This window comes from Variovorax sp. LjRoot84 (assembly GCF_964254305.1).
Taxonomy (GTDB): domain Bacteria; phylum Pseudomonadota; class Gammaproteobacteria; order Burkholderiales; family Burkholderiaceae_C; genus Variovorax.
Map to the genome: position 1 here is coordinate 4,952,262 of NZ_CAXUTE020000001.1, position 112,475 is coordinate 5,064,736.

At 65.2% G+C, this 112,475-nt stretch carries 103 protein-coding genes and 4 pseudogenes (1 of these 107 only partly in view); 55 read left to right on the top strand and 52 right to left on the bottom strand.

Going from position 1 to position 112,475, the window contains the following annotated elements:
- The 7 genes in view from glgB to ACSQ9I_RS24605 are tightly spaced (at most 23 nt apart) and all read left to right on the top strand, a layout consistent with a single transcriptional unit that may run on beyond the window.
- Window positions 1-39, top strand: partial view of a 1,4-alpha-glucan branching protein GlgB gene (gene glgB / locus ACSQ9I_RS24575; RefSeq protein WP_436314780.1) — the 3' portion only. The gene continues 1,860 nt to the left of window position 1, outside the view; 39 of the gene's 1,899 nt are visible here — the last part of the coding sequence; its start codon lies off the left edge, out of view; the stop codon is at window positions 37-39.
- Complete coding sequence (locus ACSQ9I_RS24580) at window positions 32-2,074, top strand: alpha-1,4-glucan--maltose-1-phosphate maltosyltransferase (RefSeq protein WP_436314781.1); 2,043 nt, start codon at window positions 32-34, stop codon at window positions 2,072-2,074. Before glgB ends, ACSQ9I_RS24580 begins: the two co-directional genes overlap by 8 nt.
- Before the next feature lie 12 nt (window positions 2,075-2,086).
- Window positions 2,087-5,428, top strand: coding sequence for a maltose alpha-D-glucosyltransferase (treS, locus tag ACSQ9I_RS24585; RefSeq protein ID WP_436314782.1), 3,342 nt, complete (start codon window positions 2,087-2,089; stop codon window positions 5,426-5,428).
- A 23-nt stretch (window positions 5,429-5,451) separates the two neighbouring features.
- A complete protein-coding gene (locus tag ACSQ9I_RS24590) occupies window positions 5,452-6,159 on the top strand; it encodes a mechanosensitive ion channel family protein (RefSeq protein WP_093109698.1) in 708 nt (235 codons plus the stop codon).
- On the top strand, window positions 6,156-8,327 hold the full coding sequence (gene glgX / locus ACSQ9I_RS24595; RefSeq protein WP_436314783.1) for a glycogen debranching protein GlgX: 2,172 nt from the start codon (window positions 6,156-6,158) through the stop codon (window positions 8,325-8,327). The genes ACSQ9I_RS24590 and glgX overlap by 4 nt, the downstream gene beginning before the upstream one ends.
- Before the next feature lie 14 nt (window positions 8,328-8,341).
- On the top strand, window positions 8,342-10,165 hold the full coding sequence (gene treZ, locus ACSQ9I_RS24600; RefSeq protein ID WP_436315819.1) for a malto-oligosyltrehalose trehalohydrolase: 1,824 nt from the start codon (window positions 8,342-8,344) through the stop codon (window positions 10,163-10,165).
- The gene (locus tag ACSQ9I_RS24605; protein WP_436314784.1) at window positions 10,158-15,302 is read left to right on the top strand and encodes a malto-oligosyltrehalose synthase; all 5,145 of its coding nucleotides are present in this window, start codon (window positions 10,158-10,160) and stop codon (window positions 15,300-15,302) included. Before treZ ends, ACSQ9I_RS24605 begins: the two co-directional genes overlap by 8 nt.
- A 2-nt stretch (window positions 15,303-15,304) precedes the next feature.
- On the opposite strand, the gene ACSQ9I_RS24610 is transcribed toward ACSQ9I_RS24605, so the two are convergent.
- From ACSQ9I_RS24610 to ACSQ9I_RS24635, 6 genes are read right to left on the bottom strand one after another with little or no spacing between them, the layout of a single operon-like run.
- Window positions 15,305-16,495, bottom strand: a complete 1,191-nt coding sequence (locus ACSQ9I_RS24610) for an MFS transporter (protein ID WP_436314785.1) — start codon at window positions 16,493-16,495, stop codon at window positions 15,305-15,307.
- Window positions 16,492-17,205, bottom strand: coding sequence for an MIP/aquaporin family protein (locus tag ACSQ9I_RS24615; RefSeq protein ID WP_436314786.1), 714 nt, complete (start codon window positions 17,203-17,205; stop codon window positions 16,492-16,494). Before ACSQ9I_RS24615 ends, ACSQ9I_RS24610 begins: the two co-directional genes overlap by 4 nt.
- 4 nt (window positions 17,206-17,209) lie before the next feature.
- Complete coding sequence (locus tag ACSQ9I_RS24620) at window positions 17,210-17,704, bottom strand: arsenate reductase ArsC (RefSeq protein ID WP_436314787.1); 495 nt, start codon at window positions 17,702-17,704, stop codon at window positions 17,210-17,212.
- Window positions 17,701-18,213: an arsenate reductase ArsC gene (locus ACSQ9I_RS24625; RefSeq protein WP_436314788.1), complete on the bottom strand. Its 513-nt coding sequence runs from the start codon at window positions 18,211-18,213 to the stop codon at window positions 17,701-17,703. The genes ACSQ9I_RS24620 and ACSQ9I_RS24625 overlap by 4 nt, the downstream gene beginning before the upstream one ends.
- Window positions 18,214-18,221: 8 nt before the next feature.
- Window positions 18,222-18,659, bottom strand: a complete 438-nt coding sequence (locus ACSQ9I_RS24630) for an ArsI/CadI family heavy metal resistance metalloenzyme (protein WP_436314789.1) — start codon at window positions 18,657-18,659, stop codon at window positions 18,222-18,224.
- Window positions 18,660-18,669: 10 nt separating this feature from the next.
- Complete coding sequence (locus ACSQ9I_RS24635; RefSeq protein WP_436314790.1) at window positions 18,670-18,993, bottom strand: ArsR/SmtB family transcription factor; 324 nt, start codon at window positions 18,991-18,993, stop codon at window positions 18,670-18,672.
- Window positions 18,994-19,022: 29 nt separating this feature from the next.
- On the opposite strand from ACSQ9I_RS24635, the gene arsC reads away from it, so the two are divergent.
- The 8 genes from arsC to ACSQ9I_RS24675 all read left to right on the top strand — a co-directional run bounded on the left by arsC (window position 19,023) and on the right by ACSQ9I_RS24675 (window position 27,157).
- The gene (gene arsC / locus ACSQ9I_RS24640; RefSeq protein WP_436314791.1) at window positions 19,023-19,469 is read left to right on the top strand and encodes an arsenate reductase (glutaredoxin); all 447 of its coding nucleotides are present in this window, start codon (window positions 19,023-19,025) and stop codon (window positions 19,467-19,469) included.
- Window positions 19,435-20,175 (top strand): arsenical resistance protein ArsH, encoded by a 741-nt coding sequence (gene arsH / locus ACSQ9I_RS24645; RefSeq protein WP_436314792.1) that lies wholly within the window; start codon window positions 19,435-19,437, stop codon window positions 20,173-20,175. The genes arsC and arsH overlap by 35 nt, the downstream gene beginning before the upstream one ends.
- A 49-nt stretch (window positions 20,176-20,224) precedes the next feature.
- Window positions 20,225-20,584 carry a DUF2946 family protein gene (locus tag ACSQ9I_RS24650; protein ID WP_436305339.1) on the top strand — a complete coding sequence of 120 codons (360 nt, stop codon included), beginning with the start codon at window positions 20,225-20,227 and terminating at the stop codon, window positions 20,582-20,584.
- 106 nt (window positions 20,585-20,690) lie between these two features.
- Entirely contained in the window at window positions 20,691-21,932 is a 1,242-nt protein-coding gene (locus ACSQ9I_RS24655) for a TolC family protein (RefSeq protein ID WP_436314793.1), read from the top strand.
- Between the two features lie 18 nt (window positions 21,933-21,950).
- The gene (locus ACSQ9I_RS24660; protein WP_436314794.1) at window positions 21,951-22,505 is read left to right on the top strand and encodes a hypothetical protein; all 555 of its coding nucleotides are present in this window, start codon (window positions 21,951-21,953) and stop codon (window positions 22,503-22,505) included.
- 11 nt (window positions 22,506-22,516) lie between these two features.
- Window positions 22,517-23,605, top strand: coding sequence for an efflux RND transporter periplasmic adaptor subunit (locus ACSQ9I_RS24665; RefSeq protein ID WP_436315820.1), 1,089 nt, complete (start codon window positions 22,517-22,519; stop codon window positions 23,603-23,605).
- 12 nt (window positions 23,606-23,617) lie between these two features.
- Window positions 23,618-26,737, top strand: coding sequence for an efflux RND transporter permease subunit (locus ACSQ9I_RS24670; RefSeq protein WP_436314795.1), 3,120 nt, complete (start codon window positions 23,618-23,620; stop codon window positions 26,735-26,737).
- A gap of 36 nt (window positions 26,738-26,773) precedes the next feature.
- Window positions 26,774-27,157 carry a hypothetical protein gene (locus ACSQ9I_RS24675; RefSeq protein ID WP_436314796.1) on the top strand — a complete coding sequence of 128 codons (384 nt, stop codon included), beginning with the start codon at window positions 26,774-26,776 and terminating at the stop codon, window positions 27,155-27,157.
- On the opposite strand, the gene ACSQ9I_RS24680 is transcribed toward ACSQ9I_RS24675, so the two are convergent.
- From ACSQ9I_RS24680 to ACSQ9I_RS24695, 4 genes are all read right to left on the bottom strand, one after another.
- Window positions 27,144-30,320, bottom strand: coding sequence for an efflux RND transporter permease subunit (locus ACSQ9I_RS24680; protein ID WP_436314797.1), 3,177 nt, complete (start codon window positions 30,318-30,320; stop codon window positions 27,144-27,146). The two genes, ACSQ9I_RS24675 and ACSQ9I_RS24680, sit on opposite strands and share 14 nt — an antisense overlap.
- Window positions 30,317-31,828, bottom strand: coding sequence for an efflux RND transporter periplasmic adaptor subunit (locus ACSQ9I_RS24685; protein ID WP_436314798.1), 1,512 nt, complete (start codon window positions 31,826-31,828; stop codon window positions 30,317-30,319). Before ACSQ9I_RS24685 ends, ACSQ9I_RS24680 begins: the two co-directional genes overlap by 4 nt.
- Window positions 31,825-33,027: a TolC family protein gene (locus ACSQ9I_RS24690; RefSeq protein WP_436314799.1), complete on the bottom strand. Its 1,203-nt coding sequence runs from the start codon at window positions 33,025-33,027 to the stop codon at window positions 31,825-31,827. The genes ACSQ9I_RS24685 and ACSQ9I_RS24690 overlap by 4 nt, the downstream gene beginning before the upstream one ends.
- A gap of 106 nt (window positions 33,028-33,133) precedes the next feature.
- A complete protein-coding gene (locus ACSQ9I_RS24695; protein WP_436314800.1) occupies window positions 33,134-33,562 on the bottom strand; it encodes a hypothetical protein in 429 nt (142 codons plus the stop codon).
- Window positions 33,563-33,649: 87 nt separating this feature from the next.
- Here ACSQ9I_RS24695 and ACSQ9I_RS24700 point away from each other — a divergent pair, with 87 nt between their 5' ends.
- Window positions 33,650-35,347, top strand: a complete 1,698-nt coding sequence (locus ACSQ9I_RS24700) for a methyl-accepting chemotaxis protein (protein ID WP_436314802.1) — start codon at window positions 33,650-33,652, stop codon at window positions 35,345-35,347.
- A gap of 16 nt (window positions 35,348-35,363) precedes the next feature.
- On the opposite strand, the gene ACSQ9I_RS24705 is transcribed toward ACSQ9I_RS24700, so the two are convergent.
- Window positions 35,364-36,305: a GlxA family transcriptional regulator gene (locus ACSQ9I_RS24705; protein WP_436314803.1), complete on the bottom strand. Its 942-nt coding sequence runs from the start codon at window positions 36,303-36,305 to the stop codon at window positions 35,364-35,366.
- A 105-nt stretch (window positions 36,306-36,410) separates the two neighbouring features.
- Between ACSQ9I_RS24705 and ACSQ9I_RS24710 the strand changes: the two genes are divergently transcribed.
- Window positions 36,411-37,223: an SDR family NAD(P)-dependent oxidoreductase gene (locus ACSQ9I_RS24710; RefSeq protein ID WP_436305351.1), complete on the top strand. Its 813-nt coding sequence runs from the start codon at window positions 36,411-36,413 to the stop codon at window positions 37,221-37,223.
- A gap of 10 nt (window positions 37,224-37,233) precedes the next feature.
- Here ACSQ9I_RS24710 and ACSQ9I_RS24715 read toward each other — a convergent pair whose 3' ends face one another.
- Window positions 37,234-38,025 (bottom strand): fumarylacetoacetate hydrolase family protein, encoded by a 792-nt coding sequence (locus ACSQ9I_RS24715; RefSeq protein ID WP_436314804.1) that lies wholly within the window; start codon window positions 38,023-38,025, stop codon window positions 37,234-37,236.
- Window positions 38,026-38,174: 149 nt separating this feature from the next.
- On the opposite strand from ACSQ9I_RS24715, the gene ACSQ9I_RS24720 reads away from it, so the two are divergent.
- Complete coding sequence (locus tag ACSQ9I_RS24720) at window positions 38,175-39,059, top strand: helix-turn-helix transcriptional regulator (RefSeq protein WP_436315821.1); 885 nt, start codon at window positions 38,175-38,177, stop codon at window positions 39,057-39,059.
- A 3-nt stretch (window positions 39,060-39,062) separates the two neighbouring features.
- Here the strand turns inward: ACSQ9I_RS24720 and ACSQ9I_RS24725 are convergent, their stop codons facing one another.
- The 9 genes from ACSQ9I_RS24725 to ACSQ9I_RS24765 all read right to left on the bottom strand — a co-directional run bounded on the left by ACSQ9I_RS24725 (window position 39,063) and on the right by ACSQ9I_RS24765 (window position 48,811).
- Window positions 39,063-39,419 (bottom strand): hydroxyisourate hydrolase, encoded by a 357-nt coding sequence (locus ACSQ9I_RS24725; RefSeq protein WP_436314805.1) that lies wholly within the window; start codon window positions 39,417-39,419, stop codon window positions 39,063-39,065.
- A 43-nt stretch (window positions 39,420-39,462) separates the two neighbouring features.
- Window positions 39,463-40,812, bottom strand: coding sequence for a cytochrome P450 (locus tag ACSQ9I_RS24730; protein WP_436314806.1), 1,350 nt, complete (start codon window positions 40,810-40,812; stop codon window positions 39,463-39,465).
- Window positions 40,809-41,819, bottom strand: a complete 1,011-nt coding sequence (gene bioB, locus ACSQ9I_RS24735) for a biotin synthase BioB (protein WP_436314807.1) — start codon at window positions 41,817-41,819, stop codon at window positions 40,809-40,811. The genes ACSQ9I_RS24730 and bioB overlap by 4 nt, the downstream gene beginning before the upstream one ends.
- 113 nt (window positions 41,820-41,932) lie before the next feature.
- On the bottom strand, window positions 41,933-42,652 hold the full coding sequence (gene bioD, locus ACSQ9I_RS24740) for a dethiobiotin synthase (protein ID WP_436314808.1): 720 nt from the start codon (window positions 42,650-42,652) through the stop codon (window positions 41,933-41,935).
- Complete coding sequence (gene bioF, locus ACSQ9I_RS24745) at window positions 42,649-43,851, bottom strand: 8-amino-7-oxononanoate synthase (RefSeq protein WP_436314810.1); 1,203 nt, start codon at window positions 43,849-43,851, stop codon at window positions 42,649-42,651. Before bioF ends, bioD begins: the two co-directional genes overlap by 4 nt.
- Window positions 43,817-45,199, bottom strand: a complete 1,383-nt coding sequence (gene bioA / locus ACSQ9I_RS24750) for an adenosylmethionine--8-amino-7-oxononanoate transaminase (RefSeq protein WP_436314812.1) — start codon at window positions 45,197-45,199, stop codon at window positions 43,817-43,819. The genes bioF and bioA overlap by 35 nt, the downstream gene beginning before the upstream one ends.
- Before the next feature lie 117 nt (window positions 45,200-45,316).
- A complete protein-coding gene (gene panD, locus ACSQ9I_RS24755) occupies window positions 45,317-45,718 on the bottom strand; it encodes an aspartate 1-decarboxylase (protein ID WP_436297022.1) in 402 nt (133 codons plus the stop codon).
- 159 nt (window positions 45,719-45,877) lie between these two features.
- Window positions 45,878-47,977: a hypothetical protein gene (locus tag ACSQ9I_RS24760; protein ID WP_436314814.1), complete on the bottom strand. Its 2,100-nt coding sequence runs from the start codon at window positions 47,975-47,977 to the stop codon at window positions 45,878-45,880.
- Between the two features lie 51 nt (window positions 47,978-48,028).
- Window positions 48,029-48,811: an IclR family transcriptional regulator gene (locus ACSQ9I_RS24765; RefSeq protein WP_436305361.1), complete on the bottom strand. Its 783-nt coding sequence runs from the start codon at window positions 48,809-48,811 to the stop codon at window positions 48,029-48,031.
- Window positions 48,812-48,950: 139 nt separating this feature from the next.
- Between ACSQ9I_RS24765 and ACSQ9I_RS24770 the strand changes: the two genes are divergently transcribed.
- Genes ACSQ9I_RS24770 through ACSQ9I_RS24790 form a run of 5 tightly spaced genes read left to right on the top strand, consistent with a single transcriptional unit; the run spans window position 48,951 to window position 53,316 of the window.
- Window positions 48,951-49,967, top strand: coding sequence for a TRAP transporter substrate-binding protein (locus ACSQ9I_RS24770; protein WP_436305362.1), 1,017 nt, complete (start codon window positions 48,951-48,953; stop codon window positions 49,965-49,967).
- Window positions 49,968-49,981: 14 nt separating this feature from the next.
- Window positions 49,982-50,425 (top strand): type II 3-dehydroquinate dehydratase, encoded by a 444-nt coding sequence (locus ACSQ9I_RS24775; protein ID WP_093109730.1) that lies wholly within the window; start codon window positions 49,982-49,984, stop codon window positions 50,423-50,425.
- A 5-nt stretch (window positions 50,426-50,430) separates the two neighbouring features.
- Window positions 50,431-51,015, top strand: a complete 585-nt coding sequence (locus ACSQ9I_RS24780) for a TRAP transporter small permease (protein WP_436314815.1) — start codon at window positions 50,431-50,433, stop codon at window positions 51,013-51,015.
- Window positions 51,012-52,292, top strand: a complete 1,281-nt coding sequence (locus ACSQ9I_RS24785) for a TRAP transporter large permease (protein WP_436309697.1) — start codon at window positions 51,012-51,014, stop codon at window positions 52,290-52,292. The genes ACSQ9I_RS24780 and ACSQ9I_RS24785 overlap by 4 nt, the downstream gene beginning before the upstream one ends.
- Window positions 52,293-52,311: 19 nt before the next feature.
- Entirely contained in the window at window positions 52,312-53,316 is a 1,005-nt protein-coding gene (locus tag ACSQ9I_RS24790) for a TRAP transporter substrate-binding protein (RefSeq protein ID WP_093109733.1), read from the top strand.
- Between the two features lie 42 nt (window positions 53,317-53,358).
- On the opposite strand, the gene ACSQ9I_RS24795 is transcribed toward ACSQ9I_RS24790, so the two are convergent.
- Window positions 53,359-54,342 carry a JmjC domain-containing protein gene (locus ACSQ9I_RS24795; RefSeq protein WP_436314816.1) on the bottom strand — a complete coding sequence of 328 codons (984 nt, stop codon included), beginning with the start codon at window positions 54,340-54,342 and terminating at the stop codon, window positions 53,359-53,361.
- A 351-nt stretch (window positions 54,343-54,693) separates the two neighbouring features.
- On the bottom strand, window positions 54,694-55,857 hold the full coding sequence (locus ACSQ9I_RS24800; protein WP_436314817.1) for a branched-chain amino acid ABC transporter substrate-binding protein: 1,164 nt from the start codon (window positions 55,855-55,857) through the stop codon (window positions 54,694-54,696).
- Window positions 55,858-56,212: 355 nt separating this feature from the next.
- Between ACSQ9I_RS24800 and ACSQ9I_RS24805 the strand changes: the two genes are divergently transcribed.
- Complete coding sequence (locus ACSQ9I_RS24805) at window positions 56,213-56,434, top strand: hypothetical protein (RefSeq protein WP_093109738.1); 222 nt, start codon at window positions 56,213-56,215, stop codon at window positions 56,432-56,434.
- Window positions 56,435-56,544: 110 nt separating this feature from the next.
- Complete coding sequence (locus ACSQ9I_RS24810) at window positions 56,545-57,297, top strand: alpha/beta fold hydrolase (protein WP_436314818.1); 753 nt, start codon at window positions 56,545-56,547, stop codon at window positions 57,295-57,297.
- Window positions 57,298-57,343: 46 nt separating this feature from the next.
- Here the strand turns inward: ACSQ9I_RS24810 and ACSQ9I_RS24815 are convergent, their stop codons facing one another.
- The 11 genes from ACSQ9I_RS24815 to ccmA all read right to left on the bottom strand — a co-directional run bounded on the left by ACSQ9I_RS24815 (window position 57,344) and on the right by ccmA (window position 65,750).
- Window positions 57,344-57,763, bottom strand: coding sequence for a hypothetical protein (locus tag ACSQ9I_RS24815; protein ID WP_436314819.1), 420 nt, complete (start codon window positions 57,761-57,763; stop codon window positions 57,344-57,346).
- Between the two features lie 66 nt (window positions 57,764-57,829).
- Window positions 57,830-58,603, bottom strand: a complete 774-nt coding sequence (locus ACSQ9I_RS24820; protein WP_436314820.1) for a hypothetical protein — start codon at window positions 58,601-58,603, stop codon at window positions 57,830-57,832.
- Window positions 58,604-58,978: 375 nt separating this feature from the next.
- The gene (gene ccmI / locus ACSQ9I_RS24825) at window positions 58,979-60,184 is read right to left on the bottom strand and encodes a c-type cytochrome biogenesis protein CcmI (RefSeq protein ID WP_436314821.1); all 1,206 of its coding nucleotides are present in this window, start codon (window positions 60,182-60,184) and stop codon (window positions 58,979-58,981) included.
- Window positions 60,181-60,642: a cytochrome c-type biogenesis protein gene (locus ACSQ9I_RS24830; RefSeq protein WP_436314822.1), complete on the bottom strand. Its 462-nt coding sequence runs from the start codon at window positions 60,640-60,642 to the stop codon at window positions 60,181-60,183. Before ACSQ9I_RS24830 ends, ccmI begins: the two co-directional genes overlap by 4 nt.
- Window positions 60,639-61,169 (bottom strand): DsbE family thiol:disulfide interchange protein, encoded by a 531-nt coding sequence (locus ACSQ9I_RS24835; protein ID WP_436314823.1) that lies wholly within the window; start codon window positions 61,167-61,169, stop codon window positions 60,639-60,641. The genes ACSQ9I_RS24830 and ACSQ9I_RS24835 overlap by 4 nt, the downstream gene beginning before the upstream one ends.
- Window positions 61,166-63,118, bottom strand: coding sequence for a heme lyase CcmF/NrfE family subunit (locus ACSQ9I_RS24840; protein ID WP_436314824.1), 1,953 nt, complete (start codon window positions 63,116-63,118; stop codon window positions 61,166-61,168). Before ACSQ9I_RS24840 ends, ACSQ9I_RS24835 begins: the two co-directional genes overlap by 4 nt.
- Window positions 63,115-63,555 (bottom strand): cytochrome c maturation protein CcmE, encoded by a 441-nt coding sequence (gene ccmE, locus ACSQ9I_RS24845; protein ID WP_436315822.1) that lies wholly within the window; start codon window positions 63,553-63,555, stop codon window positions 63,115-63,117. The genes ACSQ9I_RS24840 and ccmE overlap by 4 nt, the downstream gene beginning before the upstream one ends.
- Window positions 63,555-63,740 carry a heme exporter protein CcmD gene (gene ccmD, locus ACSQ9I_RS24850; protein WP_436314825.1) on the bottom strand — a complete coding sequence of 62 codons (186 nt, stop codon included), beginning with the start codon at window positions 63,738-63,740 and terminating at the stop codon, window positions 63,555-63,557. The genes ccmE and ccmD overlap by 1 nt, the downstream gene beginning before the upstream one ends.
- Window positions 63,737-64,486: a heme ABC transporter permease CcmC gene (ccmC, locus tag ACSQ9I_RS24855; protein ID WP_436314826.1), complete on the bottom strand. Its 750-nt coding sequence runs from the start codon at window positions 64,484-64,486 to the stop codon at window positions 63,737-63,739. Before ccmC ends, ccmD begins: the two co-directional genes overlap by 4 nt.
- Complete coding sequence (ccmB, locus tag ACSQ9I_RS24860) at window positions 64,483-65,148, bottom strand: heme exporter protein CcmB (RefSeq protein ID WP_436314827.1); 666 nt, start codon at window positions 65,146-65,148, stop codon at window positions 64,483-64,485. The genes ccmC and ccmB overlap by 4 nt, the downstream gene beginning before the upstream one ends.
- Window positions 65,145-65,750, bottom strand: a complete 606-nt coding sequence (gene ccmA / locus ACSQ9I_RS24865) for a cytochrome c biogenesis heme-transporting ATPase CcmA (protein ID WP_436314828.1) — start codon at window positions 65,748-65,750, stop codon at window positions 65,145-65,147. Before ccmA ends, ccmB begins: the two co-directional genes overlap by 4 nt.
- A gap of 209 nt (window positions 65,751-65,959) precedes the next feature.
- Between ccmA and ACSQ9I_RS24870 the strand changes: the two genes are divergently transcribed.
- The 15 genes from ACSQ9I_RS24870 to ACSQ9I_RS24940 all read left to right on the top strand — a co-directional run bounded on the left by ACSQ9I_RS24870 (window position 65,960) and on the right by ACSQ9I_RS24940 (window position 78,675).
- Complete coding sequence (locus ACSQ9I_RS24870) at window positions 65,960-67,030, top strand: sensor histidine kinase (protein ID WP_436314829.1); 1,071 nt, start codon at window positions 65,960-65,962, stop codon at window positions 67,028-67,030.
- 114 nt (window positions 67,031-67,144) lie between these two features.
- Window positions 67,145-67,579, top strand: a complete 435-nt coding sequence (gspG, locus tag ACSQ9I_RS24875) for a type II secretion system major pseudopilin GspG (RefSeq protein ID WP_436314830.1) — start codon at window positions 67,145-67,147, stop codon at window positions 67,577-67,579.
- Between the two features lie 14 nt (window positions 67,580-67,593).
- Complete coding sequence (locus ACSQ9I_RS24880; RefSeq protein ID WP_436314831.1) at window positions 67,594-68,784, top strand: type II secretion system F family protein; 1,191 nt, start codon at window positions 67,594-67,596, stop codon at window positions 68,782-68,784.
- Window positions 68,785-68,786: 2 nt separating this feature from the next.
- Window positions 68,787-70,481 (top strand): GspE/PulE family protein, encoded by a 1,695-nt coding sequence (locus ACSQ9I_RS24885; protein WP_436314832.1) that lies wholly within the window; start codon window positions 68,787-68,789, stop codon window positions 70,479-70,481.
- On the top strand, window positions 70,462-71,298 hold the full coding sequence (locus ACSQ9I_RS24890; RefSeq protein ID WP_436314833.1) for a hypothetical protein: 837 nt from the start codon (window positions 70,462-70,464) through the stop codon (window positions 71,296-71,298). Before ACSQ9I_RS24885 ends, ACSQ9I_RS24890 begins: the two co-directional genes overlap by 20 nt.
- Window positions 71,295-71,846: a hypothetical protein gene (locus ACSQ9I_RS24895; protein WP_436314834.1), complete on the top strand. Its 552-nt coding sequence runs from the start codon at window positions 71,295-71,297 to the stop codon at window positions 71,844-71,846. The genes ACSQ9I_RS24890 and ACSQ9I_RS24895 overlap by 4 nt, the downstream gene beginning before the upstream one ends.
- Window positions 71,843-72,394 carry a type 4a pilus biogenesis protein PilO gene (gene pilO / locus ACSQ9I_RS24900; RefSeq protein ID WP_436314835.1) on the top strand — a complete coding sequence of 184 codons (552 nt, stop codon included), beginning with the start codon at window positions 71,843-71,845 and terminating at the stop codon, window positions 72,392-72,394. The genes ACSQ9I_RS24895 and pilO overlap by 4 nt, the downstream gene beginning before the upstream one ends.
- Window positions 72,391-72,921, top strand: coding sequence for a hypothetical protein (locus tag ACSQ9I_RS24905; protein WP_436314836.1), 531 nt, complete (start codon window positions 72,391-72,393; stop codon window positions 72,919-72,921). The genes pilO and ACSQ9I_RS24905 overlap by 4 nt, the downstream gene beginning before the upstream one ends.
- A complete protein-coding gene (locus tag ACSQ9I_RS24910) occupies window positions 72,921-75,317 on the top strand; it encodes a secretin N-terminal domain-containing protein (RefSeq protein ID WP_436314837.1) in 2,397 nt (798 codons plus the stop codon). The genes ACSQ9I_RS24905 and ACSQ9I_RS24910 overlap by 1 nt, the downstream gene beginning before the upstream one ends.
- Window positions 75,314-75,805, top strand: coding sequence for a type IV pilin protein (locus ACSQ9I_RS24915; protein ID WP_436314838.1), 492 nt, complete (start codon window positions 75,314-75,316; stop codon window positions 75,803-75,805). Before ACSQ9I_RS24910 ends, ACSQ9I_RS24915 begins: the two co-directional genes overlap by 4 nt.
- A 14-nt stretch (window positions 75,806-75,819) precedes the next feature.
- Window positions 75,820-76,203 (top strand): type II secretion system protein, encoded by a 384-nt coding sequence (locus tag ACSQ9I_RS24920; RefSeq protein WP_436314839.1) that lies wholly within the window; start codon window positions 75,820-75,822, stop codon window positions 76,201-76,203.
- Window positions 76,197-76,667, top strand: coding sequence for a type II secretion system protein (locus tag ACSQ9I_RS24925; RefSeq protein WP_436314840.1), 471 nt, complete (start codon window positions 76,197-76,199; stop codon window positions 76,665-76,667). Before ACSQ9I_RS24920 ends, ACSQ9I_RS24925 begins: the two co-directional genes overlap by 7 nt.
- A gap of 68 nt (window positions 76,668-76,735) precedes the next feature.
- Entirely contained in the window at window positions 76,736-77,392 is a 657-nt protein-coding gene (locus ACSQ9I_RS24930; protein ID WP_436314841.1) for a response regulator, read from the top strand.
- A gap of 358 nt (window positions 77,393-77,750) precedes the next feature.
- On the top strand, window positions 77,751-78,278 hold the full coding sequence (locus ACSQ9I_RS24935; RefSeq protein ID WP_436314842.1) for a lytic transglycosylase domain-containing protein: 528 nt from the start codon (window positions 77,751-77,753) through the stop codon (window positions 78,276-78,278).
- A 25-nt stretch (window positions 78,279-78,303) separates the two neighbouring features.
- Entirely contained in the window at window positions 78,304-78,675 is a 372-nt protein-coding gene (locus ACSQ9I_RS24940) for a response regulator transcription factor (protein WP_436293426.1), read from the top strand.
- On the opposite strand, the gene ACSQ9I_RS24945 is transcribed toward ACSQ9I_RS24940, so the two are convergent.
- A complete protein-coding gene (locus ACSQ9I_RS24945; RefSeq protein WP_436314843.1) occupies window positions 78,655-78,885 on the bottom strand; it encodes a hypothetical protein in 231 nt (76 codons plus the stop codon). The two genes, ACSQ9I_RS24940 and ACSQ9I_RS24945, sit on opposite strands and share 21 nt — an antisense overlap.
- Before the next feature lie 645 nt (window positions 78,886-79,530).
- Between ACSQ9I_RS24945 and ACSQ9I_RS24950 the strand changes: the two genes are divergently transcribed.
- From ACSQ9I_RS24950 to ACSQ9I_RS24960, 3 genes are all read left to right on the top strand, one after another.
- On the top strand, window positions 79,531-79,716 hold the full coding sequence (locus ACSQ9I_RS24950) for a hypothetical protein (protein WP_436314845.1): 186 nt from the start codon (window positions 79,531-79,533) through the stop codon (window positions 79,714-79,716).
- Window positions 79,717-80,251: 535 nt separating this feature from the next.
- Complete coding sequence (locus ACSQ9I_RS24955; RefSeq protein ID WP_436314846.1) at window positions 80,252-81,883, top strand: ethylbenzene dehydrogenase-related protein; 1,632 nt, start codon at window positions 80,252-80,254, stop codon at window positions 81,881-81,883.
- 73 nt (window positions 81,884-81,956) lie between these two features.
- Window positions 81,957-83,120 carry a 2Fe-2S iron-sulfur cluster-binding protein gene (locus ACSQ9I_RS24960; RefSeq protein WP_436314847.1) on the top strand — a complete coding sequence of 388 codons (1,164 nt, stop codon included), beginning with the start codon at window positions 81,957-81,959 and terminating at the stop codon, window positions 83,118-83,120.
- Window positions 83,121-83,142: 22 nt separating this feature from the next.
- Here ACSQ9I_RS24960 and ACSQ9I_RS24965 read toward each other — a convergent pair.
- The 6 genes and pseudogenes from ACSQ9I_RS24965 to ACSQ9I_RS24990 form a co-directional block, all read right to left on the bottom strand.
- A pseudogene (locus ACSQ9I_RS24965) lies at window positions 83,143-83,292 on the bottom strand (hypothetical protein); the annotation flags it as partial.
- 100 nt (window positions 83,293-83,392) lie between these two features.
- Window positions 83,393-83,652: pseudogene (locus ACSQ9I_RS24970) on the bottom strand (IS21 family transposase); the annotation flags it as partial.
- Between the two features lie 104 nt (window positions 83,653-83,756).
- A complete protein-coding gene (locus ACSQ9I_RS24975) occupies window positions 83,757-84,359 on the bottom strand; it encodes a hypothetical protein (protein WP_436314848.1) in 603 nt (200 codons plus the stop codon).
- Between the two features lie 70 nt (window positions 84,360-84,429).
- On the bottom strand, window positions 84,430-85,479 hold the full coding sequence (locus ACSQ9I_RS24980; protein ID WP_436314849.1) for a peptidyl-prolyl cis-trans isomerase: 1,050 nt from the start codon (window positions 85,477-85,479) through the stop codon (window positions 84,430-84,432).
- A 21-nt stretch (window positions 85,480-85,500) separates the two neighbouring features.
- Complete coding sequence (locus ACSQ9I_RS24985) at window positions 85,501-86,448, bottom strand: FKBP-type peptidyl-prolyl cis-trans isomerase (protein ID WP_436314850.1); 948 nt, start codon at window positions 86,446-86,448, stop codon at window positions 85,501-85,503.
- 79 nt (window positions 86,449-86,527) lie between these two features.
- On the bottom strand, window positions 86,528-90,592 hold the full coding sequence (locus tag ACSQ9I_RS24990) for a hypothetical protein (protein ID WP_436314851.1): 4,065 nt from the start codon (window positions 90,590-90,592) through the stop codon (window positions 86,528-86,530).
- A gap of 1,101 nt (window positions 90,593-91,693) precedes the next feature.
- On the opposite strand from ACSQ9I_RS24990, the gene ACSQ9I_RS24995 reads away from it, so the two are divergent.
- Window positions 91,694-91,951, top strand: coding sequence for a hypothetical protein (locus tag ACSQ9I_RS24995; protein ID WP_436293417.1), 258 nt, complete (start codon window positions 91,694-91,696; stop codon window positions 91,949-91,951).
- Between the two features lie 69 nt (window positions 91,952-92,020).
- Here ACSQ9I_RS24995 and ACSQ9I_RS25000 read toward each other — a convergent pair whose 3' ends face one another.
- The 3 genes from ACSQ9I_RS25000 to ACSQ9I_RS25010 form a co-directional block, all read right to left on the bottom strand.
- Window positions 92,021-92,542, bottom strand: coding sequence for a hypothetical protein (locus ACSQ9I_RS25000; RefSeq protein ID WP_436314852.1), 522 nt, complete (start codon window positions 92,540-92,542; stop codon window positions 92,021-92,023).
- A 247-nt stretch (window positions 92,543-92,789) separates the two neighbouring features.
- Window positions 92,790-93,527: an acetoacetyl-CoA reductase gene (gene phbB, locus ACSQ9I_RS25005; RefSeq protein ID WP_436314853.1), complete on the bottom strand. Its 738-nt coding sequence runs from the start codon at window positions 93,525-93,527 to the stop codon at window positions 92,790-92,792.
- Between the two features lie 154 nt (window positions 93,528-93,681).
- Window positions 93,682-94,353 carry a hypothetical protein gene (locus ACSQ9I_RS25010; protein ID WP_436314854.1) on the bottom strand — a complete coding sequence of 224 codons (672 nt, stop codon included), beginning with the start codon at window positions 94,351-94,353 and terminating at the stop codon, window positions 93,682-93,684.
- A 115-nt stretch (window positions 94,354-94,468) separates the two neighbouring features.
- Between ACSQ9I_RS25010 and ACSQ9I_RS25015 the strand changes: the two genes are divergently transcribed.
- The gene (locus ACSQ9I_RS25015) at window positions 94,469-94,849 is read left to right on the top strand and encodes a winged helix-turn-helix transcriptional regulator (RefSeq protein WP_436305371.1); all 381 of its coding nucleotides are present in this window, start codon (window positions 94,469-94,471) and stop codon (window positions 94,847-94,849) included.
- Between the two features lie 109 nt (window positions 94,850-94,958).
- On the opposite strand, the gene ACSQ9I_RS25020 is transcribed toward ACSQ9I_RS25015, so the two are convergent.
- From ACSQ9I_RS25020 to ACSQ9I_RS25045, 6 genes and pseudogenes are all read right to left on the bottom strand, one after another.
- On the bottom strand, window positions 94,959-98,366 hold the full coding sequence (locus ACSQ9I_RS25020) for an AAA family ATPase (RefSeq protein ID WP_436314855.1): 3,408 nt from the start codon (window positions 98,364-98,366) through the stop codon (window positions 94,959-94,961).
- Window positions 98,367-98,472: 106 nt separating this feature from the next.
- Window positions 98,473-98,532 (bottom strand): annotated as a pseudogene (locus tag ACSQ9I_RS25025) (NADPH-dependent FMN reductase); the annotation flags it as partial.
- A gap of 118 nt (window positions 98,533-98,650) precedes the next feature.
- Window positions 98,651-99,607: a Bug family tripartite tricarboxylate transporter substrate binding protein gene (locus ACSQ9I_RS25030; RefSeq protein ID WP_436314856.1), complete on the bottom strand. Its 957-nt coding sequence runs from the start codon at window positions 99,605-99,607 to the stop codon at window positions 98,651-98,653.
- A gap of 65 nt (window positions 99,608-99,672) precedes the next feature.
- Window positions 99,673-100,221 (bottom strand): VOC family protein, encoded by a 549-nt coding sequence (locus tag ACSQ9I_RS25035; protein WP_436305374.1) that lies wholly within the window; start codon window positions 100,219-100,221, stop codon window positions 99,673-99,675.
- A gap of 42 nt (window positions 100,222-100,263) precedes the next feature.
- Entirely contained in the window at window positions 100,264-100,587 is a 324-nt protein-coding gene (locus tag ACSQ9I_RS25040) for an NIPSNAP family protein (protein WP_436314857.1), read from the bottom strand.
- 6 nt (window positions 100,588-100,593) lie between these two features.
- On the bottom strand, window positions 100,594-101,574 hold the full coding sequence (locus tag ACSQ9I_RS25045) for a fumarylacetoacetate hydrolase family protein (RefSeq protein WP_436314858.1): 981 nt from the start codon (window positions 101,572-101,574) through the stop codon (window positions 100,594-100,596).
- Window positions 101,575-101,677: 103 nt separating this feature from the next.
- Between ACSQ9I_RS25045 and ACSQ9I_RS25050 the strand changes: the two genes are divergently transcribed.
- The 9 genes and pseudogenes from ACSQ9I_RS25050 (at window position 101,678) to ACSQ9I_RS25090 (ending at window position 109,127) form a co-directional block, all read left to right on the top strand.
- On the top strand, window positions 101,678-102,508 hold the full coding sequence (locus ACSQ9I_RS25050; RefSeq protein WP_436314859.1) for an IclR family transcriptional regulator: 831 nt from the start codon (window positions 101,678-101,680) through the stop codon (window positions 102,506-102,508).
- Between the two features lie 177 nt (window positions 102,509-102,685).
- On the top strand, window positions 102,686-103,591 hold the full coding sequence (locus ACSQ9I_RS25055) for a LysR substrate-binding domain-containing protein (RefSeq protein WP_436314860.1): 906 nt from the start codon (window positions 102,686-102,688) through the stop codon (window positions 103,589-103,591).
- Window positions 103,592-103,731: 140 nt separating this feature from the next.
- A complete protein-coding gene (locus ACSQ9I_RS25060) occupies window positions 103,732-104,220 on the top strand; it encodes a YybH family protein (protein WP_436314861.1) in 489 nt (162 codons plus the stop codon).
- A 15-nt stretch (window positions 104,221-104,235) separates the two neighbouring features.
- The gene (locus ACSQ9I_RS25065; RefSeq protein WP_436314862.1) at window positions 104,236-104,499 is read left to right on the top strand and encodes a hypothetical protein; all 264 of its coding nucleotides are present in this window, start codon (window positions 104,236-104,238) and stop codon (window positions 104,497-104,499) included.
- A gap of 147 nt (window positions 104,500-104,646) precedes the next feature.
- Entirely contained in the window at window positions 104,647-105,555 is a 909-nt protein-coding gene (locus ACSQ9I_RS25070; protein ID WP_436314863.1) for a helix-turn-helix domain-containing protein, read from the top strand.
- 170 nt (window positions 105,556-105,725) lie between these two features.
- Window positions 105,726-106,472: an SDR family oxidoreductase gene (locus ACSQ9I_RS25075; protein ID WP_436314864.1), complete on the top strand. Its 747-nt coding sequence runs from the start codon at window positions 105,726-105,728 to the stop codon at window positions 106,470-106,472.
- Window positions 106,473-106,584: 112 nt separating this feature from the next.
- The gene (locus ACSQ9I_RS25080) at window positions 106,585-106,962 is read left to right on the top strand and encodes a hypothetical protein (protein ID WP_436314865.1); all 378 of its coding nucleotides are present in this window, start codon (window positions 106,585-106,587) and stop codon (window positions 106,960-106,962) included.
- 57 nt (window positions 106,963-107,019) lie between these two features.
- Window positions 107,020-107,756, top strand: a pseudogene (locus ACSQ9I_RS25085) (SDR family oxidoreductase).
- A gap of 261 nt (window positions 107,757-108,017) precedes the next feature.
- Complete coding sequence (locus ACSQ9I_RS25090; RefSeq protein ID WP_436315823.1) at window positions 108,018-109,127, top strand: carboxymuconolactone decarboxylase family protein; 1,110 nt, start codon at window positions 108,018-108,020, stop codon at window positions 109,125-109,127.
- 203 nt (window positions 109,128-109,330) lie between these two features.
- On the opposite strand, the gene ACSQ9I_RS25095 is transcribed toward ACSQ9I_RS25090, so the two are convergent.
- Window positions 109,331-109,705 carry a VOC family protein gene (locus tag ACSQ9I_RS25095; RefSeq protein ID WP_436314866.1) on the bottom strand — a complete coding sequence of 125 codons (375 nt, stop codon included), beginning with the start codon at window positions 109,703-109,705 and terminating at the stop codon, window positions 109,331-109,333.
- A 529-nt stretch (window positions 109,706-110,234) separates the two neighbouring features.
- On the opposite strand from ACSQ9I_RS25095, the gene ACSQ9I_RS25100 reads away from it, so the two are divergent.
- Window positions 110,235-111,371 (top strand): IS110 family transposase, encoded by a 1,137-nt coding sequence (locus ACSQ9I_RS25100; RefSeq protein WP_436314478.1) that lies wholly within the window; start codon window positions 110,235-110,237, stop codon window positions 111,369-111,371.
- A gap of 466 nt (window positions 111,372-111,837) precedes the next feature.
- On the opposite strand, the gene ACSQ9I_RS25105 is transcribed toward ACSQ9I_RS25100, so the two are convergent.
- A complete protein-coding gene (locus tag ACSQ9I_RS25105) occupies window positions 111,838-112,266 on the bottom strand; it encodes a glutathione S-transferase C-terminal domain-containing protein (RefSeq protein ID WP_436314867.1) in 429 nt (142 codons plus the stop codon).
- Window positions 112,267-112,475: the final 209 nt, after the last annotated feature.

Genomic DNA, 112,475 nt, shown 5'->3' on the forward strand with positions numbered 1-112,475 from the left:
CTTTCGACCCTGTTCCTCGAGCACACTCCCCATGGCTGAGAAAAATACCCCGGTCCGCCCCCCCACCCATCCGGACGGCGCGGACGGCCGCGTACGCGCCGTCATCGACGCCGTCCTGCCCATCGTGGACGGCGGGCGCTTTCCCGTGAAGCGCGTGGCCGGAGAAACGCTGCGCGTGCAGGCCCACTGCTTCGCCGACGGGCACGACATGCTGCGCGTCATGTTGTGCTGGCGCAGCGAGGACGATGCCCACGGGGCCGAGCTGCCGATGAAGCCGCTGGGCAACGACGTCTGGGAGGCCGAATTCACGCCGCCCGCGATCGGCCGCTACCGCTACACCGTCGCGGCCTGGGTCGAAGCCTTCGAGTCCTGGCGCCACGACATGGCGCGCCGCGTCGAGCTCGACGACATCCGCATCGCATCGCAGATCGGCGCGCTCGAGATCGCGGCGACCGCCGAACGCGCCAATGGCGTGGAGCGCAAGACGCTGGCCCGCTGGGGCATGGAACTGCACAGCGCCGCCGTCGCCGACGCGGCCGATGCGACGGTGCTCAAGGCGCTGGCGCTGGACGAAGCCCTGGCCGCGCTCGCAGCCCGCTACCCGGACCGCCGCCTCGCGGCGCAGTATCCGTTGGAGCTGCCGCTGGTGGCCGATCGCGATCGCGCCCGCTTCAGTAGCTGGTACGAGCTGTTCCCGCGCTCGACGGCGACCGAGGCCGGACGCCACGGCAGCTTCAAGGACGTGGCAGCGCGCCTGCCCGCGATCGCGGCCATGGGCTTCGACGTGCTGTACTTCCCGCCGATCCATCCGATCGGCCGCGTGCAGCGCAAGGGCAAGAACAATGCGCTGGTCGCCAAGGCGGACGACGTCGGCAGCCCGTGGGCCATCGGCGCGGCCGAAGGCGGCCACAAGTCCATCCTGCCCGAACTCGGCACGGCCGAGGACTTCCGGCATCTGATCGCGCAGGCGGCCGGCCACGGGCTCGAGATCGCACTCGACATCGCCTTCCAGTGCGCGCCGGACCATCCGTACGTGAAGGCGCATCCCAGCTGGTTCCGCTGGCGGCCGGACGGCAGCGTGCAGTACGCCGAGAACCCGCCGAAGAAATACCAGGACATCTATCCCTTCAACTTCGAGAGCGAGGACTGGCCCGCGCTGTGGGCCGAGCTCAAGAGCGTCTTCGACCACTGGATCGCCGAGGGCGTGAAGATCTTCCGGGTCGACAACCCGCACACCAAGGCGTTCCCGTTCTGGGAGTGGGCGATCGGCGAGATCAAGCGCCAGCATCCCGAGGTCATCTTCCTGGCCGAAGCCTTCACGCGGCCCAAGGTGATGCACCGGCTGGCCAAGCTGGGCTTCACGCAGTCCTACACCTACTTCACCTGGCGCAACGACAAGCAGGAACTGACCGAGTACTTCACCGAACTCTCGGCGGGACCGGGCAGCGAATATTTCCGCCCCAACGTCTGGCCCAACACGCCCGACATCCTGCACGAGCGCTTGCAGGGCGGCGAGCCCGCGGTCTTCATGGCGCGCCTGGTTCTCGCCGCGACGCTGGCCGCCAACTACGGCATCTACGGCCCCGCCTTCGAACTGCGCGAGCACCTGCCGCGCGAGCCGGGCAGCGAGGAGTACCTGCATTCCGAGAAGTACCAGCTGCGCGCCTGGAACCACGACGATCCGGGAAGCCTCGCGCCCTTCATCGCCCGCGTCAACGGCATCCGGCGCGACAACCCCGCGCTCCATGCCGACCGCGGCCTGCGCTTCCTCGCGATCGACAACGACCAGCTGCTGGCCTACGCCAAGCGCTCGGACGACGGCGTCAACGTGGTGGTGACGGTGGTGAACCTCGACCCGCACAACGTGCAGTCCGGCTGGCTCGCGCTCGATCCCGCATCCATCGATTGCGAGGCCGGGCATCCGTTCCAGATGCACGACCTGCTGAGCAACCAGCGCTTCGTGTGGCAGGGAGATCGCCACTTCGTCCGGCTCGATCCGCACAGCGTGCCGGCCCACATCTTCCGGGTGCGGCGCCGGGTTCGCGACGAGCGCGAGTTCGACTATTTCCAGTGAGGTCTTGCGCCCATGAACGCTCCGGTACCGCACATTGCTCTCGAAACCGTCGAGATCGACAGCAGCGACGATCCGCTGTGGTACCGCGATGCGGTCATCTACCAGCTCAACGTCAAGGCCTTCTTCGATTCCAACGATGACGGCGTCGGCGACTTCAAGGGCGTCACGGCCAAGCTCGACTACGTGAAGGACCTCGGCGTCAACACCATCTGGCTGATGCCCTTCTACCCCTCGCCCTTGCGCGACGACGGCTACGACATCGCCGAGTACGAGAACGTGCACCCCCAGTACGGCACGCTGGACGATTTCCGCGAGATGCTGGATGCGGCGCACCGCCGCGGCCTGCGCGTGATCACCGAGCTCGTCATCAACCACACCTCGAGCGACCACCCGTGGTTCCAGGCCGCACGCCGCGCGCCGCCCGGCTCGCCGGAGCGCGACTTCTACGTCTGGAGCGACAGCGACCAGCTCTACCAGGGCACGCGCATCATCTTCACCGACACCGAGACCTCCAACTGGAGCTGGGACCCGATTGCCAAGGCCTACTACTGGCACCGCTTCTTCAGCCACCAGCCGGACCTGAACTTCGACAATCCCCAGGTGCTGGAGGCCGTGTTCAAGACCATGCGCTTCTGGCTCGACATGGGCGTCGACGGCTTCCGGCTGGACGCGATTCCCTACCTGGTCGAGCGCGACGGCACCAGCAACGAGAACCTGCCGGAGACGCACGCGGTGATCAAGAAGCTGCGCGCCGCCATCGACGCGCGCTACAAGAACCGCTTCCTGCTGGCCGAGGCCAACATGTGGCCCGAGGACGTGCGCGAGTACTTCGGCGAGGGCAACGAGTGCCACATGGCCTACCACTTCCCCTTGATGCCGCGCATGTACATGGCGATCGCGCAGGAGGACCGCCATCCGATCGTCGAAATCATCCAGCAGACGCCCGAGATTCCCGAAGGCTGCCAATGGGCCATCTTCCTGCGCAACCATGACGAGCTGACCCTGGAGATGGTGACCAGCAAGGAGCGCGACTACATGTACCTCATGTATGCCGCCGACCTGCGCGCGCGCATCAACGTCGGCATCCGGCGCCGGCTCGCGCCGCTGATGGAGAACGACCTCGACCGCGTCAAGCTCATGAACGGCATGCTGCTGTCGATGCCGGGCTCGCCGATCATCTACTACGGCGACGAGATCGGCATGGGCGATAACGTGTTCGTCGGCGACCGCAACGGCGTGCGCACGCCGATGCAGTGGAGCCCCGATCGCAACGCCGGCTTCTCGCGCGCCGACCCGCAGCGCCTCTATCTGCAGCCGATCATGGACCCGATGTACGGCTTCGAGGCGCTCAACGTGGAGGCGCAGGCGCGCGACGCCAGCTCGCTGCTCAACTGGACGCGGCGCATGCTGGCCGTGCGCAAGACCAGCCATGCCTTCGGGCGCGGCAAGCGCATCTTCCTGAAGCCCGGCAACCGCAAGATCCTGGCCTACCTGAGCGAGTACGACGAGGACACCATCCTCACGGTCTTCAACCTCTCGCGCGCGGCGCAGCCGGTGGAGCTCAACCTGTCGGCCTACAAGGGCAAGGTGCCGGTCGAGATGCTGGGCCGCACCTCCTTCCCGCCCATCGGCGAGCTGCCCTACCTGCTGACCTTGCCCTCGTACGGCTTCTACTGGTTCCGCCTCGCGGCCGATGCCGAGATGCCGAGCTGGCACCAGGAAGGCGTCGGGCTGCAGGACCGGCCGACACTGGTGCTGTTCGACGGCTGGACCAGCTTCTTCCGCGACCGCGTGATGCCGTGGCGCATCGGCATGGCCGAACGGATGCTGACGCAGTTCGAGACCGACACGCTGCCGCGCTTTCTGGAGATCCAGCGCTGGTACGCCTCCAAGGGCACGCCGATCGAGCGCGCGCGGCTGGTCGACCATGCGGTGTGGGACGCCGGAGAATTCAGCTGGATGCTGCCGCTGCTGCAGCTCGACGGCCCGCCCGAAGCGTCGACCTACTTCGTTCCGCTCGCGCTGGCATGGGAAGAGCAGGACGAGGAGCGCTTCAACCGCCTCACGCCGGCCGCGCTGGCCAAGGTGCGGCAGCAGTCCAACGTGGGCGTGATGGCCGACGCCTTCTATGACGAGGCCTTCTGCCGTGCGGTGGTCGAGGCCATCCGCGCCGGCAAGGAGATCGCCACCAACGCCGGCCGGTTGCGCTTCACGGCCACCGACGCGTTCAGCGACCTTCCCGTAGCCCTCGCTGCGCTGCCCGTGGCCCGCCCCAGCGCGGTGAGCAGCAACACCGTCGTCACCTTCGACGAGACCCTGTTCCTCAAGGGCTATCGCAACCTGCGCGACGGCGTGAATCCCGAGCTCGAGATGGGTTGGTTCCTGACCAGCGTCGCACGCTTTCCGCATTGCGTTCCGGTCCTGGGCGCACTCGAATACCTCGGCGACGACGGCCGCGTGGTGACGCTGGCGATGGTCCAGGCCTACGTGACCAACCAGGGCGACGGCTGGGTCTACACGCTCGGCTATCTGGAGCGCTTCCTCGAAGAGCTGCGTACGGCGGGCGCCGATGCCTTCGCCGCGGCCGCACCGGCCCAGGCCCACGGCGGCTTCCTCGCGCTGATGGTGGTGCTCGGCCGGCGCACCGCCGAGCTCCATCTGGCGCTGGCCGCGCGCACGGGCGACGCGGCCTTCGATCCCGAGCCGTTCGAGCCGGGCGACGTCGAGGCGATGCGCGAGCGCGCACTCGATGACGCCACCGCCACGCTGGCCTTGCTGCGCGATCGCCTGCTGCTGCTTCCCCCGGCCGCGCAAGAGGACGCGCAAGCCCTTCTGTCGCGCCACGAGGCGCTGCAAAGGCGCATCAGCGCGGCAGCCGGGAACGTCGAAGGCGGAATCAAGACCCGCTACCACGGCGACTACCACCTGGGCCAGGTGCTGGTGGCCGACAACGATTTCGTCATCATCGATTTCGAAGGCGAACCCACGCGCAGCTTCGAGGAGCGCCGCGCCAAGGGCTCGCCGCTGCGCGACGTCGCGGGCATGCTGCGCTCGTTCAACTACGCGCGCTGGTCGGCCTTGCGGCGCGTGGCGCAGAACGCCGACGAGCTCCAGCGGCTCGACGCACCGGCGCGCGACTGGGAGCTTGCCGCGCGGGATGCCTTCCTCTCGGCCTATCGGGCGACGATGGCTTCGGCTGGAACGGCGGCGCCGATCGACGCGAATCTTCTCGAATTGTTCGAACTTGAAAAGGCGCTGTACGAGCTGCGCTACGAACTCAACAATCGCACCGACTGGGTCCAGGTCCCGCTGCAGGGCCTGCTGGCATTGAACGGTGCCGGCTCATCGCGCTGATCGAGCGACTGGAGAAACGCATCATGGAAAGCTTCGGAATCCACCTGGAGCCCTTGCGGGCCATCCTGTTCCAGATCGGCGCATTCCTGCCGCGTCTTCTGATCGCGCTGATCGTGGTGCTCGGCGGCTGGCTGCTCGCCAAGCTGGCGCGCTTCACGGTCGTCAAAGCCCTGCGCGCGATCAACTTCAACGTGCTCACCGAACGCGCCGGCCTCGACAACTTCCTGCGGCAGGGCGGAATGCCCGGCGACACCACCAGCCTGTTCGGCGTGCTGGTGTACTGGCTGGTGATCCTCGCCGCGCTCCTGATCGCCTTCAACGGCCTCGGCCTGACCTACATCACCGACCTGCTGGGCCGCGTGGTCTGGTTCGTTCCCAACATCTTCGTGGCCCTGCTGGTGCTGGCCTTCGGCTCCTACTTTGCGCGCTTCGTCGGCGACAGCGTCGCCACCTATGGCCGCAACATCAAGCTGCAGGACGCCGTGTTCCTCGGCAAGCTCGCGCAGTACGCGATCATGGTGTTCGTGGTGCTGATCGCGCTCGACCAGATCAAGGTCGGCGGCGACATCGTTCGCGAAAGCTTTCTCGTGATCCTGGCCGGCGTGGTCTTCGCGCTGGCGCTCGCCTTCGGTCTGGGCGGCAAGGACTGGGCCGCGGAGCGCATCGAGCAATGGTGGCCGCGCGAGCGCAAGAACCCCGGCGACGGCCCGGACGACAAGCTTCCTAGATGAAGACCAACGATCAGATCACCGCAGTCTGGCCCGGCCGCCCCTATCCGCCCGGCGCCCACTGGGACGGCCAGGGCGTCAACTTCGCGCTCTTCTCGCAGCACGCGCACAAGGTCGAACTCTGCCTCTTCGACGAGAAGGGCCGCCACGAGCGGCTGCGCATCGCGATGCGCGAACGCACCGACGACATCTGGCACTGCTACCTGCCCGAGGCGCGCCCGGGGCTGGCCTACGGCTATCGCGTGCACGGGCCCTACAAGCCCGAGGAGGGGCATCGCTTCAATCCGCACAAGCTGGTGCTCGACCCCTATGCCAAGGACACGATCGGGCAACTGCGCTGGGGCGACGCGCTGTACGGCTACACCGTGGGGAGCAAGCGCGAGGACCTGTCCTTCGACCGCCGCGACAGCGCGCCGCTGATGCCCAAGGGGCGCGTGCTCGAGCCCGCATTCACCTGGGGCGACGACCGCCGCCCGCACATCTCGTGGCAGGACATGGTGATCTACGAGCTGCACGTGCGCGGCTTCACGATGACCCACCCCGAGGTGCCGCCGGAGCTGCGCGGTACCTATGCGGCACTCGGTTCGGCGCCGGTGGTCGACTACCTGAAGCGCCTCGGCGTGACCACCGTCGAGCTGCTGCCGGTGCACAGCTTCCTGAACGACCACCACCTGGCGGAGAAAGGGCTGCAGAACTACTGGGGCTACAACACCCTGGCCTACTTCGCGCCCGAGATGCGCTACTGCGCCTCGCTCAAGGTCAAGGAGTTCAAGACCATGGTGAAGACGCTGCACTCGGCAGGCATCGAGGTCATCCTCGACGTGGTCTACAACCACAGCTGCGAAGGCAACCATCTGGGGCCGACGCTGTCCATGCGCGGCGTCGACAACGCCTCCTACTACATCACCACCGCCGACAACCGCCGCTTCTACGACGACTTCACCGGCTGCGGCAACACGGTGAATCTCGAGCATCCGCGCGCGCTGCAGCTGGTGATGGACTCTCTTCGCTACTGGGTCGAGGAGATGCACGTGGACGGCTTCCGCTTCGACCTCGCCGCGGCGCTGGCGCGCGAATCCGGCAAGGTCGAAAACCTCGGCGGCTTCTTCGATGCGATCCGCCAGGACCCCACGCTCAATCGCGTGAAGCTGATCGCCGAACCCTGGGACCTCGGCCACGGGGGCTACCGGGTCGGCAACTTCCCCTACGGCTGGGCCGAGTGGAACGACCGCTTCCGCGACGGCGTGCGCGGCTACTGGAAGGGCGACGACGGCGTGATGGGCGATCTTGCGCAACGCCTCACGGGCTCGCAGGACCTGTACGGCTGGTCGGGCCGGCGGCCGCATGCCAGCATCAACTTCGTCACCGCGCACGACGGCTTCACCCTGCAGGACCTGGTCTCCTACAACGAGAAGCACAACGAGGCCAACGGCGAGGACAACCGCGACGGCAACAACCACAACCTGTCTTGGAACTGCGGCGTCGAAGGGCCGAGCGACGATCCGGAGATCCAGGCGCTGCGCGAGCGGCAGAAGCGCAACCTCATCGCCACGCTGCTGCTGTCCCAGGGCGTGCCGATGATCCTGGCCGGCGACGAGCGCGGCCACACCCAGAACGGCAACAACAACGTCTACTGCCAGGACAACGAAACGGCCTGGCTGGACTGGAATCCGACGCCGGAGGGCGACGCGCTGTTCGCCTTCATGCAGCGCGTGATCGCGCTGCGGCGCGCGCATCCCTCGTTTCGCCGCCGCAATTTTTTTCATGGCAAGCCGCTGGAAGGCAGCGCGGTCAAGGACGTGTGCTGGCTCAAGCCGGACGGCCTCGAAATGACGCCGGAAGACTGGAACGATGCCCATGCGAGATGCTTCGCGATGCTGATCTCCGGCAACGGCATCACCGAGCGGGGACCGCGCGGCGAGGCGCTGCGCGACGACGACTTCCTGCTGCTCTTCAACGCCCACCACGACGAGATCGCGTTCACGCTGCCGTCCGGGGGCCAGGGCGCATGGCGCCTCATGCTCGACACCGCGACGCAGGCCCTGCCGCCCGACGAGAACGAGGCCGCCTGCGGCGAAGCACCGGCCTGGACCTCGCCGAGCTACCCGCTGCAAGGACGGTCCTTCGTGCTGCTGAGCCGCGCCGCGCGCCCTGCGGAGAACACCGAGTGAAGCGCGTGCATCCCATGCCCTTCGGCGCCGGCGTCCTGCCCGAGGGCGGCGTACGCTTCGCACTGTGGGCACCGGCCGTCGAACTGGTGATGCTGGAGCACGGGCCCGACGCCGGCGCGCGCACGCATCGCATGCTGCACGACGCGGAAGGCTGGCACCGACTCGACCTGGACGAGGCGCGGCCCGGCGACAGCTATCGCTTCCGCTTGCCGGACGGCCTGCGCGTGCCGGACCCGGCCTCGCGCTTCAACCCGGAGGACGTGCACGGCGCGAGCCGCATCGTCGACCCGGCGGCCTATGCATGGCAGCACCGGGCCTGGCGCGGCCGGCCGTGGGAGGAGGCGGTGGTCTACGAACTGCACGTCGGCACCTTCACGGCCGAAGGCACTTTCGCGGCCGCGCGGCAACGCCTTCACGCGTTGGCCGAGCTGGGCATCACCGCGGTCGAGCTCATGCCGCTGGCCGACTTTCCGGGCCAGCGCAACTGGGGCTACGACGGCGTGCTGCCCTTCGCGCCGGACGCCGCCTACGGCACGCCCGACGAGCTCAAGGCGCTGGTCGACGACGCCCACGGGCTCGGCCTGATGATGCTGATCGACGTGGTCTACAACCACTTCGGCCCCGAAGGCAACTACCTGCATGCCTACTGCCCGCAGTTCTTCAACCCCGCGCACCAGACGCCGTGGGGTTCGGCCATCAACTACGACGGCGAGGCGTCCCGCACGGTGCGCGATTTCTTCATCCACAACGCGCTCTACTGGGTCGAGGAGTTCGGCTTCGACGGCCTGCGGATGGACGCGATTCACGCCATACGTGACGATTCCGGCAAGCACATCGTGCGCGAGATCTGCGAGGCGCTGCACGACGGGCCGGGCCGCGAGCGGCATGTGCACGTGGTGCTGGAGAACGATGCGAACCAGGCGTCGCTGCTCGAGCGCGACGACCGCGGCGTTCCGCTCGCGGGCACGGCCCAATGGAACGACGACCTCCACCATGCGGCCCACGTGCTGGTCACCGGCGAGGCCGACGGCTACTACGCCGACTACGCCGATGCGCCGGTGGTGCGCTTCGGGCGCGCGCTGGCCGAAGGCTTCATCTACCAGGGCCAGCCTTCGCACTTTCGCAACGACGAGCCGCGCGGCGAGCCGTCCGCGCACCTGCCGCTCGCCGCTTTCGTTTCCTTCTTGCAAACGCACGACCAGGTCGGCAACCGCGCCTTCGGCGAACGCATCCACAGGCTGGGCGACGCGGCGATGCTGCGCGCGGCCATGGCCTGCGTGCTGCTGTCGCCGCATGTGCCGATGCTGTTCATGGGCGAGGAATTCGCGGCGTCGACGCCGTTCCAGTACTTCTGCGACTTCGGACCCGAGCTCGCCGCCGCCGTCTCGCGCGGCCGGCGCGAGGAGTTCGGCCGCTTCGCCGCCTTCAAGGACGAGGCGGCGCGCTCGCGCATTCCCGATCCCAATGCCGAGTCCACCTTCATGGCCTCCAAGCTGCGCTGGGAGGAGCGGGATGTCCCCCATCACAGCGCCCGCCTCGCCGAGCTGCGCGAACTGCTGGCCCTGCGCCAGCAGCGCCTGGTGCCCCTGCTGGCGGGCCAGCGCGGCGCCGGCCGTTTCCACTGCGAGGGCGCGCTGCTGCAGGTCGACTGGACGCTCGGGTCGGGGGCAGCGCTGCATCTGCTCGCGAACTTCGGCCTCGAGGAAATGGCATGCGCGGCGCCGCCCGGCGACCTGCTCTGGTCCATCGGTGCGGCGCAGACCACGAATGCCACGCCGCTGAACCTGGCGCCCGGCGCGGTGCATACGACGCTGCAGGAGGAGGTCCGCCTTGACTGAGCCCGCGCGCATCGTCGACGACGACGAAGCGCTGGGCCCGCTGTGTGCGCACTTCGGCATCGCCACCGACTACGAGGACGTCTGGCAAACGCGCCGTCCGGTGCCGCGCGACAGCCTGGTCGCCTTGCTGGCTGAGCTCGACGTCCGCATCGATGCCACCACGACGGCCGAGGACGCGCTCGCCGCGGCCCGCCGCGCCGCATGGACGCAAGGCCTGCCGCCGGTGCATGCGATCCAAGCTGCGGCGCCGACGTGGCAACTGCACTTGCGCCTTCCCGCAACGACCGGCCGGCTGCGCTGGCAGCTGGACGAGGAATCCGGCCCGCGGCACCAGGGCGAACTCGACGTGCTGGCCCTGCCCGAGCTTGCGCACGCCGAGCTCGATGGCGTGCGCTGGTGCCAGCGCGAGCTCTCGTTTTCGCTTGCGCTGCCGGCCGGCTACCACCGCCTCAGCATCGAGGGCCTGGCCGGCCCGGTCGGCGAGATGCTGATCGTGAGCGCCCCCGCACGCTGCTGGCGCCCGGCGGCATTGCAGGACGGCGGCCGCATCTGGGGGCCTGCGGTGCAGCTGTATGCGCTGCGTTCCGCGCGCAACTGGGGCATCGGCGACTTCGGCGATCTTGAGCAGCTGGTCACGCAGATGGCCGCGCGCGGCGCCGACATCGTCGGACTCAATCCGCTGCACGCCCTCTTCCCGCACAACCCGGCCCATGCGAGTCCCTACAGCCCGTCCTCGCGCCGGCATCTCAATGTGCTCTACATCGACGTCGAGGCGGTCGATGGCTTCGCCGCCTGCGACGCGGCCCGGCAGCTCGTGCACTCGCTCGAATTCCAGACCCGGCTCGCGCGCCTGCGCGAAGCGCCGCTGGTCGACTACGCGGCCGTGGCCGCAGCGAAGTTCGAGGTGCTGAAGCTTCTTTACGCGCAGTTTCGCGAACAGCATCTGTCGGCCGACGGCCGCAACGCGCGCGACGATGCGGGCCGCGCCTTCCTGGCCTTCGTGGCCGAAGGCGGCGAAGCGCTGCACGGCCACGCCCTGTTCGAGGCGCTGCAGGCCCACTTCCACGCGGCCGACGACGCGGTCTGGGGCTGGCCGGCATGGCCCGAGGCTTACCGCAATCCGGCCGGCGCCGAGGTCGCCGCCTTCGCACAGCAGCATGCCGAGCGCGTGCAGTACCACCAGTACCTGCAATGGCTGGCCGAATGCCAGCTCGCGCGCGCCAACGCGCGCTGCAAGGCGCTGGGGCTGGGCGTCGGCCTGTACCTCGATCTGGCGGTGTCGGTGGACCGCGCGGGCTCCGAGGTCTGGAGCGAACGCACTTGCTTTGCTGCCGAAGCCAGCGTGGGCGCGCCGCCGGACGAGTTCAATCCCGGTGGCCAGGGCTGGGGCCTGCCGCCGCTCCGGCCGGATCGCCTGCGCGCCGACCGCTACCGGCTCTTCATCGACACGCTGCGCGCCAATATGAAGAGCGCCGGCGCGCTGCGCATCGACCACGTGATGGGGCTGATGCGCCTGTTCTGGATACCGCCCGGACGAAGCGCCACCGATGGCGCCTACGTGCACTACGCGCTAGCCGAGCTGCTCGCGATCGTCGCGCTCGAGAGCCGGCGCAACCGCTGCATGGTGATCGGCGAAGACCTGGGCACGGTGGCGCCGGAGATGCGCGAGGCGCTGGCGCGCGTGGACGTGCTGTCCTACCGCGTGCTGTTCTTCGAACGCACCGACGACGGCGAGTTCAAGTCCGCGGCCGACTACCCGCCCGACGCGCTGGCCGCGATCGGCACGCACGATCTGCCGACCCTCGCCGGATGGTGGAGCGGAGAGGACCTGCGGTTGCGGCTGCAGCTCGGCCTGTTTCCCGAGCTGGTGCTGTTCGAAAAGCAGCTCCGCGATCGCGCGCGGGAACGCGTGGGGCTGCTTCTACAGCTCGAACACGCGGGTCTGCTGTCGGCCGAGGAAGTCGCCGAGGCCACGGGCCGCCCAACGCCGGCGCCGCGCACGGTGGAGGCGATCCACGCCTTTCTTGCCGCCGCACCCTCGGCGATCATGATGGTCCAGTTCGAGGACGCGCTCGGCGTCACGGACCAGGTCAACATGCCCGGCACCACCGCGGAGCAGCCGAACTGGCAGCGCAAGCTGCCGCTGGATCTGCAGGCGCTGGCGGCGAGCGAAGAAGTCTCGGGCCTGTGCACCACCATGGCCGCATCGCGGCCGCGCCGCGCGCCCGGCAGCGAGCGCCGCGGCAGCAGCACCCTGGTGCCGCGCGCCACCTACCGGCTCCAGTTCCACAAGGACTTCGGCTTCGACGATGCCATTCGCATCCTCCCCTACCTCGCCCGCCTGGGCGTGAGCCACATCTACTGCTCGCCGATCCAGCGCGCCCGCGCCGGCAGCATGCATGGCTACGACGTCGTCGCACACGACGAGATCAACCCCGAACTCGGCGGGCGCGAAGGCTTCGATCGCTTCGTCGCGGCCTTGCGCGAACACGGCATGGGCCAGCTGCTGGACCTGGTGCCCAACCACATGGGCGTGATGGGCGCCGACAACGCATGGTGGATGGACGTGCTGGAGAACGGACCCGCTTCGCTGTTCGCGCAGCACTTCGACATCGACTGGCAGCCGCTCAATCCCGAGCTCGCGGGCAAGGTGCTGGTGCCGGTGCTGGGCGACCACTATGGCGACGTGCTCACCAGCGGCGATCTGGTGCTGCGCTTCGACGAGGAAGCCGGAAGCCTGGCGCTGCACTACTTCGAACACCGCTTTCCGCTGGCGCCGGAGAGCTATCCGCGCGTGCTCGCGGGCGCCGAGACGCAGCAGGGCGATGCGGAGCTCGCGGCGCGCCTGGCCAGCACGGCCTCCGCCTTCGGCCGGCTGCCGGGCCGCGATGCCGAGGATCCCGTCGCCCGCGCCGAGCGAGCGCGCGACAAGGAACTGCTCAAGGCCGATCTGTCCCGTCTTGCCGCCCGCAATCCGGACGTGGCACGCGCGATCACGGCGCGGGTGGCCGAGCTCAACCTGCCGGGCATGCGCGACGAGCTGCATGCGCTGATCGAAACGCAGGCCTGGCGGCTCGCCTATTGGCGCGTGGCCGCGGACGAGATCAACTACCGCCGCTTCTTCGACATCAATTCACTCGCCGGGCTGCGCATGGAACGCGACGAGGTGTTCGAGGCCACGCAGTCCTTCGCGCTCGACCTGGCCGCGTCCGGCCACGTGGAGGGCTTGCGCATCGATCATCCGGACGGCCTCTACGATCCGGCGCGCTACTTCCGCCAGCTCCAGGAAGGCTATGCGCGGCGCGCTGGCCTGCTGCTGACAGCGCACGATGCGACAGGCCGGCCCGCGCGCCCGCTCTACGTGGTGGCGGAAAAGATCGTCGCCGAAGACGAGGAGGTGCCCGAAGACTGGCATGTGCACGGCACCACCGGCTACCGCTTCGCCAACGTGGCCAACGGCCTGTTCGTCGACACTGCCGCGGCCACGAAGTTCGAGAAGATCTGGCGCAATTTCACCGGTGTCGAGAAAGACTTCGAGGCCCTGGCGCGCGACGGCAAGCGCGACATCATGCAGAGCGCGCTGGCCTCGGAGCTCACCGTGCTGGCCACCGAACTGCTGCGCATCGCGCGGGCCGATCGGCGCACGCGCGACTACACCTTCAATGCGCTGCGCCGTGCGCTCGGCGAGATCGCGGCCTGCCTCCCGGTCTACCGGACCTACATCATCGATGCGCCCTCCGCGCAGGACGAGCGCTTCATCGCCTGGGCCCGGCGCGCGGCGGAGCGCGGCAGCCAGGATGCCGATCTCACGATCTATGACTTCGTGCAGCAGATGCTGCTCGGACGCGCGGTATCCGGCGCCGATGACGAACTCCAGCATCGCGTGCTGCGCCTGGCGATCCGTTTCCAGCAGTTCACTTCACCGGTCACGGCCAAGGGCGTGGAGGACACTGCCTTCTATCGCTACTTTCCCTTGAGCTCGCTCAACGAAGTCGGCGGCGAGCCGGCGCGCTTCGGCAGGACGGTTGCCGAGTTCCACGAGGCCAGCGCCGATCGCGGCCGGCGCTGGCCGCACACCATGCTGGCCACCTCCACGCACGACAACAAGCGCTCCGAGGACGTGCGCTGCCGCATCGACGTGCTGTCGGAGATGCCGGCCGCCTGGCGCCTGGCGCTGCGACGCTGGCACGGCTTCACCCGGCCGGTACGCAGGCGGCTGGAAGCCCGGGGCGCACCGGCCGGCGCGCCTTCGGCCGCCGACGAGTACCTGCTCTACCAGACGCTGCTGGGCACGCTGCCACCGGGCGGACTGGACGACGCGGCGCGCGAGCCTTATGTCGAACGCATCGTGCGCTACATGCAGAAGGCGGCACGCGAGTCCAAGCTCAACACCCGATGGACCTATCCCAACGAAGGCTACGAGCGCGCCCTCGAGGGCTTCGTGCGCGCGCTGTTCAGGCCTGGAGCCGACAACCGTTTTCTCGACGAGCTGAAGATCATGGGCGCCAGGCTCGCCTGGTTCGGCGCGTTGAACAGCCTCTCGCTCGCCCTGCTGAAGTACGGGTCGCCCGGCGTGCCCGACCTGTACCAGGGCAATGAACTGATGGACCTGAGCCTGGTCGATCCCGACAACCGCCGTCCGGTGGATTTCCGCCTTCGCGAGCAGCGCCTGAACGAGCTCGAGGCGCTGGCGAAGGCGCCCGACATGCCGGCGCGCGTGAATGCGCTCGCGCGCGAGCCCCACGACGGCCGGGCCAAGCTCTGGCTCGTCTGGCGCATGCTGTCGCTTCGGCGCGCGCAGCCTGTGCTGTTCCGGGAGGGACGCTACGAGCCCCTGGGCGCCAGCGGCGTGCAGGCCGCGCATGTGGTCGCTTTCGCGCGCCGTCACGAAGAGCAGACGCTGGTTGTGATCGCAGGGCGGCTTTTCACCGGCCTCGACAGCGCCGAGGGCGAACCGCCGCTCGGCGAGGTGTGGCAGGACACGAGCGTGCGACTGCCGGACGCGGCCGACGGTGCTGCTTTCGCGAACGTGCTGACCGGCGAGACGATCGTCGTGCAGGGCGGAGCCATCCGCCTCTCTGCCGCCCTGGGCCGCTTTCCGGGTGCAGCGCTGTGGAAGCTTTCCACAGCGGGTTGAACTCAGCGCGCACCGCCGGCCGGGCTGCTGCGCGCTCCCGCCGGCATCCACCACAGCGCAGCACAGGCCGAGAGCCCCAGCAAGGCCGACAGCCACAGCGCACCGGCGCCCCAGCGGTCCAGGCTCAGGCCGAAGAGAAAGGGTGCGCCTGCCTGCACCAGGCGCGCGGGCACCATGAGCAGCCCCTGCCGCCGGCCGTAGCCCTGCGAACCGAACAACAGCAGCGGCAAGGTGCCGATCGCGATCGTGAGGATGCCGTTGCCCGCACCATGCAGCACCGTGAACACCGCCGCGGCCGGCGCGCCCGCGAGCCCGATCGCCACTGCGCCGAGCGGATGCGCCATGGCAGCCAGGCGCGCCGACAGCAGCGGATGAAGGCGCTGCAGCACCGTGAACTCCAGCACGCGTCCCGCCACCTGCGCCGGCCCGACCAGCGCGGCGAAGGACACGGCCAGCGCGAAGCCCACACCGGCCGCTTGCAGCACGCTCGGCAGGTGCGCGGCCATCGCGGTGCTGATGAACCAGGTGACGGCAAACACGTAGGCCATCAGGAAAGCGGCGCGCCGCGCCTCGGCTTCTGAAAGCAGCGCAGCGGGCTCCGGCTTCGCCGGTGCAGCCGCATCCGCCGCGTTCGCGCGCGGGAGCCTGGGCAGGCAGGCATTGAGCGGCAAGCCGATCAGCAGGTGCAGCCCGGCCCAGGCCATGCAGGCGCCGCGCCAGCCGAAGTGCGATTCGAGCGCCGCCGACGCGGGCCAGCCGACGGTGCTCGCGAAGCCGGCGAACAAGGTGATGCCGGTGATGGCGCTGCGCGCCTCCTGGCCGTGCAGGCGCACCACGGTGGCGAAGGCGGCTTCGTAGAGCCCGCTGCCCATCGCGATGCCCATGACCGCCCAGGCCAGGAACAGCTGCGGCGTGCTGTCGGCCCATCCCAGCGCAGCCAGGCCGGCAGCGAACACGAGATTGCTCGCGATCAACACCGGTCGCCCGCCGAAGCGGTCGATCGCGCGGCCCGCATAGGGCCCGAGCGCGGCAGAGACGATCAGCGCCACCGAGAACGCGGCGAAGACCGTCGCGGGGGCCATGCCCAGATCGAGCGCCATCGGCTCCGCCAGCATGGCGGGCAGGTAGTACGACGAAGCCCAGGCCAGCGTCTGCGCGGTGCCCAAGGCTGCCACTGTCGTGAGCCGGCTCATTCAGCGATCTGATTCTTCTGCTGGCCCGAGGATTCGATCACGTTGGGGTGGCCGGCAGGATGCAGGCGCGGCTCGAAGGCATTGTGGACGGCCAGGCCGATGAGCGCCCCGATCAACTCTGCGAGCACGAAGCCCGGCGCGCTGGCGGGCGCGATGCCGGCAAAGCTGTCGCTGAACATCCGGCCGAACACCGCCGCCGGATTGGCGAACGAAGTTGACGCGGTGAACCAGTAGGCAGCGCCGATGTAGGCCGCGACCATGGCCGGCGCACGGCCTGCCGGGGCGCGCAGGATGACCAGCAGCAGCCCCGCCGTGGCCACGGCTTCGGCGATCCATTGCCCCGTTCCGCTTCGCAGCTTGGTCGAGAACTGCAGGATGCTCATGTCGAACATCGCGTGGGCCAGCCAGGCGCCTAGCATCGCGCCCACGAGCTGCGCTGCCACGTAGGGCACCAGGCTCGATGCGGGAAGCTCGCGGCGCACGGCCATCACTGCGCTGACGGCCGGATTGAAGTGCGCGCCGCTGATCGGGCCGAAGACCTCGATCAGGATGTACAGGCCGCCGACGGTGGCCAGGGTATTGGCCAGCAAGGCCACGGCGGTGTTTCCGCCGGACAGGCGCTCGGCCATGATGCCGGAGCCGATCACCACGGCGAGCAGGAGCGCCGTCCCCAGCATCTCGGCCAGCAGCTTGCGAGGAAGATCAGCCATGCCGTCAGCTCTGCGAGATCGCGGTGAGCGCCTGCTGCAGGTCTGCGTTGCTCATGGATTCCAGCGGCAGGGCCAGCAGTTGGGTCATGCGGTAGGCGATGGCCTGCCGTGTCAGCTCGAAGGCCACGCGTTTGCCTTCGTCGTCGCCGAGCGCGTTGGAAGGATCGGGATACCCCCAGTGCACCTTGACGGGGCTACCGGGCCAGTACGGGCAGCTCTCCTGCGCCGCGCTGTCGCACACCGTGATGACGATGCGCATCGCCGGCTTGTCGTCGCCGACGAATTCGTCCCAGCTCTTGCTGCGATAGGACGACACATCCACATCGACATGGGTCAACGCTTCCAGCGCGAACGGATTGAGCCGACCACTCGGAGCGCTGCCGGCGCTGAACGCCCGCACGTCCTTGCCGGCCTTCTTGGCCAAGTGGTTGAGCATGCCCTCGGCAAGCACGCTGCGCGCCGAGTTGTGCGTGCAGAGGATCAGCACGTTGGTGGTCATTGGGCGACGGTCTTTCCGGCCTTGCCGATTTCGTGCAGTTCGTTCTGGAGCGACATCGCATCGAGGCGCGCCAAGGGCAGCGCGAGCATCAGCTCGATGCGCCGCTTGAGCGTGAGCGCCGCATCGTGGAAATGGCGCAGCTTCTCCTCGTCCGAACCTTCGGCCGCTGCCGGATCGGACACACCCCAATGGGCGCTCATCGGCTGGCCCGGCCATACCGGGCACAGCTCGCCGGCCGCGTTGTCGCAGACGGTGAGCACGAAGTCGAGCCGCGGCGAATCGGGCTGGGCGAACTCGTCCCAGCTCTTGCTGCGATAGCCCTCGGTCGGCAGGTGCAGCCATTCAAGTGCCTTGAGCGCCAGCGGATTCACCTTGCCCGTGGGATGGCTGCCGGCAGAGAAAGCCTTGAAGCGGCCGCCGCCGGCATGGTTCATCAGGGCTTCGGCCATGATGGAACGCGCCGAATTGCCCGTGCAGATGAAGAGCACGTTGTAGGTTTTTTCAGTCATGGATGGCCTCAGCAGCAGGAGGCAGAGGTCGAAGCGCAGCAAGCGGCGGCGGTAGTCTCCGTCGCCTTTGCTTCCCGGAACACGGGAATGTTGCCGAGCGTATGGAACTGCTCCCAGGCCACGCCTTGCGGATCGGTGACCCAGTGCTTCTCGCTGCGCGCGTAGCAGCAGGTGGTCGCCCCTTCGTCGAGGAGCTGCGTGTCCGCGGCCTCCGCGCGCGCCTTCAGCTCGGCCAGCTCTTCCGGACTCTCCGCCTGGAAGCCCAGATGATCGACGCCCAACGCGCCGCCGCGGGTCGAGACCGCGAAATTCAGCGGTGGGTCCGTGAGCATCCATTTCGCATAGCCGCTTTCGACGCGCGCTGGTTCGGACGCGAACAGCCTGGAATAGAAGGCGATGCTCGCCTCGAGGTCTTGCACGTTGAGGTGCACGTGGAATCGCTTCATGGGATCTCCTTCAACACGAACAGTCCTGTTCCACCGCGGCGAGGCATTGCTCGCCCTGGCAGCAGTTCTCGGTGAGATAGCCGAGCAGCGCATTCATCTGCTGGAAGGAAGCGCGATAGATCAGGTTGCGACCGTTGCGCTCCTGCGAGACCAGCCCCGAATGCATCAGCTCCTTGAGATGGAAGGACAGGCTGGTCGCCGCCACGTTCAGGCTTTCGACCAACGCACCGGGGGTCAGGCCACCGGGGCCCGCCACGACCAGCGCGCGGAAAACCTGCAAACGCACCGGCTGCGCCAGCGCGGCAAGGGATCTGACGACATCGTTCTCTTCCATAGTTCAATAATATTTGCATAATTGCAAGCATGCAATCCCCAAACCCTGAAATCACGATCTTTCACAACCCCGCCTGCGGCACCTCGCGCAACACGCTGGCCCTGATCCGCAACATCGGTGACGAGCCGAACGTCGTCGAATATCTCAAGACGCCGCCGAGCCGCGATACCTTGATCGGCCTGATCAAGGCCATGGGGATCACGCCACGCGAATTGCTGCGCCAGAAGGGGACGCCCTACGGCGAGCTCGGTCTCGACGACCCGAAATGGACCGATGAGCAACTGATCGATCTGATGCTGAAGCACCCGATCCTCATCAACCGCCCGGTCGTCGTGACGCCGCTGGGCACCCGGCTGTGCCGACCGTCCGAGCTGGTCCTGGACATTCTTCCGTCGCCGCAGCGTGGTTCGTTTTCGAAGGAAGACGGAGAAGCGGTGATCGATGCGGAGGGCCGCCGTGTCCGACGCGATGCCTGACTTGCCCCACATCGATCCGGCCCTTTTCGATCGACCCACGCTGGAGCGCCTGGTCAGTCGAACGCCGTCGCTGCACGCACCGCGTTTTCTTCTGCTGTACGGATCGCTGCGCGAACGCTCGTACAGCCGGCTTCTGACGCAGGAAGCCGGCCGGTTGCTGAAGAGCATGGGCGGCGAAGTGCGCATCTTCGATCCGGCAGGCTTGCCCTTGCCGGACAGCACCCCCGACGACCACCCGAAAGTGCGTGAACTGCGGGAGCTCGCGCAATGGGCGGAGGGCATGGTCTGGTGCTCGCCCGAGCGGCACGGGTCGATGACGGGAATCATGAAGGCGCAGATCGACTGGATTCCATTGACCCTCGGCGCGGTGCGGCCGACCCAGGGGAAGACCTTGGCGGTGATGCAGGTGTCGGGCGGCTCCCAGTCCTTCAACGCGGTCAACCAGCTGCGCGTTTTGGGCCGGTGGATGCGGATGCTCACCATCCCGAACCAGTCTTCGGTGGCCAAGGCCTTTCTCGAATTCGACGACGCAGGGCGCATGAAACCCTCGTCGTACTACGAGCGCGTGGTCGACGTGATGGAAGAGCTCTTCAAGTTCACGCTGCTCACGCGGGATGCCGCGCCCTACCTGGTGGACCGCTACAGCGAACGCAGGGAAAGCGCGGAGCAGCTGTCGAAGCGGGTGAATCAACGCTCATCACAGTAACCCTCCGGAACAGGCGCTTTTCGCCTGCTTTGCTAGACTGCCGCGCTTCATGCGCCGCATCCTTTACATCGTGTTGATGCTCTTGCTGCCGCTCCAGTGGTCCTGGGCCTCGGCGGCGAGCGTCTGCGCGCATGAAGAGCAGGGTCAAGCTACCCACTTCGGCCATCACGAGCACGCCCACCAGGGGGCGGCACATGCCGATGAGCCAACAGGTGACAGTCAGGCCGGCTCGCTCGCGGACCACCCCGATTGCGGCGTCTGCCACGGGTTGACCTCCGCCGTTGTCCCCGCCTCGGACAGTGGCCCGGGACCTTCTGCCCATCGCACCTTCTATGTGCCTTATGCGTCAGCAGTGCCTGACCGCTTCGTCGAAACGCTCCTCAGACCGCCATTGACGCTCGTCAGCTGACAGGCTGACGAGGCGGTGTTTCCTTCGGCGCCCGCTGGGTGCGCCGCCCCTCGTCGGGTTCATGAACCAGCGGGCCCATGCGCCCGTCATCGCGACGAGATTTCACATGAAAAGAAGACGCTGGGATATTCCCGGTGCGCTGGCAGCTGCCTTTCTGGCCTACGGCTTGCCCGCGCAAGCGCAACTGCCCCCGACGGGTGGTGAAACCATCAAGCAAGGCTTTGAAGCCGCATGGGCGCGTCAGCCCGAACAGCGCGCCGCAGCGTTGCGCCGCGACGCTGCAGTCGCCGGCGAGCGTGCGGCGCAGCGCTGGAGCCCAGAGCCGCCTGCCTTGGACTTGACCGCCAAGAGCGACCGGACAACGAACAACAGCGGTGCCCGCGAGTACGAAGCCACTGTCGCTATGCCACTATGGTTGCCGCGCGAACGCTCGCGTTCACTGGCAGCTGCCTCGGCCGAATCCGTGGCAGTGGAGGCGCGGCTGCTCGCAACGCAGTGGCGACTGGCCGCAGAGGTTCGCGAAGCCCACTGGGCCCATCAACGCGCTCGCCTTGAGCGTTCGCTGGCACAGCAGCGACTGGAGAATGCGCAGCAGCTTGCTGCGGACGTCGCTCGGCGCGTCAAGGCGGGCGACCTGGCGCGCTCCGATGGCCACCAGGCGGAGGGCGCGGTGGCTGCGGTCGACAGCGCGGTCGCCGAAGCGACCGTCGCGTTGTCGCAGGCGGCCCAACGCTGGATCTCCCTGACCGGCAAGGCAGCGCCTGCCAGGGATGAGGTCATATCTGAAGCAGCCCCGCCGGCGGCAATGCCCGATGCCACGCATCCAACCCTGCGGGAACTGGCGGCACGGGCCGACGTCGCACGGCGACAGGCTGAACTCGCCGGCGCACAGACACGCGCCAATCCCGAGTTGAGGCTCGGCGTCTCCAGGGAACGCGCAGAGCTCGGAGAGCGATACGCCCAAGCGCTCGTCGTCGGTGTGCGCATTCCGCTCGGTTCTCACAGCCGCAGCGAATCGAAGATCGCGACCGCCGGTGCCGAACAGCTCGAAGCCGAGACCCAGCTTTCATTGGAGCAGGCGCGTATCGAGGCGCAGGTCCAAGCCGCAAGAGAGCGCGTCGCTGCGCTCACGACAGCAGTCGCGGCGGCGGAGCGTCGCAGTCGGCTTGCCGGCGAATCACGCGCCTTCTTCGCGAAGTCCTTCCGCCTCGGCGAAACGGACCTGCCAACCCGCCTGCGTGTCGAACAGGAGGCCACCGACGCCGAACGCCAGGCGACTCGCAGCCGCATCGAACTCGCAGCAGCCATCTCGCAATGGCGCCAATCGCTCGGCCTGTTGCCCGAGTAAGTCATGAAAGAACAAGCAATGAATCCAAGAAACATGCTGGCGGGCCTGGGCCTTGTGACCGCCGTGTGCGCCATGCCGGCCCCGGCAGCCGACGAACATGGGCACGACCATGGCGCGCCAGCCGCACCCAGCGGCCCGGCCTTGCCGCGCTTTTCGGCCGTCTCCGAAGTCTTCGAACTGGTGGGCGTGGTCAACGGCAAGCAGCTGACCGTCTACCTCGACAGCTTCGAGGACAACGTCCCAGTGAAAGATGCGAAGGTCGAGCTCGAAATCGGTGGCGCCAAGGTCGCGCTCCAACAGCACGCCGAAGGCCAGTACGAGGGCGCTCTTGCGCAAGAACTCAAGCCTGGCGCCATCGCTGTCACCGCCTCCATCGTGGCAGGCAAGGACGCCGACCTTCTGGTGGGAGAGCTGGACTTGCACGAGGAGGCTGCCGCTCACGACGCGCGCAAGCGCGGCTGGCCACAGAACGCGGCGTGGGCCACCGGCGCCGTTCTGGTACTCGCAGCGCTTGCCTGGCTCAGGCGACGCGCCGCCGGCGCTCAACGTGCGCGCGTGGGAGGTGAAGCGTGATTGCAAAGTTCATATTCGCTGCCCTTGTCGGCTGCGCCGCGTCCGCCTGGGCTGCAGACGAACATGGCCACAACCACGCTGAGTCCTCTCCGGCGGCAAGCTCGAACGGCCCCAGCCGGCAACCCGACGGCAGCGTCTTCCTTCCGAAGCCGGCGCAGCGGCAGCTCTCCGTGCGAACCGCAGTGGCCAAAACCGAGGAACTGGCGCGCACCGTCGAACTGGCTGGCAAGGTCACGATGGACCCGAACGCCGGGGGCAAGGTGCAAGCAACGACGGCCGGCCGCGTCGAGCCGGGTCCACAAGGCTTGCCCACGGTCGGTCAGCCGGTTCGCAAAGGCGAGGTTCTGTCATACGTGGTTCCGTCCACGGCCCCGCTGGAGCGCTCGGTCCAATCCGCTCAACTGGCGGAACTGCGGTCCTCTCGGGCACTTGCTGAAAAGCGCCTGGCCAGGCTCAAGGAGCTGTCGGACACAGTCCCGCGAAAGGAAATCGAAGCAGCCGAGGCAGAACTCGCCAGCCTGGGTGCGCGAGCCAGCGCCGTGAGTGCCGGCCTGACCGGACGGGAAGCACTGGTTGCACCGGTGGCCGGCGTCATTGCCTCGTCCCACGTGGTCGCAGGCCAGGTGGTCGATGCGAGAGAGCTCATCTATGACATCGTCGACCCCGGTCGGCTGAGCATCGAGGCGCTCTCCTTCGACGCCGAGCTCGGGGCGAATGTCGGAGGTGCAACGCTCGCCATCGGCAACGAGCGCGTACCGCTTCAGTTCCTCGGCGCCGCTCGCACGCTGCGCGAACAGGCGCTGCCGCTGAGTTTCACGGCCCGCGGCGCGGCGCTGGCCAAGCTGGCGGTCGGGCAACCCGTCAAGGCCTATGTGCAGACGCGGTCGAAGGTGGAAGGCATTGCCGTTCCGGCGGCCTCGCTGATGAAGAACCCGTCGAACCAGACCATCGTGTGGGTCAAGACCGCGCCGGAGAAGTTCGAGCCGCGCGTCGTGAGCGCCCTGCCGCTCGACGGCGTGTCGGTAGCGGTCACTTCAGGCCTGAAGGCAGGCGACCGTGTGGCGACGCAAGGCGCAAGCCTCATCAACCAAGTCCGCTGACGGGAGCCACGCATGTTCAAGTGGCTACTAAGAAGCAGCCTGTCCAATCGGCTGCTGGTGCTGATCACGAGCGTCGTGTTGATGGCCTATGGTGCGTGGACCCTGTCGCGCACACCGGTGGATGTGTTTCCCGACCTCAACAAGCCGACGGTCACCATCATGACCGAGGCGGGCGGCATGGCCGCCGAGGAGGTGGAACAGCTCATCACCTTCCCGCTCGAGACAACGATGAACGGGCTGCCCGGTGTCGAGACCGTTCGCTCGGTGTCCTCGGCCGGGCTGACGTTCCTCTATGTGACCTTTGGCTGGGACACCGAGATATTCCGCGCCAGGCAGATGGTGTCGGAGCGCCTGGCGTCGATGGAAGAAGGCTTGGCGGAGGGTGTGGTGCCCCGGATGGGACCCATCAGTTCCATCATGGGCGAGATCATGCAGATCGCGATCCCGGTGGACACCGCGAAGATCTCGCCGATGGCGGTGCGCGAGTACGCGGACTGGATACTCCGGCCTCGGTTGATGGCGATTCCCGGCGTTGCTCAGGTGATTCCCATCGGCGGCGAGGTACGGCAGTTCCAGGTACAGCCCAACACCACGCGCATGGCAGAGCTGGGCATCACGCACGATCAGCTGGAGGCCGCGCTCAAGGGCTTTTCATCCAACACCTCGGGCGGCTTCCTGGAGCTCAACGGCCGCGAGTACCTCATCCGGCATCTGGGCCGCACCTCGCTGCTCGACGACCTCAAGAACCTGGCACTCACGTCGCGCAATGGCCAGGCCATCCTGCTGCGCCAGATTGCAGACGTCAGCTTCGCTGCCGCGCTCAAGCGCGGCGACGCGGGCTTCGAGGGCAAGCCCGCCGTGATCCTGGGCATCCAGAAGCAGCCCACGGCGGACACCATTTCGCTCACCCAATCCATCGAGGCCGCCCTGGACGGCATGAAGGCGTCCCTGCCCGCAGGCATGGACGCGCCGAGAGTGACCTTCAGACAGGCCAGTTTCATCGAGGCTTCGATCGACAACCTCCAGTGGAAGCTCGTCGGGGCGTCGGTGTTCGTCGCGGTGATTCTGTACTTCTTCCTGGGCACGCTGCGGCCGACCGTCATCGCTCTCACCGCCATCCCGGTCTCGATCCTGATGGCGGCGCTGGTGTTCAGGTACTTCGGCCTCTCCATCAACACCATGACGCTGGGAGGCCTGGCCGTCGCGGTCGGCGGCCTGGTCGACGACGCGGTGGTCGGGCTGGAGAACGCCATCCGTCGCTTGAGGGAAGACCGGGCCAGGCATCCGGATCATCGTCTCAATCCAGTCGAAGTCGTTGCGCGAGCCACCATGGAAGTTCGCTCATCCATCCTCTACGCCACCATCATCATCGTTCTCGTCTTTGTGCCGCTGTTCGCCTTGCCGGGCATGGAAGGCAGGCTGTTCGTTCCGCTGGGCGTCGCGTTCATCGTCTCGACGCTCGCCAGCCTCGTCGTGTCGGTGACCGTGACGCCGGTGCTGTCGTACTACCTGCTGCCACGGATGAAGTCGCTCGACCATGGCGACACGAAGCTGTTGGCCTGGTTGAAGACGCGGTATGCGCGCGGCCTGCAGAAGGTGCTCGGCCAACCCAAGGGCGCCATCGCTGCCGGCTGCATCGCGGTGCTGGTGTCGCTCGCGGCGGTGCCCTTCTTCCCGACGACATTCCTGCCTCCCTTCAACGAGGGGACCTTGCTTGTCGGAATGCGCTTGAACCCCGGCGTCACGCTGGCCGAGACCGCGGCGCTGGCACGCCGGGCCGAAGTGCTGATCAAGCAGGTGCCTGAGGTGACGCACGTCGGGCGCCGAAGCGGGCGCGCCGAACTCGACGAGCATGCCGAGGGTGTGCACGTCAGCGAACTGGACGTGGGACTGAAGCCGCCGGGCGAGCTGACACGGTCGATGGGGGACATATCCGCCGATATTCGCGCTCGGCTTGTGAACCTGCCGGCCGCGATCGGCATCGGGCAGCCCATCTCGCACCGCATCGACCACATGCTTTCGGGCGTGCGCTCGCAGATTGCCATCAAGATCTTTGGTGAAGACCTGGACACGCTTCGCGGCCAGGCCGATGTGTTGCGCGCCAAGCTGGCGGCCATCCCGGGAATCGCCGACCTGGAGATCGAGAAGCAGGTCCTGGCGCCCCAGATCAAGGTCCGGGTGGACTATGCGGCCGCGGCGCAGTATGGCGTTCCGGCGCCTCAGATACTGAAGGCGCTGCAGAGCCTGGTGGAGGGCGAGAAGGTCACGCAGATCGTCGAGGGCGGCCGCCGTTTCGCGCTGGTCGTGAAGCTGCCGGAATCCGCACGCTCCGCAGAAGGGCTTCAGCACATCCTCATCGAGACGCCGTCCGGCCGTGTCCCGCTGTCGAAGCTTGCCTCCATCGAAGAAGGCGACGGTCCGAATCAAATCAGCCGCGACGACGGCAAGCGGCGCATCGTCCTGTCGGCCAACGCGCAGGGGCGCGCGCTTTCCGACATCGTGACGGACATGCGGCGCGTCGTGGCGCAGACCAAGCTGCCCGAAGGCTACTTCGTGACGCTCGGCGGCCAGTTCCAGGCGCAGGAAGAAGCTTCCCGGCTGGTCGGCCTGCTGTCGCTGGTTTCCCTGACCTTGATGTTCGTGGTGCTCTACAGCCGCTACCAGTCGACCAAGCTCTCGCTGCTCATCATGGCGAACATTCCGTTGGCCCTTGTGGGTGCGGTCGTGGGCTTGTGGCTCTCGGGCCAGCCGCTTTCCGTGGCGGCACTTGTGGGCTTCATCACGCTGGCTGGCATTTCGGTCCGCAACGGCATCCTGAAAGTCAGCCACTACGTCAATCTGATGCGTTTCGAAGGTGAAAGCTTCGACCAGAAGATGATTGTTCGCGGCTCGCTCGAGCGGCTGGCGCCGGTGCTGATGACTGCGCTCGTGACTGCATTTGCGCTGGCTCCGCTGCTGTTCGAAGCCGAGCAGCCGGGCACCGAGGTTCTTCATCCGGTTGCTGTCGTCATCTTTTCCGGCCTGATCAGTTCGACGCTTCTGGACACCTTCCTGACGCCGGCGATGTTCTGGCTCTTCGGCCGCAATGCTGCAGAGCGGCTTGCGGAGACCAAGGGTCAGGATGCTCTGTAACCGTCTTTATTCAACCAACCAAGAAAAGGATTCTTCATGAAAAAGCAAGCATGGATGGCCGCCCTGGCCCTGGCTGTTGCCGGCGGCGCTTTTGCTGCGGGCGACCACAAACACGACGACCACACGCCGCGGCATGGAGGCCTGGTCGCTCCGGGGAAAGAAGCGGACTTCGAGCTGGTGGCCAAGCCCGACACGCTGCAGCTGTACCTCAGCGACCACGGCAAGCCGATGGACCTTTCCAAGGCCTCGACCAAAGTCACCTTGCTCGCAGACGCCGAGAAGACGGAGGTCGAGCTCAAGCCCGCCGGCGACAAGCTGGAAGCCAAAGGCAGCTTCAGGGTGGCTGCCGGCACGAAGGCGGTGGCCGTGGTGACGAACTCGGGCAAGACCTTGGGGACAGCGCGCTTCACTCTGAAGTGATCGCGTTCTGCGCGGGATGGCTCGCGAACGCGGTCTCACGGCCGCCGGCTCGGCGCCGGTGCGCCAGGTACCAGGCAGCCGGAATCACCAGCATGCTCAGCAGGGGAGCCGTCACCATGCCTCCCACCATGGGCGCAGCGATTCGAGTCATGACTTCCGAGCCGGTTCCACTTCCCCACATGATGGGTAGCAGACCTGCCATGACCACGGCCACTGTCATCGCCTTGGGACGAACGCGCAGCACCGCTCCCTCGCGGATGGCGGCAAGCAAGGTCTCGTCGTTCATCGGCGCTCCAGCCTCGATGCGTCGTGCAAGGGAATTCTTGAGGTAGATGAGCATGACGACGCCGAACTCGGCGGCCACGCCGGCGAGCGCGATGAATCCGACCGCCGTGGCTACCGAGATGGAGTGATCCAGCGCCCAGACCAGCCAGAACCCACCGATGAGCGAGAACGGCACCGCCGCCATGACCAGCGCAGCATCACCGAAGGACCTGAACAGCAAGTACAGCAACATGAAGATTACCGCCAAGGTGGCGGGCACCACGAGTTTGAGCCGCTGCGTGGCGCGCTCCAGATACTCGAACTGCCCGGACCAGGACACTGCGTAGCCGGCAGGCATCGTCACCGATCTGGCCACTGCAGCCTGCATGTCATTGACGACCGACCTGAGGTCTCGGCCCCGGACATCCACATAGACCCAACCGGACAGGCGCGCGTTCTCGCTCCGCAGCATCGGCGGGCCTTCCTCGATGCTGACCTTCGCCACGTCCTGCAGGAGCAACTGCGCACCCTTGTCTGTCACGAAGGGCAGCTCTCGCAGGCGCTGCAGCGAGTCGCGAATCTCTCGGGGGTAGCGGACATTGATGGGATAGCGTTCCCGGCCCTGGATCACTTCGCCGACGTTGTCGCCGCCGACAGCGGTCGAGACGATGGCCTGAACGTCCGCCACGGAAAGTCCATAGCGAGCTGCGGCGAGCCGGTCCACGTCGACATCGATGTACCGGCCGCCAGTCAGTCGCTCGGCCAATGCCGAGGACACGCCCGAGACGCCCCTGACTGCGCCTTCAATTTCCGTCGTCAGGCGGTCGATGGCGGCCAGGTCCGCACCGGCCACCTTGATGCCGACAGGGCTCTTGATGCCGGTTGCCAGCATGTCGATGCGGTTGCGGATGGGTGGCACCCAGACATTGGTCAGTCCGGGCACCTTCACGACGCGGTCCAGTTCTTCGACCAGCTTGTCGGGCGTCATGCCGGGTCGCCACTGTTCGCGCGGCTTGAACTGGATGGTCGTCTCGAACATCTCGAGCGGAGCCGGGTCGGTCGCGGTGTCGGCGCGACCGGCCTTCCCGAAGACACGTTCGACCTCAGGCACCGTCTTGATGAGGCGGTCCGTCTGCTGCAGGAGTTCCGACGCTTTGGAAACTGAAAGTCCCGGGAAGGCCGATGGCATGTAGAGCAGGTCCCCCTCGTCCAGCGGCGGCATGAACTCGCCGCCGAGGCGCATGGCGGGTATGGCCGTCAGGGCAAGCAACAGCGCCGCGACCATCAGCGTGGCTTTGGGAAAGCGAAGCACGGCTTCAAGCGCGGGTCGATATGCCGCCATGAGGAAGCGGTTCACAGGATTCGCCGACTCGTGAGGGATGCGCCCGCGGATGAGGTAGCCCATCAGCACAGGTACCAGCGTCACCGACAAGCCGGCCGCCGCCGCCATCGCATAGGTCTTCGTGAACGCCAATGGCGAGAAGAGGCGGCCCTCCTGCGCTTCGAGTGAGAACACGGGCACGAAGGAAAGCGCGATGACGACCAGCGAAAAGAAGAGAGCCGGACCGACCTCGATGGACGCCGAGCCGACCAGTTGCCATCGCTCAGGCGTTGTCGGATTCCTGCCATGCTTCGACTCGAATGCCTCAAGGTGCTTGTGGACGTTCTCGACCATCACGATGGCTCCGTCGACCATGGCCCCGATGCTGATGGCGATGCCCCCGAGCGACATGATGTTGGCGTTGACACCTTGCCAATGCATGACGATGAACGCGGCGAGCACGCCAATCGGAAGCGCGACCACCGCTACGAGCGCCGAGCGCAGGTGGAACAGGAAGATGGCACAGACCAGCGCGACCACTGCGAACTCTTCCAGCAGCTTGAAGCGCAGGTTCTCGACGGCGCTGTCGATGAGCAGGGACCGGTCGTACGTCGGCACCACCTCGACGCCGGCCGGGAGACTCGGCTTGAGCGTCTCGAGCTTCGCCTTGACGGCCTCGATGGTCGTGCGCGCGTTCTTGCCCGAGCGCATGACGACCACACCGCCTGTGACCTCCCCCTGGCCGTCCAGCTCGGCAATGCCGCGGCGCATCTCCGGGCCGATCTGCACCGTGGCCACGTCGCGCAAGAGCACCGGGGTCGTGCCCGAAACTGCGAGCGGAATCGTGCGGAAGTCGCTCAGCGACTTCAGGTAGCCGCGCGAGCGCACCATGTACTCGGCTTCTGCAAGCTCCACGACCGAGCCGCCCGACGCCTGGTTGGCTTTCTGCAAGGCAGCGACGACCGTCGCTTGCGTGATGCCAAGGGCACGCATGCGGTCGGGGTCGAGCACCACCTGGTACTGCCGCACCATGCCACCGATGCTCGCGACCTCGGCCACGTCCGGGATGGTCTTCAGCTCGAACTTCAGGAACCAGTCGTTGAACGCACGCAGCTGTCCGATGTCATGCTTGCCCGAGCGGTCCACGAGCGCGTATTCGTAAACCCATCCGACCCCCGTTGCATCGGGTCCCAGAGATGCATTCGCCCCTGCGGGCAACCTGCTCTGTACCTGGTTGAGGTACTCCACGACGCGCGAGCGGGCCCAGTACGGGTCCGTCTTGTCGTCGAAGAGCACGTAGACGAACGAGTCCCCGAAGAAGGAGTAGCCGCGAACGGTCCTGGCGCCCGGCACGCTGAGCATCGTCGTCGTCAGCGGATAGGTGACGAGGTCCTCCACCACCTGCGGCGCCTTGCCGGGAAATGGCGTCCGGATGATGACCTGTACGTCCGACAGGTCCGGCAATGCGTCCACCGGTATGCGGGCAGCCGACCAGACACCGGCGACCGTCAGGAACAGCGTGGCGATGAGCACCAGGAATCGATTGCCGATCGACCATCGAATGAGCGCGGCAATCATTTCTTCATGCCCGGTTGTACGCGCTGCACCGAGAGCAGCTCATAGCCCATGGGCCCGCCCTCCTTGAACTCGAATCGGACGCCATCGCCTCGCCTCACGTCCGCGAACGCCTGGGGATTCGGCTTGGAGAAGCCCATCGTCATGGCCGGCCAGTTGAGGGACGCCACGGGGCCATGGGAGATCGTGATGCCGTCCGGTTCAACGCTCTCGACCTTGCCGTCCGCCACGTGGGTCTGGGATGCTTTCCCACCCGGCGATGGGGCGGTGGATGCGGGCGGCGCGGCAGGTGCCGACATGCTCCCCAGCACCGAGCGCAGCCGGGCCTCGGAGTCGATGAGGAACTGACCGCTCGCGACCACCTGGTCCCCTTCGTTCAGCCCCTGGACGACCTCGACATCGTCACCCAGGTCCAAGCCGAGTGCTACGTCGCGCGGTTCGAATGCACCGCCGTCCTTGCGGACGATGACCACCGCGCGCTTGCCGGTGCGGATGACCGCCTCGGCCGGTACGACCAGCCGGATGCTCGTCGGTCCAGCCACCTGCAGACGCAGCAGCATGCCGGGCGTGAGCCTGCCGTCCTTGTTGTCGACCTCGAAGCGCGCCTTCAGCGTGCGCGTGTTCGCACTGAGCTCTGGAAGTATTTCCTTGAGCTCGCCCTCGAAGGTTTGAGTGGCATCCGCCTGAAGCGCCGCTTTGACCTTCTGACCGCGGCTCAAGCGCACCGCCTGAGCTTCCGGAACCTCGGCCACGGCCCAGACCTTCTCAAGGCCGGCGATGCGAAACAAGGTCATGCCGGGCGTGACGGCAACGCCTTCCCGGACACCCAGTTCGGCGACGACCCCGCCTGTTGGCGCGCTCAGGGTGAAGCGCGCCTGCGCGGCCCCGATCTCTTCGCTCTGGCGAATGAGTTCGGCCGGAATCGACATGGCGCGCATCCGTTCGCGCGCTGCAGCGATGAGGTCGGGCGCGACCCCAGCGCGCTTGAGCGCAAGCAGCTCGTTCTGCGGCCCGAGCCAGTCCGGCGCGAAGATGGTGGCCAAGGCCTGGCCTTTGCGTACGCGCTCCATCGGCGCACGTACAGCCAGGCGTTCGACGTATCCCGCGACCCGCGTCTGGACGGCCACGTTCAAGCGCTCGTCGAACTGCACCGCACCTATGGCGTCGAACGAGCTCGAGGTCTCTGCACGTCGCACGGTGGCGTAGCGGATGCCCAGGTTCTGTTGCACAGTGGGGCTCACTTTGACACCAGAGGTGCTTTGGTCACTGTCGGCGTAGACCGGAACGAGCTGCATGTTCATGAACGGCGACTTGCCCGGCTTGTCGAAGCGCGGGCCCGGAACCATCGGGTCGTGCCAGTAGAGGACCTTGCGGCCGTCCGGGGACGAAGCGGCGCCGCTTGCTTCGGCACTCAGGCCTTCGTTGCCGGTGTGCCGTCCCAGGAAGAAGCCGGCGCCGGCGAGGACCGCACCGGCGACGATGAGAAGCGCGGTGACGCGAGTGCCTTTCATTGGTCGGCTCCTTGTGCGAGTGGCTTGAATGCAAGCTGCGCTTGAGCCTTGGCGAGGTCGCGTTGAAGTGCCAGGAGCTTCCGCTGCGCTTCCACTTCGGCGTGCCTCGCCTCGAACAGCGTCATGAGCGTGCCCTGATTCGATCGATATGCGGCAGTGGCCACGGTGGTCCGTTGCCGGGCTGGGGTCACGACGCCGGTGCGATATCGCTCGATGCGTTCGAGCAGCCGTCGGGCATCGCTGGCAAGCGTTCGGTATTCGGCGGTGGCTGCGCGGGTGGCCTCGGAAAGCTCTGCCTCGGCCTTGTCGGCCAGCGCGAGCTTCGCTGCGGTCTCTCGGTCCTGGCGCTCCGAAGGGGCCACTCGAAGCGGAATGCTCACTCCGAACGACACCATGTCCGAGTAGCCGGTGCGCTGTCCATAGGAAAGCTCCCAAGTCCAGTTGGGCTTGCGCTCCGAGGCGGCGACGGCGGCAACCTGCTTGGCCACTTCGATGTCGAGCTGCTTCGTCACGACAGTCGGATGCCCTGCGACGTACGCTTGCTCCGTAGGCAATGACAGCGCGCTCACGGGTGCCAACTCGTCGGCCTGGGTGCCGACCCAGCGCTGCAACGACAGCTTGGCCACGCCTTGCTGCTGGCGCACTTCGGCCGATTCGTCCTCCGCCGTACCTCGCGCGCCGGTCAGAGCAAGCACTTCCTGGCTGCTGCCCACTGAGGACGCCAAGCGGGCACGCGCCGCCTCCAACTCCTCATGCGCGTGATGCTCCATGAGCATCGTCAGCTTCTGCGCTTCGCCGGCGTAGAAAGCGTCGAGGTAGGCGAGCGCGGTGTTCAGCCGGGTTTCGGCGACTGCTGTCTGAGACTGGATTCCTTCGCGGGCGACGGCGGCCTCGGCCGCCGCCTGGCGAGCGGCTCGCTTGTCGCTCGACAGCCATTCCTGGCTGATGCCGACGCGCTTCATCGTCATCGAATCGCGCGCAGTGCTGAACCGGTCGCCCCCGGTCACCGGCAGGTTGTCGACGCCGGCGCGCAGCATCGGGTCCGGAAGCTGGCCGGCCGCTCGGGCGGCCTCCGACGCGCTCGTCACCCCAGCTCGCGCGGCGCGAGCGGATTCGGAGCGTTTGACGGCCAGGTCGAGCGCCGTCTCGAGGGTCAGGGGTGCTGCCGCTACCAGGCAGGGAAGCAGTGCGGCGGCCAAGGCGGCTGCGCGCAGGAGGTGGGATGGCATGAAAACTCCGAAGACGAATGAGGCATCAGCTGGCGAGCGGACGAGCCGCACCAGCGCCGGTCAGTCGACGGAGATTTCAGACTCGGAGTCTGCGAGTGGAAAGAAAAACGGGGTCGGGCGGAGGTCGGACCTCCGGTGTCGCTGCGACGGGAATCGCCGCCGCGAGCTGTGCCTCCATCACAACAGGCACGACCAGCACCTGCACGATGGCCGGGAGCGACGGGGTGGCCAGCTTCACCGGCTCGAACGACAGCGACATGTCGGCTGCGTGCTGGTGGCAGAGCACCGGCTGCGCCGAATCCATGCCTTCACAGGGTTCGCCTGCGGCCATCATTTCCGCCATCGCGACTGCGTCCGCGGCGCCAGGGCAGACGTAGTTCGCGAGCGCCAGCTGTGAGAACAGCAGTGACAGGACCACGAAGAACGCGGTCATGCGGCGATGGAGCGAGCGGCGGCACATAACTGCAGAGAGTTTAGCGATGTGGCTTTGGTCGCGCTCGAACATGCGGGTCTTCCCTTAATTTTTCGGACCGACTGCCGATATAGGTCTGTCTTTTCTCTTTTTTGACCTTCTCGTCTTCCGGAGCCTCCCATGTTTCTGAGCACTATCTCGATAGCCAAGCGATTGGCCATCGTGCTGGGCGTGATCCTCGCCCTTTTCCTGGCAAGCAGCGTGATTGCGGCATTGAAGCTGCGGCAGCTGGGCGTCGAGATCACCGGCATGGTCCAGGACAACGTCAGAACCGAACGCGCCGGCGCCGACTGGCTGCGCCACACCACATCGGGCGTGCAGCGGGCTGCTGCCATCGCCAAGAGCAGCGACGCCAGCCTGATCGCCTACTTCGCACCCGCCACGGCGGCGTCGATCAAGGAAACCAACGAGCTGCAGAAGTTCATCGAAGGACAGATGGTCAAGTCCGAGGAACGCGAGCTGTTCCAGAAGGTGGGCGAACTGCGCAAGGACTACCTCGCGGCGCGCGAGGAAGTCAGCAAGCTCAAGCTGGCCGGCGACCTCGAAGGTGCCGGCCGCGTCTTCAGCGCGCGCTTCGAACCGACTTCGGTCAGCTACCTGGCGGGCGTGAAGCAGATGGTCGACCTGCAGCGTGCAGGGCTCGATGCCGCGGCGCAACGTGCCGAGGGCCTGCGCGCCCAGACCACGATGCTGCTGATCGTCTGCTCCACGCTGTCGCTGATCTTCGGCACCCTGCTGGCCTGGTTCCTGGCGCGCAGCATCACGCATCCGCTGCGCCGGGCGGAGACCATGGCGCAGTCGATCGCCGACATGGACCTGACCGGTGCGCCGCAGTCAAGCTATGCCAACGACGAGACCGGCCGTCTTCTGCGCGCCATCGACCTGATGCGCACGGCATTGCAGAAGTCGCTGCAGCAGGTGCAAGGCGTGGTGGTGAATGTCTCGACGGCCTCGAGCCAGATTGCTTCGGGCAACCAGGATCTTTCGTCGCGCACCGAGGAGCAGGCGAGCTCGCTGGAGCAGACCGCGGCGTCGATGGAGGAACTGACCTCCACCGTCAAGCAGAACGCCGACAACGCACGGCAAGCCAATCAGCTGGCGCTCTCGGCCTCCGAAGTGGCGGTCAAGGGCGGCGACGTGGTGTCTCAAGTGGTGAACACCATGGCCTCGATCAATGCCTCCTCCAAGAAGATCGTCGACATCATCGGCGTGATCGACGGCATTGCCTTCCAGACCAACATCCTGGCCTTGAACGCAGCGGTCGAAGCCGCGCGTGCCGGCGAGCAGGGCCGCGGCTTCGCGGTCGTCGCCTCCGAAGTGCGCAACCTCGCGCAACGCTCTGCCGCCGCGGCCAAGGAAATCAAGGGCCTGATCGACGATTCGGTCGGCAAGGTCGATGCCGGCAGCCAACTGGTCGGCGAAGCCGGCAAGACCATGGAAGAGATCGTGGGCAGCGTGAAGCGGGTGACCGACATCATCGGCGAGATCACGGCGGCGAGCCATGAGCAGACCCAGGGCATCGAGCAGATCAACCAGGCGATCACGCAGATGGACCAGGTGACGCAGCAGAACGCGGCGCTGGTCGAAGAGGCCGCGGCTGCGGCGCAGTCGCTGCAGGAGCAGGCCGGCAGCCTGTCGCAGGCCGTCAGCGTGTTCAAACTCGACGGGCAGCAGCAAGTCATCCGGCCCTTGGTTCCCCTCGCGCGCAAGGCAGCAGCGCAACCGGCCCGGGCCCGACAAGCCATCGCCGCGCCGCAACGCAAGCAGCTCACGGCAGCGGGCACGGCCACCGGTGACGGAGACTGGGAAACGTTCTGAGTTCTGCCCCAGGCCTTCAGGCCGCCACCTGCAGCCGCGCCGCCCGCTTGAGCGCCTGCGGCGGCTGCCCGAAGGCGCGATGGAATGCGCGGCGCATGCGTTCCGGATCGGCGAATCCCGCCTTTTCCGCGACCCGGTCGATCGAGTGCCCGTCCTCGATCAGCGCGCGGGCGGTTTCCACGCGCAGCTTCTCGATCGCGCGGGCCGGCGACTGGCCCGTCTCGGCGAGGAAGGCGCGGCTGAACTGCCGCGGGCTCAGATGGGCCACGTCCGCCAGCTGTTCGACCGACAGCGCGAGATGCAGGTTCTTCTTGGCGTAGTTCAACGCGTCGTGGATGCGCTCCGATCTCGGCTCGAGTTCGAGGAAGGCGGAGAACTGCGACTGCCCGCCGGTGCGGTGCGAGTGGACGACGAGCTTGCGCGCCACCGCGCGTGAGACCTCGGTGCCGAGATCGCCTTCGACCAGCGCCAGCGAGAGATCGATGCAGGCCGTCATGCCGGCCGATGTCCACACCGTGCCGTCGATGATGTAGATGCAGTCCTCCTCCACTTTCACGTGCGGGAAATTTCGCTGCAGCTCCCGCGCGAAGTGCCAGTGCGTGGTCGCGCGCCGGCCGTTGAGCAGCCCGGCCTCGGCCAGCACGAAGGCGCCGGTGCAGATGCTGCCGACGCGGCGCGACTTCTTCGCCGCGTCGCGCAGGAAGGCCAGCAGTGCCGGCGATGAGGGCGCGATGTCCATGGTGCCGGCGACCAGCAACGTGTCGAACTTCGCGCTGCCGAAGGCACGGGTCTCGACCTGCACGCCGGAGGAGCTCTTCACCGGCCCGCCCTCTTCCGACACCACCTCCAAGGCGTACGCAGGCCTGGTCGCAGCCGCGTTGGCGAGCTCGAAGACCGAGACCACCACCATGTCCAGGATCTGGAAGCCCGGAAAGACCAGCAATCCGACGCGTTTCATCACTTTGTCCTAAAACGAGGGAAACATGACTTTTAAGTCGCAAGTCTGCGACCTAATGTTCGCCTTGTCAATCCGCCGTTTTTTCGAACCCCAAGGACACACATCATGAGCAAGCAGGCATCCCAAAGCACCGCGCTGATCACCGGCGCGTCATCCGGCATCGGCGCGGTCTACGCCGACAGGCTCGCGCGGCGCGGCCACGACCTCATCCTCGTCGCGCGCAACCGCTCGCGGCTCGACGCGCTCGCCGAAAGGCTGGGGCGCGAGACCGGGCGCCGCGTCGAGGTCATGGTCGCCGACCTGGGCGCAGCGGCCGACCAGCGGCGTGTCGAGGAACGCCTGCGCACCGATCCCTCGATCACCATGCTGATCAACAACGCCGGCATCGGCGCCACCGCATCGCTGATCGAGTCCGACCCGGACGAGCTGGAGATGATGATCCGGTTGAACGTGATTGCGCTCACCCGCCTGGCGCGCGCCGCCGCGCCCGCGTTCGTTGCGCGCGGCAGCGGCACGGTGATCAACATCGCGTCGATCGTCGCGCTGTCGCCGGAGCTGCTGAACGGCAGCTACAGCGGGACCAAGGCCTACGTGCTCAACCTCAGCCAGTCCCTGCACCACGAGCTGGGCGACAAGGGCGTGCAGGTGCAGGCCGTCCTGCCCGGCGCGATCCGCACCGAGTTCTGGGACGTGGCGGGCATGCCGGTGTCGAACCTGCCGCAGGAGATGGTGATGTCGGCCGACGACCTGGTCGATGCGGCACTGGCCGGCCTCGATGCGCGCGAGCTGGTGACGATCCCCTCGCTGCCGGATGCCGGCGACTGGCAGCGCTTCGAGGCGGCGCGGCGCGAAATGGTGCCGAAGCTCTCGCGCGCGCGGCCGGCCGAACGCTACACCGCCGGCCAGACGGCAGCGTGAGCGAAGTCGCTCAGACCACGCGCACCGAGAGGTTGGGCAAGCCGTCGATGTGAATCTCGATCAGGTCGCCGCGCACCACGGGACCGACGTTTTCCGGCGTGCCCGAATAGATGATGTCGCCGGGCATCAGCTCGAAGGCCTGCGACAGGCGGCTGATCTGCTCCGCGACCGACCAGATCATGTGCTTGAGCGTCGCGCTCTGCTTGGTCTGGCCGTTGACCTTGAGCCAGATCGCCCCATCGGCGAAGTGGCCGACTTTCGCGACGGGATGGATCGGGCCGACCGGCGCGGAGTGATCGAAGCTCTTGCCGATCTCCCAGGGCTTCTTCTGGTCGCCCATCTCGCGCTGCAGGTCGCGCCGCGTCATGTCCAGGCCGAGGGAATAGCCGTACACGTGAGCCAGCGCCTTGTCGATCGCGATGTTGCTGCCGCCCCTGGACAAGGCGACGACCAGTTCCACTTCGTAGTGGTAGTTCTTCGTCAGGCTCGGATAAGGATGGTCGGCCACGGCGCCGGGCATGACGACCTGGATCGCGTCGGCCGGCTTCTGGAAGAAGAAGGGCGGCTCGCGGGTCGGATCGGATCCCATCTCGCGCGCATGGGCGGCGTAGTTGCGGCCGATGCAATAGATGCGCCGCACCGGGAACACCTGTTCGCTGCCGACGATCGGAATCGACGACGAGGCGATATCGAATGGCGTGCTCGGGGAGCGCGCGGCGCCGGCCGGCAGGGCACAGCCGGCGATGGCCCCGCTGGCCATGGCGGCGGAGCTTGCCAACAGGTTGCGACGTGAACTGGACATGGTTTGTTCTCCTTCATAGTTTGAGCGCGAGCCATTCTTGGCCGGGATGCCGCCATCATTCCGCACGCATCTACGCAGAACGAGGACGCGTCTACGATGGCGCGATGCCGACCACCTCGCCCCGCCCTTCCAGCCTCCGCCTCTACGGCATGCAGGAGCGCGCCGACCACCTCGACTTCGACATCCGCTTCGAGGGTGCGCGCGATGTCCTCGCGCAGCCCCATCGGCACGAGTACTTCCAGATCCAGGTGGGCATCGAAGGCGGCTCGCAGCAGCTCATCGGCGGCGCGGTGCGGCCGTTCGGCGCCGGGTACTTGAGCTTCGTGCTGCCCTACCGCGTGCACGTGGTTCCCCATCCCGTCGGCGCGCGCTATGCCATCGTCAATTTCGACCAGGGCTTTCTCTGGCCGGAGCTCGATGTGGAGCCACTCGACCTGGAAGAAGTCTCGATCGCCCGCCAGCCCGAGCTGGCTTCGTTTCTCTTTCAGGAGTACGTCGACTTCCACTTCGACGATGCGGATTTCACCCGCATCCTCGGCTGGCTGGACGAGCTGTCGGCGCTGAACCGGGCGCGGCGCCTCGCAACGCGAAGCGCGATCCGCGGCATCCTGCTGCAACTGCTGGGGCTGGCCTGCCAGCGGCACGAGGCGCAGCTGCAGGAGCAGGCGGGGCGGCGCAGCAGCGGCGGCAGCTCGCGGCACGATGCGCTGCAGCGCGTGATGCGCTACGTGCGCGAACACCTGCACGAGGAGATGTCGCTCAACGATGCGGCCGCCGCGGCCATGTTGTCGCCGAACTACCTCGCGCACCTGCTGAAGAAGCAGACCGACCGCACATTCACCGAGCTCGTGACCGAGCGGCGCCTCGAACACGCCAAGGAACTGCTCCTCAGCTCCGGCATTCGCATCGGCGACGTCGCGCACCAATGCGGCTTCGGCGATGCGGTCTACTTCAGCCGCCGGTTCCGGCAATGGACCGGCATGACGCCGCGGCAGTTTCGCGACGAAGCGCGGGCCTTGCGCGCGCCGGCGTGAATCCTAGGCGCCGCCGCGGAAGCAGGACAGGCCCCACGGCGTCAGCTTCACGGGCAGGTGGTAGTGCTGCGACATATCGGCCAGGCCGAAGCGGAAGACCTGCACGCCCATGAACGCGGGCTCGGGCAGCTTGGCGCCTCTTGCGCGGTAGTACTCGGCCACGTGCAGGCGCAGCTCGTAGAAGCCGATCTCGAACAAGGACTCGCGGCTTTCGATGCCGTCGACCACGCCATTGCTGCTGACCTTGCCCGAGGCCACATCCGTCCAGCCTTCGCCCTCGAACCGGGCGATGTCGACCCGCATGCCCTGAGCGACAACGCCATGGGCTACATCGACGACGTGGATGGAAACGGCCTGCATTTGAAAGCTCCTGAGAAGATCGATGGCCGGCAGTATGACGCCATCAACCGTCAAGGCCATCGACACTCGCCGGGCGCACCCTGCACCCTCTCTGCTCAAGGTCTCGATCATGCGAACCCCTTTGGCCACCGTCTCCCCCCACTCGGCTGCGGGCTTGCACCGGCAGCACGCTCAGGCCGCGGTACACCGCATTGCCGCTCCAGCGCGGTTGCGCATCGAGCCGCTGCAGGGCCGGGAATCGGCGCAGCAGCCGGCCGAAGACGATCTCGGCCTCCATCAGCGTCAGGCTTGCGCCGATGCACACATGCGGACCGGCGCCGAAGGACAGCAGGCCGCCCGCGCGGCGCGCGACGTCCAGGCGATCGGGTTCGGCGTGGCGCGCCGGATCCCGGTTGGCAGAGGCGATGAGCGCAACGACCAGCTCGCCGCGGCGCAGTGGCTGGCCATGCAGCACGAGATCGGCCGCCACGCGACGGCCGGTGTACTGCACAGGGCTGTCGAAGCGAAGCAGTTCGCGCACCGCGCCCGGCAACAGCGCGGGCTCGCGCTGCAGGCGCTGCCACGACGCCGGATCGGCAAGCAGCGCCTGCAGGCCGTTGCCCAGCAGGTTGCGCGTGGTCTCGTGGCCGGCGAACAGCAGCATCGCGCATTGGGCGAGCAGCTCGGCGCCGGGCTGGATGTCGCCCGCCGCCTCGGCTCGCAGCAGCCGGCTCACGAGGTCGTCGCCCAGCGCGTGCCGGCGCTGCGGCACGAGCTGCTCGAAGTAGCCGCTCATCGCCAGCAGGCTGGTGCGCGCGCGCCGTGCCTCATCGAGCGAGGGCATCGGCGCACCGATGAAAGCCGCCAGATCGTCCGACCAGGCGATGAAGTCGCCACGATCGGCCGCGGGGATGTCCATCAGCATCGCCATCACCTCGGCCGGCAGCGGCCGCGCCAGCGCCTGCATGAAGTCGAAGCCCGCGTCGGCGTCCACCGCATCGAGCAAGGCATCGACGCGCTGCGCGATGGCCGGCACGAACTGCTGCAGGACGTCATTGCGAAAGCCCGCGTTGAGCACGCTGCGAATGCGCGTGTGGTCCGGCGCATCGACGAACAGCATCGCGCGCGCGAAGAGCTGCTGGAAGTCTTTCAGCTCACCGCGCGCGGCACGGCTTTGCATGACCCAGCCGCCGGTGCGCTGCGCCGAAAAGCGTACGGAATCGCGAAGCACCGCCTCCACGTCGGCATGGCGGGTCAGGAGCCACGCACCACCGAAGAACTCTTCGCTCCAGTGGATCGGCCCGGCCTCGCGCAGCGCGGCATAGGCCGGATAGGGATCGGCGCGGAACGCCGCGTCGATGATCGGGCGGCCGAGCGGGCTCGGCGCAGCCACCGGCATCGGCAGCGCACTCATTGCCTGCGCTGCGCCTTCAGTCCCAGGCGCTCGAACAGCGCGCGGTCGCGCTCGGCCTGCGGGTTGCTCGTGGTCAGCAGCTTGTCGCCGTAGAAGATCGAATTGGCGCCGGCGGCGAAGCACAGCGCCTGCAGCGCCTCATCCATCTGCTCGCGCCCGGCCGACAGCCGCACCATGGTCGTCGGCATCGTGATGCGCGCGACCGCAATGGTGCGCACGAACTCGAAGGGGTCGATCGGCTCGGTGCCGGCCAGCGGCGTGCCCGCGACCTGCACCAGGTTGTTGATCGGCACCGACTCGGGATAGGGATCGAGGTTGGCCAGCTGCGCGATCAGCCCGGCGCGCTGCGTGCGGTTTTCGCCCATGCCGACAATGCCACCGCAGCAGACATTGATGCCCGCGTCCCGCACATGGGCCAGCGTGTCGAGCCGGTCCTGGTAGGTGCGGGTGCTGATGATCTTGCCGTAGAACTCGGGAGCGCTGTCGAGGTTGTGGTTGTAGTAGTCCAGCCCGGCGTTCTTCAGCGCCTGGGCCTGGTCGGCCTCGAGCATGCCCAGCGTCATGCAGGTCTCCAGGCCGAGCGCGCGGACCTCGCGCACCATGTCGGTCACCTTTTCCATGTCGCGCGCCTTGGGGCTGCGCCAGGCGGCGCCCATGCAGAAGCGCGTGGCGCCCTGGGCCTTCGCGGCTTGTGCCGCTTCGACCACCTCTTGCAGCGGCATGAGCTTGCTGGCCTCCACACCGGTGTCGAAATGCGAGGACTGCGGGCAGTAGCCGCAGTCCTCCGCGCAGCCGCCGGTCTTGATCGAGAGCAGCGTGGACAGCTGGACCTCGTTGGCATCGAAGTGCTGGCGGTGCACCTGCTGGGCGCGAAACAGCAGGTCCATGAACGGAAGCGCGAACAGGGCTTCGACGTCGGCGACGCCCCAGCGCTGATCCGGGCGAGGCTCGGGGCGCGACGTCTTGGTGCGCAAAGATGACAGGGAAACGGTGGCTGTGGTGGTCATGTCGTCCTTCGGGTGGGATGGCCATCCGAGTCAGGATAGCCAGGAGCCAGTCACAAGGGCAGCCAATCTGGTTGCAAATTGCGCCATGCGGGGGATCGGAGTGAAAGCTTGTCTTATGCCAGCCCGAACAGCGCGCGCAACGCCGCATCGTCGAAGCAGGCTGCGACAGCCGCCGGGTCAGGGCTGCTCATACGGGGAACCACGCCCAGGCAAGGCGCCTGGTGGCGCCGCCCCAGTTCATCGCGCAGGGTGGCGAGGTTGGCATCGCGGTGCGGCATTCCCGTGTCGACGGTGTTCGCGATCCAGCCCGCAAGCCGCAGGCCGCGCGCGCGGATCGCCTCGGCACTCAGCAGCGCATGGTTGATGCATCCCAGGCGCAGTCCGACCACCAGCACCACCGGCAACTGCAGGTCCACGGCGAAGTCGGCGCTGTCGAAGTCGGCGCCGAGCGGCACGCAGAACCCGCCGACGCCTTCGACGATCAGGTACTCGGCGCGCGCCGCGAGCGTCCTGGCTCCTTGCAGCAGGACGGCACGCTCGATGGTGCGGCCTTCGAGCGCTGCCGCGATGTGCGGGGCGCAGGCGGCTTCGAACTGACAGGGGCCGACCTCGGCATCGGTCATCACCACCGAGCTCGCGTCGCGCAATGCGCGCACATCCTCGTTGACGTTCTCGCCATCGATCGTCTCGATGCCGGCGGCCACCGGCTTGTAGCCGGCGCAACGCAGGCCCCGCTCGCCGAGCCAGTGCAGCAAGGCGGCGCTGACGCGCGTCTTGCCGACCTCGGTGTCGGTGCCGGTGACGAAGCAGCCGTGCATCGCTGCGGCCCTCATCGCAGGCTCCCGGCGGCCCGCGCCAGGCCATCGATCAGGGTCTGCACGTCCTGCGGCGTGTGCGCTGCGCTCAGCGTGATGCGCAGCCGCGCGGTGCCCGCAGGCACGGTCGGCGGTCGGATCGCCGGCACCCACAGGCCTTGTGCATCGAGCGCGGCGGACAAGGCCAGCGCTGCCGCGTTGTCGCCGACGATCAAGGGCTGGATCGCGGTGGCGGAATCGGCCAGGCGCCAGCCGAGCCGGGGGTTGTGCTGCATCAGTGCGCCCAGCCGATCGCGCAGCATGCCGATCAGTTGCCGCAGTCGCGCACGCCGCGCTTCGCCCTCGTCGCCGCCGATCAGGCGCAGGCTCGCGCACAGCGCATGCGCGATCGCCGGCGGCGCCGCGGTCGTGTAGATGTAGCTGCGCGCCGACTGCACCAGCCACTCGATGACGCTCGGATGCGCGGCCACGAAGGCGCCGCCCAGGCCTGCGGCCTTGCCGAGCGTGCCCATGTAGATCAGGCGCTCGCTGCGCAGGCCGAAGTGCGACAGGCTGCCGCGGCCGCCTTCGCCGAGCACGCCGAAGCCATGGGCATCGTCGACCACCAGCCAGGCGTCGTGCGCCTCGGCGAGCGCCAGCAGCGCCGGCAGGTCGGCCAGGTCGCCGTCCATGCTGAAGACGGCATCGCTCACGATCAGCTTGATCGGCGTGCTGCAACGCCCGAGCTGGCTCGCCAGCAGGTCGAGCCGGCCGTGCGGATAGCGCTGCAGCGGCGCCTTGGCCAGCAGCGCGCCGTCGACCAGCGAGGCATGGTTGAGCTTGTCGGCAAAGATCGTCGCGCTCGCATCGCCCAGCGCGGTGAGCAGCGCGAGGTTGGCCATGTAGCCGGTGCAGAAGCTCAGCACGCGCGCTTGCGGGATGGCGGGTGCCATCCATCGCACGAGCTCGTCCTCGAGCAGCGCATGGGCACGCGAATGACCGCTGATCAGATGCGATGCGCCGCTGCCGGCGCCATGCAGACGCGCCCCTTCGGCCAGCGCCTCGATCAGCGCCGGATGGTTCGCGAGCCCCAGGTAGTCGTTGCTGCAGAAGGCCAGCATCTCGCGCCCGGACACCCGCTGGTGCGGCGCACAGGGCGACTCGGCCGTGCGCCGTTGCCGGCGCAGCGCTTCGGCCTCGAGCTCACGCAGTCGGCGGTTCAGGTGTTCGATCAGCATGGGCGTTCTCTGCAGAGGCCACGGCATCCAGCGTTTGCATCACGCGCTGCGCGAGCCAGGCTGCGAGCCCGTCGTCCAGCACGTAGGGCGGCATCAGGTAGACGGTGCGGCCGATCGGCCGAATGAGCAATTCGCGCTCGCGGCCCGCGAGATGGAAGCGTTCGGCGAAGCGCTCGCCGACGAAGGCCTCGCGAACGTCGAGGGCCCAGATCATCCCGCACTGGCGGAAGTGCTCGATGCGCGGGTCGGCCTGCAATGGCGCGAGCGCCGCGCTCAGTGCGGCGGCGCGTTGCCGGTTGCGCTGCAGCACGTCGTCCTCTTCGAAGCGGTCCAGCACCGCCAGCGCGGCGCGGCAGGCCAGGGCGTTGCCGGTGTAGGAATGCGAATGCAGGAAGCCGCGCGCGACGTCGTCATCGAGAAAGGCCTCGTAGATCGCGTCGCGCGTCATCACCAGCGACAGCGGCAGCGTGCCGCCGCTGATGCCCTTGGAGAGACAGACGAAGTCCGGCCAGATCCCGGCCTGCTCGCAGGCGAAGAAGGTGCCGGTGCGCCCGCAGCCGACCGCGATCTCGTCGGCGATCAGGCTCACCTCGTAGCGCTCGCACAGCGCGCGCACGGTGCGCAGGTAGGCCGCATCGTGCATCGCCATGCCGGCGGCGCCCTGCACCAGCGGCTCGACGATCAGCGCCGCGATGTGTTCATGGCGCGACTCGAACAGCGCCTGCAAGTCGGCCGCGGCCCGCGCAGCGACGTCCACCGCGGTCTCGCCGGCTGCGGCCTGGCGCGCGTCGGGCGACATCACCTGGTGCGCGCGCATCAGCAGCGGGTCGTAGGCATCGCGGAACACCGCCACGTCGGTGACCGCCAGGGCACCCAGCGTTTCGCCGTGGTAGCCCTGGCGCAGGCAGACGAACTCCCGCTTGTTCGGGCGCCCGCGGTTGCGCCAATGATGGAAGCTCATCTTCAGCGCGATCTCGACCGCCGAGGCGCCGTCACTGGCGAAGAAGCAATGGCCGAGCACGCCGCCGGTCAAGGCCGACAGGCGTTCGGCCAGTTCCACCGCCGGTGCGTGCGTGCAGCCGGCGAGCATCACGTGCGGCAGGCGGTCGAGCTGGTCTTTGAGCGCCGCGTTGATGCGCGCATCGGCGTGGCCGAACAGGTTGACCCACCAGGAGCTGGTGGCGTCGAAGTAGCGCTGGCCCTCGTGGTCGATGAGCCACGGGCCCTCGCCGCGCGCGATCGGCAGCGGCGGCACGGTGGCCGCGCGCTGCATCTGCGTGCAGGGGTGCCAGACGCTGCGCAGGCTGCGCTGCTGCCAGGAATGGTTGGCGCCGACGGATGTGTGCATGCGATGGATGAGATAAGTGCTGCGCGGCGCCTCGACTCGGCCTCGAGGCATAAACGCGCGACTGAGATCGATCGATCAGGCCGCAGCCGACCAGAGCGGAACTGGAACTGCCAGCGGTCAGGCTGCAACGGCTTCGCCCGAAGCGGCCTGTACCGGGATGTGGGCGCGTTCTTCCTTGATGCGATTGGCGCCGTCCACGAACACCAGCTTGGGCCGGTAGCCCGCCACCTGGTCTTCCGGCACCAGGCCGAAGGCGGCAATGATGATCAGGTCGCCCACCGACGCCCGGCGTGCGGCCGAACCGTTGACCGAAATGATCCCGGTCCCGCGCTGGCCGCGGATCGCATAGGTCACGAAGCGCTCGCCATTGTTGATGTTCCAGATGTGGACCTGCTCGTTCTCCGCCAGGTTTGCGGCATCCAGCAGATCTTCGTCGATGGCGCAGGAGCCCTCGTAGTGCAGTTCGCAGTCGGTGACGGTGGCGCGGTGGATCTTGGACTTGAGCAGGGTTCGAAACATGGTCGGAAGTGCCGTCTGCAAAAAAGATGGGGGCTTGTAGCGGCGGAAGATAACCTAGTTCTAACGAACGCCCCTGTGCATTTCACGTGCTCCGCTTTCGTCATCGGGGCACATGGGTTGCCCGCCGCTGGCGGCCATCGCCCTCGAAGTCAGCGGCGCTCAGGGCACGTTCGAGGTGTTGATCTGGTAAGGCCGCCCCTGCATCTTGAAGCCGCCTCCGAATTCGATGGCCACATCGCCCGTGGGCTTCACCGGGCAGCCGCGCGGCGGCTGGCAGGCCCATTCCGCGCCGCGGTCGGCGAACACCACCGGGCCGTAGCGGTAGTTGAGCACCGCACGGCCGCCGTAGTCCGCCACGCTGAGCGTCAGGCCGAGGTTGGCGAAGTTGTCGATGTCCTCGGTCGCGACCGGGTCGACGATGCGGCTGTCCTGCAGCGTACGCACCACGCGGGCGCTCTTCCCGTCTTCCGAGAAACGGACCCACTGGATCTTGCGATCGCCGCGCGAAGTCACGATCACCTGGCTGTTGAGCGCATCCAGCCGCCGGTCGGGGTCGTCCTTCGAATGCGCGAGCGAACTCGGGTTGCGGCCGACGGCGACCCTGCCCTCTGCCGCAATCCCGTTCGGCGATCCCGACCGGAGCTCGGCACCCGGCGCGTAGCCGCCCAGGCTGAAGATGCGCAGGCTGCCCTCCTGCGTCGCGATCCAGGCGTGGGCATCCTTCGTGCGGGTGACGGTCGTCTTGACGGCCGTGGGCCGCGCATCGAGCGCGATCGTCTTCACCACCACCGGCCGCGCCTGCGGCTTGAAGCTGAAGGCATGCGGCCACTGGCGCTCGTCCTGCCCCACCGGGCCGATGCTGCCGACTGCCTCGCTGAAGTAGACGCCGTTGATGTAGCCGAAGAGCGGCTTCAGATCGATGAAGGCCGCCTTCTGCTCGGACTTGGACACGACCACCGCCACGCCGCCCTTGGCATAGCGCTTGTAGTTGCTGCCCGACGGGGTGAAGGACTGCCAGTGCCTGCTGAGCGGCGAGTGGGTTTGGCCCATGAAGAGGCCGCCGCCCAGCACCGTGTTGAAAGGATGCATGCCGGTGGTGACCGCGATCTCGGTCGGCGCCTTCATGTCGGCCGGCAGGTCCACGTAGCCCAGCACTTTCATGAAGGCGATGTTGCCCATGTTCGGCAAGCCCGGGTAGACGCCCTGCCATTCGGACCACCACTCGTAGTACGGCCCTTCGAGCTTGCAGCCATCGCACAATCCGGCCAGCGCGACCACCGCCACCTGGCCCTTCAGCTCGGCCGTGTCCCAGACGGTCACGAAGGCGAACTCGCTGTTGCTCGTCATGGCGACGGCGGTCGGCACCTTGTTCGGCGCCAGCCGCGCGGTGGCGAGGTTGTGGGCGGTGTTGCTGCCGGTGGTGGCGAGCAGGCCGTTCTGGAAAGCGATGACGGAGGTCGGGCAGTTGCCCGCCGGGCCGCTGCAGCGCCCGGCCGCGACGGGGCGGGCGCTGCCGTCGTTCGGCAGCAGGCCGGCGGAGCGGTACTGCACGACATTCACGCTGTCGAGGCCGCCGCCCCCGAGCTGCCAGGGCAATTGCGGCTTCTGTGCATAGGTGTTGACCTCGAAGGCCGATGCCTGCAGGTCGCCGACACCGGCGCGCTGGACCGGATCGTCGGCCAGGAAGACGACGCTGGACTGGTTGGTCGAGTAGGAAAAATCAACCTCCTTGCGCGGACCGCCGACCTGCCATGAGGTGATGCAGACGCCCTTTTCGTTGCAACGCGCGAGATGGTCCTCGCGCTCGTACAGGGTGGGAAGCTTCGCGTTGGCGCTGCCGTAGTGCGCGGCGTCCGGGCCGTAGCGGTAGGCGATGCCCTCGGCCTCGCTCATGGCCGCAGCCATGGCCCGGTAGGCCGCGGGAACGATCTTGCCTGCGCGATCCACCACGTCGGCGATGCCGCTCGCCGCGGGCTTCGACGAAGCCTCCATCGACCTGGCCGCCGCCGCAGGGGCGGGACCGATGATGGTGCATGACTTGCGCACATGCGGTGCCGGATCGGTGCCGAAGAACTCGTTGGTGCAGCTTGCCGGACCGCGAACGATCTTCTCTACCCAGCGATCGCCGGCGCCATAGCGAACCCGCGCCGACGCGGGGACGACGAAGTTCTCGCCCTCCTGCGCCTGGACCGCCGCGGCGGCAGGGCTCTTGCCGGAAAGGAGCACCAGGGAAGCGATCAGGGCGAGTGCGAGTTTCATCCTGCTCATTGTCCCGAAGCTCGTCCTGCTTTGCGAGCGAGCGCCGGCCGGTCAAGCTCTCCGCTTGAACATCGCCGACGCCCCGCTCGCATAGGCCACCTCTTCGGCGGTCGCGAGAAGCGTGGGCCCCAAGGCCAGCATGCGCTCTTCCGTCAGTCGCACGAGCGGGCCTGCGATGGTGATGACGCCGATGACGGCGCCGTTGCCGATGCGCACCGGTGCCGCCATCGCAGTCATGGCCGGCGCGAAGACCTCGTTGATCATCGCGAAGCCGCGCTTGCGCGCCGCGCGCAGATAGGCCAGCAGCGATTTCACCGAGGTCACGGCCTTGGGCCCGAAATCGGCAGGCGTGCCGAACCCCTGTTTCGCAACCAGCTGGAGCGCCTGCTCCTCCGGCATGGTGGACAGCCACGCGTGCCCGGCCGAACTGCAGGACAGGTTCACCGACAAGCCCATGTCGGGGTCGTAGCGCAGGCCCCGGGTCGCGCCCTGTGCCTTGGCCACGAAGGTGAGCTCGTCGCCGTCGACGACCGCCAGCCGGACGAGCTCCCCCGATTCGGCCGCCAGGCGATCGAGCAGCGGCTGGGCGACGTCGACGACGCCGCTGTTGCTCAGGAAGCTCAAGCCCAGCGAGACCAGCTTGATCGTCAGCATGTAGTTGCCGTGGCTCTGATCCTGGCGCACGTAACCGCAGCGGATCAGTTCGGAAAGCAGTCGATGCGTCGCGCTCAGCGGCATCTGGAGATCGGAGGCGAGTGCAGAAAGTGCTCGCCCTTCCGGGTAGGCGACAAGGTGTTCGAGCACCTTGAAGCTGCGTTCGAGTATGGCGGTCATGGCAGAGCAACTCTACCCGAGTTTTGCCAAGTGCTTTCCCTAGTGGAAATGTTTTCCACTTTCTGCCTATGATGCGGCGCGTCTTGCGTCGCCCGCCAGACCTGCGGGCGCATCGGCCCTCATCCACCGGAGTCCCAACTTGAGAACCCTCTACCGAACGCTCGCCCTTCTCGGCGCGACATTGGCCCTGACGCTGCCGGCCCTGGCCCAGGACGTGCAGGAGCGCGTCATCCGCTTCGGCCACCTGAACAACCCGGACCATCCCGTGAGCTTCGGCGTCAAGCGCTTCGGCGAACTGCTCGCGGCGAAGAGCAGCGGCAAGCTCAAGGTGCAGGAGTTCCCTGCGTCGCAGCTCGGCAACGAGATGCAGCAGCAGTCGGCGCTGCAAGGCGGCGTGCAGCAGATGTCGGCGCCCGCCACCACCTCCCTGGCCGGCATCGTGAAGGAGTTCGGCCTGGTCGACTTCCCGTTTGCCGTGAGCTCTTTCGCGCAGGCCGATGCCCTCCTCGACGGGCCGCTCGGCCAGGCGCTCATCGCCAAGCTGCCCGAGAAGGGCCTGGTCGCGCTGGGCTACTGGGATCTGGGCTTTCGCAACGTCACGAACAGCAAGCGCCCGATCGCGAAACCCGAGGACCTCGAGGGCCTGAAGATCCGCGTCATTCCCAACCCGGTGTTCCTCGACACCTTCAAGGCCTTCAAGGCCAATCCGGTGCCCATGCCCTTCGCCGAGCTCTATGGGGCGCTCGAATCGAAGGCCGTCGACGGCCAGGAGAATCCCTACGCGGTGATCCTGTCGAACAAGTTCTTCGAGGTGCAGAAGTTCGTGAGCGCCACCAACCACGTCTATGCCGCGAACATCATGCTGGTGAGCAAGAAGTTCTGGGACTCGCTGAGCGCGGCAGAACAGAAGATGATGCGCGAAGCGGCCGACGAAGCCCGCGGCTACCAGCGCCAGGTCAGCCGCGCGGCGGCGCAGAAATCCATCGGCGATCTCCAGGCCAAAGGCATCCAGTTCAACGAGCTCGCGCCGCCCGAGCAGGCGCGCATGCGCCAGATCGCCAAGCCGGTCACCGAGCGTTTCGCCGCCAGCTACGACCCGGGCATCGTCAAGCTCTACAACGACGAGCTGGCACGCGTGCGCAAGTCCCATCCTTGAATCGAAGCGGCACCATGAAGATCCTCGTCCTGCACGGCCCGAACCTCAACCTGTTCGGCCGCCGAGAACCCCACATCTACGGCTCGACCACCCTGGCCGAGATCAACGAACGCCTCGGCAAGCTCGCGGCCGAGCTCGGCGTCGAGCTGGAGACCATCCAGTCGAACCACGAAGGCGAGCTGATCGACTTCCTCCACCAGCACATCGACGAGGCGCAAGGCGCACTGGTCAACCCTGCTGGCCTGACCCAGCACGGCGTTCCCTTGCACGACGCCATCAAGGCCATGCCGTTCCCGGTCTTCGAGGTCCACATGTCGAACATCGCGGCGCGGGAAAGCTGGCGCGCGCACTCGATCATCTCGCCGGCGGTCAAGGGCACGATCCAGGGGCTCGGTCCGCATTCGTACCTGGCCGGCCTGCGTGCGCTGGTCGAGATGCAGCGCGCGCAGGCGGCCTGATCAACATGAATCGATGGATCGACCGCTGCTGCGCCGGCATTGAGGCGCTGATCGCCGCGGCGCTGGCATTGATGGTGGTGCTGGTCTTCGGCAACGTGGTGCTTCGCTACGGCTTCAACTCGGGCATCACGGTGTCGGAGGAGGTCTCGCGCTGGCTCTTCATCTGGATGACCTTTCTGGGCGCCGTCCTTGCGCTGAAGGAACACGGGCACCTCGGCGTCGACATGGTGGTCCGGAGGCTGCCGCCTTCGGCCAAGAAGTTCTGCCTGGCGGTGGGGCATGTCGTGATGCTCTACATCGTGTGGCTGCTGTTCCAGGGCAGCGTCGCCCAAACGAAGATCAACTGGGACGTCGTTGCACCGGTCACGGGCGCATCCATGGCCGTGGTCTACCTGTCGGGCGTGGTCTTCGCCGTGCTTGCCGCATTCCTTCTTGCGCTCGACCTGCTTCGCCTGGTGTCCGGTCGCATCGCCGACGAGGACCTGGTCATGATCCAGGAATCCGAGGAAGCCGTGCAGCTGAAGCAGATCCTGGGCGAGCAGGCCGATGCCGCGCCGGCGGACCGCCCGCAAGCTGGAGCGCGGCCATGACGATCTTCGTCTTCGTCGGCTCCCTGCTCGCCGCGATGGCGATGGGCATCCCGATCGCGTTCGCGTTGCTCGCCAGCGGCGTGGCGCTGATGTGGCACCTCGACCTCTTCGACGCGCAGATCCTGGCGCAGAACGTCATCGGCGGCGCCGACAGCTTTCCGCTGCTGGCCGTACCCTTCTTCATGCTGGCCGGCGAGATCATGAACGCCGGCGGCTTGTCCAGGCGCATCGTCGACTTTGCGCTCGCGCTCGTCGGCCACGTGAAGGGCGGGCTGGGCTACGTGACGATCATGGCCGGCTGCCTGCTGTCGGCGCTCTCGGGGTCGGCGGTTGCCGATGCGGCCGCGCTGACTGCGCTGCTCCTGCCGATGATGGTGAGCGCCGGCCACGACAAGGCGCGCGCCGGCGGGCTGATCGCCGCCACCGGCGTCATCGGGCCGGTGATTCCGCCGAGCATCGGGCTCGTCATCTTCGGCGTCGCAGCCAACGTCTCGATCTCCAAGCTCTTCCTCGCGGCGATCGTGCCGGGCCTCCTGATCGGCGGCGCGCTCTGGCTCACCTGGGCCTGGCTCGTGCGGCGCGAGAAGATCGTGCCGCCACCCGCCAGGTCGACCGCGGAAATGCTCGCGACCTTTCGCCAGGCACTGTGGGCGCTGATGCTGCCGGTGATCATCCTGGTCGGGCTGCGCATGGGTGTCTTCACGCCCACCGAGGCGGCGGTGGTGGCCGCGGTGTATGCGCTCTTCGTCTCGATGGCGATCTACCGCGAGCTCAGCTGGAAGGATCTCTACGCGGTGTTCGTGAACGCCGCGAAGACCAGTGCGATCGTGATGTTCCTGATCGCGGCCGCGATGGTGAGCGCCTGGCTCATCACCGTGGCCGACCTGCCCTCGAAGGTGGTCGGCCTGCTGCAGCCCTTCATGGACAACAAGATCCTGCTGATGTTCGCGATCATGGTGCTGGTGATGATCGTCGGCACCGCGATGGACATGACGCCGACCATCCTGATCCTGACTCCGGTGCTGATGCCGATCGTCAAGGCCGCCGGCATCGACCCGGTCTACTTCGGCGTGATGTTCATCATCAACAACTCGATCGGCCTGATCACCCCGCCGGTGGGCACCGTGCTCAACGTGGTGGCGGGCGTGGGCCGGATCTCGATGGACGACGTCACCAAGGGCGTGGTGCCTTTCATGATCGCGGAGTTCGCGATTCTGTTCCTCATGGTGCTGTTCCCCTGGCTCGTCACCTGGCCCGCGAAGTTTTTCCACGGTTGATCACAAGGAGACACGAACCATGAAGCTATCGATGCACAAGGTCCTGCTCGCCGCGGTGGCGGCGCTGGCCGTCACCGGCGCCGCGGCGCAGATCAAGGAGCGCACGCTCAAATTCGCGTTCCAGAACCAGAGCGGCCATCCGCAGGCCCAGGGCGCGCAGAAGTTCGCCGATCTCGTGGCCGAGAAGTCCGGCAAGAAGATCACGGTGAAGCTGTTCCCGGGCGGCACGCTCGGCGGCGATCTGCAGACCGTCTCCGCGCTGCAGGGCGGCACGGTCGAGATGACGGTGCTGAACGCCGGCATCCTCGCGGCGCAGGTGAAGGAGTTCGCCGTGCTCGACTTCCCCTTTCTCTTCGGCAACACGCAGGAGGCCGATGCGGTGACGGACGGCCCCTTCGGCCGGAAGCTGTTGGCCAGGCTCGACGAGAAGGGACTGCACGGCCTCGGCTACTGGGACCTGGGCTTTCGCAACCTCACCAACAGCAAGCGGCCGATCGCCAAGGCCGAGGACATCGCGGGCCTGAAGATCCGCGTGATCCAGTCGCCAATCTACATTGACCTGTTCAGCGCGCTGGGCGCGAACGCGGTGCCGCTGCCCTTCCCCGAGCTCTATTCGGCACTGGACCAGAAAGCGGTCGACGGCCAGGAGAATCCGAACACGACGATTCTTGCTTCCAAGTTCGCCGAGGTGCAGAAGCACCTCACCGAAACGCGGCACATCTACAACCCGCAGGCGCTCATCATCAGCAAGAAGACCTGGGACGGCTTGAGCGCAGAGGAGAAGAAGATCGTTGCAGACGCGGCTGTGGAGGCGACGGCTTTCCAGCGCCAGGCCTCGCGCGGCGCCGCCGACAGCGCGCTGCAGGCGCTCAAGCAGGCCGGCATGACGGTCACCGAGCTGCCTGCGGCCGAACTGGCCAAGCTGCGCGAGAAGGTGAAGCCGGTGATCGAGAAGCAAACGGCAGCTGTGGGCGAGGCAACGGTCAAGGAGCTGCAGTCGGAGATTGCCAAGGTCAGAAAGTGAGGGCCGTTTTCCGAGTTCATGCGCTGCCTGGGGCTTCAGTGTTCAATAGGAGCCCGGCGGCGGTGTCGTCACCGGCTTGAAGCGCCGCGCCGATGCGGTCATGTCGACGAGGCAGGATCGCGTCGCGCCGACCAGCCCGCCCACCGACGCCTTGAGTGCGTCCGCCGCGGGTGACTCGCCGGGGTAGGCGGGCGACAACCCACATTTGCGCAAGACCCGGTTCACCTGGTAGACGCGAGCGGTCCTGCGCGTGACGGAGGTGTAGAAGGTCACTCCGATCGAGATCGACACGCGGTCACCCGGTGAGGTCCAGGCGGTATCGGAACTCGTCATGTGCGGCGAGGTGCTCGGGAAATAGACGCCGTCGCCAGGCCGTGCGTGGAACTCCTGGCCGCGAGACCGGAACTCTTCGCTGAATCGCACCTTCCTGAGCGACTGGGTGACGATGAAATCCTCCACCGCCTCGGCCGGCACGATGCTGCGATCCGCATGGTCCCAGACGCTCAGGATCTTGCGCCCATGCAACTGCAGCCAGAAGTTGTTCTCGCGATCGATGTGGAAGGGCGTCACCGAAGGCGGTGCCGAGATGAAGACGAAACCGTTCACCCGAAAGATGCCCGGCTGCTCGCGTTCGACATCCGCGCGCATGGTGCCGACGATGTCGAACAGCAAGGCCTGGTAGCGCGGAATGGCTTCGATGTTGTAGAGGGCCACCGACGAACCCGGCTCCTCCATGCGCTCGAAGTGTTCGTCGATGCTGCGCCCGTCCGGATGCCGGCTGTCGTGCGCGATGGTGGAAGCGACTGTGAGGCCAGGCCTCATGAATCGACACTGCCCCAGGGGAGCCAGCTCCTTGCCGAGCTTCACGAGTTCAGGCACCTGGAAGAGCGGATGCTCGTGAAAGTTGTGATGCAGGGCGGTGATCCTGTGCGTGGAGAAGCTCGCAGGATCGTCTGCCCTCACGTGATACGTCGCCGGCGGCGGCTCGGTCCGCCAGCCGATATTTATGTCTTGTGTGTCTCTCATGACCGAAATCTTCGGTCACATGTAGTACTTTTGTACTTCTTGTAACGCGTCGCGGAGTCACAAAATGTGAAAAATTCACATTTTTTGTACTATTGTTTTTATAGTGACCGCACCTTTGAGAACAAGCCACTGGCTGAGGAGCGTCAACCATGCAAATGATCGGACTGGGGCTAGGGAGCGAGGACGCAGCTCAGAACGATGTTCGGCCTGAACCGGCTAGTACACCCGGGACGAACGCTCCCTTGCGCGAGCTCTTGATAGAAGCCGGATTCGTCGGGGGCGTTTTCTTGGCGCTGGCCCTCTTGATCGTCGCTTCGGTTGGACGCTAGGCCGCAAGACGAGACCAAGCGCTCAGGCCGGAGGCCGGTTCATCTGGCAAGTCGTGGGTTGCGTGCTCTCGGCCGGGCTCCACACCACCTCGGAGCGAAAGCCGTAGCCGGTGTTCTCGGCGTCATATTTGACGCCTGGGCTGCCCTTCTTGGCCCATACGCCAAGGTAGATCGGCGCTTGCAACTGGTGGTCGGTCGAGCGCATCTCGACCTCGCCCAACGGGCTCTGGTACTTCATGCCTTCGAGCGCGTAGGCGACCTTCTTGGGGTCGGTCGACTTCGCCTTCTGCATCGCCGCACGCAGCATGTTCATCGTGTTCCAGTGCGCGGCAAAGATGAAGTCCTCGCCCGACTTCTGCTTGTAGGCGACCGCGATCTTCTCCAGCGCCGGTGTCGGCGCATTGCTGCCCCAGTTCCAGATCACGCTCACTTTGTCGGCGCCCCAGGAGCCCATCTGCGCCGGCACGCCCGGGTTGTTGGCGTTCATCGTGTAGAAGTTGATGTTCAGGCCGAAGTCGCGCGCCGCCTTCAGGAACAGCCCGAGATCGCTGCCCCAGTTCGAGGTGATGACCGTGTCCGCGCCCGACGACGCGATCTTCGCCACGTAGGGCGCGAAGTCACGCGTCGAAGCGATCGGTACGTAGTCCTCGCCGACCACCTCGACATCCGGACGCTTCTTCGCGAGATAGGCACGCGAGGCCTTGGCCACCTGCTGGCCGTGCGTGTAGTTCTGGTTGAACAGGAACACCTTCTTCACATCCGGCTTCGTCTTCAGGTAGGTCGTCAGGGCTTCGATCTTCATCTCGCTCGACGGATAGAACCGGAAGTGCCAGAAGCTGCAGCGGTCGTTCGTGAGGCCCGGGTCCATCGCCGAATAGTTCAGGTACACCATAGCTCCGTTCACATCGCGCTGGGCCTGCTTGTTGATGGCGTCGACCAGGGCGAAGGCGACTCCCGAGCCGCCGCCCTGCGTCACGTAGCGAATGTTCTGGTCGAACGCCGCCTTCAGCACGTTCGTGCTCTCCTGCGGCGTGCCCTTGCCGTCGAAGGGGACGACCTCGAACTTCGGATCAGCCGCGCCCGCCGTGGAATTGAGCTGGCTCACCACCTCGCGCAGTTGGTTGAGCGAGCCTTGGCCACTGAGCGCGAAGGGTCCCGACAACACATCGATGAATGCGATCTTCACCGTCTCCGCAGCGTGGGTCGCGAGACCGGCCGCGAGGGCGCTAACGCAAAGGGATGCGCGGGCGGCGCGCAAGAATCTGGACCTGTGCATGAATGTCTCCGCTCGATGGTTTATGCAACGCACTCTAGGCCCGGCACGGTGTCCGCTCGGTCACGGATGGGACAGTCGAAGCGCGAGGCGCGAATTGCAGAGCGAGGACCACGCGAGTTGCCCCTGGCGCCTGGCGACTACAAAGTGACACCGGGTGAGCGCTGGACTGTGACATCGTTGAAGACTGGCGATACCGTCTACAGCGGGGATCGGCCCCGTGGAGATCGTGCGATCGCCGGCACCCTTTTGACGAACTGGCTTTGGAATGACTGCTATCTGGAAACCTGAACAACCCGTCGTCATCGCGGGCTACACCCTCACGCCAGCGGAAGCTTGGCTGCGTTGCTTCACACAGGAGTTCTCCAGCCTTGTGAAAGGCGAGATCACACTTGAGTTGCTTGCAGACCGGGCAATTGAGCTCTACCCCACCAACGCTCGTCGCGATCCCATCGAGGTTGCGCTCGAGGAGTTCGAGAGATCCGCTTAACGCTACTTTGCCCCGGCCTGATGCACATGTCTGAAGATGTTCGCAGCCCCCGCTGCAGGGGCGCTGTCGAGTAATCTTGCGCCATCGAAGTTGCGATGGAGGCAGTGGACATGTACATGGAACAAGGCGGCGAAGGCCCGGACCTGCTCCTCATGCTGCATGGGATGGGCGCGACGGGGGCCGTGTGGTCGCCCATGTGCGCAGGGGCCGGCATTCGCTGGGCCGGCCGCTGGGTCGTCCTGGACTTGCCCGGCCACGGCCAATCCGGCCGACAAGACTCCTATGCCATCGGTCAGTACGCCGCAAGCGTCGGGCGCGCCGCGCTGCCGCACGTCAATCCCGCAGGCCGGCTCGTGGTTCTCGGACACTCGCTGGGCGGCGTGATCGGTCTCGCCCTGGCCACGGGGTGGTTCGGTGTCACACCGCATCAGGTCTTCGGGGCCAGCATCAAGATCGCGTGGAGTGACGATGAACTCCGCCGCATGGACACGCTGGCTTCCCAGCCCGCCAAAACGTTTTCCACGGAAGAAGACGCGTGGGAGCGGTACCTGAAGGTCTCCGGCCTTGGCGGGATCGCCAACGCAGCGACACCTGTCGTCACGCGAGGCATCCAGCGCGGCGCCGATGGGTGGCGTCTCGCGATGGATCCTCGAGCCAATGCCGTCGGCAAGCCGCCGCTGTCCGAATTGACGGCTCTGGCTCGCTGCCCCGTCCATCTCGGCCGCGGGCGCGATGACGCGCTGGTGACGATGGAGCAGATCCGTGCGCTCGATCCCAATGCCTCGGACCTTGGGCCGCATGGTCACAATGTGATGGTCGAGGCACCCGCGCGGGTCTGGGACTGGGTCGCCTCGTTCACATGAGCCGGTGGCTGACTCCTCGGAGCTGGCCGGCCGGAATCTCGAACGCCTACTTCAGGTCGCTGAGCTCGATGAAGTTGCTCTCGATCCAGACGCGGCCCTCTTCATTCAGCGCGAAGGTCAGTGCCTTCTCTTTGGATAGCTTTTTTTCCTGAATGGCTCGGGAAAGCGGATTCGCACTCCCGAGCTCACCGCGCCTGTGCTTGTAGACGTGCTCCGTGCCATCTTCATCACTGTAGGTGTACGAGACCGTGATGCCGTCCAAGTCGGCGAGAGGCTGCAAGAACGCGATGAACTGCGATGCCGTGATGCCCTCGGCCTTGATGGCGTCCCAGTGCTTGTAGAGAGCCGACTTCGCAGCTGTCTGCCCGCGCTGGACGACCTCCAATGCCGGCCCGAAAGGCTGGACCTTGGCGACCATCGACTCTGGAGCGTCCGCGCCGCCATTTCTGCGAAAGAAGTTGGCCACGGTGCTTGCGAACGGCCTGGGGTCCGCTTGGGCTCTAGGCCCTGACGGCCAGGAGGGCTTTCCAGTTCATCTCTTCGAACAGAGAGCCAGTGCCGCAAGCGCTTCATCGCACTCTTTTACCTTCGGATCCGCCACGCCGCTCCCTGGTGCAGGGATGGCAACCATCGGCGCTTCCGGAGGCAAAGGGGCTTGGGCCGGGGGCGCGGCGGGCTCACCGAGTCCAAGCGCCTGGGACGCCTTCAGGGTGGCGTCTCGAAGCTGTTCCCGCTTGGCGGCTTGTTCTTGCGCTCGCCGATCGAACGCCTGCCATAACTCCTTCACGCCAGGGTCATCCGCATGGTCGGCGTCCAAGGCGTCGAGCACACGCTTCGCGGCACTCAGGTCGCCACGGCTCAAGGCGCTCTGCACTTGCTCCACATTCGCCTTGAACTGTCGCAGCTTGCTGGCCTCGCTCTGCTTGTCGAGATAGATGTCATGCACCAGGGCGAGAACAAGCAAAACCAGCGCCGCCACGATGCCGATCACCCAGCGATTCGGGATAGCGGAGCTGCCCGCCCGGTGCCCTGAGCCGCCGCCTCCCAGCACTTCCTGCTGCCCCAAGGCGCCGGGGCGGGCAATGCCGATCTCGGAGTTCGCTTCCTCCTTGGCCGCGCTCGTCGGGACGAGGTTGCCACCTCCAGCGGAAGTACTGCGCTCAGGCTCGACGGTCGACCTTGCATCAACAGCGCCATCCGTGTCGAACTGATCCTCACCGCAGAATGGACAAAACCGTTCCCGCTTCTGCAACAGCGCAGCACAATGCTTGCAGGGCACTGAAAACGACGAGTCCAAATCGGCCAAGTTCACCATAACTCGGAACAAGGGTCATGACCGCGGCGGCGACGCCAGTCTCATTTTGGACCTACAGCCGCGCCGAACCAAGCGCCGCCCGGCGGCAATACTCTCGGCTGCGGCGAGGGCGCTGATCGAGATGGTGGGAGACCAGCAGTCGGACGCGGGCTGAAGCGCGTCTTGACCAGGAGCTTGAAAAAATCGGGAACCAAGGCTCGGTAGAAAACCCTAAGACTCTGCCCTTCTTCGAGGTCGACCACCGACCGCTTGCCCGCTGCTGGAAACGGTCGGGGCTTTTCATTCGTCCGGTCAGAGGCGAACTCACTAGGAACAACGGCGACGCGCGCGAAGCGAGGGCGACAAAGGCAGCGGCACGGCTTCTCCCTAGGGTCGTACCTGCGTCACCTGCAGCAGAACGCCACCCGCACCGACCTTGACCGTCTGCACGGCCGAGATCAGGTCACCAGGTTCGGCCTTTGCAAGGCCAGTCTTGGAAATACGTGCTTCGACCTCCACCTCTGTGGCTGCAGAAATGGGCGACTGTGGGTTCATCGATTGGGAGTCGTTGAGCACAAATTTCACCGGCAACTCCGCAGCGCGAAGCCGCACCGCCGCGACCGGCATGCGGGTACCGGGCAACCGGGCAATGACCATCACCGTGTCGTCAGGGCCGGCTTTGTCCTTTAGCGAAGGATCCAGCTCCACCGTCCCGCTCACATCGCGGCCGGCTGCGGCGGCCTCCGCGACGGCGGGTGCTTTGGCGGCCAGGGCAGCCCTGGCTCTGACATCCTGGATCGCGCGCTGCAGCTTGCGCGCATCGTCGGACCCGGACGGCAGCCGCGCCGCCAGCCCTTCCCAGGCCCGCAAGGCCTGGGTGTACTCCCCGGCTTCGAGATCTGCTGCGCCCGACAACCACAGCGCCGTCGCGTTGTCGGGGTCGGCCTTCAGGGCCTTCTGGATCAGCATCGCCGGCTTGCCGGCAAGCCGCCCGCGATTGTTGATCGCTGCGACTCCCGCGTAGGTGGCGAGCATCTGCGCGTCGTTGTCGATGAAGGAGCCGGCCCGCTCGAACGCTTTTTCGGCCTCCGCCATGCGGCCCATCGCCTTGTACGATTGCGCCAGCATGGCCCATCCCTTGAGGTTGCCCGGTTCCTTCTCGAGCTTTCGCGTCAGGGTCGCCACCATTCGCTCGAGCTCCTGGGCCTTGGCCATTTGCTGATGAGCACCGCGCGGGGCCAAGCTGGCGGGGTTTCCGATCAGAAGGTAAAGAACGCCAGCGGCAATTGGCAGAAGCAGGCTCACGCCCACGATGGTTTTCGTGGGGGCGCGCAGCGTGCTGGTCGCGTCCTTTTCACGCGTGTCTTCGAGCGCGCGCCGCTGGAGCTCGGCGCGCGCCTGCGCGTAGTCTTCCTTGCCGAGCGTGCCATCGGCCAGGTCCTGCTCCAACTTGGAGAGCTGCTCGCGAAGGATCGCTGCATTGAGCTCGCGCCGCGACGACTGCGCCCCGGCGGTCTTGTGCAGGAAGGGCCGTAACAGCAGCGCCAGAACAAGCGCGATGGCCAGCGCGGCGCCGATGAGGAATCCCATCATTTTTCGCCCTCCTTCAGCAGTGCATCGATGCGCCTCGCTTCATCTTTGGTCAGTGGGGTTTCATCGATCAAGCGGTTGCGCCGGCGCAGGTAGACCAGCAGGATTGCGACACCGATGATCATCAGCAAAAAGGGGCCGGCCCACAGCAGCCACGTCTCGGGTTTGACCCGTGGCCGGTACAGCACGTAGTCCCCGTAGCGCTCCACCAGGAAGTCCCTGATCTGGTTGTCGCTTCGTCCCTGCCTGATCAGCGTACGCACTTCGCGGCGCAGATCCTGCGCCAGCTCGGCACGCGATGCCGCAAGCGATTCGTTCTGGCACACGAGGCAGCGCAGCTCCTCGGAAATGGCGACCATGCGCTGCTCAACGACCGGGTCTTCGGCCAACGGCGTGGCCTCCTTGGTCCATCCCGTTCCGAGGGCGAGCGCAACCAGCAGCAATGCAAACAGGCGCTTCACGAGTTCTTCAGCTGTTTAATGAGGGGCAGGATGGTCTTTTGCAGCGCCTCGGGCGTGAGCGGTCCGACCTGCTTGTGGCGGATGACGCCCTTCTTATCGATGATGTAGGTCTCCGGCACGCCGTAGACGCCATAGTCGATGCCGACGCGACCATCGACGTCGAGCGCAGAGAGGTTGTACGGATTGCCGTGCTGCCCGAGGAATTTCAGCGCGTCCTCGCGCTTGTCCTTGTAGTTCAGGCCGATCAGGGGCAGCACTTGCGAGCGCGAGAGTTCCACCAGCAGCGGATGCTCCAGCCGGCAGGCCACGCACCACGATGCCCACACGTTCAGCATCCAGACCTGGCCTTTCAGGTCGGCCGGCGAGAAGGTCTTGTCCGGCAGGATCAGCTGCGGGACCTTGAATACGGGCGCCGCCTTGCTGACCAGCGGGGAAGGAATCTCGCGCGGGTCTCTCTTCAGACCGACGGCGAGAAAGCCGATCAGCACGCCGAACAGCGCGAGCGGGATCAGAAACTTGGCCTTCATGGGGATGCACCCTGCAGTGCCGTTATCGCCTCCTTGGCCCGAGCGCGGACTCGCAGGCGGTAGCGCCGATCGGACACCGCGCAGAGGCCGCCCAGCGCCATCAGCAGGCAACCGCCCCAGATCCAGTCCACGAACGGCTTGAAGTAGACGCGCACGGCCCAAGCGCTGCCCTCAAGCGGCTCGCCGAGCGAAACATAAACGTCGCGCGTGAAGCCCGCGTCGATGGCCGCTTCTGTCATCGGCATCGACGAGGATGCGTAGATGCGTTTTTCCGGATAGAGGGTGCGGCTCGCGCGAGTGCCCTGGTTGACCTCGAACTGGCCGCGCGCTGCGGTGAAGTTCGGGCCCGCCACGCGAGTGACCCCCAGGAACTTGAACTCATGGCCGCCGACGGTGACGCTGTCGCCCGGCTCCATGCGAACATCCTTTTCCTGCTGGAAGCCGCCGACCAGGGTCACGCCCATTACGAAGACGGCGATTCCAAGGTGCCCGAGCTGCATGCCCCAGAACGACATCGGCGGCATGCCTGCCTTCAGGCGCGTGGCGATCTGCATGGCCATGGACGTTGCGATCCACACGGACAGCAGCGTGCCCAGGCCGGTCAGAACCGTCCAGCCGCCCATCAGCAAGGGAATGGCGACGGCGCCCAGCACCGCCAGGACAGCGGCAATCCACAGCCGCTGTGCCATGTCCTTGATATCGGCATGCTTCCAGCGCGCCAATGGGACGGCAGCCATCAGGAACAGCACCGGGGCCATCACGGGGACGAAGACCGTGTTGAAGTAAGGCGGCCCAACCGAAATCTTGCCCAGGTTGAGTGCATCCACGATCAGCGGATACAGCGTGCCGAGCAGCACCGAGCCGGCCGCGACCACGAGCAGCACGTTTCCGACCAGCAGCAGCGTTTCACGCGACATCAGCGCGAAGCTCCCGCCCAGGGCCACCTTGGGCGCGCGCCAGGCGAACAGCGCCAGCGACGAGCCGATCACCAGCGTGAGCAGCACCAGGATGAAGATGCCGCGCTTCGGGTCGGTGGCGAAAGCATGCACCGAGGTGAGCACACCGGAGCGCACGAGGAAGGTGCCCAGCAGCGACAGCGAAAACGCCCCGATCGCCAGCAGCACCGTCCAGCTCTTGAAGCTGCCGCGTTTTTCCGTGACGGCCAGCGAATGGATGAGCGCCGTGCCGATCAGCCAGGGCATGAAGGAGGCGTTCTCCACCGGGTCCCAGAACCACCAGCCGCCCCAGCCCAGTTCATAGTAGGCCCACCAGGACCCCAGAGCGATGCCCAGCGTGAGGAAGACCCAAGCGGTGGTGGTCCAGGGCCGCGACCAGCGCGCCCACGCGGCGTCGAGGCGTCCTGCGAGTAGCGCGGCGATCGCGAATGCGAATGCGACTGAGAATCCGACGTAGCCCATATAGAGCATCGGCGGATGGAAGATGAGGCCAGGGTCCTGCAGCAAGGGGTTGAGGTCGCGTCCTTCCACGGCCGCCGGCACCAGCCGCTCGAAAGGATTCGAGGTCAGCAGCACGAACAGCAGCAGGCCGCAAGCGACGAGGCCGAGCACGCCCAGCACCCGCGCGACCATGGTTTCGTCGAGCGTGCGCGACAGCTGCGCGACCGCCATGGTCCAGCCCGCAAGCATCAAGAGCCACAGCAACAGGGAGCCTTCATGCCCGCCCCACACCGCGGCCAACCGGTATGGCGTGGGCAGCAGCGAGTTGGAATGGCCCGCGACATAGGCCACCGAGAAATCGTTGAGGTAGAAGCTCCAGGCCAGTGCGACGAACGACGCCGTCACCAGCAGGAAGAGCACTTGTGCGGCCGGGCGCGCCAGTAGCAGCCATTCGCGGCGGCCATGGTGCGCCCCGAGCAGCGGCAACGTGCCCAGAAGCGTGGCCACGCAAAGGGCGAGAATCAGGGCGAAATTGCCAAGTTCGGGGATCATGGCTTAGGCGCTTCTTCAGCGCGTTTGGCCTGCTCGAGCGCGTGTTGCGCGGCCGGCGGCATGTAGTTCTCGTCATGCTTGGCCAGCACCTCGGACGCGGTGAAGTTGCCGTCCGCGCCCAGTCTGCCTTGCACCACGGCGCCTTTACCCTCCTTGAACAGGTCGGGCAGGATGCCGGTATATGAGACAGGAATATCCTTCGCCAGATCGGTCAACACGAAATGGACTGTTAGGTTGTCGCGCTTGAGCGAGCGGTCCTTGACCATGCCCCCGATGCGAAACACCTGGCCCTGGGGCGACTTGCCGGCCGCGACCTCGCTGGGCGTCACATACAAGGCGATATTGCTGTTGAGCGCGTTGAGCACCAGAGCAGCCGCAACGCCGACGGCCAGCACGCCCCCGGCAACGATCGCACCGCGCTTTTTCCATTTTTTCATCACGCCTCCCGGTCCATCTGTTCGGCCAGTGCATGGCGGCGCAGGCTGCGCACGATCGCCTGGTGGCGCCTGCTCAGAAGGAAAGGCTCGAGCGCAAGGGCCGCGACACACACGCCGAAGCTGCCCCAGACATACAGCCCATAGCCACCCATGGCGAAGAAGTCGGCCGCGGAATGCCAGTTCATGGCGCAACCTCCGCCAGGCTGCGCACCCAATCCGTGTGAGCTTCGCGCTCGAGGATGATGGTGCGAAGGCGACTGAGCGCCATCGCCACCGAGTACATCCAGAAGCACAGCACCATCAGCAGCATGCCCCACAACATGGTCTGGGCCATCGAGGGCGACCTGGTCAGCGACACCGATGCGCCCTGGTGCAGCGTGTTCCACCATTTCACCGAGAAATAGATGATCGGCACGTTCACCACGCCCACCAGCGCGAGGATCGCGCCGGCCTTGTCGGCGCGCCGGGGGTCGTCGATGGCGGCCTGCAGTGCCATGAAGCCCAGGTACAGGAAGAACAGGATCAGCTCGGAGGTCAGACGCGCATCCCACACCCACCAGGTTCCCCACATGGGCTTGCCCCAGAAGGCCCCGGTGCACAGCGACAGGAACGCCATCAGCGCCCCGGTGGGAGCAAGCGCCTGCGCCATCATTCCCGAGAGCCGCGCGTTGAGCGCCAGCCCGATCCCGGCCCAGCTCGCCATCACCACATAGATGAACATCGACATCCACGATGCGGGTACGTGGACAAAGATGATGCGGTAACCCTCGCCCTGCGTGGCGTCGCTCGGCGCGACAAACAAGCCGACCCAGAGCCCGGCGATACCGAACATGGCCGCCAGCAGCCAGAACCAGGGAATCATCTTTCCCGCCAGGGGATAGAAGCTGTAGGGACTGGTGAACTTGAACCAGTTGATGATCTGGTTGCTCATTCCAGCGCAATCCTCAACGCCGCCGTGGTCGCCCAGGGCGCGAAGAACAGGGCGATCGCCAGCAGTGCGGCGAGCAGCGACAGGTGGCCGGTGGCGCCAAGCCCCGCAGTGTGGGCATGGACCGCGCCCGCGCCGAAAATCAGCGTCGGGATGTAGAGCGGCAGCACCAGCAGACTTAGCAGGATGCCGCCCCCGCGCACTCCAAGGGTGAGAGCGGCACCGATGCCACCCACCAGTGACAGCACCGGCGTGCCCAGCAGCAGCCCCAGTGTCAGGACGCCCAACGCGCCGCGGTCGAGGTCGAACTGCATGCCGAGCAAGGGAGCGAGGAGCACCAGCGGCAGGCCCGACACCAGCCAATGCGCAATGTTCTTGCCGCTCACGAGCAGCGCCAGAGGTGTCGGCGATAGCAGCATCTGCTCGAGCGTGCCGTCCGCATGGTCGGCCGCGAACATGCGCTGCAGGCCCAGCATGGTGGCTAGCAGCGCGCCCACCCATAGCACGCCCGGCGCGATCTTGCGCAGCAGCGCCGTGTCCGCACCAATGCCCAGCGGGAACAAGCTGGTGACGATGACGAAGAAGAAGAGCGCCGTGAGCACCTCCGTCTTGCGGCGCATTGCGAGAAGCAGGTCACGGCGTATCACGGCAAGCACCGCCTTCACAGATCGATCGCCTTGCCGCCGGCGATCTGTACCGCCTGGTGGCTTGTGACCACGGCCATGCCGCCATGGTCGAGGTGCTCAGCGATGAGAGTTCCCAGCATCTCCACGGCTCGGGTGTCGAGCGCGGTGAAAGGCTCGTCCAGCAACCACAGCTTCGCCTTTCGGGTGATGAGGCGCGAGAGCAGCACGCGCCGCTTCTGGCCCGCCGAGAGAAAACGCACAGGTTGGTCCTCACGCCCCTTGAGGCCGATGCGCTGCAGCGCAGCGAACGCTTCGGGCCGCGGCAGACCGCGGCCGTCGAGCTCCGACGCAAGCTGGAGGTTTTCGAGCGCCGTAAGTTCTTCCTTCACCGCCGCCTGGTGACCGAGGAACAGCAGGTCGGCGCGGTACGCCTGCGCGTCCTGGCCTGTCAGCTTGCCGCACCAGCGAATCTGGCCCTGCACCGGCTGCGACAACCCGGCGAGAAGCCTGAGCAGGCTGGTCTTGCCGCATCCGTTGGCACCGCGCACGTGCAGCCACTCGCCGGCCTCGACCTTGAAGTCGATGTCGGTGAACAGGAATCGTTCTCCGCGCACGCAAGATAGCTTGGTGACACTCAACATTGCATCAATTGTCAGCCGCTGTATCTCGCTTGTCGATGAAGGTCTTTACGGACATGCCGGGACAAATCTCCCCCTTCGATCAGGACAGTCCTCCCTACACGAACCGCTCGTTTCTAGGAATAATGCATTTGTTTCTAGGCATTGCACAAGAGAGGGGGTCGAGGATGGCTTCCAAGCACGGACGCAGGGCAGCTGCGGATGGTCCCCTCATGGCTGCTGGTGCAATGAGATTCGCCGATTCGACGGGCGTGGCGATTCTGAATGGGACGTTAGTCAATGACGCCCTCACCAGCAGCGAGAGCGCAGGCGCCGCGGCCACGTACGGGATCGATGCAGGGGCAGGCAGTATCGATCTGGGCCGGGCGGGCAGCGCACCCCTCGGCTTGAAAGCAGCGAGCGCTATCTTCAGCATCGCGCATACCCAGGCCGACGGTCAGCTTCCTAAGCTAATCGCGGACCCTGTTGGCCAAGAGACAGCGCAGGCATTGCGTGAGGCCCGTGAAGAACTGCGACGACTCTCCGCCCTGTTGGTATCGATCCAGGAGGACGAGCGCAGGCGGATTGCGCTGGACTTGCACGATGGGCTGGGACAGTCCTTGAGTCTTATCAAGCTCTCGATCGAGCAGTCCGCCAAGTTGCTCGCCGAGGGCTCGGCCATGAAGGCGTGCGAGTCGCTGCGACAGCTGACCCCGCGGGTCGAGGAGGCACTGGCGGAGTTGCGCCGCGTATCGACGGAACTGCGGCCGTTGATGCTCGATGACCTCGGCCTTCTGCCCACGCTGTCTTGGTTCTTCCGTGAATTCGACGCTGTATGCGGTGGCGTCGTGCTCGAGAAGACGATCGATGTCGCCGAGCACGAGGTACCGGTGGCGCTGCATATCACCCTCTATCGAATTCTCCAAGAAGCTTTCCACAACATCGTGAAGCACGCGGTCGCCGACCGCGTGCGGGTTCGCCTGGATCGTATCGATGATGCGTTGCATCTGGTGATCGAGGACAACGGCCGCGGATTCGATCCTGCAACCGTCAAGTGGGAAGGCCAGACGAGGGGACTGGGGCTGCTTAGCATGAAGGAGCGCGCCTCGTTGTCAGGAGGAACTTACCACCTGAACTCCGCGCCCGGGAAAGGCACCTGCATCAGAGTGTCGTGGCCGTCAGGTATTTGCCCGGCCAGCATCGATCCCTGTCGGGCATCCGAATGCATCGAACCACAACTACCGCGCCTCCTAATCAGGACTGGGCACGATGGCGATCAGAAAAATACAGTGCACCGCGTATGAACGTATACGGTGGTCCACCCACAGCCAGAGTGCACCTGCGCCGCTAAGGTAAGTACCGCGCTGAGTCATTTGCGTTTTGTCGATCGGCTCAAACGGACACCGGAGACTACCGAAATGCAGCAAACAGGGAATGCCAAAAGCTCCGCAGGCGGCCGGGGTTTCACCCTACTCGAACTGCTGGTTGTCATGATGATCATCGGCCTGCTGGCCGGCTATGTCGGGCCAAAGTACTTTTCGCAGATCGGCAAGTCGGAGGTCAAGGCAGCACGAGCCCAGCTCGACGCGCTTGGCAAGGCACTGGACCAGTTCCGGCTCGATACCGGCCACTACCCCACCACAGAGCAGGGACTGGTGACGCTCGTCCAACGTCCTCCCGACGAGCCGAAGTGGGCCGGCCCGTACCTCACCAAAGCCGTTCCGCCCGATCCCTGGGGCAACCCCTACGTCTTCATCATGCCGGGCGAGCATGGAGACTACGACCTGCTGTCGTACGGCAAGGATGGCAAGCCCGGCGGCGAAGGCGAAGCCGCCGAAATCACGAACTGGTAGTAGGAACGAACACCATGCGCTACCAGGTCAAAGCATTGCGCGGCGATGAAGAGCTGACGGCTTTCGCTTTCGATGCCGCAGATGCAGGCGATGCGGCAAACCAGGCACGGAACCAGGGATATACGGTGATCGCGATCAGTCCCAAAGCGGCTTGGCCGCGCTGGCACAAGGCGGGCACCGGCAGGTTTCCCCTGGTCCTGTTCAGCCAGGAATTGCTGGCCCTTCTGGAAGCAGGACTGTCGCTCGTGGAGTCGCTGGAAGCCCTGGCCGAGAAGGAGCAGCAGGCCGAGGTCCGAAAGACGCTCGCGCAAATTATCGCCACCCTGTACGAAGGGCATACCTTGTCCTATGCCCTGCAACATTCGCCAGCGAACTTTCCGCTGTTGTATGTGGCAACCGTGCGCGCCAGCGAGAAAACCGGCGGCTTGCCGGAAGCACTTTCGCGCTACGTGGCTTACCAGACGCAAATGGATGCCGTGAGGCGACAGGTGGTCAGTGCCTCGATCTACCCACTCCTGCTGATCGGTGTCGGCGCTTTGGTGACGCTGTTTCTCATGGTGTATGTGGTGCCGCGATTCAGCCATATCTATGCCGAAATCGGCGGTGAGTTGCCGCTGATGTCGCGGCTGCTGATGCGCTGGGGCCAGCTGCTGGATGCCCACGGCGTGGCCATTCTGGCAGCCGCCTTGCTCACTCTGCTCGGAGTGACCTACGCGGCCACTCGCCCAGCCAGCAAGCACTGGCTGATGCGCGCACTGTGGCAGCTACCCAGCCTTGGCAGACGGCTGCACGTTTTTCAACTTGCCCGCTTCTACCGCTCGCTCGGCATGTTGCTGCGCGGCGGCATGCCGGTGCTGAGCTCCCTGCAGATGGTGTCCGACCTGCTGGAGACTTCACTGCGTGGCCAACTCGGATTGGCCTTGGCGCGCATCCGTGAAGGCCATGCGCTTTCAAGCGCCATGGAGCAATACGGCCTCACGACGCCAGTGGCGTCGCGCATGCTGCGCGTCGGCGAGCGTACCGGGCGCATGGGCGAAATGATGGAACGCATCGCCACGTTTTATGAGGAAGAAACGGCGCGCTGGGTGGAACGCTTCACCAAGCTTTTCGAGCCCTTGTTGATGGTCTTCATCGGCCTGGTCATCGGCGGCATCGTGGTGCTCATGTATTTCCCGATCTTTGAACTTGCGGCGAGCATTCAATGAACATGTCAGAGCCCCTCGATGTCGACCTCGGCCAGGGGTTTTCGCCGGCGCAGGTGCACTCTGCGCGCAGCGCGGCACGTCAGGCGCGGCGCCCCGGCGTCGAGGTGTTGGAGGAACAGTCGGGACTCGATCCGCAGCGCTTTGTGCAGGAGCTGGCAACGACCCTGCACTATCCGGCCGCGACGATGGAGGATCTGCGCCGCATGACTCCCGCGTTCGACGTGCTGCCGTTTGCCGAGGCGGTGGAACGCCAGTGCCTGGCCCTGCGTGACCAGAACCAGGCGCTGGTGTTGGTCATGGGCGATCCTTTCGACGACGACCTCCAGGCGTGGGCCGAGCAGCGCGTGGCCGCCCGTTTCAGCTGGCGCCTTGCGCACCATGCCGACGTGGCGGCATATCTGACACGCCACGAGGAAACACTGCATGCCATGGATGGCCTGCTGCCCAGTGGCGCCCGTGATACCAGCGCGCAGAGCGCGGCTGCCGACCTGTCATTCAAGAGCATCAGTGAGGACACCAGCCCCGTGGTCAAGCTGGTGCACTCGACCGTTTACGACGCACTGAAAGCGTCTGTGAGCGATATTCATCTGGAGACCACGCAGGGCGGGCTGAGTATTCGCTATCGCATCGATGGTGTGCTGACCACAGTCGGGTCTCTGGCCGGAATGGAGCTCGCGCAGCAGGTCATTTCCCGCATCAAGATCATGTCCGAACTCGACATTGCGGAGCGCCGAATCCCGCAGGACGGCCGCTTCAAGGTGTCGGTGCAAGGCCACGAGGTGGATTTCCGCGTGTCCATCATGCCCAGCATCTTCGGCGAGGATGCAGTCCTGCGCATCCTGGACAAGCAAACCTTGTCCGATCAGATCAAAGGGCTGCGCCTGGACTATCTCGGTTTCGACGAGCACACCCTGATCCGTCTGCGCCGCCTGGCCAGCGAAGCCTACGGCATGCTGCTGGTGACCGGTCCTACAGGATCAGGCAAGACCACCACGCTGTATGCGGCGCTCACCGAGATCAATCACGGCCAGGACAAGATCGTCACGATTGAGGACCCGGTCGAGTACCAGTTGCCCGGCGTCTTGCAGATCCCGGTCAACGAGAAGAAAGGGCTGACGTTTGCCCGCGGTCTGCGCTCCATTCTTCGACATGATCCCGACAAGATCATGGTCGGCGAGATCCGCGACTCCGAAACTGCGCAAATCGCGGTGCAGTCAGCATTGACCGGCCACCTGGTATTCACCACCGTGCATGCCAACAACGTGTTCGATGTGATCGGTCGATTCATCCATATGGGGGTGGACCCCTACAGCTTCGTTTCCGCCATGAACGGCATCATGGCGCAGCGACTGCTGCGGATGAACTGCCCGCATTGCGTCGAAGCGGATGAGCCTGACGCCCTGCTGCTGGCCGAATCCGGCATCTCTGCCGAACAGGCGCACAACATGACGTTCCGCGCCGGTCGTGGCTGCGGTCATTGTCGCGGCACCGGCTTCAAGGGGCGCCGTGCCATCGGCGAGATCCTTCATCTCAACGACGAAATTCGCGAAGCCATCATTGCCCGCCAACCGATCCGCGTGATCCGCGAGGCGGCAAGGCACAACGGCACCCGCTTCTTGCGCGAAATCGCTCTGGAAACGGTCGGCCGAGGCCAAACCACGCTGAAGGAGATCAACCGTGTCACCCTGGTTGCATAAGGAACTACGGGTCTTCTTGTGCCCCGAACGGGTAACACTCTTGCCTGTGCGGCGTGCGCTCACCCTGCGAGGCATTCGCCGCACCATCGACGACCCACAATTCGTTTTCGTCGAGGGCACAAACGCCGCACAGCCATGGCGCCCCGCGCTGCTGGCGCTGGAGACCGCACTGCCTGCCGTCGCGAGCGGAAGGACAGCCGCCACGGTCGTCCTCTCCAACCAATTTGTGGGCTACACGCTGGTGCCCTGGCAGGCGGGGCTGGCTGACTCGCAGGAGGACCTGTCCTATGCCCGCCATTGCTTCACGAAGGTATACGGCAAGGCCGCGCAGCAGTGGGAATTGCGTTTGTGCCATCAAGCGCCTGAAAAGCCGAGACTTGCCAGCGGCGTCGATGCGGAACTGCTCGACGGCCTCAGAAGCGTGTTCGTCCGCCCAGGCATCGCCCTGCGCTCCGTCCAACCTCATCTGATGCCGGCCTTCAACGAGGTCAGGCGCCGGCTGCGGCAGCGCAGTGCGTGGTTCGCGCTGCTTGAACCCGGCCATCTATGCCTCGCCCTGTTGCGCAATGGGCTCTTCTCGCGGGTGCGCAGCCAGCGCATCGACAGCAGCGAGGAACTGCCAAGAATACTTGAGAGGGAGGCGTTCCTGGCCGATGAACCGCCAGTGCCGAAAGACGTCTACGTCGGGCATCTGTATCCTGGTGATAGGGTGCTTCCGGAACTCGATGGCTGGCAGTTTCATTCGCTCAACCCTGCGCCGGCGGATAGTCCTCCGTCGACGGAAGGTGGGCACTTCGTCATGACGAGGCCGGGGTGATCGCGATGCGTGCCCTGCAGCTCGATTTCCAGCGCGCTTACAAGCCCGTGCCGTGGCTCGGGCTCGCCGTGCTGCTGGCGGCATTGGTCACGCTCGCCATGATGACCGGCTATTACCAGACGCTGAACGAGGAGACCCGCCTTTCGGAACGCAAGGCCGACCAGGCCGCCCGGCTGTCAGGTCAGCACGCGACTGTCTCGCGCCCTCTGACCGAACACGCAGCCCGTGCGCAGATGCTGGAAGTCAAACAGGCCAACCAGGTGATGCGCCAGCTTGGCCTACCGTGGAACGCGCTGTTCAACGCCGTGGAGAGTTCGGGCGGGAAGGACGTTGCCCTGCTGTCGCTGGAACCCGACCTGCACAACGGCGTGGTGAAGATCGGCGGCGAAGCGAAGGATTTCGATGTCTTGCTGAACTATGTGAAAGAACTCTCGACGCGAGACGTGTTCGGCACCGTCATGCTGCAGAACCACCAGATCCAGCGGGATATAGCGGAGAAGCCGGTACGGTTTACCTTGATTGCCCACTGGAAGGGAGTCGCACCGTGAATCTTCACCTGACTTCCGCCATTCGACGAGAGCGCCACCAGCTAGGCTTGCCGGGCGCCCTGGGTGCGGGCGGTCTCGCGCTGTGTCTGGGCCTCTACTTCTCGATCCTGCAACCGGCGGAGCAGCGCCGCGACGAGGCACGCCTCGCCGCGAATTCACTGCACAAGCGCATTGCACAGGGCGGCCCAGACTCGAATCAAGTGGTGCCGCTCAGCGAACAGCTCACCGCCTTCTATCGGCTTTTCCCCAGCGAGCAGGACTCGACCGATTCGATCGGCAAGATCGCCGCCATCGCGAAGCGCCACGGTCTGGTTCTGCAACAGGCCGAGTACAAGGCGCAACGCGACAAGACCGGCAAGCTGACCCGCTTGCAGATGAACCTGCCGCTCAAGGGAGAGTACCAATTCATCCGCCGGTTTCTCGCTGACGTGAACGCGGAAATGGAAACCGTCTCTCTGGAACAAGTGCAGTTCGAGCGCCAAAAAGTGGGCGATCCGCTGGTGGACGCCAAAGTCCGGCTGGTCATCCATCTGGGGACCGCGTCATGAGCTCGCGGACGTGGCGACGCTACGCGCTGTTCGGCACGCTGGCCTTGGTGCTGGTCTTGTCGGCCGTTTCAGGAAAAGGCTGGAATATCGCGGGAGAGCCGATGGTGGCGCCGTCGCCATCGCGCCCGCCGGAGGTGTCGCGTGCGCCGGCGCAATCTCTGCCGTCGATCGCGCTCGAGCGTTTGCAGCGGCGCGATGTTCCCGCGGACTCTACGAAGTTGGCCGGCAATACTTTCGGGGCGATGACCTGGCATGTGCCGCCGCCGCCACCACCGCCGAAGCCCGTTGCCAAACCCGCGCCGCCGCCACCGCCGACAGCCCCTCCGATGCCCTTCACCTTTCTGGGACGTTATGAGGATGAGGGGGTGCGGATCATCATGCTGGTCAAAGGGGACCGGATCTACACGGTTTCCGAGGGCGACGTGATCGACCGGACCTACCGCGTGGAGCGCCTGGCAGGCGGGCAGCTGGAGCTGATCTACTTGCCGCTGGGCATCAAGCAAACTGTCAGTGCTGGGGGGACCTGATGCATGCTGCCATTGCCACGTCCATGAGCGGGATTGTCATCAGCCTGTTGCTGGCGTCCCTGCTGACCGGATGCGCCGGTCATCAGTTGCACCGGGAGGGCATGGCGCTGATCGCGCAGGGGCGCGCCGAGGAAGGCCTGGCGAAGCTGGCGCAAGCCAGCAGCGCAGAGCCGGACAACGTGTCTTATCAAGCGGACCTCTTGCGCAGTCGGAACCTGGCGGTGAGTCGCCTGCTGGCAGCGGCCGACAGCGAACGAGCAGCGGATCGACCAGCGGCTGCGCGGGCCGGGTACGAACGCATTCTCGCCATCCATCCGGGCAACAGCCGGGCGGTGTTCGGCCTCGAGATGCTGGACATGGACGCCCGTCATGAGGCGGCGCTGACAAGTGCGGACGCCCTGCTCAAAAAGCGGGATACCGACGCTGCGCGGGCCGCCCTCGCACCGGTCTTGCTGGAAAGCCCGAGGAACGGCAAAGCTTTGCTGCTGCAACGAAAAATCAACGAGCAGGTGGCCAAGGACGCGTTGCCCGAACCTTCTCTCAAGGCAAAGTTCACCAAACCGGTCACCCTGCAATTCCGCGACGCGAATCTCAACATGGTGTTCGAGGCTCTGTCGCGCACCAGCGGCATCAATGTGCTGCTGGACCGTGACGTCAAGGCTGACCTGAAAACTTCGATCTTCGTGAGGGATGTGTCGGTGGAGGACACCATCAACTTGATCCTGCTGCAGAACCAGATGGAGAAGAAGGTCATCAGCGACAACACGGTGTTCATCTATCCGGCCACAGCGGCAAAGCTCAAGGAATATCAGGACCTGAAGATCAGGAGTTTTCACCTGGCCAATGCCGATCCCAAGCAGATGCTCACCATGATCAAGACCCTGCTGAAGACCAAGGACGTTTTCATTCACGAAAAGACCAACTCGATCGTGATGCGCGACACGCCCGACGCGATCCGGCTTGCGGAAAAGATGATCGCCGATCAGGACATCGATCAGCCCGAAGTCATGCTGGAAGTGGAAGTGCTGGAAGTGAGCACCTCACGACTGAGCGAATTGGGGATCAGATGGCCGAGCAGCTTCGGCCTGGCCACACCGCCTGAGGCCTCTACGCTGGGGCAATTGCGAGCACTGGGTCGCAACGATCTGCTGGCCACCCCTCTGAGCGCCACGCTTAACCTCGCGCTGGAAGATGGCGATACCAACGTGCTTGCCAGCCCGCGCATCCGGGTTCGCAACCGGGAGAAGGCAAAGATCATGATCGGCAGCCGGGTGCCGGTGATCACCAATGCGGTAACGCCGCTCTCTACCGGCACACCGGTCATCACCGGCAGCGTGCAGTACCTGGACGTTGGCCTGAAGCTGGATGTTGAGCCCGACATCAATCTGGACAACGAGGTGGTGATCAAAGTGGCACTGGATGTCAGCTCGATCATCAAGGAAGTGCTCAACGCGCAATCGGGCTCGCTTGCGTATGAGATCGGCACCCGCAACGCCACCACGGTGCTGCGCCTGAAAGATGGTGAAACGCAGATCCTGGCAGGCCTGATCAACGATGAAGAACGCAAGACTGCCACCAAGGTGCCCGGGCTTGGCCAACTGCCGGTCATTGGCCGGCTGTTCTCGAGCCATAGGGACAACGGGTCGAAAACCGAGATCGTGCTGTCCATCACCCCGCGCATCGTCGCAAGGGATCGCCTGCCCGACATCAGTGAAGTGGAGTATTGGAGCGGCACCGAGTCCAGCCTGCGCAACGGGACGCTCAGCATGAATCCAATGGGCACCGTGTCTCTCGCCAGCGGGTCGACTGCGCCCCCAGCAGCGGCGGCGACACCGCTGCCTGGGCGCGCCACGCGCAGGGGTGCGCAGAGCCCCGCATCGGCCGCATCTGCGCCGGCCATCCCAGCACCGGCTGCCTCGACCGACTCGGCCGCCCCCGCACCGGCTGTCATCGCACCGCCCGCCCCCGCACGGGCCGCCCCGGTCGCGCTGACCTGGCAAGGGCCCGCACAAGTGAAGCCGGGCGACAAGGTCACTCTGACGCTCAATGTCAACTCCGAGCAGGCACTGAACCGGCTCGATCTGCTGGTCACTTTCAACCCGGAGGTGTTCAGGTCGGTCGACGTTGTGGAAGGAGGCTTCTTGCGGCAGACCAACGCGCCATTGGTCTTGTCAAAAGCCGTCGATCAGGCGAGCGGCCAGATTCAGCTGGGCGTCACGGGCAGCAGTCCGGATGGCGCCAGCGGAACAGGCACGCTGGTCACGCTGGTGTTCGAGGCCATTGCGGCCAATCCCAATTCGCAGATCATCGTCGGCCGCTTGACCCCCACTGGCCCTGGCGGCGCGGCGCTGACGGCGACAGCACCCGAACCTTACGTCGTCAGGGTGCTCCCATGAGCGCACGCCTTTCCTCGACGCGTTATGGATTCACCCTGATCGAGATGATGGTGACGGTGGCGATCGTCGGCGTGCTGGCGTCAATCGCCGTGCCGTTCGCAGAAATTTCTGTGCAACGCGGCAAGGAGCAGGAACTGCGCCATGCACTGCGAGAGATTCGCACAGCCCTTGACGCCTACAAGAAAGCCGCCGAAGAGGGTCGGACCCTAAGCGCCAGGACCGAGTCGGGTTATCCCGCGTCCCTGCAAGTGCTGGTTGACGGGGTGGATGATGCGAGCAATCCGGCGAAGAAAAAGCGAGTTCATTTCCTTCGGCGCATTCCACGCGATCCGTTTTCTGCCGACCCGACTTGGACGGCTGAAGAGAGCTGGGGAAAGCGCAGCTATGAAAGCAGCGCGGACGCGCCGCAGGAGGGCGCAGACGTATTCGATGTCTATACGCGAGCGTCCGGGACCGGTCTGAACGGAATTCCATACAGCAGATGGTAGGAAGGGACGGCCACATGACACAAGAGAGGAAGAAGTCCGGCTTCACCCTGATCGAACTGCTGATCGTGCTGGCGGTGATCGCGATGCTGCTGACCATCGCCTTGCCGCGCTACTTTTCCAGCCTGGAAAGATCACGCGAGGCGGTGTTGAAGCAGAACCTCGCCTTGATGCGCGAAACCCTCGATAAATATCATGCCGACAAGGGCAAGTATCCCGGTGCACTCGATGAACTGGTCAGCAGCAAATACTTGCGCAGCATGCCGCTCGACCCGATCACGGAGAGCAATGCGACCTGGATCAGCATTCCACCAGCCCAGCCCGAAATGGGCGGCGTGTTTGACGTGAAGAGCGGCGCGGAGGGTATCGCGCTGGATGGCACGGAGTACAAAAAATGGTAGTCGGCGTTCTTCAGGGTGAACGGGGATTCACCTATATCGGCGTGCTGGTGCTCGTCGCCCTGATGGGGGTTGGCCTCGCTGCCTCGGGACAAATCTGGCATACGGCGCATAAACGGGAAAAGGAGCGTGAACTGCTCTTCATCGGACAGGAGTTCCGGCTTGCTCTCTACCGATATGCCAAGCACACGCCTGGGAAAGCCAGGCGGGCACCCCTGAGTCTGGAAGAGTTGCTGCAGGATCCGCGCCACCCGGGAATTCAGCGTCACTTGCGAAAGATGTACGCGGACCCAATGACGGGTAGCACGGAGTGGGGCTTGGTCAAGGGGCCCGCCGGCGAGATCTACGGGGTTTATAGCCTGTCCAGCGACGAGCCGCTGAAGAAAAGCAATTTCGCTCTCGCCGATAGGAACTTCGAAGGAGCTGCCAAGTACTCGGACTGGGTGTTCATGCAGGCTCGGAACTAGTCTGCAGGCGCATACGGAACCTGCGCTTTGTGTAAATGCCCGAAAAGGAACAAGGCTGGAAGATCATCATGAGCAAGAAGCAACGCATTTTTATCGTGGACGACCATACCCTTCTGAGAGCAGGTCTGCGCGCCCTGCTGTCGCAGGATCCCGACTTCGACGTTGTCGGCGAAGCCGACAACGGACATGATGCGATCCGCGACATTGCCAGTCTGGCGCCCCATCTGGTTCTGATGGACATCTCCATGCGAGGCATGAACGGCATCGAGTCGATCATGGATATCAAGCGGCGGAACCCCGACACGCGCGTCTTGGTGCTCACCATGCACAAGGCCGACGAATACATTCTCGCGAGCCTGCGAGCCGGTGCCGAAGGGTACATGCTGAAGGACGCAACGCACGACGAGTTGAAAGTTGCGATGCGCAGCATACTCAATGGCAAGACGTACTTGAGCCCAGACATTTCGGGCAAGGTGATCAATGGCTATCTGGGCACCGGCAAGACGGACAATGCCGACAGCCCCTGGAGCACGCTGACCCATCGCGAGCGCGAAGTGCTCAAGCTCATCGCCGAAGGCCATCCCAACAAATACATTTCCGACTACTTCTGTCTGAGCATCAAGACCGTCGAGAAGCATCGCTCGAACCTGATGAAAAAACTCGATCTGCACAACGCCTCGATGCTGACCAGCTATGCCATCGAAAAGGGACTGGTGGTCCAATGACAGACCTGCGCTGCAATGGGGTCAGGCGAGATCCCAAGGCGCCAGTGAGAGAGCCGCGATAGGCTGCGCTTTTCGGATTGGGCCGGGAAGAGCGGACCGGCGCGAACCGCTCTCTCGAGGCACCGCGCCGCAATGCAACGACCCTGACGGCCTCGACCATCGCAGGCACGCGGCGGCGAAGCATGCGTCCACATGGCCAACTTACAGTATCAAGCGTATTGTCCCGTGGAAGTGAGGTGCCTACGCTTGGGGGATGATCTCACGCAAGCTCATAGCGACGTCCCTATTGCTGCTTGGATGCAGTCTGTGCGGACCGGGATGGGCGAATATCTACGTTTACACCGCTGAGGATGGCTCGGTGTCGCTCAGCAATGTGCCCACGGATGCACGCTTTACCCTGCTGGTCGGAGCACCCGAGCGGCCCTTGGCCCCAGGGCGCTCATCCGTCGGTCGCCGAGGAACATCCGACTCGGCAAAGGCCAATACGCGCGTCGTCGTCTACGACACGATTGTCGATGAGGTGTCCCGCAGCTACGGGTTGGAAAGCGCGTTGCTCCATGCCGTGATCTCGGTCGAGTCTCGCTACAACCCGAAGGCGGTGTCCAAGAAGGGCGCAATGGGACTGATGCAGCTCATGCCGGATACCGCGAAACGCTATGGTGTCTCGGATGCATTCGACCCGCGGCAAAACCTGGTTGGCGGTGCCCAGTACCTGAGGGACTTGCTGCGCATGTTTGACAACAACGTCAACCTGGCGCTTGCCGCCTACAATGCCGGCGAAAACGCGGTGATGAGGCACGGCAACCGCATCCCGCCCTATGGCGAAACACAGCGCTATGTGCCCCTGGTGCTGGATCTCTACAAGCGTTTCCAGATCGACTCTTAGCCGTCCGACTCAGAGGGCAGTCATCATGTTCAAGGTGCTCATTGTCGAAGACAATGCCGCGTACCGCCAGTCACTGCATCAGCTGTTGGCGGAACGCTTCCCTGCGATGCAGATCGACGAGGCGGCCGATGGGGAGGATGCTATTCGCCAAGCGTTTTCAATGCGCTTCGGCCTGATCTTCATGGATATCCGGCTGCCGCAGGGCAAGGGGCTCGATCTGACCAAAGCGATCAAGGCGGCTTTTCCGAACTCAGTGATCTGCGTGATCAGCACCCACGGCATGCTCGAGTATCGCGAAGCTGCATTTCGCAATGGCGCGGACCATTTCATGGTGAAGGGCGAATCGACCGGAGCGGAAATTGTCGGCTTGGTCGAGTCACTGCTGGACGGCGAATAGGTCATCGACCGACTGTTCGGCCGTCGCAATCATTTCCAAGTACCTTGTGGCGGACTGCGGGTGGCTCATCTTGGGTTTGGCAGCAGGCCCCAGCAGCACTTCGATCTTTGCCTTCTTTTCCTTATCCGCCAGCCAATCTCGAACAACCTCCTGCCGCTTCAAAGCCAGGACGTACGGCTCTATCTGTGGCTTCGCCTTGGCAAGGGTCACCGTTCTAGAGGCGGATCATCTCGTCGCCGCCCCAGTAACAGGATTGTGTCTGCCGCAAGGACGGATCGGTCGGTGGGTGGCCCGCGTGCCAGTCGCTGCGCTCGCGTATGACTGGGGCGCAAACCGATGGGTCAATCCGATCAGCCCAGCGCGCTTCGATGTCGACGCTCGCACGCAATCGAATGGCAAGGCTTTATGGTCGGTTGGAGCTTCGCCACGAAAGTGACGCAAGGTCCATCGACGGGCCGCGAGCTATCGCGGAACGTCCTTCGGAACGCGCGACCCGGCACACGACGACGCCATCGTGCTGCCTTCGGTCCCAGGCGGGCTGTCCGCCGTGCTCACTCCGTGGCTGCGCAAGCCCAGTCGCCTGCTTGCCTTCCGCGAACGTGTCGCTCTGGGCAGCCCTGTCGTTCACGCCCACCGACGACAGCGCGCCGTGCAATGACGAGGCGCTCGGCGGCTGGCGACATGGGCACGTCAGTTCACGCCTCAGGTCGCCGTCGTCGATGAGGCTATCGTCATGAAGCTCGCAGCGAGCGTCCGGCTGTTCGGCGGCAAGCGTGCGCTGCGGGAGAGAGTCCGGCAGAAGTCGGCCGACCCGTCGTAGCCGCGCTGGCCTGGGCGCCGACCAGCCTCGACGCGGTGGCCCTCGCGGGCGCTGGCATCGACAACGGCTTCGCGCGACCGCTCGCCGAACTGCTCAATGGCCCGCCGATGGAAACGCTGAGCCACGGGCGCCCGCATCGCACGACTCTGTCGCAGGTCGGCTGCCGCACTTTGGGCGACATTCGCAGGTTGCCGCGGGGCGGCGTCAGCCAGCGCTTCTGATGCCGCGCTCTTTGCCGGTCTCGACCGAGTCGAGGTTCACGAATGGGCCACGCTGCCCGATGTGCTTGGGAGTTGGGTCGAGTCTCAGGTAGACGCGGTCCCGAGTCTCGAGATCTTTTCGCCAGTTGGCGCGAAAAGCAAAAAGAGTGTGCTTGAGTTACAGGCAAGCAGCCGTTCGGGGCGCAGGCGACCCCAATACTCTCGATAGAGGCCAAAAAGTGTGTTTTAAGCATACTTAACGATTACACGATTACATACACGTCATCAGGCCTGAGCAGTGAAACTTTACCTTCACGCTGTTGGGCGGCCGATCTGCGGCTTCCCCGCTGCTGTGATCCATAGCGAACTCCTGATCTCCTGATCTCCTGATCTGGTCGCCAGTCGCTTGCGGCGTTTGGGCGGACGAGGCCCCAACGGTCGAGACCGGCGACCGGTCCACCTGTCCCTTTCAAGACACGGTGCGAAAGCATCGTGCGCGGCTAAGTTCGTCCCTACTACCGCGGATCAGATCGTCCATATCTCATCGAGAAACGACATGCACATTGCAAAGACCCGCCCCCGCGTTGACTGGCCCACCATGCTGCTGCATTGGGGGTTGGTCGCGGCGCTCGTGATCAGCGTTTCCACCGGCTGGCGCATCGCAAGCCTTTCGCAAACCACCCCGGTATTGCGCTGGGTCGATGCACTGCTCGTGCAGGGCAACGTACTGCACTGGCATTTCGTTAGCGCCTCTGCGCTCGTCGCGCTCGTCGTCGGCTATGTGGCGTTCCTGTGGGGTGCGCGTCTCGGCGGCCGCCTCAAGCTCCGACTGGCGAGCCTCAGGAGCGCTGATCGCACGACGCGCTGGCAGGCCGTCAACCGGCTCGTCTATTGGTTCGCCTTCGCGCTACTCACAGGCGCGGCGGTCACCGGCATGCTGCTGTACTTCTTCCCCGGCAAGCTGCCAACCGAGCCGTTAGCGCTGGTGCACCAAGGGCTTTCGTGGGCGTTTGTCGCCTACGTTGTGCTGCACGTGATCGCGCAGGTCATCCTCGGCGGGCTGCGCCAGTTGCTCAAGATCGTCACACCCCGGCTGGCGTACGGGCTCGGTGCCGGGCTCGCGCTGAGCGCCGGGCTGGCGGGCGCCGCCGTCAGCTACATGGCCGACCTCAGCAGCGTGCCGCAGCTCGTGCTGGCGAAGACGCCGACGGCGCCGACGCTCGACGGCGACGCGGCCGATGAAGTCTGGAAGCGCACAACCGAGGCGGTCGTGCACACGAGTCGCGGCTTCGGGCTCAGGGGCGGCGAGGTCGATGTGCATGTGCGCGCACTGCACCACGACAAACACGCCTACTTCCTGTTCCGCTGGGCCGACGAGACGCGCAGCCAGAAGCACATCCCCCTCATCAAGACCGAGCAAGGATGGAAGCTGCTACAGACCAACTACGACAAGAACGACGAGAACGACTACTACGAAGACAAGTTCGCCGTGATGCTCGCGCGGTCGCCGGTCGCCGCCGGCGACACCGTTCGGCTCGGAACGAAGCCGCTGGCCGACAAGCCCGCCCCCTCCAACGGCCTGGGCCTACACGCAGCGACGGACGGCAGTCTGGCCGACGTCTGGCACTGGAAGAGCGTGCGCAGCGGGGCGACGAATCAGTTCGATGACAACTACTTCGGCGCGCCGATGGAGGCCAAGCCGGGCGCCCGCTATACGGGCGGCTACACGACAGACCCGAAGACCGGCGGCGGCTTCGAGCAGAACTTCGACAAGATCAAGGACAGCGCCTTCGTCAAGCCGAAGTTCCTGCCGAAGGATCTGGCGGCGCAACAGAAGCGGATGGGCCGATTCGACCCGAACCCGAACCTCGGCGACGACGGCGTCTATGCCATGCACCAGAGCGAAGTCGCTGCGTGGAGCGCCGACCTCGATGCGGCCATTCCCGTCGGCACGGTCGTCCCTTCGGTGGTCTACGACAAGCCACTCGGCGGCGACCGCGGCGACGTGACGGCGCACGCGCAGTGGAAGGACGGCTGGTGGACGCTGGAGGCGAAACGGGCGCTGGACACCGGCTCGAAGTTCGACCTGCCGATCGCCGACGACTTGTTCATGTGGTTCGCCGTGTTCGACCACAACCAGGTGCGGCACACGCGCCATATGCAGCCGCTGCGACTGACCTTGCAGTAACCCGGAGTCGCCTCCCGCGGCCTCGGGGCTCGCGCGCGGCGACGTGACTTCCTCGTACAAGGGCGACCCGCACATGACTCTGATCCACATCTCCGATTGGCAACAACCCATCGATGCCGGTCGGCATCGCATCCTGGAGGCCGCGCTGGATGCCGGCGTCCCGTTTCCGCACGGCTGTGGCGCCGGCGAATGCGGCAGCTGCAAGTGCGAGCTGCTCGAAGGCGAGGTCCGCTCGGATGGCTACAGCCCCGATGCGCTAACCGACGAGGAGAGCGCTAACGGACTGATCCTGGCGTGCCGCGCGCGGCCGGTAGGCGACATTCGCATCCGCTGGCTTGCTGCCGCCACGGCGGCGGTGACGGTCGCCGCGCGCGTATTCTCGATTGATCGCGTCGCCCACGACGTGGTCGTGTTGACGCTTTCGCTGCCGCATGGAAAAACGCTCGATTTCAGGCCGGGACAGTTCGCCAAGCTTCGCTTCGGCAAGCTGCCGGCGCGCAGCTACTCGATGGCCAGCAGGCCCCGCGAGGAGCACCTGATGTTCCACATCCGCGTCCTGCCACAGGGCCGGGTCAGCCAGCACGTGGCCACGAAGCTGAAGCCCGGTGACAGCGTCGAGGTGCAGGCTCCCTTCGGCGATGCCTACTGGGCAGGACCCGCCGAGGGCCCGTTGCTGCTGCTGGCCGGCGGCACCGGGCTCGCGCCGATGCTCTCGGTACTGGCCGCGGCCCTCAGCGATGGGCAGGCGTCGAACCTGATTCACCTCTATCACGGCGTGCGCACCGAGGCCGATATGTATGCCGGCGATCTGCTGCGGCGGCACTCGCAAGAGCACAAGTTCAGATTTGTCCCGGTGTATTCGCAGGCCACCGATCCGCAGTCGCGCCAAGCGCATCTTCACGAGGCCGTGGCCGAGGACTTCGACGCGCTCGACGATGCCAACATCTATGTCTCCGGTCCGCCGCCGATGGTCGAAGCAGTCAAGACGCTGGCAATGCGCCGCGGCGCCGCCGCCGACCGGGTCCGCGCCGATGCGTTCTTCGCGGCGCCGCCTGAGAAGAAGAGCCTCTGGGAACGAATCACCGGCGCCATTGCTCTCCCCATTGCTCTCCCGCCTGAACCAGCCGGCGCAGCGGCGGCCGCGCCCCATCAGGCGGTGGCCGGTGTCGCTTGCGTAGGCGCTGCGTGGGTACCAGCGAAGCTGGACGCACGAGCTCTTGATCGCCCGGAGCCGTGATCGCGGCGCCGGGAAACGTCACCTGCACGTGCAGCCCCCTCAGCAGCGAACTCGTCAGGAACGCGGAGGCGCCGTGCGCCTCGGCCACCGATCGAACGATCGAAAGGCCAAGACGGGCTCCGGCGACCGACTGTCGCGTAGCGCGGTAGGAGCGCTCGAACACCTTCTCGCGCTCGTCCTTGGGACTGCTGTTCCGATGCCTCCCATGCCCCCCGGTGGCGCGGCCCGCCCGGGGTGACGGAACATAACGTCAGATGCCCGGGCGCGCAATGCCCCCCAAGCGCTGCAAAAGATCGCGTATGGGCATCGAAGCATCTCGTGCCCTTGGGGCTCGGACAGGCCACCAGCCAGAACGCGCAGCTCGCGCAGCTCGCGCACAGCTTCAGGTCGAGACCTGCATGCGGCGGTAGACATCGCCGATCACCCGGCCTTCCTCGCGCCAATCAAACTGGAACGCCTCGCCGAGCTCGAAGGCCAGCGGCACGAACGCCTTGGTCGCCGCACCTTGGCCATCGTCCTGACGCCAATCGCGACGAAGACGCCGCTGGCAATCGAATTGGCGAGTTCGACGTGCGGGCTTTTACCGTAGCAAATCCCACAAGGACTGATGAGCAAAGAAACCCTGCCCTCCAGGCATCAAGGCGCCGCGAATACGATGCTGAGCACGATCTGCTGGCCGCGCTGCCCGGGCGAGCCCGTCAGGTTGACGTCAATGTGGTCCGCCGTGACGGTCAGCCGCGACGCGTTGAAGCCGCTGTAATCCGTTGCAGGATCAACCGTGACACTGGCAATGGGGCTGATCGTGCCATTGGTATCGGCAAAGCGAAGTAGCTCGAAGTAGCCGAACGGCTGATCGGTGGCGGCGGTGATTCGGATGCTGGTGGCGGAAAAATCGATCGTCGCAAAACCCGCGAAGAATTCGTTCGTCAACTCGACACCATCGCCGACGACCGTGTTGCGCGGGCCCAGGACTTGAGTCTGATCAGGTTGCGTGCCGTGGAAGTTCGTGGTCGATATCGTGTGGCCGATGAGCGTCCCTGCTTCCCCCTGACCAGCAGCGCCACCACCGGGGTCAGTGACACCACCTGGGTCAGTGACACCACCGGGGTCAGTGACACCACTGGGACCAACGACACCGGTGCCACCACCACCACCACCGCCACCACCGCCACAACCGACCATGAGGACCGCCGTAGCGACCCCAAGCACGACCTGCCGTAAGGCAATCAAGAGCTTCATGACGCCCCCCCTAAAAAAACGATCGGGTCCCGGTTCGATTACCCATCGTGCGATTCCATGACGGTCGCAATCATTCCAGTTGCCTTGCGGCGGACTGCGGGTGGTTCATCTTGCGTTTGGCATCAGGCCCTATCAACACTTCGATCTTTGCCTTTTTTTCCTTATCCGCCAGCCAATCTCGAACAACTTCCTGCCGCTTCAAAGCCAGGACGTGCGGCTCTATTTGTGGCTTGGCCTCGGCGAGGGTCACTGTTCTTCCAGAACGCCGATCACCCAGCCGGACGACGAGAAACTCATTGCCATTCTGAAGGGGGCCGCCTGCATGTCCCACTTTCATCCTGCTGACAAACTTTCGCAGCGGCGGCCAGAGCGTTTCATAGGCGACCCATCCGGTATCGCCGCCTTTGACCGCGCGGCGGCCGACCGACCGCTCGCGCGCGAGGGTGGCGAAATCCTTGCCTCCACGCAGGGCTGTCAATGCCTCTTCCGCCGCCGCCTTGTCCTTGAGGACGATGATCTGAAGCCGGACCTCCGTGGTTTTCAGTTGCTCCTTGTGAGTCTCGTAGTACTGCTGCACCTGCTCGTCAGTGACGCGGACATCCTTGACCAGCGCGGCCCTGACGCGGTCGGCGAGCAGGTCCCCCCGCACGGATTCGATCAGCGATCGATCATTGAGCCCCTGCACCTTCATCCATTCGCCGAAACCCTTGAGATCTCCGAAGCGGCGCCGTAGAGCTGCGACGGCCTCGTCGAGTTCCTTTTCTTTGACGGAGATCTTTCTCAGGCGAGCTTCTTGCAGTACCAGGCGATGCTGGATCAGCTTGCGCAATGCCAAGCGGTCCAACGCTTCTGCGTCCGGGTCTTGGACGCCAAGTTCCTGCTGAAGCTGGCGCACGGTGAGGGGATTGGCGCGCATGCGCTTGAACTCCGCCTGAGTCAGCGGTTCACCATTCACCCGAGCGACGATCTCCGGCTCCGCGGCGCGAGCGTCAGGCGGTGCAAGGACGAGGCCAGCCGCGGCGCACGCCATCGCGATCACGGCGAACCACAACAGCGGCGCCGCCATCGTCCTGCCCCCGCGCACCGGATTCCGGCGGATCAGTTCAGTCGTGGCAAGCATGGCATTGCGGTTCGGGCAAGGCTACTGAGCAATCACCACCGAAATCGAATCGCCCTGGTCCACCGCCTTGATGGCCAGTTCCTTGGTCACTCCTTGAGCCACCACTTTCAACTTGCTCTCGCCGGGACGTTTGACAGTGATCTGGACGTCATCGCCCTGGCGCGTGACCTCCACCATCTCGGGATCGCTCGGGATCCATTCCGACTGGATCTTGACGCGCTTGCCCGTGGCATTCAGGCCGTCGGCCGCGGCTTCCACGGTGGAGGTCTTGCCCTGGCGAGCGGGGGTGAAGGTGGGAGGCGAAACCCAGCGATCTCCCATGTACAGGCCTCGGGTGAGCCGCGGATCCACCTTGAATGAAACCTTGATGTCCTTGAGTCCAGCGTCCGCGGCGACAGCCTTTTCATCCGGCTGCTTGATGCCGACCAGTTCCGTCTCGAAAATGAGCGTGGTGTTCGGACGAATGAGACCGCCCGCGCCGCGCTCGCCGTATGCGAGGTGGGGAGGGACGAAGAGCTGCCATTTGGACCCGACAGGCATGAGCTGCAAGGCCTGCTGCCAGCCCTTGATGGCTTTGCCGACCGGAAAGATCCCCGGCTGGCCTCGCGTGCGGGAGTTGGAGAACTCGGTGCCGTCGATGAAGTTGCCTCGGTACTCGACGACGACAATGTCGCTGCGCGTGGGCTTGTCGCCGACACCGGCCTTGAGTATCTTGTACTGAAGACCGCTCTCCAGAGTGACGACTCCTTCTTTGGCCTTGTTTTCCGCCAGAAAGGCCTCTCCGTCCTTCCTGTTCTTCTCGGCTATCGCCTTATTGCGCTCGGCCATTGCGCTCGTCTTATCTGGTGTCGCGCCGGTCTTCTGAGCCATGGCCAGGTATTTCTGGCCCTTCTGTTTCGTCGTCCCCTGCGCGGCGGTCACTACGGCGAGCAACGCCAGGGCCAGCACTGTTGTCCGTCGAATCAACATCTCAAGTCCTTAGTGATAGTTGACCTCTCTCGTCCTCGTCCCCTTCCTTGGAGGGAAGGGGACGAGCAAGGTAGGCCCTTTACGGGAGAACGGATGAACAGAAGTGGCTTATTGGACCCGCAGACATGCTGCAGTTGAAGGCCGGATTGCTCGGTGGGATGGACGTCACGCCCAGGAAACCGGGCAGCGGAGTCGCCAAGCCGCCCGCGCCCGTCGCCGGGATTTGACGGAAGCAGGCTCCGCCTGAATTTGGTCCAGGCACCGGGCAAGCGACACCCGAGAGCGAGACAAGGGTCGTCCCTCCAGCTGCGGGCGCCGTGCCGCGCCCGGCCGCGTTCTCGGGCGCTGCACCGTCGATCGGCACGAACATCTCGGGCTTGTCGAACGGCGCCTTCTCCAGCTTCACCCGCGGATCGGTCAGAGCGAGAAGGAACTTCACCAACGCGTTCTTCGCATCCTCCAGCGCCGCCGCCCGCGACCCAAACACCGGTTCCGGCGTGATCAAGTGGGCGCTATCCGGATACATGTTGTACAGGAACGCCGTGTCCGGAAGGCCATCGCCGAAGCTGCCGGCCAGGTAGTTGAAGTTTGGCCCGCAGCTGACGACAGGCAACAGCGGATCGTTGGGTGCGTCTGCCGAGCAATCGAACGGCGTCAACAGGTCGAACCCTCCGAATACTCCTTTGCTCGGCCCGAACGCGAACGCCTGCATTTCGAGATCCACCACATGCGGATCCCGGCTCCTCTTGTTGGTGACTGGGAAATCGCCGCCCTTGAAGTAGAAGTCAACCACCTGGCGCAGCGTCAGGAAGCTGCCCGTGTGGAAGAATGGACCGGTCATCTCCACGTTGCGCAGGGGCGGCGCCTTGAACGCGCCATCGCCCATCACGCGGTTCGGAACAGGCCACGTACCCTGGGACGGGAACGCGAAGTTGCCCGCAACACCGGATTGGTACTGTGGACACAGCCTGGCGGTCGAGTTGGGAGGTCCCCATCCGAAGTTGGGCGGTCCCATCCCGAACGTAGCCGGATCGAAGCTGGCGCAATGGAAGTCGGCGCCGAACATGATCTCGGGAAACTCGATCCCGGGACCTCCATTGGGTGCCGTGATCGTGTTGGGCACCATGCCCGCCATCTCGTCGATCTGCGGGTGCAGTTCGCCGGCCGGCAGACTATGGATCCAGGGCACCATGTACTCCGGCATCTGCGGGTGCCTTGGGTCCCTTTCGAAGCCGGGGTTGATGGACTGGAGGGTGTGCGTCGTGCCTGGGAAGACGGCGCCGTCTCCGGTCTCCTCGAAGCCCTGCTGCTCTACTGGCGCTCCTTCCGCCCCGATATTCGCGGGGTCGAAGTTGGACATCGTGCAGGTTTCACCGTCAACGCCCCTGCACGGCTCGAAGTCCTGACCGCCGATGTTCTTCAGGGTCAGCGCCGAGAGCGAGAGCGGCCAGCCGAAGGGGTCCTTGCCGCCGCGGCCAATGTCGTCGGCAATCGGGCGGACCCCGATGTTGTAGACGCCCTGGTCGCCGAAGCCGAAGTTGCTCTCCTGCGCGATGATCCTGTCGTCCCATGGTGTGGCGGGATCGTCGAACGCCTGGAAATCGCGAGGTTCGACTTCCACCGCATCCTGGGCCACTCCCTCTCCGACTTCCTCCTCGAGGATCAGACCGACGACGGATCTGGAGGCACCAGAGGGCTCCGGCGACGGAAGGCGTCCGTCGGCAAAGGTGGCGGGGAACGTGGGGTCCGCAACGGTTGGAGGAGTGGGATACTCGAATTCCGCGTCGTTCTTCAGGATACCGTGGGAGATGTTGATGCTGTGGTCGGTCTGTTCCGGGCCCAGGTGGCAGAGCATGCACTTGGCGCTGCGGGTGAAGGGATTGGAGCCGACTCGGATCTGCTGTCCCAGACTGTTCGTGATGAGTGGGTTCCTGTCTCGCCCGGATATCGGGTCTACGCTCTGAGCCGGGTTGAGCGCCGCCGTCAGGTTGGCGCCGGCGAACAGGTCAAACCCGAACACCTCGTCCGGACCGAATGCGTCGTACCACGGCGTGGCCGGATCGTCCGGAAGCAGGGTGATGTAGGCACCAGGCGAGCCGTTCAACTGTCCGTCGTCCATCATGTCGCGTATCAGCGTCGGGAACAGAACGGCCTGGTCCCCCGGCTCTCCGACGCCATGGCCGGCGTTCGGATTGGCGTCGAAGAACCGGTCGGCCGGCGTGTGATCCGGGATCAGCAGCGTCTCGTAGGCCTGCACCGCCAACCCAAAGAACATGGTGAAGTTCGCCTCCATGTGGGTGAACTGGTTGGTATTGGTGATGTTCGCCGGACCGGTAGCAGGCGTGAGGACAAACCCGTCGAACGGATCGCAACCGGCGGGAGTCAACACACCATTCACGGCTGAGGTGCAAATTGCCGCGGTGCCGTTGAGGTGGCGATTTTCCCTGTTCCAGTATTGCCGCTCGAAGGAAAGCCGGATCAGGTCTCCGTAAGAGATGCAGAGCCCGGGCTTGCCGGCGGCAACCGGTCTGCCGAGTGTCGTGCACACGGTTCCGCCCTGGTTCGAGAAGGGTCCCAGCCGGCTGTCGTTGGTTGCAACCAACTGGTTGGCCAGGGGCGCGGCCGCTTGCACCCGGTTCGTTCCCGCCTGCTGCGGTGCGCCGTTGCCGAAGTTCTGAACGGCTCCGGCATCTCCTTGGAGCAACTTCTTGCCGATCTTGGCCCAGTTGCGGCCGGCGAAAGACATCTCGAAGTCGCTGATGGGTGGCCCGGCCGCCTGGGATGCCAGGCTGGAGAACTTGATTCGGATCGGCTGTTCGGCGACTTCCGGCTCCGCTTCGATGAGATCGGGCCGGAGATCGCCCATGGTCGCGCCGCGGAACACACCGGCTCCGGCAGTGGCCAACCCCGGGTTGATGAAGATATGGGGCGTGGGGTCCGACGGGCCGAACACGCTGCCGCCGTTGTAGCTGAAGCGGGCGCGCCCATCCCAGAAGTTGTCGAAGTTGAATGCGGCTCCGTGCATCGTCGGTGTGTTGCGCGGCTCCACTCTGCGCAAGTCTTGGTTGACGGCAACCGGGTCGGGGGCGGCAGTGCCGAGATCCGGCGCCACTGCCCTGATCCCATTCACCGCGGGAAGGAAGTTTGCGATGCCAATAGGCGGAATGTCGTTGAACAGCTTGAACCGACTGACGCCCATCGAGGACATGACATCGTCGGAGTCGGTTGCGAGACTATCCTGCGCCCCTTTGTGGAACGGAAAGTCGGTGGCCACCACATCCGTGTTGGGTGGCTTGACCGTGAGGGACAAGTTGTTGGGGTTGCCGTCGCCCAGGGTGTTTGGGTTGAGCTGACCCTTGGTTCGATTATCGACCCCCGCGTTGAAATGGCACGAGCCGCAGGCCTGGACACCGTCGCTGCCGACCTGCATGTCCCAGAACAGGGCTTTGCCCAGCACCTCGGCACCAGGTCGACCGATGTAGGGGCGCAGCACCGCCGGAACTCCTGTGATATCGGTCGGCTTGCGGAAGAAATCTTCTTCGTTGACCGGCGCCTCGAGCTCGGTGATCGGCGCTCCGTCTTCGTCTACAAGTCCCCCGCCAACGAAGGCCGAGACCGCCACGACAGTCCCGTTCGGGGGGACGATGTCACTGCCCGTGTTGTTATAGACGACCAGGCTCCCGTCTGGCTTGTCATTGCAGAAATCCGCGGGCACTGTCGCTGCCTGGTAGGCCCCGGTGATTCCGGGGTTCGGACACGCCACGATGTGCCCGAGCGGGGTCCGCAGGACGGTCGGGGTGTTGAATGCATCAGGCGAAACGTTTTCCGCCGGGTCGAACATCGGGCCAGGCTGATCCCAACTCACTTCCCCGTCGGAGGTGCGGCGGCGCATCGGCTGTGCCGTGAGAAAGTTGTAGCCCGGCGAAAAGATATTGAGGGGAGGCATGGTTGCACCGAAGCCCTCGCGGCGGGGGGTCGTCGCGGTGCAAGAATTGCTCTCGTTCTCAAAAGTATTGGGATCGTCGACCGGACAATTGAAAGCGGTCGGATTCTTCAGGAGTTGGTACAGCTCCTTCCAAAGGGGCGCCTGCTTCAGGGAGCCGGCAGGACTAAGCTCGATCTCGACTTCGATCGGCAGTTCCATCGGCACGGCCGGTGTCGAGGCAACGCTTCCCACCTGCGCGAAGGCTGGCGAGGCTGGAAGCAGTGCCATCGTTTCGCACAGGAGTGCAACCAGGCATCTCGTCAGGACAGAGTGCCTCAATCGATCAGAAAGAGCATAGGTTCCCACGTTGTCTCTCCTTGGTTGAGCCAGTACTTCACATGCGTCTTGGACGCAATTCCAAATGAAGATTAATGAGAACGCATTACTGCGTCATTGGGGCGTAGCACGCACTCCCCTCCTGGCAAGACTGCATTCGACCGGAGGGTTTCACCGCAGAAAAACACTGCGGGACGCGTAGAACTACAGGCAATCTGCGATGACGAGGACCGCGATGCCCGGTGCCTACTGATCAGGATGACGGAGCTGTTCTCAACAACGACTCGACCCGTCGACAATCTGCACTTCGGTCGACTCGTCTTTCACGATGAAATGGTCCCGCGCCGTTGCGAAACGCGGCTTTGTCTTCGGGTCGGCCCTCAGCGGGCGGTTGCCGGCAAACAGGCGGCGCAAGCGCTCGCAGCCGCCGGCTGCGGCTCTTCGGAAAGACCTGCGACCACCAGCAGGCACGTCGCCCCAAGTGTTGCAAGAACGAATACCAACGCCTTCAGCGCTCCTGTTTGCCTCGAGGTCATGGCGTCGCCTCCTGTGTATGGACGAACGGCGCATGCGCCAAGCATGCGAATTGCCGATCACTGCACAAAATAGTGACAGCGCGTCGTTACGTCGTTGGGGTGTATCACGCACTCTCCTGCGCGCAAAACTGCATTCGCGCGGCGGGTTTCGCCGCAGAGAGAACCGAGGGTGCGCGTAGAACTACAGCGGAATGGGCAATCACCCCAGTGAACAGCTGCGGCTGATCAGATGGACCTTCCGCTCTAGATTGAAGGCCAGCACGTGGCGAGGCATCAAACTTTCGTTGCCCGCCGATCTCTGGCGCGACCCGCCCCTGCGAGCCGCACGAGCGAGGCTGCCATTGTTTCGCTCACACTGGTTGCCACCTGTTGACGCGTAGTAATTCGAAGGGCCTAATTTCAGCCATTCGCGGCCGGCCGGCAGCGTTCGCAATCCTCGGGAGGTGCTGTGGACGCCGATGGTGACTTCGAGGTGAAGCGCTTCGACCACAAAGGTTGGTCCGTCCGAATCCTCCTGACCAAGCTTGAAGAAAACGGCTTCGTCGCTGGCCATGCAGACCTATACCAGGGTGAGGCCCACAAGTGCCGCATCGCCTTGGCTGGCCAGCAATACGATCAGGCCGCCGCGATCCTCCTGCTTGAGGAAGAAGCCACGGTGTTCATCGCAGGCTGGGACGGTCGTGGACCCGCAGCAGGAGGACAGTGAAAACGAGCCTTTTCACGTCGGCACCGATGCAGGATCTCCTCGGAGCTGGCCGGCCGGAATCTCGAACGCCTACTTCAGGTCGCTGAGCTCGATGAAGTTGCTCTCGATCCAGACGCGGCCCTCTTCATTCAGCGCGAAGGTCAGTGCCTTCTCTTTGGATAGCTTTTTTTCCTGAATGGCTCGGGAAAGCGGATTCGCACTCCCGAGCTCACCGCGCCTGTGCTTGTAGACGTGCTCCGTGCCATCTTCATCACTGTAGGTGTACGAGACCGTGATGCCGTCCAAGTCGGCGAGAGGCTGCAAGAACGCGATGAACTGCGATGCCGTGATGCCCTCGGCCTTGATGGCGTCCCAGTGCTTGTAGAGAGCCGACTTCGCAGCTGTCTGCCCGCGCTGGACGACCTCCAATGCCGGCCCGAAAGGCTGGACCTTGGCGACCATCGACTCTGGAGCGTCCGCGCCGCCATTTCTGCGAAAGAAGTTGGCCACGGTGCTTGCGAACGGCCTGGGGTCCGCTTGGGCTCTAGGCCCTGACGGCCAGGCATCCAAGCAATGGGGCACCGTCTCCATTTCATCGCTGCGTTTGCTCATGGTTCAAGTCCTTCACTTCCTCGTTGAGCACGGCGATATCGTACGTTTGCGAGCGGTGGCGGATCCGTATTCCGGGGTGCGGTCCTACGAAGGAAACGTGCATTTCTGACGAAGTCGGCATTGCTAGTTTTCGTGCATTGGACGGACTCGTGGCGGCATGAAGTCCAAAGTTTTCATGTCGCGCAGGGTCGCTCCGCGTCCGAGTGCCTCGATCCCCGAGCGCCGCACGTCGAGGGCGCGAGCGCCCTCAGCGCATGTGCAAGCCGCCGTTGATCGAGAAATCGGCCCCGGTGGAGTAGCCGCTTTCGTCGGTCGCGAGCCAGGCGATGATGGAAGCGATCTCGCTCGGCTCGCCGAGCCGCTTGACGGGGATCGTGCCCACGATCTTGTCGAGCACTTCCTGGCGGATCGCCTTGACCATGTCGGTGCCGATGTAGCCCGGGCTCACGGTGTTCACCGTCACGCCCTTGGCCGCCAGCTCCTGCGCCAGCGCCATCGTGAAGCCGTGCATGCCGGCCTTCGCGGCCGAGTAGTTGGTCTGGCCGGCCTGGCCCTTGGCGCCGTTGACCGAGCTGATGTTGATGATGCGGCCCCAGCCCTTTTCGACCATGTCCGCGACCACCTGCTTGGTGACGTTGAACATGCTGTTGAGGTTGGTCTCGATCACCGCGCTCCACTCTTCGAGCGTCATCTTGAGGAACATGCGGTCCCGCGTGATGCCGGCGTTGTTGACCAGCACGTCGATGCTGCCGTGTTCGGCCTTGGCCTTGGTGAAGGCCTCGACCGTCGACTGCCAGTCGCCGACATTGCCGACCGACGCGTGGAACTCGTAGCCCTCGGCTTTCTGCTCGGCCAGCCACTTGGCATGGTCCCGCGTGGGACCGCAGCCGGCGATGACCGTGAAACCATCCTTGTGCAGGCGCTGGCAAATGGCGGTTCCGATGCCTCCCATGCCCCCGGTGACGTATGCGACTTTCTTGCTCATGCGCGTTCCTTGAAGTGGACGAACCTGAACCGGCGCTGTTCACTGTAGCGAGCTTTCTCATCACCCCCGCTCAGGAAAACACTGAGCCCGGATTGCAACGGGGCTACTTTTCTGCCGACACCATGCACAGGTCCGAGTGGTCCGGCGCACTTGATCAGGCTTGCTCTCTCAGGTATCCCGCAAGATGTCGCGCCTGAAAGAGCGCTGCCATATGGAGCATGATGAAAATGGGCACAAAGTAAACGGGGATGAGCACGAGCGGCAACAGTGCCATCGGGCCGGTCGTGATCTCCCCGGCGACGCCGACGGCGAGGGCCGAACTGAGTGCCCCGGTACCGAGGGCCACAACGAGGTCCAACACCCCGAGCGCATTCCACACCACGAAGGTCTTGCTGGCAGCGAAGCTTGGCCGGTGTATCAGGGCAACCAGTAGCCAAGGCGCGGTCACTCCGATCGCGATGTCGCCAAGTCCTGCGGGCCAGGCGAAGCTGCCAGGCAAGACGCCGTGGGCGTACAGCGCCAGAAAGCCCAGCCCCGCAAATCTCCATGCCTGTATCGCCATCATGAGGCGAAGGTCAGCCGTCAGAACAAGTTCGCGGAATAGGCGCGACATCCAAAACCCGGCGAGAAACACGATGGTGGGCGCCGTGACCCCGATCAGGATCGGCAGCGGCGGCGTCCCGGGCGGCGTGACGAACGCTCCACTCGCGCCCAGCAGAATGACGAGCGTGAACCAGACGGCAAGCACGACTGCGGCGACTAGCTTTGTGCCCCGAAGGGCTGGCGACCTCGGCTGAGCGGATTGCGACAGGACAGGGTTCGACATGGCGTCTCCTTTGCACAGTCGCTTGCACTTTGCAAGTTACTTATAACCGTAGCATACTTACTTGCATTTTGCAAGTTTCTCGCGCGGTCGACACCCGCGACTGATGGAAGCGAAGATGAACAAGCCTGAAGGTTTTCGAAGATCCGCCTGCCCTATTGCAAATACGCTCGACCTGGTGGGTGACAAATGGTCGTTGCTCGTCATTCGGGACATGCTCCACGGGAAACGCACCTTTGGGGAACTGCTTGACTCGCCCGAAGGAATCCCAACCAACACACTCGCCGATCGCCTGAAGCGCCTCGAAGAGGCTGGGATAGTCGTGAGCGCCGCGTACCAGGAGCGTCCGATTCGTTACGCCTATGCGCTCAGCAAGAAAGGAACTGCCATGGGTGACGTTCTGCTCGCGCTGGTGCGATGGGGCAAGAGACACATACCAGGTACGCAGACCTTGCGCCGCTCAACTCGGACGCGCGCAAAGGCGGCGCGCGCCGGTTAGCGTTAGCGGCATCGACCATTGTTGAGACTCGGCGATCAATTTTGACTTCCGCAACCTCCCTCGAAGAGAAAGGTCATGCTCTGAACATGGCGCTGACAAGGCGCACGCTTCAGTGGAGCTCGGCAAGCAGCGACCTGGCCTCCTGCAGGTCCGCAGTGTCGAAGCCCTCGGTGAACCAGCCATAGCTCTCGGCCAACATCTGGCGGGCCTCCGCCGACTTGCCCTGCTGCCGCCACAGCCGGCTCAAGGCCATCACCGCGCGCAGCTCCAGCGATCGGGCGCCCTGCCGGCGAGCGATGGTGATCGCCTGCAGGAAGCAGTCCTCGACCTCGCCGCCGGCCTCCTCGCCCTCGCGGCCCGGCTGCAGCAACATCAGCTCGCCCTTGAGTCGATAAAGCTCCGCCTCGTAAACACGCTCCTGCGTGAGCTCCACCAAGGCCAAGGCCTCGGCCAGTGTCTTCAGCCCCGCCTCGGCCTGCCCCGCTCTTCCGTAGGCTTCGGCCAGCAAGGCCAGGAAGCGCGTGCGCCATAGCCCCGCGCCCGTGGTCTGGTAGGCGCTCAAGCCCTGTTGCATCCTTTCCATCCCTTCTGCTGCACGTCCCTGCTCGACCAGCGCCCAGCCCGAGAGGATGGTTCCCCAACCCAGCCAGAACGGGAAGCCGTGCTCGGTCGCGAGCGCAAGGACGGCCTCCGTCAGCTCGCGGGCGGGCTGCGCCTCGCGGCGGAACAAATGGAGCTCGGCGGCGAAGGTCAAGGCGCTGGCGGAGTCCGGAGGATGGGACAGGGTCTGAGCCCGGGCGAGCATCGCCTGGCTGCGTGCGAGGGCTTGGTCCGGATAGCCCAGAAGCCACAGGTCCATGGCGACGAAGGCCAGCCCCAGCACGCCGGGCTCGAAGACAAAGAAGTAGGCCGGCGACGGGTGCCGCGCAGGGTCGTGAAGGGCCAAGGCCTGTTCCAGATGCGCGCGAGCAGGGTCGAGCTCGCCGAGACCGAACAGGGCAGTTCCCAACGCCCGATGGGCGTGCACGAGCAAGGCCGGGTCTTGCGCCTTCTGGGCCAGCGTGACGAGCTGCTCCGCCAGCTCGCGCGCGGTCGGCAGTTCCCCCCGGACCATGTAGAAGGTCCGCAGACCCATCAGCGCGGGGAAGAGATGGACCGTCTCCCCGAGCTGTCGGCACAGCATCAGCGCCCGGGTATAGGTCGCCTCCACTTCCGGTGCAGCGAGCCCCTTGGCGGCCATCCAGGCCGGACCGAGGGTGATCTGGAGCGCGAGTTCCTGCCGTGCGCGCTCGGGCGCATCGGGCAGGGTCTCGAGCAAGGCCAGGGCCGTGGTGAGGTGGGCGACTGCTTCGGCATCGGCGGAGCGCTGCAGCGCCTGGCGCCCGGCGCAGTGCAGGTATTCCACCGCCTTCGGCGCGTTGCCACTGCGGCCGAAATGATGCGCCAGCTCGCTACAGTGCTCCTCGAGATGGGAGGCGAACAGGGCCTCGATCACCTGCGCCGTGCGCTCATGCAGTGCGCGGCGCCGCTCGATCAGCAGCGAGCCGTAGCTCACCTCCTGGGTCAGCCCATGCACGAAGCTGTACTCCACCTCCGGAAATGCCGGCTGCTGGTAAATGAACTCCCCGGCCTGCAGCCGCGCCAGCAGGCTCTTCAGCATGTCTTCGGGCTGATCGACGACGCGCGCGAGCAGGCTCCATGCAAATGACTTGCCGATCACCGCCAGGGTCTGCAGCAGCGCCTTCTCGGCCGGCTCCAAGCGGTCGATGCGGGCGGCGAGCACGCCTTGCACGGTGGTCGGGATATGCAGCGTGGTCGGAACCTGCTCGAGGCGGTAGTGCCCGCGCTCGCCGCGCAGTACCTGCTCCTCGACCAGCGTCTGCACCACTTCCTCCATGAAGAATGGGTTGCCTTCGGTCTGCTCCAGGATCAGCTCCTCGAGCGGGCCGAGCCCGGCGGCGTCGCCCAGCAGGCCCCGAAGCAGTTCCCGGGCTTCGGCTTCGCCCAGGGGATCCAGCCGCAACTGGGTGTAGTAGCCCTTGCGACTCCAGTCGTGCTGGTACTCGGGCCTGTAATTGACCAGCAGAAGGATGCGGGCGTCGGCCACGCTCTCGGCGAGAACGCCGAGGAAGGCGTCGGTCTCGCTGTCGAGCCATTGCAGATCCTCTACGATCAGCTCCAGCGGCTGCGCCTGGCTCTCGCGCACCAAGAGTCGCTGGATCGCCTCGAAAGTGCGCTGCCGGCGGATCTGAGGGTTCGTCTGCGCCAGCGCCGAGCTCGGCTCGGTCGCCCCCAGCAGGTGGAACAGATAGGGCAGGCTGTCTTCCAGCGCACGGTCGAGGGTCAGCACCTTGCCGGTGAGCTTCTCGCGCCGCCGGCGCTCATCGTCCTGCGCAGTGATCTGGCAGTAGTTCTCCAGCAGCTCGATCAGCGGCAGATAGGGATAGGCCTTGCCGTGCGAGACCGAGAAGGTCTCCAGCACCAGGCCATCGCGCGGCGCGCCTAGCTTGAACTCGTGGCACAGCCGCGACTTGCCGACCCCCGGCTCGCCGACCACGCCGACGATCTGCCCATGCCCGGCCTGCGCCTGCGCCCGCGCTTCTCGCAGTTGCTCGAGCTCGCGGGCACGGCCGACAAAGCGCGCCACCCCGCGGCTGGCAGCCACCTGCAACCGGGTGCGCAGCGGGCCGAGGCCGAGCACTTCAAAGACGGCGAGCGGCTCGGGCAGCCCCTTGATCGGCGTCGCGCCGAGCGCCTTGAATGCGAAATAGCCCTCGCTCAGCTTGCGCGTGCGTTCGCTTGCGACGATCGAACCGGGCACCGCAATGCCTTCCATGCGCGAGGCGATGTGGATAGAGTTCCCCACCGGGTCGTAGTCGGTGTGCAAGTCCTCGGTGCGGATCGCGCGCACCACGACTTCGCCGGAGTTCACGCCGACGCGCAGCTGCAGCGCGATCCCCTGTGCCAGACGCACTCGGTCGGCGTAGCGGCGCATCTCGTCTTGCATGCGCAGTGCAGCATAGAGGGCGCGCTGCGAATGGTCTTCGTGCGCGATCGGCGCGCCGAACAGCGCCAGGATACCATCGCCCATCGACCTGGCCACATAGCCTTCGTAGTGATGCACGGCCTCCATCATCAACGCCAGCACCGGGTCGATCAGGCGGCGGGCGTCTTCGGGATCGAGGTCGTGGATCAGCGCGGTCGAACCGGCCATGTCGGCGAACAACGCGGTGATCGTCTTGCGCTCGCCGTCCGCCGCGCCGCGGGCTTCCATATCCACCTGCGCCGCGCGGATGCGCTCGGCCAGATAGGGGGGCGTGTAGTCGATGGGGGCGCCGGCCCTAGGCGCCGCGCCCGCGGGCGGCCCGCTCAATGGAGCGCCGCATTCGCTGCAGAAACTGGCGCTCGCGCTTGCCTCGTGCCCGCAGGCCGGGCAGACGCGCACCAGCTTGGCGCCGCATTCCTCGCAGAACTTGGCGCCTGCCGGATTCTCGAACCCGCAGCTTGCGCAGCGCATAAGGCTTAGTCTCGCTCACGGGGCTTTCAAGGCCCAACAACTCCCAAATCTTATCAAGGCGCGCAGTGCGCCGGGCTCCGGTAGATGCCGACATCATCGCCACGGGCTTGTAGGCGAAAGGCTGGGCATCAACGCGCGACAGCCAGTCGAGCATGTTCTTGAACATGCCTCCATTCCCCCAGGCATTACCTGGCCAGCCAAGCCGAGAGCCATGCGATTGATAGAGGCGGCGCGCAGGCTGCCACACAGACCAACGACGTCAATGAAGCTGTTGTTCATACAGGCTATTGCATGGGAACGTTCGCGTCCTTCACCACCTTGGACCACCGACTGACTTGCGCCTGAACAAAAGTCTTCATCTCAGCACCGCTCGACGAAGGGCTGGCGACACCGCCAGTCGCCTCGAGCTGCTTGACGACATCTGGCTGAGCCAACACCTTGACCAAGGCCTCGTGCAGGCGCTGCGCCACTGCAGGCGGAAGGCCCCTCGGTGCGGCAACACCGGTCCAGGATGTCACTTCGAAACCTGGCACCGAGTCTTTCATCGGAGGCACACTGGGCAGCTGCGGAGCGCGGTTAGTCGATGTCACGCCGAGGCCACGGAGCTTGCCCGACTCGATATGGGTCCGGGTCACCGTCACGGAGTCGAACATCAGGTCAACACGCCCACCCAATACATCCTGGAGCGGGGCCGCCCCTCCTTTGTAGGGGATGTGGATGAGCTCGATGCCTGCGGCGGCCTGGAACAGTTCACCTGATAGGTGCTGAGTCGAGCCGATGCCCACGGAGCTGAACGAGATGGTGCCAGGCGCGGCCTTCGCAGCAACAAGTACATCCTTTATGTTCTTGAACCTGCTCTGCGCATTGACCGCCAGCACCAATGGGAACTTGGTGACCACGGAGACCCAGTCGAAGCTCTCCAACGGGTCAAAAGGCTGCTTCTTCATCATCGCGGCCGACACTGCATGTCCGCCCGTCTGCAGGATGAGCGTGTAGCCATCGGCGGGGGCCTTGGCGACCTGTCCCGATGCCAGGTTGCCGCCCGCACCGGCCTTGGGGTCGACGACGACTGATTGCCCCAACTCCTTGGACAGCGGCAGCGCGATGATGCGCGCGACCACGTCCGCGTTGCCGCCGGCGTTGAACCCGTGGACAAGCGTGATGGGCCGGTCGGGGTAGCCCGCAGCTTGAGCGACGAGCGGGGCGGCAAGAATGGCTGCGAATAGTTGGCGTCGAATCATGGCTTGTCTCGTGCTTGTAGTTGGAAAGGATGTCGCGTCACACCTCGGTGTAACGGGTTGGTCGCTCAGGAGCGCTGGTAGCCGGAACTGCTGCCGAACAGTTTGGCGCGTTGGGACCAGTCATGGGTCTCGGACCAAAGCGCAAGAACCTCCGGTGCCTCGTCGGCGAAGCTCTGCAGCCGAGCTGGGTCGTGGCACGTGCGTGCGGTCAGCTCTAGTCGGTGCCCGGAGGGATCGAAGAAGTAGATCGAGGTGATGAAGTCATCATGATTTGTCGGCCCTACGACCTTCAATCCCTTTGCCTGCAAATCCTCCTTCGCACGCATCAGGACCTCCACACTCTCTACCTCGAAGGCGAAGTGCTGAATCCAGTCTGGGGAAGCCATGTCCTTGATCTCACCCGGGTCCTTAGGGCACTCAAAGAAAGCGATGGAACTGCCATCCTCGAGCTCGAAGAAGATGTGCACGTGGGGGCTGTATTTCCCCGTTGACGGCACATGGTCCTCACCCATGGCATGGGCGAACTTCAGACCCAGCATCTCGGTGTAGAACTTGGTGGTCTCGTCCGCGTCCTTGCAACGATAGGCGGCGTGGTGCAGTTTCTTGCAAAGCATGCTTGAACTCCTGATGATGGAGGCTGGAAGAGCTTCAGTGGCTCAGTCCTGCCATGTGGGGGTGAAGAAGGAGGCGGGAATGAGAAGTCGCGACTCTTGGCGCACGAGCAGTGGCAGCATCTTCTGTACGTAGGCTTTGAACTGTGGGTCTGCAAGCAGCGCTGCGCGGCGCTGCTCGCGTTCCGACAGATCGACATACGCCCACAGGTGAATCACCTGATTCAGTTCACCGATTTCGGAACGGTAATAGCCCACCATGCGCCCGAGGATGCGGCGCTGCACGGCGAGGCCTTCCGTCTCGTACAGCGCAAGATACTCCCGTACCTTGCCGGGATGCGTTGTGTAGGTGCGTTGCTCGACCAGCATGGCGCGTCAGGCCTTCTGGATGCGCTGTTCGATGGCGCCGAAGATCGTTTGGCCCGCGCCATCCAACATCTCGATGCGCACCGAGTCGCCAAACCTGAACCAGGGTGTGCTGGCCTGCCCGTGCTTGAGCTCCTCGTCAGCGCGCGCTTCAGCGATGCATGCGTACCCGGCTTCTGGATCGAGGTTTGATACGGCACCGGCCCCAATGATGGTGCCGGCGCTCAGCGAGCGCGTGCGCGCCGCATGGGCGATCAGCTGCGGATAGTCGAAAAACATATCTCGCCCGGTGTTGGCACGACCCATCGCGCGTCCGTTGATGAAGGACAGGATTGGGAGGCTGAGCTTTCGCCCATCCCAAGCGTCGCCCAGCTCCTCCGGCGTCACGGCAACAGGCGAGAACGAGCTCGTGGGCTTGGCTTGCACGAAGCCGAACTGCTTCGGCAACTCGCTGCGTGTCAGGGTGCGAAGGGTGAAGTCGTTGAGCAGCATCACCAGCTTGATGTGGGACGCGGCTTCGTCAGCGGTCGTCCCCATGGGCACATCATCAACCACCACCGCGACCTCGGCCTCGTAGTCAATGCCCAGGCTTTCATCGGGTAGGCGCATCGGGTCGCGCGGGCCGTCGAAGCGGTCCGACAGGCCCTGATACATCAGCGGATCGGTCTTGTAGTTCGGCGGCATGTCAGCGCCGCGCGCTTTGCGCGCCTTCTCCATGTGATGGAGGTACACGGACCCGTCCAGGAACTGATAGCTCCGAGGAAGTGGGCTGGCCAGCGCGTCGATGTCCAGATCGAACACATCGGTGAGCTCCCCCTGCTCAAGGCGCTCATGCAACTCGTGCAGCTGAGGCGCAACGGTCGCCCAACGCTCAAGGGCGTACTGAAGCGTTGGGGCAATCTCCCGCGCCGACGCGGCTCGGGTCAGGGCCTTGTTGACGACGATCAGGGTGCCATCGCGGCCTCCGCGCTTCAGGGTGGCGAGTTTCATGTTTGACGCTCCATGTCTTTCCTAGGGCCCCGCCAACAAGGCGGTTTGCATTGACGTCAATTCTTGGACTTTGATCGACGCTTCCGCCTAGAATTTCCATTCAGTGGAAACGCATGATGTGAAGGCCGGCGCGCCCGAAGCGGCCGAAGCGGCCGGCGCGGCAGGAGCGGGGTTGCTACAGCGCTCTGTCGCACTGCTGCGTGTGCTGGCTACAGCGGGCCGGCGGGGTGCGGCGCTGACCGCATTGGCACGCGACACCGGACTCTCCAACAGCACAGCTCACCGGCTGCTCGCCCAACTGATCGCCGAGCGTTTGGCAATGAAGATGGAGGACTCGAAGCGGTACGCGCTGGGTCCATTGGCCTATGAACTGGGGCTTGCGGCTACCCACCAGTTCGACATTCGGAGCCTATGCCGTCCATTGATCGAGCAGTTGGCGAGTGAAACCGCAGAGACGGTCTATCTGATCCAGCGCAGTGGCATCGAGGCCGTTTGCATCGACCTGGTCGAAGGGCCTACGCCGGTCAGAGTTGTCACGCTGCATGTGGGCAGCCGCCGTCCGCTCGGCTTAGGGGCCGGCGGACTGGCCATCCTTGCAGCACTGGACGATGACGAGCAGCAGGCCACCTTGGCGCAGGTGCAAGAACGCATCGCCAAGGAGTGGGACTTCCCCGAGCACATCCTTCGCGAATCGCTGCAGACGGCGCGCGAGACTGGGTGCTCCCTGATTCGCAACCGCATTACCCCAGGGGTCACGGCGGTTGGCCGAAGTTTCAGAGACAGTCTTGGCCACGTGCTGGGCGCCATCAGCGTGGCAGGGGTCAATGCCCGTATGACGAAGGCGCGGCAGACTACCCTCATGCAGAGCCTGACGGTAGCGACGCGCGACATCGAGCGCGTACTCAGGGGGCAAAGCTGGGCCCGGTATGTCTAGACTCTCCGAGCGACCAGTATCGGTAGACAAACTCCGTCCCGATGCGCGGCCGGCGCGACACCTGCCACTGAATTCACGAGCGTTGGCATAGTTGAGTTCGCCGTCGCGTCTCGGCATGGTAGCGACGACTACCGACTCAAACCGGTACGCTGATCGTACGAAACTGCAAGAAGGCCGATGAACACTGACAAGAACGCGATGGCCCTCTACGTGCGGGTGGTCGAAGCGGGGAGCTTCTCCAAAGCGGCTGCGCGTGAGGGCGTGCCGGTGTCCACGGTCAGTCGCAAGATTGCCGAGTTGGAAAAGGCGCTGGGCGTTCGTTTGCTCGAGCGCTCGACCCGGCAACTGCGCATGACCGAGATCGGCCAGGGCTACTTCGAGTCCTGCCGCCGCGGCCTGACCGAGTTCGATGCGGCCGATTCGCTGGTGACGCAGCGCCAAGCCGAAGTCTCGGGCCGGCTGCGAATCTCGATCCCGCCGAGCATGTCCGACTTGGCGGTCGTTCCGTTGGTCAGCGCCTTCCAGCAGCGCTATCCCAGGGTGACGGTGCATTGCCTGGTCACCGAGCGCTACATCGACTACATCGCCGACGGCATCGACCTTTCGATCCGCGGCGGTCAGCCGAGCAATCGCGACAGCAGCGTCGTCGCCAGCACCGTCGCCGTCCAGCGACCGCGGCTGCTGGCCTCGCCGGACTACCTGGCGCGCATCGAGCCGGTGACGCGACCGGAAGACGTGGCTTCGCATGTACAGCTCGCGTTCGCCCGCTGGGAGCGGCCGCTGGCGTGGACGCTGAGCCGCGAGCACGAGTCGGTGCGCATCGAGCCCGAGCCGCGGCTGGTGATCAACGACTATGCGGGCGTGCTGCAGGGCCTGGTCGGCGGGCGGGGCATCTCGGAGTTGCCCAGCTTTCTGTGCCAGGCGGCGCTGCAGCAAGGCCGGTTGGTGGAGCTTCTGCCCGAGTGGCAGTTCGCCAGCGCCAAGCTGAGCGTCGCGTTCCCCAGCAATAGAAACCTGTCGCCGCTGGTGCGTGCCTTCAAGGACTTTTGCGTGAGCTACTTCGAAGCCCATCCCCTGGCGTGAAGGCAAGCCCGGCACGGCGACCCGGCTGCCAGCTTCTCACTGGCGAGAAAGTGATTTGAGCTCGCACCGGCTAGTGCGACCGAGGCTAGATCCCTATTGTTCATTCCGCGCGAATCGCCGCGTCAACACAAGGATTGAACATGATGAAGACCTCTTGGGCTGTCGCAGCTGCTTGCCTTGCTCTTCAAGCCGTGGCGCCCAGCGCCCAGGCCCAGCCGTCGAGCACGGCGCAGGCCGCCCAGCGGGCCGAAATCGAGCAGTTGCTGAACAGGTACGAGCACGCGCTGAACACCGGCGATGTGAATGCTGCCGTGCAGCTCTACACGGACGATGGCGTGTTCATGGCGCCGGAGAGCCCGACGGCCATCGGCACCAAGGTGCTGCGCGAGGCCTATGCCGGCGTCTTCCAGGCGATCGCGCTGAAGCTGAAGTTCCAGATCGCCGAGGCGAAGCTGCTGTCGCCGGAGTGGGCCATGCTGCGCACGACCTCGAGCGGTACCGTCAAGATCGTCGCCAACGGCGCCGAGATTCCGGGCAGTAACCAGGAGCTGTTCCTGCTGCGCAAGACGGGCGGGCAATGGAAGATCGCCCGCTACAGCTTCTCGTCAGTTCTGCCGCGCGCGAAGTGATCTCGGTTGACCACCATGACCAACGACGCAAGCAAGAAGATTCGCGTCGGCATCATCGGCGCCAGTCCGGTTCGCGGATGGGCGGCGCAGGCGCACATCCCGGCCTTGAAGTCGCTCGCGGACGACTTCGAGATCACCGCGCTGTCCACCAGCCAGCGCGGATCGGCCGATGCGGCCGGCAGGCTCTTCGGTGTATCCGTTCCACGCGCTTCGAGCCGGTACGTTCGGGCAGATCGACATCACGCGATACGCGCTGTCAGAGGCAGCGCGTGCGCATGAAGACATTGCCGCTCGTCGTCGCTCGGGTTCAGCCATTCTGGTGCCGTAGCTCGCCGCTCATTCGGCGCTCGGAAGTAGCATTCGCCCTATTCCCGGCGCGCCTGGCCGATTTGAAGGGCGCTGGCAGCACTCACCCTTCACCGAACGATGCCCCTGCAGGAACGATCCTCCGCCGAAGCGCTCGACGAACGCGTCCCCGGCGAGCTGCTCGCCAGCAGCAAGGGGCGGCCGTGGAAAGACCTGTTGGTGCAGGTCTTCCTTCGCCGGCCCGTCCAGGAGAGCCTGATCATCCCGGCGGTTCCCGAGCCGCTGATCGTGTGGGTGCTGTCGGGAAGCGCTGTCGTCGAGGAGCGCGAACTCGGGGGGCGGTGGATGGCCAGCCGGGTGCGCGCCGGAGACTTCTTCCTGACCACCTCGCCGAAGCCTTGCGAACTGCGATGGACGACCGAAGGAAAGGAGCCCTTCCAGGTGATGCACATCTACCTGGGATTGGACGTCATGAAACGCGCAGTGCGCGACGTCCACGGCGCAGACCAAGTTGAGCTTGCCTTGAGGGAGGTGTCCGGGGCGAACGATCCAACACTCTCGATGTTTCTCGGGCAGATTCGCAGCGAGCTCATGGCCCACCGTCAGCCGAGCACGCTGATGGTCCAGGGCCTGGCGCAGGGCCTGGCCGTGCACCTGGTTCGCGCCTATCCCGACGCCGGCCGGCGCCCATCCGCCCCACGCGGCGGGCTGCCCGCATTCAAGCTCCATCGCATCATCGCCATGCTCGAAGAGCGCCTGGACGAGGAATTCCGCCTGCAGCCCCTGGCACGCGCCGCAGGCCTGAGCGAGTTCCACTTCTGCAGAGCGTTCAAGAAGACCACCGGCTTCTCCCCCTCCCGGTACTTCATCCGCCTGCGCGTCGACAGGGCACGCCGCCTTCTTCGCGAGACCGGCAAGCCGGTGATCGAGGTGGGACTCGATGTGGGATATGCAAGTCCAAGCCATTTCGCGCAAGTGTTCAAGCGCGAAGTCGGCGTCGCGCCGAGCGAGTACCGCGGGCAAGCCTGACTGCCGCTGTTCCGACAGCAAAACCCCGACAGGCTCCGCAAGGCAGCGAGCGCTCGAAAAGCGCATCGCCGCGACCATTCATCCCGTGCCCGGCGAAGTTCAACGCTTCTCAACAGCTTGATCGTTGAGGCACGCAAACCTCAACTTTGATGAATGGAAAAGGAACTGTCATGGAACTCAATGGAAAAGTCGCACTCGTGTCTGGCGCCTCGAGCGGCATCGGCGCCGCAACCGCGCGCAAGCTGGCGGCCAACGGCGTGAAGGTGGGCGTTGCCGCCCGCCGTCTGGACCGTCTGGAGCAACTCGTTGCCGAGATCCGCGCTGCAGGTGGCGAGGCCGTGGCGATCGCCATGGACGTCACCGATCCTGCGGCAGTCGCCGCCGGCGTCAAGAAGCTGGCCGACACCTATGGTGCGATCGACATCGCCTTCAACAACGCCGGCCTGATGCCGATCTCGGACGTCGAGAGCCTGAAGACGGACGAATGGCACCGCATGATGGACGTCAACGTCAAGGGCCTGCTGAACACGACGGCAGGGGTCCTGCCGTACATGAAGAAGCAGGGTGGCGGGCACATCGTCAACACCTCGTCGATCGCCGGGCGCAAGGTGTTCCCGGGCCTGTCGGTGTACTGCTCCAGCAAGCACGCGGTGACCGCGTTCTCGGAGGGTCTGCGGCTGGAGGTTGCGCCCAAGCACAACATCCGCGTCACCTGCATTCAACCGGGCGCGGTCGAGTCCGAGCTGTTCGAGCACATCTCCGACGAGAAGTACCGCGAGCAGATGGAGCAGCTGAAGGACCAGATGACCTTCCTCAAGGCCGAGGACATCGCCGACACGATCCTGTTCGCGCTGAAGGCGCCGAAGCACGTGAATGTGGCAGAGGTCTTCGTGCTGCCCACCACGCAACCCTGGTAAGCCCGCCGGCCAGCCTGCCGCCGCTGGATTCATCCGCGGCAGCAGGCTGGCCGACAGCAATCAACCCCTGCGGTGCTCGCAACACCGGGCATTCCGCCACTGAGGACGAATCGTGAAGATCACCGGCTACATCAACCTTTATCGCAGCGGCTGGTTTCACCGCCAAGGCAAACCGGGCGCCTTCGATCTGCATGCGGGCGACGTCTATCCGACGCTCGAATCCGCACTGCGCGACATCGAGCCGCGCACGCACTATCTCGCCACGGTGCCCGTGTGCTGGCAGTCCGACCAGGACATGGCCCCCAACCCCGCCAGCTCGGTGCCAGTCCCGCTTTCGGTCAGCCGAGCCGCATTCCAGGGCGCCAGGACCAGCGCTTCGATGCGCGGCAAGCCCGCCGTGGCGGGCCCTCACGGGCGCGGCTTGCGCTGGCGAGGATTAGGCAAGGATGCGCCGGGAATGACATACCGCTCTCCGGGCTCCCGTTCCTAGACTGCATCTCGTCCCTGCAACAGCGCAAGGATTCAACCCACCACCCTAGGAGCAGTCATGTCTGGAATTGAAGGAAAAGTCGTCGTCATCACCGGCGCCAGCAGCGGAATCGGCGAGGCCACCGCGCGTTTGCTGTCCGAGCGCGGCGCTCGCGTCGTGCTGGGCGCTCGCCGAACCGAAAAGTTGGAATCCATCGCCGGGGCGATCACCCGCGAAGGCGGACAGGCCCGCTTTCGCGCAGTCGACGTGACGAAGCGCGAGGACGTCGATTCGTTCGTTGAATTCGCCGCGCGCGAGTTCGGTCGTGTCGATGTCATCGTGAACAACGCGGGGGTCATGCCGCTGTCACCCTCGAAGAGACCAAGGTCAAAGAATGGGACCGGATGATCGACGTGAACATCCGCGGCGTCCTGCATGGCATCGCCGCGGGCCTGCCCCGGATGCGGGCGCAAGGCAGCGGACAGTTCATCAACATGGCTTCGATCGGGGCGCACTCGGTGTCTCCGACGGCCGCGGTGTACTGCGCGACCAAGTTCGCCGTGCGGGCGATCTCGGAGGGCCTTCGCCAGGAGGTCGGCGGCGACATCCGCGTTACGTTGGTCTCCCCTGGCGTCACCGAGTCGGAGCTCGCCGAGAGCATCTCGGACGCGAGCGCGCGCGAAGTTATGCGCGGCTACAGACAGATCTCGATCTCGCCCTATGCGATCGCGAGAGCCGTGGCCTTCGCCATCGACCAACCCGACGACGTCGACACCAGCGAGATCATCGTTCGGCCAACGGCAAGTCCCTATTGAACTTGCTCGGCCGCCCGCCGCATTTCAACTTGCTCCGCCATTGTTGCGTTGACATCTGTTCGGATGCTCGAAGGCAAGTGACGAGCTGATCACAAAGGAATCTCGATGACCAACGACAACGGCAAGACCGCATCGGACAACGATGCGCCGCGTTCCGATGATGCAGAAGCGCGCCACGCGCGGGGCCTGGCCATTCTTCGGCAGATCGGCGGGCCCGAGTACGACGGCCCCATCGGCCGCCTTGGACGCGTGTCGCCGGACATGGCGCGCTTCACTGTCGACTATCCCTACGGCGACGTTCTCTCGCGCCCCGGGCTCGATCTTCGGCTTCGACAGCTCTGCAACGTGGGCTCGCTCATCGCCCAGGGATCCGCTCAGCCTCAGCTGCGATTTCACATGGAAGGTCTGCTGAACGTCGGAGGCAGCGCTCAGGATCTCGTGGAAGTCATGTTCATCGCCACGGCGATCCTTGGTTTTCCGGCGGCGATCAACATGATCGGGATCGTTCGCCAGATCCTTGCGGATCGGTCCTTCCCGTTCTCTCCAATGCTGCCGGAACCCGATGCGGGCAGCAGCCGGTACGCGCGCGGCCTCAAGGCGTTCGGCGAGCTCATGCAAGGTCCGCCCTCGGACTATCTTGCGTCGTTCGAGGCCATCTCGCCCGAACTGGCGCAATGGTCGATCGAGTTCGCCTTTGGAGATGTGCTGGCGCGCGGCGGGCTCGAGAACAAGACCAAGCATCTCGTCATCGCGACCATGCTGGCAACGGTCGGCAACCGCCAGGATGCGCTGCGCCTCCATCTCGAGAGCGCCCTCAAGGTCGGCACCACAAAGGACGAAATCATCGAAGCGCTGATCCAGGTCAGCGTCTATGCCGGCTTCCCTGCCGCGCTGAACGCATTCGGTGTCGCCGCGCAAGCGTTCGAGGAGCGTGACGAGGTGCCCGCTGTCGGTTCTGCCGTTCCGGGCCTGAAGCCCAGCGCGGAGAACGGGGCCCGGAGAAGGGAGCGCGGGCTTGCCGCGCTCGCCGCGACCTCGGGTGGATCAGGCGAAGCCGTTGTCCGCAGCTTCGAGGACGTGGCGCCTGAGATCGGCCAGATGATCGTCGAGCATTCCTATGGCGACATCTTCTGTCGTCCCGGACTCGACCCCAAGACGCGTGAGCTGACGGCCTGCGCCGCGCTGGCAGGTCGCGCGACCCAGACGACGGAAACGCCCTTGCGTGTGCACATCAATGCTGCGCTCAACGTCGGCGCCAGCCGCGAGGAGATCGTCGAGACGCTGCTGAACATGGTGGCTTACTTCGGCTTTCCAGCGGTGCAGGGCGCGATGCGGATTGCGGGCGAGGAATTCCAGAAGCGCGGACTGTGACCATGGATGAGCGAGCCATCGCTCGCAGAGGGGCGGGCCTTTGCATCTTCAGGGGCGGCAGCACGAACTGCATTCCTGTGAAAGAATCCAGTTCTCATCCGCGAACTTCAGCCTCAGGGCTGGAAGCAGTCTTTCAACGTTTGACATGAGGGGCGGCCGCAAGTGGGCGAAGCCCGCTTGTGGACGTCCCCTCGATTGATGGGTTAGGCCTCGGGTTCGTTGCAAACCACTTCGATGTTGTGCCCGTCCGGACCAATAACGAAAGCTGCAAAGTAGTTCGCGTGGTAGTGCGGGCGCAGACCAGGCGCACCATTGTCCTTGCCACCCGCCTCCAGAGCCGCGCGATAGAAAGCTTCGACTTGCTGGCGATTCTCGGCCGTGAACGCCAGGTGAAGATGCGCCGGCTTCTCCTCGGTTTGGTACAGGCACAATGAAGCCTTACCCTTTGGGCTAAGCTCGACACCGTACGTCGGGGGCCCCTCCGAGACAACAGCTACGCCGAGCGGTTCGAGTGCCTTGAGGAAGAACGCTTTGCTCGCTGCATAATCGCTGACTCCGAATTTGACGTGGTCAAACATGAGTTCTCCTGAAGTGTGTGGGCCTGCCTGAGGGAGAGGCAACCGGAGCATGCCGCCAGCAAAGCGGTCCTTCGCTGCGGCTCGATGTCTCAGACTTAAATGCCGCGTCTCAGCCTTTAATGGCATGTCTCAGACATTAATGGCAAGGAACACACAGCAGCAGTCGTAAGTTTCCTAAGGTTGTGGAGATTTTTGACTAAGCGGGACCGGTTATGGATACTTTCGAGCCACCTTGCCGGCGGTGATTTCCCGAGGCCGCAAGAACCTGTGGCAAACTGATCTATCTCAGATTCGCCCAGCTCACGGCGGTCATCACATTTTTCGTCGCTCGGCGAGCGTCCGCTTGAGAGCGCCTCGTGTTGCGGGCGTCCAATGACTGCTTACAGGCGATGCGGACGTCCGCTGTAAGTCAGCTCTGGGCCCTAAGCGATAGTCCGCCGCAGGCAAAGATGCTATGTGGGACTCCCCGGGCAAGACCCGTTGAGCTAGAACGGAACTTCCCAACCTCTTTGTAGCGAAGGAGACGGAAATGTCGACAACCCAGACAGCCCCACAAGTCAAGGATACGGCGATCGCGGGCGAGTTGTACATGAGCTTCGAGCTCGGCGACAAGTCCTGGAAGGTGACGACGAGCGATGGCCACCGCGGCCCGAGCCGGTACAACGTGGATGCGGGCGACACGGCCGCAGTTGCGCACTGCATAGGCAAGGTCTTGGAGCGCTGCAAGCTCGAGCCGCAGGCCAAGGTGCACTCCTGCTATGAAGCCGGCCGCGACGGCTGGTGGCTGCACCGCTGGCTGATCGAGCAGGGCATCGACAACATCGTGGTCGACTCCTCCAGCATCGAGGTGAACCGGCACGCCAGGCGGGCCAAGACCGACCGGATCGATGGCGACAAGCTGTTGGCGATGCTACTGCGCCATCACCGCGGCGAGCGTGTGTGGTCGGTGCTGCATGAGCCCACGCCCGAGGACGAAGACGCGCGCCGCACGCACCGCGAATTCGCCCGGCTGACGCAGGAGCGCACTGCCCACACGAACCGCATCGGCTCGCTGCTGGTGCTGCACAACCTGCGCCCGCACGTCATCATCGGCGGACGCGACTGGGCGCGCTGGTGGGAACGCCATGGCGAGCAGGTGCCGCCTGTCTTGCGCGCCGAGATCGAGCGCGAGAGCGCGCGGCTTGCGTTGGTCAAGCAGCAGATGAAGGCGATGGAGGCCGAGCGACGCCAGGAACTGGCCGATGGCAAGCAGCCGCAGGTGGCACAACTGGCCCAGCTGCGCGCCATCGGGCCCAAGGGTGCCTGGGTGCTGGTCAAGGAGGTGTATGGCTGGCGGCGCTTCGCCAACCGGCGTGAACTGGCCGGCTGCCTGGGGTTGGCACCTACGCCCTATGCGAGCGGCGACAGCCAGATCGAGCAAGGCATCAGCAAGGCCGGCAACAAGCGAGCGCGCACGATGCTGGTCGAACTCGCCTGGAGCTGGCTGCGCCTGCAACCCGACAGCGCCTTGACCCAGTGGTTCAACCGGCGCTTCGCTGGTGGCGGCAAGCGCATGCGTAGGGTGGGCATCATCGCCTTGGCGAGGAGGCTGGCGATCGCGCTGTGGCGCTATCTGCAGTACGGCGAGATCCCGGTCGGAGCCTCGCTCAAGCCGGCCGCTGCCTGAAGTCCCGAGCAGCCTTGTTCCAACGCACGGTGGCCAAGGAACGCATCATCATGATCAAAGGTCGACGCGCCCGAAACGACTGCGGGTCACTGCAAAGAAGTGACCGTTCCCAAAGAAGGGGCGCGCCGGTAACCGGGGTTTGCCGGTGCGCTTCGCGCGCATGCAGCATGAGGTGCAAGGCGTTCACGCCCTGCACGGATAGAAGTTCGTCCGAGCACTGGCTCGAACGCTCGCCATACCCCGACCTCGAATCAGGGATGCATCACCGGGTGCCGCGCCACTGCCTCACCCGCTCAGCAACACCTGGGGGGCCGCCATGAAATGCCGCTTCGATACGTTGATCAAAAAGGCTTGACAAAAGAGTCCCCATAGAAGCGGTCGTTCATTTCTTGCCTCGCCAGAGGGCGTCTAGTGCTTGGAGGCAACCGACGATTCCGCACGTTGTGAACAAATGCATGGCAATCGGTCAAGCTGTGTGCTTCGGTCCCAGTCTTGACACGAAGGAGATCCAGTCTTCATTGAATGCGATGCGGCGCGGGCTTTGCAGGTAGTCATGCACGCGCTGGCGGCGCTTGACGTTGTCGTGCAGTTTCTCGACCGCCGGTGTGGCGGCCAAGGCTCTTGCCGTCGCCTTAGGGAATGCATAGCGCAGGCCGTCCACCAACTGGAAGAGCGACAGGTCGGCGTAGGTCAGCACATCGCCCACGAGGTGCGAAGAGCCTGCCGGGTTGCGCCGCAGCACCCATTCGAACCAGTTCGGGAACTTCGGAATGCGCTCTTCGCGGAAGGCCCGCGCGCGCTGCATGGCCGCATCGCGCTGGTCTTCGTAGTAGGCGCCGGTCGAGATCGGGTGGTGCGTGGCGTGCGCCTCCGCCACCACGTCGGTGAGCTGCAACTGGTGCGTCCACAGGCCGTCGGCTTCGCCGACGCCCGCGAGGCCCAGCCTCGGGCCGAAGTATAGAAGGATGGCGGCGGTCTGCCCGACGACGATGTCGCCGTCGATCAGGAACGGCGGCGCGAAGGACGGGCGGATGATCTCCGGATCATCGGATCATCGAGCCGGTCGCTCAGCGCGGATTCCTTCTTCTCGGGCAGCCGCGCCAC

Coding starts and splice junctions, on each gene's coding strand:
- ACSQ9I_RS24580 (WP_436314781.1), top strand. CDS start 32: ATGGCTGAGAAAAATACCCCGGTCCGCCCCCCCACCCATCCGGACGGC.
- treS (WP_436314782.1), top strand. CDS start 2,087: ATGAACGCTCCGGTACCGCACATTGCTCTCGAAACCGTCGAGATCGAC.
- ACSQ9I_RS24590 (WP_093109698.1), top strand. CDS start 5,452: ATGGAAAGCTTCGGAATCCACCTGGAGCCCTTGCGGGCCATCCTGTTC.
- glgX (WP_436314783.1), top strand. CDS start 6,156: ATGAAGACCAACGATCAGATCACCGCAGTCTGGCCCGGCCGCCCCTAT.
- treZ (WP_436315819.1), top strand. CDS start 8,342: ATGCCCTTCGGCGCCGGCGTCCTGCCCGAGGGCGGCGTACGCTTCGCA.
- ACSQ9I_RS24610 (WP_436314785.1), bottom strand. CDS start 16,495: ATGAGCCGGCTCACGACAGTGGCAGCCTTGGGCACCGCGCAGACGCTG.
- ACSQ9I_RS24615 (WP_436314786.1), bottom strand. CDS start 17,205: ATGGCTGATCTTCCTCGCAAGCTGCTGGCCGAGATGCTGGGGACGGCG.
- ACSQ9I_RS24620 (WP_436314787.1), bottom strand. CDS start 17,704: ATGACCACCAACGTGCTGATCCTCTGCACGCACAACTCGGCGCGCAGC.
- ACSQ9I_RS24625 (WP_436314788.1), bottom strand. CDS start 18,213: ATGACTGAAAAAACCTACAACGTGCTCTTCATCTGCACGGGCAATTCG.
- ACSQ9I_RS24630 (WP_436314789.1), bottom strand. CDS start 18,659: ATGAAGCGATTCCACGTGCACCTCAACGTGCAAGACCTCGAGGCGAGC.
- ACSQ9I_RS24635 (WP_436314790.1), bottom strand. CDS start 18,993: ATGGAAGAGAACGATGTCGTCAGATCCCTTGCCGCGCTGGCGCAGCCG.
- arsC (WP_436314791.1), top strand. CDS start 19,023: ATGCAATCCCCAAACCCTGAAATCACGATCTTTCACAACCCCGCCTGC.
- arsH (WP_436314792.1), top strand. CDS start 19,435: ATGCGGAGGGCCGCCGTGTCCGACGCGATGCCTGACTTGCCCCACATC.
- ACSQ9I_RS24650 (WP_436305339.1), top strand. CDS start 20,225: ATGCGCCGCATCCTTTACATCGTGTTGATGCTCTTGCTGCCGCTCCAG.
- ACSQ9I_RS24655 (WP_436314793.1), top strand. CDS start 20,691: ATGAAAAGAAGACGCTGGGATATTCCCGGTGCGCTGGCAGCTGCCTTT.
- ACSQ9I_RS24660 (WP_436314794.1), top strand. CDS start 21,951: ATGAATCCAAGAAACATGCTGGCGGGCCTGGGCCTTGTGACCGCCGTG.
- ACSQ9I_RS24670 (WP_436314795.1), top strand. CDS start 23,618: ATGTTCAAGTGGCTACTAAGAAGCAGCCTGTCCAATCGGCTGCTGGTG.
- ACSQ9I_RS24675 (WP_436314796.1), top strand. CDS start 26,774: ATGAAAAAGCAAGCATGGATGGCCGCCCTGGCCCTGGCTGTTGCCGGC.
- ACSQ9I_RS24680 (WP_436314797.1), bottom strand. CDS start 30,320: ATGATTGCCGCGCTCATTCGATGGTCGATCGGCAATCGATTCCTGGTG.
- ACSQ9I_RS24685 (WP_436314798.1), bottom strand. CDS start 31,828: ATGAAAGGCACTCGCGTCACCGCGCTTCTCATCGTCGCCGGTGCGGTC.
- ACSQ9I_RS24695 (WP_436314800.1), bottom strand. CDS start 33,562: ATGTTCGAGCGCGACCAAAGCCACATCGCTAAACTCTCTGCAGTTATG.
- ACSQ9I_RS24700 (WP_436314802.1), top strand. CDS start 33,650: ATGTTTCTGAGCACTATCTCGATAGCCAAGCGATTGGCCATCGTGCTG.
- ACSQ9I_RS24705 (WP_436314803.1), bottom strand. CDS start 36,305: ATGAAACGCGTCGGATTGCTGGTCTTTCCGGGCTTCCAGATCCTGGAC.
- ACSQ9I_RS24710 (WP_436305351.1), top strand. CDS start 36,411: ATGAGCAAGCAGGCATCCCAAAGCACCGCGCTGATCACCGGCGCGTCA.
- ACSQ9I_RS24715 (WP_436314804.1), bottom strand. CDS start 38,025: ATGTCCAGTTCACGTCGCAACCTGTTGGCAAGCTCCGCCGCCATGGCC.
- ACSQ9I_RS24720 (WP_436315821.1), top strand. CDS start 38,175: ATGCAGGAGCGCGCCGACCACCTCGACTTCGACATCCGCTTCGAGGGT.
- ACSQ9I_RS24725 (WP_436314805.1), bottom strand. CDS start 39,419: ATGCAGGCCGTTTCCATCCACGTCGTCGATGTAGCCCATGGCGTTGTC.
- ACSQ9I_RS24730 (WP_436314806.1), bottom strand. CDS start 40,812: ATGAGTGCGCTGCCGATGCCGGTGGCTGCGCCGAGCCCGCTCGGCCGC.
- bioB (WP_436314807.1), bottom strand. CDS start 41,819: ATGACCACCACAGCCACCGTTTCCCTGTCATCTTTGCGCACCAAGACG.
- bioD (WP_436314808.1), bottom strand. CDS start 42,652: ATGAGGGCCGCAGCGATGCACGGCTGCTTCGTCACCGGCACCGACACC.
- bioF (WP_436314810.1), bottom strand. CDS start 43,851: ATGCTGATCGAACACCTGAACCGCCGACTGCGTGAGCTCGAGGCCGAA.
- bioA (WP_436314812.1), bottom strand. CDS start 45,199: ATGCACACATCCGTCGGCGCCAACCATTCCTGGCAGCAGCGCAGCCTG.
- panD (WP_436297022.1), bottom strand. CDS start 45,718: ATGTTTCGAACCCTGCTCAAGTCCAAGATCCACCGCGCCACCGTCACC.
- ACSQ9I_RS24760 (WP_436314814.1), bottom strand. CDS start 47,977: ATGAAACTCGCACTCGCCCTGATCGCTTCCCTGGTGCTCCTTTCCGGC.
- ACSQ9I_RS24765 (WP_436305361.1), bottom strand. CDS start 48,811: ATGACCGCCATACTCGAACGCAGCTTCAAGGTGCTCGAACACCTTGTC.
- ACSQ9I_RS24775 (WP_093109730.1), top strand. CDS start 49,982: ATGAAGATCCTCGTCCTGCACGGCCCGAACCTCAACCTGTTCGGCCGC.
- ACSQ9I_RS24780 (WP_436314815.1), top strand. CDS start 50,431: ATGAATCGATGGATCGACCGCTGCTGCGCCGGCATTGAGGCGCTGATC.
- ACSQ9I_RS24785 (WP_436309697.1), top strand. CDS start 51,012: ATGACGATCTTCGTCTTCGTCGGCTCCCTGCTCGCCGCGATGGCGATG.
- ACSQ9I_RS24790 (WP_093109733.1), top strand. CDS start 52,312: ATGAAGCTATCGATGCACAAGGTCCTGCTCGCCGCGGTGGCGGCGCTG.
- ACSQ9I_RS24795 (WP_436314816.1), bottom strand. CDS start 54,342: ATGAGAGACACACAAGACATAAATATCGGCTGGCGGACCGAGCCGCCG.
- ACSQ9I_RS24805 (WP_093109738.1), top strand. CDS start 56,213: ATGACTGCTATCTGGAAACCTGAACAACCCGTCGTCATCGCGGGCTAC.
- ACSQ9I_RS24810 (WP_436314818.1), top strand. CDS start 56,545: ATGTACATGGAACAAGGCGGCGAAGGCCCGGACCTGCTCCTCATGCTG.
- ccmI (WP_436314821.1), bottom strand. CDS start 60,184: ATGATGGGATTCCTCATCGGCGCCGCGCTGGCCATCGCGCTTGTTCTG.
- ACSQ9I_RS24835 (WP_436314823.1), bottom strand. CDS start 61,169: ATGAAGGCCAAGTTTCTGATCCCGCTCGCGCTGTTCGGCGTGCTGATC.
- ACSQ9I_RS24840 (WP_436314824.1), bottom strand. CDS start 63,118: ATGATCCCCGAACTTGGCAATTTCGCCCTGATTCTCGCCCTTTGCGTG.
- ccmE (WP_436315822.1), bottom strand. CDS start 63,555: ATGAAAAAATGGAAAAAGCGCGGTGCGATCGTTGCCGGGGGCGTGCTG.
- ccmD (WP_436314825.1), bottom strand. CDS start 63,740: ATGAACTGGCATTCCGCGGCCGACTTCTTCGCCATGGGTGGCTATGGG.
- ccmC (WP_436314826.1), bottom strand. CDS start 64,486: ATGAGCAACCAGATCATCAACTGGTTCAAGTTCACCAGTCCCTACAGC.
- ccmA (WP_436314828.1), bottom strand. CDS start 65,750: ATGTTGAGTGTCACCAAGCTATCTTGCGTGCGCGGAGAACGATTCCTG.
- ACSQ9I_RS24870 (WP_436314829.1), top strand. CDS start 65,960: ATGGCTGCTGGTGCAATGAGATTCGCCGATTCGACGGGCGTGGCGATT.
- gspG (WP_436314830.1), top strand. CDS start 67,145: ATGCAGCAAACAGGGAATGCCAAAAGCTCCGCAGGCGGCCGGGGTTTC.
- ACSQ9I_RS24880 (WP_436314831.1), top strand. CDS start 67,594: ATGCGCTACCAGGTCAAAGCATTGCGCGGCGATGAAGAGCTGACGGCT.
- ACSQ9I_RS24885 (WP_436314832.1), top strand. CDS start 68,787: ATGTCAGAGCCCCTCGATGTCGACCTCGGCCAGGGGTTTTCGCCGGCG.
- ACSQ9I_RS24905 (WP_436314836.1), top strand. CDS start 72,391: ATGAGCTCGCGGACGTGGCGACGCTACGCGCTGTTCGGCACGCTGGCC.
- ACSQ9I_RS24910 (WP_436314837.1), top strand. CDS start 72,921: ATGCATGCTGCCATTGCCACGTCCATGAGCGGGATTGTCATCAGCCTG.
- ACSQ9I_RS24915 (WP_436314838.1), top strand. CDS start 75,314: ATGAGCGCACGCCTTTCCTCGACGCGTTATGGATTCACCCTGATCGAG.
- ACSQ9I_RS24920 (WP_436314839.1), top strand. CDS start 75,820: ATGACACAAGAGAGGAAGAAGTCCGGCTTCACCCTGATCGAACTGCTG.
- ACSQ9I_RS24925 (WP_436314840.1), top strand. CDS start 76,197: ATGGTAGTCGGCGTTCTTCAGGGTGAACGGGGATTCACCTATATCGGC.
- ACSQ9I_RS24930 (WP_436314841.1), top strand. CDS start 76,736: ATGAGCAAGAAGCAACGCATTTTTATCGTGGACGACCATACCCTTCTG.
- ACSQ9I_RS24940 (WP_436293426.1), top strand. CDS start 78,304: ATGTTCAAGGTGCTCATTGTCGAAGACAATGCCGCGTACCGCCAGTCA.
- ACSQ9I_RS24955 (WP_436314846.1), top strand. CDS start 80,252: ATGCACATTGCAAAGACCCGCCCCCGCGTTGACTGGCCCACCATGCTG.
- ACSQ9I_RS24960 (WP_436314847.1), top strand. CDS start 81,957: ATGACTCTGATCCACATCTCCGATTGGCAACAACCCATCGATGCCGGT.
- ACSQ9I_RS24975 (WP_436314848.1), bottom strand. CDS start 84,359: ATGAAGCTCTTGATTGCCTTACGGCAGGTCGTGCTTGGGGTCGCTACG.
- ACSQ9I_RS24980 (WP_436314849.1), bottom strand. CDS start 85,479: ATGCTTGCCACGACTGAACTGATCCGCCGGAATCCGGTGCGCGGGGGC.
- ACSQ9I_RS24985 (WP_436314850.1), bottom strand. CDS start 86,448: ATGTTGATTCGACGGACAACAGTGCTGGCCCTGGCGTTGCTCGCCGTA.
- ACSQ9I_RS24990 (WP_436314851.1), bottom strand. CDS start 90,592: ATGGAACTGCCGATCGAAGTCGAGATCGAGCTTAGTCCTGCCGGCTCC.
- ACSQ9I_RS25000 (WP_436314852.1), bottom strand. CDS start 92,542: ATGAGCAAACGCAGCGATGAAATGGAGACGGTGCCCCATTGCTTGGAT.
- phbB (WP_436314853.1), bottom strand. CDS start 93,527: ATGAGCAAGAAAGTCGCATACGTCACCGGGGGCATGGGAGGCATCGGA.
- ACSQ9I_RS25010 (WP_436314854.1), bottom strand. CDS start 94,353: ATGTCGAACCCTGTCCTGTCGCAATCCGCTCAGCCGAGGTCGCCAGCC.
- ACSQ9I_RS25015 (WP_436305371.1), top strand. CDS start 94,469: ATGAACAAGCCTGAAGGTTTTCGAAGATCCGCCTGCCCTATTGCAAAT.
- ACSQ9I_RS25020 (WP_436314855.1), bottom strand. CDS start 98,366: ATGCGCTGCGCAAGCTGCGGGTTCGAGAATCCGGCAGGCGCCAAGTTC.
- ACSQ9I_RS25030 (WP_436314856.1), bottom strand. CDS start 99,607: ATGATTCGACGCCAACTATTCGCAGCCATTCTTGCCGCCCCGCTCGTC.
- ACSQ9I_RS25035 (WP_436305374.1), bottom strand. CDS start 100,221: ATGCTTTGCAAGAAACTGCACCACGCCGCCTATCGTTGCAAGGACGCG.
- ACSQ9I_RS25040 (WP_436314857.1), bottom strand. CDS start 100,587: ATGCTGGTCGAGCAACGCACCTACACAACGCATCCCGGCAAGGTACGG.
- ACSQ9I_RS25045 (WP_436314858.1), bottom strand. CDS start 101,574: ATGAAACTCGCCACCCTGAAGCGCGGAGGCCGCGATGGCACCCTGATC.
- ACSQ9I_RS25055 (WP_436314860.1), top strand. CDS start 102,686: ATGAACACTGACAAGAACGCGATGGCCCTCTACGTGCGGGTGGTCGAA.
- ACSQ9I_RS25060 (WP_436314861.1), top strand. CDS start 103,732: ATGATGAAGACCTCTTGGGCTGTCGCAGCTGCTTGCCTTGCTCTTCAA.
- ACSQ9I_RS25065 (WP_436314862.1), top strand. CDS start 104,236: ATGACCAACGACGCAAGCAAGAAGATTCGCGTCGGCATCATCGGCGCC.
- ACSQ9I_RS25070 (WP_436314863.1), top strand. CDS start 104,647: ATGCCCCTGCAGGAACGATCCTCCGCCGAAGCGCTCGACGAACGCGTC.
- ACSQ9I_RS25075 (WP_436314864.1), top strand. CDS start 105,726: ATGGAACTCAATGGAAAAGTCGCACTCGTGTCTGGCGCCTCGAGCGGC.
- ACSQ9I_RS25090 (WP_436315823.1), top strand. CDS start 108,018: ATGGCGCGCTTCACTGTCGACTATCCCTACGGCGACGTTCTCTCGCGC.
- ACSQ9I_RS25095 (WP_436314866.1), bottom strand. CDS start 109,705: ATGTTTGACCACGTCAAATTCGGAGTCAGCGATTATGCAGCGAGCAAA.
- ACSQ9I_RS25100 (WP_436314478.1), top strand. CDS start 110,235: ATGTCGACAACCCAGACAGCCCCACAAGTCAAGGATACGGCGATCGCG.